Below are 115,343 nucleotides of genomic sequence, written 5' to 3'. Positions count from 1 at the left end.
TCACCGTTCCAAAACCAGGAAAAGCTTTCTCCTGAGCAATTGAATATCCTTCGGGATAAGTACAACTTGAATGATCCACTTCCACAACGCTACGCAGCGTACATGGTTAACTTGTTCCAAGGTGACTTAGGAGTATCATTTAAATATGATAGCCGTCCTGTTACAGATTTAATCATGGAACGGATCGGACCGTCAGCTCAATTAGGAGCACAAGCACTTATACTCGGTGTCTTTGCAGGTCTTTTACTTGGTGTCGTTGCGGCACTACGTCATAACACAGCGATTGATTACGGTGCGATGTTTGCATCAGTACTCGGTATTTCAATACCGTCGTTCGTATTTGCTTCGCTTCTTCAATACTACGTAGGAGTGAAATGGGGCATTTTGCCGGTCGCCTTCTGGGAAAGCCCAGCACATACGATTTTGCCTACAATTTCCTTGTCCTTAGGAGTTACTGCCTCCATCGCTCGTTTTGTTCGAACGGAGATGCTCGAGGTAACAGGACAGGATTATGTCACGCTTGCTAAGGCAAAAGGACTAGATGGACAATCGATCACGTGGAAACACATGGTGCGTAATGCCTTGATTCCAGCAATTACGATTCTTGGACCGATGACTGCTGCCTTAATCACAGGAACACTCGTCATTGAAAGAATCTTTGCTGTACCGGGTCTTGGTGAGTTGTTCGTATCATCAATCACGCTAAATGACTATACAGTCATCATGGGAACAACACTGTTCTTCTCAGCGGTCTTCATCCTTATGATTTTGATCGTCGACTTACTGTACGGTGTCGTTGATCCACGGATTCGTTTGGGGGGTAATGAATAATGGCAGAGCAAAATTCAAATGCAAAAACGGAACAATTCGATTCGTCACTGTTTCAAACGGTTGAGTTCAACGAACAAGCCGGAGAGCGTATCGCCGGAAAAAGTTTAAATTTCTGGCAAGATGCCTGGACGCGTCTTATTCGAAATAAAGCAGCGATTCTTTCGCTCATCATCATTCTTATCATTGCGTTACTTTCAATCTTCGGACCGATGATTTCAGGGCGCGATGCTTACACGCAAACAATCACGCAAGCGAAACTACCACCAAAAGTAACAGGGCTTGAGTGGGCCGGATTTGATGGTATGGCAACATTAGGTGATAAAGAAATTGATTTTTACGAGCAAAAACAAGTAACAGAAAACTACTGGTTCGGAACGGATCATCTCGGACGTGACTCTTGGTCACGTGTCTGGGAAGGTACACGCGTTTCACTCTTTATTGGTGTCATGGCTGCAATCATCGATGTCATCATCGGTGTCACATATGGTGGACTTTCTGCTTACTATGGCGGTCGTGTTGATAACATCATGCAACGTATTACGGAAATCCTGACCGGGATTCCGAACTTAATCTTAATCATTCTGTTCATCTTGATTCTTGAACCGGGGATCACGACGATTATCTTGGCGATGACCATCACCGGATGGATTGGGATGAGTCGACTCGTTCGAGGACAAATCTTGAAACTTAAGAATCAGGAATTTGTACTCGCAGCACGTACGCTTGGGGCTTCTAGCTCACGTTTAATCTTTAAGCATTTGATTCCAAATACTCTTGGAATTATTATCATCTCACTTATGTTCACGATTCCTAGTGCGATTTTCTTCGAAGCGTTCCTTAGCTTCATTGGACTTGGTCTCGCTCCACCGAAACCGTCCCTTGGTACATTGATCAACGAAGGGTACAAAGAATTGAAGACGTTCCCTTACTTGCTTGTCGTGCCATCGACGGTCATCGTACTCCTAATGATCAGCTTTAACATGTTGGCCGATGGATTACGGGATGCGTTTGACCCACGTCTACGCCGCTAACGGAAATTAGAGAGGAGTTCATCCACAATGGAAACTATTTTATCTGTACGCGACCTAACCGTCGCTTTCCATACGTATGCCGGGACGGTACAAGCCGTCCGTGGCGTATCGTTTGATTTAAAAAAAGGTGAAACACTTGCAATCGTTGGTGAATCTGGTTCAGGAAAGTCGGTTACATCAAAAGCAATCATGCGACTGATTCCGAATCCTCCTGGTGAGATCACGAATGGTGAAATTATTTTCGAAGACCGTGACTTAGTCAAGTTGTCGGACAAGGAAATGCAAAAAGTTCGTGGTCGTGACATCGCAATGATCTTCCAGGATCCGATGACATCACTCAACCCGACGATGACAATTTACAAACAGATTGCAGAAGGTTTGAAACGTCACCAAGGCTTGACAGGGGATGCCGCAAAAAAACGGACGCTCGAATTATTGACGCTCGTAGGGATTCCGAATCCGGAAGCACGTTTAAAACAATATCCACACCAATTATCAGGTGGGATGCGTCAACGGATCGTTATCGCGATTGCGTTAGCATGTAACCCGAAAGTTTTGATTGCCGATGAGCCGACGACAGCACTCGACGTTACGATTCAAGCTCAGATTTTAGAGCTCTTAAAAGACATTCAACAAAAAACAGGTACAGCAATCATCTTCATCACGCATGATCTCGGTGTCGTGGCGAACATGGCCGACCGCGTAGCTGTTATGTATGCTGGGAAATTGATTGAAAAAGGTACGGTTGATGAGATTTTCTATGAACCACGCCACCCGTACACATGGGGACTTCTCGGATCGATGCCACGCCCTTCAGATGACCGTTCGCAGGACTTACCGGCGATTCCGGGTACGCCACCGAACTTGCTTCATCCGCCTACAGGTGATGCATTCGCACCACGTAATCAATATGCGATGAAAATTGATTTCGAGAAAGAACCTCCGTTCTTCCGTATCACTGATACACACGAAGCAGCAACGTGGTTGTTACATCCACAAGCTCCTTACGTAGAACCACCAGCAGCCATCCGTGACCTCGCACTGAAATATCGTCCAGATAGTACATTTGCGAAGTCGCTTTTGAAAGGCGGTCTTAAGTAATGGAAAAGCGTAATAAATTACTTGAAGTAAAAAATCTAAAGCAACATTTCAATATTGGACGAGGACGTGTCGTCAAAGCAGTAGACGGACTTTCATTTGATATTTATGAAGGAGAAGTACTTGGTCTTGTTGGAGAGTCAGGTTGCGGCAAATCGACGACGGGTCGTTCGATTATCGGACTTTACGATGCGACAGACGGGGAAGTCTTGTTCAAAGGTGAGAATGTCCATGCGAAGAAATCACGTAAAGAAAAATTGAAGTTCAACCGTGCGATGCAAATGATTTTCCAAGATCCTTACGCATCTCTAAATCCACGGATGACAGTCGGAGATATCATCGCAGAAGGAATTGATATCCACGGACTTGCGAAATCAAAAGAAGAGCGAGATAACCGTGTCTACGACTTGTTAGAAACAGTAGGTTTGACGAAAGAACACGCGAGTCGTTACCCCCACGAATTCTCTGGTGGTCAGCGTCAACGGATTGGGATCGCACGTGCACTAGCAGTAGAACCGGACTTCATCATTGCCGATGAGCCGATCTCGGCACTTGACGTTTCCATCCAAGCACAGGTCGTCAACTTGATGAAACAATTACAACGTGATCGCAGTTTGACGTATTTATTCATCGCCCACGATCTTTCGATGGTTAAATATATTTCGGACCGGATTGGTGTTATGTATCAAGGTCACCTTGTTGAGTTATGTGATGCGGATCGTTTGTACGAGAACCCAGTTCATGCGTATACGAAGTCGCTCTTATCTGCAATCCCGCTACCGGATCCAGAGCACGAACGGACACGTAAACGGATTGTCTATGATCGCCCGACAGGCGGAGCCGTTGGTAAATCGAGTGAAGATTCGAGTATCCCTGCACTTCGTGAAATCGAGCCGGGACATTACGTCTCGATGACGGATGCTGAGCTTGAAGCGTATCAAGCACAACTCGTCTAATAAAAAAAGCATTCCTGAATCGTTCAGGAATGCCTTTTTTTAGTTTTCGGAAGCGATTCGTGGAAGGTTACTAAAGCGATGGACAACTGAATCTAATGCATCAAGACGTTTGACGGCTTCATCAAAGGGGATTTTCTCATAATGATGCAAACCACCCGGTTGCTCTTCTAACGTATCGGCATCGTGGACGAGTTGTTGGAGTGGGGTCCGGTTAATTGTACCTGGTGGGAGATATGAATCCGTGTGTAAGAGGACGGCAAGCGAGATTTCTTTTGCGCGTGCCGGCTCTTCCCCTAAACGAATTAATAACTTATGGGCACGTTCTGCTCCTTTAATCGCATGAATATCATTTTGACGGTAAAGATCATAATTCCATGTTCCATCCGTATACCATTCATAATGGCCGATGTCATGAAGCAGTGCTGCTTTTGTCGCCGAATCAGCATCAAGACCACGCTGTGTCGCAAGCGTCAATGCCCGTTCCGCAACGGAAATCGCATGATTGAGCCCAGAACGCTCTAAATATTTTTGGGCAATCGGGTGTTCGATAATTGTAACTAAAGTAACTGGCATAACTGAAATGCTCCTTTCAACGAGTAAGTATTTCTATATACTCTACGTGAATTTGCAAGTAATTGCAACTCTCTGCTTAAATGAACGCAACAATCTCACACATTTAATTAACCGAAGTAGGAATAGAATTTAGGCAAACGTGGTATACTAATTAATGTAGAAGATGATAATTCAGCTTTCGTTGGTTGCTTGTTCTTTTTTCGGACCGAGTGAGGTGTCGGAGTTATGAAAGAACGTGATAAGAAGAAAAAGTTGAAAAAACGACTTTTGCGGGATATTTTCGAAAAGAAATTAAAAGAAATGAAACTCCCGAAAGCAAAAGAAACGATTTCTCAACCTTTTGATCACACGCCAGCTTGCTGAAGCCATCTCGTGGCTCCAGCGAGTTTTTTTACGAAAAAGTTCTTTCATCTTAAAAAATAGCTAGGTTTTATTTGAAATTCAATGTAAACTGTCAAGTAATAGAATCATCATTAATAATTAGGAAAAGGATACGTTCCTTTTTATAGTTCAGACATGATGTAAATCAGGGGGAGGATGTTTTTCAATGGTAACACTCTATACTTCACCAAGCTGTACTTCTTGTCGTAAAGCGCGCGCGTGGCTTGAAGAACATGAAATCCCATTTGTGGAACGAAATATTTTTTCGGAACCATTGTCGCTTGATGAAATCAAACAAATTCTTCGTATGACGGAAGATGGAACAGATGAGATTATCTCGACACGTTCAAAAGTCTTTTCTAAATTAGACGTTTCAGTCGAGAACTTGTCGCTGCAACATCTTTATGATTTAATTCAAGAATATCCTGGATTGTTACGTCGTCCGATTTTGATTGACGAAAAACGACTCCAAGTTGGATATAATGAGGATGAAATTCGCCGTTTCTTACCACGTAAAGTTCGCACTTTCCAATTGATGGAAGCGCAACGCTTGGTAAACGAATAAATTTTAACCAGCGCGCTGCTTCCGTGAGCAGTGTGCTTTTTGTTACCGTCAAAAAAGGTTAAAATAAAGATAACAAAGGAATATACCCTATATGGTTAAAAAGGGGTTCTTTTTGAATCCATGTTATGTGCTCGTTCGTATACTAGATAAGAGCGAGATGAAAGGAGTGGACATATTGAAAATCGAACGCGTCAATGACAACACGGTCAAGTTCTTCATTACGTATACGGATATCGAACGCCGCGGCTTTGCCCGAGACGAGATTTGGTATAACCGTGAGCGTGGAGAACAGTTATTCTGGCAGATGATGGATGAAGCGAATGAAAAAGAGTCCATCTCCTTCGAAGGTCCACTATGGATACAAGTTCAAGCATTTGAAAAAGGTCTTGAAGTGACGGTTACAATCGCTAAAACAACAGTTGATGGCGAACAAGTGGATGAAGAAGAGTTGGATTCATTACTCCGTTCAGCAATGTCTGAGGCAGAAGATAAAGAAACAGAACTCAGCCAAGACGTATTATTTGAAACGACGGATTTTGAGCATGTTATTGCTCTTAGCCAATATGCAGAAGCACCGGTCTTCAAAGATTTGAAAACAGCGCTCTATCAAAAAGATGGTGCCTACTTGCTCCACGTCCATTTTAAAGACGAAGTGGAAGTGGAAGAACAAGAAAACGTGATGAGTTTGATTGCCGAGTACTTGCAATTTAGCGAACAAACGATTCATCCGGTCGCAGAGTATGGTAAAACCATCATTGCCGACGATGTTTTTGCTGTCGTCCGTAAGCACTTTACGAACTAAATACAAATGTCACGTTAAAAGGACTGCTCCTATACAAAAAGGGAGCAGTCCTTTTTTTGTTAGCATCACGTCAATGTATATCCACCATCGACGATTAATGATTGGCCATTGATATAACTAGCTTTATCCGACAATAAAAAACAAACGACTTCTGCAATTTCAGCCGGCTGTGCTGCGTTCCCGCGAAGGTGATGTTTCATTGCCAAGTCAAACTTGTCTTTCCCACCGTATAAGGAATGGCTTAATGCTGTATCGACGGGGCCGGGGCAGATCGCATTAAAACGATACTTTCCATGAAACCGGGCCGCGTAAGTTTTCGTAAGGGTGATAAGAGCACTTTTTGAAGACGCATAAGGTAAGAGCATCGCCGGGAATTTGACATGTCCGACGATTGCGCTATTGTTAACGATTGAAGCCCCTTTGGAAAATCGTTTGACAGCGAGTTGAATGATTTGTTCAGGTGCATGATAATTGACTTGGAATACTTCTTGTTGGGCATCTGTTACGCGTTCAGGTGCGACAGGTTTTCCAAAAGTTCCGGCATTGTTAAAAATGCCATCGATGGTTGGAAAGTCAGTCGCGGTGTCATCGAAGAACTGCTGAATCTCTGGTGGTTTAGCAAGATCGACCTGGAAGAAATGAATGTTGCCTTGTCCATGTTGTTCGAGTACCGTTCCTTTTTCGGTATTTCTCCCTAAGGCAAGAACGGTATGTCCTTCTTTTGCAAGTTGGAGGGTGGTCGCTTCCCCGATTCCACCAGTCGCGCCCGTTACGATGTAAGTTTTCATTCGAATACTTCCCTTCTGATAATAGAGTCGAAAAACTTGATACATAGTAAAAAGAAAGAGGAGGGGATTTCATGTTACGACGTGTTCAACTGCTGATGACGTTACTGTTGACCTGTAGCTTACTGGCGTTTTTGTCTTACTACTGGAGTGTCTACATGGTCGGTTGGTTATCAATCGTCATCATCTTAATCGTTTTAAGTGTCTTCATCATCATCTTACTTGAAAATCGAAATCCCGAACGGACTTTAGTCTGGGCGCTTGTCATGATGGCGCTGCCCGTCGTAGGCGTGTTCGTCTATTTCACGTTCGGTCAGAACTATCGCCGTAAAAAAATGTTTCGCTTAAAAGCGATGCTTGATGAAGAGTCATACATTAAATATCGTACCCAATTTGATCATGGTATACACAATCGAGTGTTCAAACATGGATATTATGCAAAGGTTGTCAAACTTATCGATTCCATCAGCCGGCTTCCAATATCGTATAATACACATACGAAGATATTGACTAACGGAGAGGAGAAATTTCCACTCTTGCTCGCTGAAATCCGTCAAGCGGAGCACCATATTCATTTAGAGTACTATATTGTCCGCGATGATGCGTTAGCCCTCGAGTTACAAGCCGCTTTGATTGAACGTGCTGAGGCTGGGGTCGAGGTTCGTTTCTTATATGACGCAGTCGGTTGTTTCTCTACTGACAAAAGTTACTTTAAAAAGATGATTCAGGCTGGCATTGAAGTGCATGCCTTTTTCCCTGTCGTCCTTCCCTTCATCTCCAGCAAATCCAATTATCGAAACCACCGTAAAATCGTTGTTATTGATGGAACGGTCGCATTTACAGGCGGAATCAATGTCGGAAATGAATACATCGGGAAAGATAAAGCATTCGGATTTTGGCGAGATACGCATCTTGTCGTTCGTGGAGAGGCTGTGTCAGAGCTCCAATTGATATTTTTACAGGATTGGTACTACATGACAGGAGAGCGTCTGTTCACACCTTTCTACATGGAGCCGCTCGAAGTGGTCACGGATGCAACAGGGGGCGTTCAAATCATCGCCAGTGGACCGGACGAACCGCAAGAGACCATGAAGTCGCTTTACTTCGCATTGATTACGGAAGCACGAAGTTCGGTCTACATTGCTTCACCGTACTTGATTCCGGACGAGGACTTGATGACAGCATTAAAAACAGCAGCGATGTCCGGAATCGATGTTCGAATTCTCTTGCCGAGTTTTCCGGATCATAAAGTTGTTTTTTATGCGAGTCGCTCGTATTTCGACGATTTACTCCAAGCAGGCGTTAAAATCTACGAATACAATAAAGGATTCATGCATTCCAAAGTCATTGTCGTCGATGATGCGATTGCAACCATCGGAACGGCGAATATGGATTTAAGAAGTTTTCATCTAAACTTTGAAGTCAATGCCTTCTTGTATGGTACAAATTCCGTTCACGAACTGACCCGGGATTTTTATGATGATTTTTCGCATTCGACTCAAGTTGATCGCCATTACTTCAGTCAGCGCAGTTTTTCGCAACGCTTGATTGAGTCAGTTTCACGTCTATTCTCACCTTTACTCTAAAGGGGTGCTGTCATGTTTGAAGCCGTTGATGAAACAGGTCGCCGAATCAATATCCATCTCGTACAAGTCGAACAATTAAAGCAAATGACGTTGTATTGTCCTTATTGCCTGAACCGATTACGGGTCAGGCAGGGACGAAAGCGAACGCATTTTGTTCATGTCTCAGCATGTACGGGAGAGTCGAGTGCACATCAAGGTTGGAAAACGACTTTAGCGGAATACTTTCGTAGCTTAGGTTATGACGTCGCTTTAGAACAAGTTCAAGGGCAACGTCGATTTGACTTGTGGATCCCTGCACTCCGGATAGCGGTAGAAATCCAACGATCGAAGATGACCGCGTTGGAGTGGAATCGACGACGAACGATTGATCAACAAAAAGCATATGCTGTGCGCTGGATTGGCTTTCATCCAACAGGCGGATGCATCATTAAGTTAGACGGGTGGATGAAACAAGCATTATTGACGGACGGTTATCTTGATTTAATCGAACAGGGAAAAATTAACCGCTATGGTTTTGCTGTCCCTTTTACGAAACACTTAGTGATTTGTCAACGACTAGAAACTTCTTTCACACAATTTATTAGACCTACACCCCAAGCATTTCCCCGGAAATTTTCTGTGAAAAAATGGAATCAACTCGTGCGGAAATACCGACTACGTCCTTTCTTCTCGACGATGCCAAATCATCTACTCAAAAATCCACTCTATCAAGCAGGTCTGCATGTTTTAGACCTTCCAGCACACTGTTTTTTACCCATCGAAACACTTCTCGCCTTTCCACTTCATCCTTTTGAACTTCAAATAACACTTTATTTATCCTTACAAGGAAACTACTCGAAAATCCGACTTGAACATGCGTTAGTCTCCTGTCTCGACGCATGCCGGGTTTCTCATGAGCCGAATCTGCTTCGACGTGTGGTAGAGGAATGGATGAATTTACTAGCTGTCGCACGCATATGTCAGCAATCTAGTATTGCTACAACTGTAAACCGTTTTAAAGAAGACGCCGTTTTAGCAGGAGCAATTCAGTTGTTTGTCGAAAAAGAAACAGGTATAAATGAAGTAAGGGAGTGATTGAAATGGCAGAACTATTGACACGAAAAGATGTCACGGTAGAAGAAACGTGGAACTTAGAATCAATTTATGAAACGAATGAAGCATGGGAAGAGGAGTTTGAATCTGTCAAAGCGATGTTACCTTTGATGATTGATTACAAAGGGCGACTTGGAAAAGATGATACAACGCTTTTTGAAGGTTTACAGTTACGTGATGAAATTTCACGACGTCTGCATAAGCTTTATACATACGCGCATATGCGTTATGACGAAAATACGGCTGATAGCTTCTATCAAGCGATGAATGACCGTGCGCGGACGCTCGCTTCGCAGATTGGAGCTGCACTAGCTTTCATGACACCAGAACTGTTGACGATTCCAGTTGAAACGATTACGGGATTTTTAGATCGCAATCCGGATCTTGCGATGTATCGTCATGCGTTTGATGAACTTAATCGAGAACGCGACCATGTATTAACTGAAGCTGAAGAAGCAATTCTTGCTAAAGCAGGGGAAGTATTAGGGCAATCTGGAACGACGTTCGGTATGTTGAATAATGCTGACTTAAAATTCCCTAAAATCAAAGGGGAAGACGGGCAAGAGGCGGAATTGACACATGGTCGATTCATTACATTCATGGAGTCGAAAGACCGTTCAGTCCGCGAGGCAGCGTTCAAGGCGATGTACGAAACGTACGGCAACTATACAAACACGCTTGCTTCGACACTTGCAGGATCAGTCAAAAAAGATAATTTTTATGCGGAAGTGCGACAGTTCAAGTCGGCGCGTGAGTCTGCATTACATGGAAATGCCATTCCGGAGCAAGTGTATGATGGATTAGTAGAAGCGGTCCATGAACATCTCCCATTGTTACATCGTTACGTTGAACTTCGTAAACGTGTACTCGGATTAGAAGAGCTTCATATGTATGACATGTATACACCGCTCGTTAGCGAAGTCGAAATGAAAGTCTCTTACGATGAAGCGAAACAATTGATGGTCGATGGATTGGCACCACTTGGAGATGAGTACAAGCATATCTTAGAAGAAGGTTTGACAGATCGATGGGTCGATGTTCGCGAGACACGTGGTAAGCGCAGTGGTGCCTATTCTTCTGGCGCATATGATACACAACCGTTTATCTTGATGAATTGGCAAGATAACGTCAACAACCTCTTTACATTGGCACATGAATTCGGACATTCTGTTCATAGTTACTATACACGTCAATCACAACCATATGCTTATGGTGATTATTCGATTTTTGTAGCGGAAGTAGCTTCGACGACAAATGAGGCTTTGTTAAATGATTTCTTACTGAAACGTGTTACAGACAAAAAAGAGAAACTTTATCTGTTAAACAATCAATTAGAAACATTCCGTGGTACGTTGTTCCGCCAGACGATGTTCGCAGAATTTGAACATGAAATTCACGAGGCGGCTCGACTCGGTCAATCGTTGACACCAGAATTCCTGACGAAAACGTATTATGCGTTGAACCAAAAATATTTTGGCGACGGAATCGTATTGGATGAAGAAATCGGTCTTGAGTGGGCACGGATTCCTCACTTCTACTACAATTATTATGTCTACCAGTATGCGACAGGTATTTCAGCCGCTGCCGCATTGACGACGCAAATTTTAGAAGAAGGACAATCTGCTGTTGATCGTTACATTAATAATTTCCTTAAAGCAGGATCAAGTGATTATCCGATTGAAGTCTTAAAGGCAGCAGGTGTCGATATGACGACAAAAGCACCAGTGGAAGCAGCATTACGTCAATTTGAACGTGTGTTGGATGAATTCGAAGCATTACTCGGAGAGTGACAACTCTGTGAATTTTTGCACAAAGTTATAGAAAAAAATCCGGGGCTCTTATATACTAAGAATGTGAAGAGGGTCACATTCCCCTGATGATTCTCTTTTCCCCCATCCAATGGTCATGTGAATGACAAAAAAGGTGTTTCCGCAATTGCGGAAACACCTTTTTCTTTTAACTTAAGCATGTGCTGAGTCTTTAAGGTGACGCCATACTTTACCGTCACAATAAGAAAGTGAGACACATTTTTGTTGAAGTGCAAGTTTTTTCAACTCATGTTCAATTTGCGCTTCAGATACATCGTAAATAAAAGCGATTTCTGAAGTTGTTGCTGTTTCATACCGTTTCAAGAAATGTTCGAGCGGTGGCTTTGGTTGCTTCTCAACAGGTTGATCCAATAACTCATTTAAAATGGAGACATAAATGAGGTATTCATAAGCACCTTCAGCTTTAATGGCTTCTTCATCTCCAATGAAAGCGAGGGTAGGGAGGACGCGTACGTCCCATTCTGTCACGAGCTGCGTTTCTTTTTCGAGCATGAGCTGAATCGTATTTGATTCAACATCGCGATGAAATTCCTCCAAGTCGAGACCGAATTCAGTTAAGGCTTCGGCTAAGCGGATTAAAGAAGAACGTGTATAGGCACTTTCGCCTTCTACATTATGCAACATCCGGAGACGTCTCATGAAGCGCATTCCGAATGTCTTACCTTGTAGTTCGATTGCTTTTAAAATCAACAATGGCGACATATCACACGCAGAGCGTGATGGAGCACAAGGAATTGTCGCAATCGTTCTGAGTCGGAAGAGATGACCATACTCTAACTCTAATTTCTTGAGAACGGGTATCAACCGTAAACCATCTGTTTGCGTCACATCTAGAAAATGATAAATTTCTAGGGGTTTCGTCGGTTGTTGAATTGATGGTTCGTCCAATGAACAATAAGAACCGTTACATTGATCGTGTTCCATCCGTTCACCCCCTTCTGTTGTTATCGTTACCCTATTTTAGCAACGAAAAAAATGAAAGAGCAAAGGTTTTGCTTGTACATTTGTACACGATTAGCGTGAAACCGCTTTACGCTCCATGAAACGGACAATTTTATTTTTCGTTTCACGACGTGGAATTTGATGTTTCTCGAGCAGTTGCGTGAAAGCAAGTTGACCTTGTTCGAAGGCTTGCACTTCGAATTCTAATTCGTAGTCGGTTACGCCTAAATAGTGACTTTGATCCAGTACGAGCAATCCGTCTTTCAATTTTGTTTCAAAACGAGTTGTTTCTAAACGTCCTAAGTGTTCAAGCGATGCTGTTAAGTTGAAGCGACTCAATTGTTCATTCATCGCATCAGATTGAATCAGACCATATTTGAATAATTCCTCTGCCTCTGCTTCCGATAGAGAAACATGTGTTTCAAGTAAACCATCATCTTTCGGTTCTTTTAAGGTTAATACGAGACCCTCTTTTTTCTGACGGATGCGTAGAGCGGCGCCATGCTGACGCAATTCAAACGTAGGTGTATCAAAATAATCATTTGCTTGCCAAATCGTTTCGTCTTGTTTGCCGTAAACTTGCATCAGTTGCTTGTATTCATCTGCTGTTAACAAGTTTTTAAATTCAATTTCCATTTCTTGTCTCATTCCGGTTCACGCCTTTCTAGTTGAATGCTTGAAAATATGATAACATGAATGAAGTAGTGGAACGAATTGAACCAACAATTTAGATTAAAAGTGGTGACGAAAACGATGACAAAAGAAAATTGGGATTTATTTCTCGCGCCGTATCAAATCGCGGTTGATGAACTGAAGGTAAAGCTAAAGGCCATTCGAAAACAATTTCAACAACGTGGGGAACATTCACCGATTGAATTTGTCACGGGACGGGTAAAACCTGTGAAGAGTATTATCCAAAAAGCGGAGCGGAAATCGATTGCGATCAGTTCGTTAGAACAAGAGATGCAAGACATCGCCGGCTTACGCATTATGTGTCAATTTGTCGACGACATCATCCACGTACTAGAACTGTTACGATCACGTGGAGACTTTAAGGTGGTCGAAGAGCGAAATTATATCACACAAAAAAAAGAGAGCGGATATCGTTCCTATCATATTATTATTGCCTATCCTGTCCAAACGATTGAAGGTGAGATTCCGACGCTCGTTGAGATTCAGATTCGGACACTTGCGATGAACTTTTGGGCGACGATTGAGCACTCACTCAATTATAAATACCAAGGAAACATTCCGGAGGAAACACGCGAACGACTGCGACGTGCCGCGGAAGCCGCCTTTTTATTGGATGCGGAAATGAGTCAACTGAAAGTAGAGATTCAAGACGCACAGCTCGTCCTACATGAACGAGACGGAAAACAAACTAATAATCCAGTAAGCGAGTAGGAGGATGACCATGCGCTTTGCGATTACAGCACGAGATGATGAACGCTCGCGAATGCTACGCGATCAATTGGAACAAGAGTTGATTGCTCGGGGGAGTGTTCTTGATGCAGCGACTCCGGAAATCATCATTTCAATTGGTGGAGATGGAACGATGCTCCAGGCATTTCATTCTTATTTGAGTCAAGTCGAAGACATCACACTCGTTGGGATTCATACGGGACATCTTGGTTTTTATGCAGATTGGCGCCCGGAAGAAATGGACGAGTTGATTCGTCATATCGCAGATGAAAATTTGGCGACGGTCGAATACCCATTGCTTGAGCTGTCGATTGATTATGCGGACGGTTCACATAATAAGTTGTTGGCGCTAAACGAATGTACGATTAAAAGTTTTAATCAGACACTTGTATGTGACTTGTCGATACGTGGAGACTACTTTGAGACGTTTCGTGGTGATGGGTTATGTATCTCGACCCCATCCGGTTCGACAGCCTACAACAAGGCGTTAGGTGGTGCAATTGTCCACCCGGCCCTCGAAGCGATTCAAATTACTGAAATGGCTTCCATCAACAATCGTGTATATCGAACAATCGGTTCCCCGATGTTGTTGCCGAAGCACCATGATGTCGAAATACGACCGGTCAATCCGATTGATTTTCAATTGACTTACGATCATTATGCTTCTATTGTTCATCAAAACGTAACATCGATTCGCTGTCGTGTCTCCGATAAGAAAGTAAAATTTGCCCGTTTTCGTTCCTTCCCGTTTTGGGAGCGGGTCAGAGAATCATTTTTAGCAGAAGAAAGAAGTTAAGTAAAAGAGGTAAGTGATGATGGTATTTGAATTGAAAGAAACAGTGACACATGAACAGGTCGGCTGGAGTGTCGGACATTTTTGTACGACGCGCCTCCGAATTTCCCGAAAAATGCTCGTGTCGATAAAGCATCATGGTGACATTTTGCGAAACGGACAACATGTTAACGTTAACGAGAGTGTCGATCTCGACGACGAAATCCATGTCTCTTTCCCTGAGGAGCACCCAGCAGAAGACATGATTGCGACACAAGGAGAGCTTGATATCTTGTTTGAAGACGAGTGGTTGTTGATTGTCAATAAACCACCGGGGATGGCCTCGATTCCCTCGCGTCTTCACCCGGAACGTTCTTTGGCGAATTTCGTGTTGGGTTACTATAAACAACGACAGATTCCGTATGCGATTCATATCGTCAATCGATTGGACCGGGATACAAGTGGGCTTGTGATTTTTGCCAAACATGCGCTAGCTCATCATCAATTGAGTAAAATGCAACAAAATGGACTGCTCGACCGGCGTTATATTGCATTGATCGAAGGAGAACTCGGTCCACAAACAATCGATTTACCGATTGGTCAGACGGACCATTCGTTCATGGAACGGATGGTCCGTAAAGATGGTCAACGGGCGGTTACCCATATCTTGAAGAGTACGGCAATTGAAGCATTCATGCGAACGATTTCGCAGTTAGAAATTAAACTGGAAACGGGACGGACACATCAAATTCGTGTTCATCTCGCAGCACTCGGTCATCCGTTAGTCGGAGATACGATGTATCGCGGGACGCCATTGATTCCACGCCAAGCGCTTCATAGTGCAAGCGCACGGTTTCCTCACCCGGGGACGGGAGAAATGGTCATGTTCGAAGCACCGTTACCGAGTGATTTGTTCTTAGAACAATAAAAAAGAGTTGATTCCTGCAACAGGGAATCAACTCTTTTTTTAATCTTCATCAAACATCGAGACACGTGATTGGGAAGCGATCGCCATAATAAGGCCAAGACCTACTAAGTTGACGATCATCGTCGAACCTCCATAGCTGATGAAGGGGAGCGGGAGGCCGGTGATCGGTAAAACACCCATCGTCATCCCGATGTTTTGAAAGATTTGGAACGTAAACATTGCGACGTAACCTGTCACGATATAGGTTCCAAACGGATCGGCTGTTTCAAGTGCGATTTGAATCAGGCGGTAGATGAACAAAAACAGGATGACTAAGACGACGGCAGCCCCAATAAATCCGTAATGGGCAGAAATCGCAGTGAAAATGAAATCAGTATGCAATTCCGGGACGGAAACCTGGAGTTTTCCATAGCCGACACCAAACATTTGCCCGGAGCCGATCGCATTAATCGATTGGACCAATTGATAAGATAAATCGTCGGCATACTCAAATGGTTGTAACCACGCCATGATTCGGTTCATCGCGTGTCCTGGGAAGAAGGTCGCAAGTAAATCATTCTGGAAATAAAAGAGATAAAAGAAACCGACGATTGAAATTGTAAATAAAATCACCATGCTCAGGAGCCACTTCCAGTTGAGGCCGGATAAGAGCATCGCACAGGCAAGAATAACACATAAAATTAAGCCGATTCCTAAATCGGGTTGGATGATGATTAAAGCGAGTGGAAGTAATGTTACAACAACCATTTTGAGCAGAAGTAAAAAATCACGTTCATGTTGGACGTATCGTGCATTATGTTCCGAAATGACGGCAGCTAACGTGACAATCAAAAAGAACTTCATGAACTCTGCCGGTTGGACCGTTCCGATGACCGGAAGCTGATACCAGCCATACGCCCCTTTAATGTTCGCGACGAGTGGCGTTCCGCGTAAGACGACGAGACCGATCAAAGAAATAATTCCGGCACCATATAAGTACCAATGGAATCGTTTTAACTGTTCATAATCAATGAAGATGACGACAGATAGTGCGATAAATCCGATGATATACCACTGAATCTGTTTCGCCATGAAATTGATTTCACTAATCGCGCCTTGCAAAAAAGGTTGAGCCGTATAGATTGCGATGATACTGATGATCATCAGGCAACCGAGTAAAAAAAGTAACGTGTTATCATATCGTTGTGTAAATGATTTAAAACGGTTCATTTCATCCCTACTTTCTATCTCTTTCTATATTAACGTAATTTATCAAAATCGCAATATCAAGAGGGATGGTTGACAGAAGCGTTACGTTTTTGTAACCTAGATATAGGTGTTATTACCAGGTACTAATTTTAGGGGGAGTTCAAATGAATATTTATCCTTCACTTGAGGGAAAGACGTATGTCGTAATGGGTGTCATCAATCAACGCTCGATCGCATGGGGAATTGCCCGAGCGCTTGACGCAGCAGGTGCAAGCCTCGCGTTTACGTATGTAGGCGAACGATTTAAAGCACCACTCGAAAAGTTAGGGAAAGAATTATCGCGACCAGCTACTTACTATACATGTGACGTAACGAGTGATAAAGAAATCGAGCAAGTGTTCCAAAGCATCCATGCGGATCACGGACAGATTTCGGGGATTGCCCATTCGATCGCCTTTGCCGATAAAGAAGCATTACGCGGCGAGTTTTCAAGCGTAACGCGTGAACAGTTCGCGCAAGCGCTCGATATTTCTGCATTCAGCTTAACGGCAGTCGTCAAAGCAGCGAAGGACTTTTTCACAGAAGATGCTTCAGTCATCACGTTGACATATCTCGGTGGTGAGAAGATGGTCCCGAACTATAACGTCATGGGTGTCGCGAAAGCTGCGCTCGACGCTAGCGTTCGTTACCTTGCGGCTGAATACGGAAAACAAGGTGTTCGTGTCAATGCAATCTCAGCTGGTCCAGTGCGTACGGTATCAGCAAAAGGTGTCGGCGACTTCAACTCGATTCTCGACAGCATCGAAGAGCGCGCACCACTGCACCGAAACGTTTCGACGGAACAAATCGGTCAAAGTGGCTTGTTCCTGTTGTCACAAATGTCGAGTGGCGTGACAGGTGAAATTCTCCACGTCGACAGTGGTTTCCACATTCTTTAAGTGCTCAACCTATTTGCTGTAGTTCTAAACCGGGGGCAACCCTGGTTTTTTTGTTTTCTAAAAAGCTATTTTGGGAATAAGAAAAGTAGATGAGGAAAATAACGGCTACAGAAATAGGAGGGAAGAGATATGTATCAAATCGATTTTACAGTCGTTCAATACGTCAATCGGCAGGTTCGTGTTGAACCGGAACGAAAAACAGAACCGATTGCCCGAATCAATCCGATTGAGCGGATTCAGTCACATGATTATGAATTAGAAGAACAAGCGAATGCATATGGAGTTTTACCGGAATTAAAACTTCCCGGCCGTAAGTTCGACCGGGAAGTTTAATGTTAGTGTTGTTTGAAGCGGAATGTTTCATAAACGCTCCAGGCACCATTTTCTAATTCATAGAGAAGTGCCATTTTCGTGACGTCTTCTTGAAAGCGAATATCTTCCATCTTTAGTCGTTCTAGAACGTCGAACAGTTCGACATCAGAAAGATCTTGGCCAATCGTAATATGTGGCAAAAAGTCGTACTTGGGTGTATGTTCGAGTCCATTTGAATGTAGAGCACGATGCAACTGCTCCATTTCGTCCGTCGGCATGACTTTTAAGAACAAGACATTGTTTGTCGGGTGGAAAGAGCGTGCCCCTTGAAGATGTAGTGCGAGTGGTTTCGTTTGTTCAGCCACTTTGTTTAATTCAGAAACAATCGATTCTAACTCACTTTCATCAACACTCACGCGTTCACGCATCGTAATATGTGGCGTGATTAAAGCATACTTTGAATCATATCGTTTTCGATACGAATTCGCGAAATCTTGTATGCGCTTCGATGGAAACAGAACTACCCCGATGTTCATCGAAAATCCCCTACTTTCCCCTAAAATGATAACGCTTTACAAAATAATCATGACGGATTATGGGCGCTATGTCAAAGATGTTTGAGAAGAGTCAGGGAATCTGTGTATACTTGTGAAGAACTTTGTCAGAGAGGTGGATTTAGTCATGAAAGAAAAAGCACATTCAAAAGAGGTCAAACAAGCAGCGATTGAAAAGCTTCACGAACGTGGAGTAACGATTCATGCCATTTCTGAAATCGTGTATCAGATGCAGGCACCTTATACGGAGGAGTTGACACTCGAGACATGTCTCAGCTCAGTCGAACGTGTACTCGAAAAACGGGAACTCCAACATGCGATTTTAGTTGGGGCAGAACTTGATATTCTTGCGGAAAAGGGTCTGTTGTCTGAACCATTATTATCCATCATTCGAAGTGATGAAGGATTGTTTGGCGTCGATGAAACGATTGCGATTGGTGCGGTCAATACGTATGGTTCAATCGCGGTCACGACGTTCGGTTACTTAGATAAAGCCAAAATCGGTATTATCAAGGAGCTCGATACGAAAGTCGATGATGGACGTGTCAATACATTCATGGATGACATCGTCGCGGCGATTGCAGCGAACGCATCCGGACGCCTTGCACACCGTTTACGTGATAAAGAAGACTATTCAGCGGAAGAACTTGAACAACGAAAGGGAACGTACTAATGAAAACCAATCATCGGGCGTTAATCGTCTCAGGAATCGTACTCGTATTGTTTTTAACGATTGCGTTATCGATTCGCCTGACGGGTTATTTTTTGTTTGATGCCCAATTATCGAATGAAATGGCAGAACGTGTTCCAGGTAGCTATGTCTCGTGGTTCACGCGGATTGGATCAGGTGTCGGAGCTGTGACGATTACGAGCATTCTTGCAATCGTCAGTTACCTGATTTGGCGTGATAAAGTCGGTAGCATTTGGTATTTCATTGCTTGTCTCTCCGTCGGGGCGTTAAATCAAGTCGTTAAATTGATTTTCGTCAGAGAACGTCCATCATTAAATGACTTGGTAGGGGGCGTAGGATATAGCTTTCCAAGTGGACATTCATCGATGGCATTTGCCGTTTATGGAGGATTCATCGTACTTGCTTGGCGCTTTTTAAGTCGGACGGGGCGGATTGTCGTCAGCACGATTTGTACGTTGATGTTTCTCGCAATGGGATCTTCACGGATTATTTTGAATGTTCATTATTTTTCTGATGTCCTCGGAGGATTTTTATTCGCGGCCTTCGTCCTCAGCTTATCATATGCATTCGTATCACCGAGACGAAAAAAGGAGATTTACAATTAATGTTGTTACTTGATATTGATAATAGCATTTTGTTCGATGAAGCAACGATGCGGACGATGAACAAACCGACATTGCTCGTCGAGCGATTGGATGGAAACAAACAGTTCATGACGATGCGGGCGCATCTGCGCCTGAAGCGTCTAGTTGAAATCAATCAAGTGATTCCAGTGACGAGCCGAACGGTAGATCAGTTTAAACATCTTGAATTATTTCAAATCGACGCAAAACCAAAGTGGGCAATTCTTGAGAGCGGGAAAACCCTGCTAAAAGAAGGGAAATCAGATAAGCGATATGAAAATTGGCTGCGACAACATCAGCAACCTGCCACGATGTCGTCGATTTTAATCTATCTCGAAGAAGTAGAAGTGACGAACTGGCAAGCTTATCCGGCGATGACCTTATCGGAACATCTGACTCGTCCCCATGAAGGAATCTCTTCCGTAGAGGATGAATCAGCGTTATTGGAAGAACTATTTCATCGTTATCAAACATGAATCATTAAAGTAAAAGAAAAAGCATCCGACGTAGTGACGTCGGATGCTTTTTTTTTTACTATTACGGGTATTCAATTTGGTCGAACCAATAGACACCGATAGTAGCGGCACCTGCATGTGACAAAATAGATGGGCCGAATTGAGTGATTTCGATGGAAACGTCAGATAGTTTAGATTGAATCAGGGCACGAAGTTGTTCAGCTTCTTCTAACGCCAATGTATGTCCGACGTAGAGTCTTTGCTGGTGTAGACCAGAAGCCTGGACTTTTGCCACGACCTCCGTAGCCATTTCCTGAAAAGCTTTCTTCAAGGAGCGAACCTTCTTAAAGGGAACGAGTTTCCCAAGTTCATTGAACGTAACAATCGGCTTGATATTCAGCATGTTCGCAAGTAAAAATTGACTACTTGAAACGCGACCCCCACGCCGCATCGTTTCCATATTCCCGATGATCAAATAAAAGTGAGAACCGTGTTTGAACTTTTCGAGAACAATCATCACGTTTTCAGGACGCATTCCAGAAGTTGCGAGCTCGATCGCAATCTTAATCATTTCTTGCTGGTTGGTCGCCCCTGTATAAGAATCAATGGCATACAAGGGGAAGCCAACAGCCTCTGCAGCTGCGACTGAGCTTGCATATGTTCCGCTTAAGCCACTCGTGATATGAATGGCATACCCGTAATCATATCCCTCGCTCTTTAGGCGCTCATACAACTCGACTAACTCTCCAAAGGAAGGCTGAGAAGTCGTAGGGACGGCAGAAGAATGTTGTTTCATTTTTTCATCTAGTTGTTCAATTGAAATGTCGACATACTCACGGTACGATTCACCGTTAATGATGAGTTGGGTCGGCACCACATGGACTCCGATCTGTTCTGCTTCTCCCTCTCGGAAAAAAGCCATACTATCGGTGATCCAAGCAATCTTATCCATTAAAACGACGCCTCCAGTAGAATTCCATTTTTCTCATTATACCACAGGCATGAAAGCGGAATCATCAGCCTGCTCGTTTTTGGCTGATGGAATTATGAGAAACGTGTCCAATCCATGAACTGATGATGAATGTCACGATTGCAGGTAATAACCATGCCATGTTTTGGTCGACTAACGGTAAAGCTTTATACATACTGCTGGCGAATGCAGGTAAAACTTTTAACGACATGAGTGAGCTGAGTAAAGAGAGAAGCGCCGTTACGAACAATGTCGCACCATAGACGATGGCTGGCTTCTTGATAGCTGAACGAATGAACGTCAAGACGATTAAGACGATGACAATCGGATAAAGGAACATCAATACAGGTACAGCAATCGACAGTAGTGTCTGCAATCCGAAAATCGAGATTGCGAACCCTAATACGGCTGTCGTGATACTTGCGACCGGGAAAGACAATCGTTTAAACAATGAAATCAAATATTCTGAAAATGCTGTCACAAGACCGACGGAAGTTGTTAAACAAGCAAGCAAAATCGCTGTTCCTAAAATGACTAAACCAACCGTACCGAACGTACTATCAGCATATTGTTGCAACAAATCAGGACCGCTGACTGAACCGACAGCACCGAAGCTGTTTCGTCCAATGAAACCAAGTCCTGTATAGACGACAGTCAATGAGACTGCGGCAATTAAACCGGCTTTTGTCACGTTTTTTAATTGTGATGTACGATCTTTAATTCCACGTGTGTGAAGCGTGTGTAAGACGATAACCCCGAAGACGAGTGCACCGAGTGCGTCGAGGGTCAAATAGCCTTGAAGAAATCCTTGAACAAACGAGTTCGTAAAACTGTTGTATGCAGGAGCTGGTGCCTCGACGGCAGAAAGTGGATTGACGATACTACTTATACTGAGAATCATAAGTGCCGTCAGTAATAACGGTGTGATGAAGCGACCGATGATATCAAGTAACTTACCCGGTCTTAAAACGAGAAACACGGTTGCCAAGAAAAAGAGTAATGATGAAATGATTAACGTCGTTTGGCTGGGTTCTCCTAAAAAAGGAACGATACCAAGTTCATACGTGACGACGGATGTTCTCGGGATGCCGAAGAATGGACCAATCGCGACGTAAAGTGCGAATGTCAAGAAAGCACCAACAGCTTTCGGCAATGGATTTGCCAGCGTACTAATTCCGCCGCCAACCCAAGCGACTGCGATTAAGCCCGCTAACGGGAGACCGACGCCTGTTACGATGAAGCCTAGCATGGCAGGTAAGAATTGTGTCCCGGCAAGAGCACCGAGTTCGGGTGGGAAAATTAAGTTACCGGCACCAAAAAACAAAGCGAAAATCATAAATCCTAAAGCGAATAAATCTTTACGGTTCAACATATATTATGCCTCCTGATTCCTCATAATCTTACTCACTATACCATTAGAAATTAGCTGTTATAAATAAATTTTAAAACATTCGTTATTCAAGAATCGAGGAGTCGAAGCAAACGCGTTTTAACCTCTACACTTGTAAAAGAAGATCAACCGCAATGTGGAATTAAAAAACCTATCCGTTAGATTGGATAGGCGCCATCTGTTTCACTGGACGCCTCATTCGATCCATCGAAAGGAGGGCCCAAAAACTATTTCATCGTCACATGAAATGTTTTCAGTCCCACGCGTACAGAATAATCAGTCGGTGATTCAAAGTTAAAACTAAAGTGCTCATAATATGGTGCTCCTCTCGTTGAATTTGTCTCAGATTATCACGGGATACATGATTAATCAATATTTTCTGACAATTGTTCCAAAAGAAAAAATATTGAGAACGTTATCATGCATATTATTACTAAAAAAGATGCGAAAAGAACCATATTATAACAAAAAATCCGGTCCTTCATTGAAGAAGTGACCGGATGGTTAATATAGATATAACGAGCGACATAAGTTTAACTAGAAGCCATGAAGCGCCCCTTTTTTTGTCGTCTCATTTTGTGGAGGAGCCAGGCGTGAACGACTTCACAAGATTGACGGGGCAACGTTAGCTCGACGAGCGGTTCCTGTTGCTGCCCTCGGATGGTGAATACTCCAGTCTCTTCATCAATCGGTGAGATTGCCATTGAGCTCGCATCATTCAGTGATAATTTAAGTTCGCCAATTGACGCATCCTTCAGTTTCAGGATATGTCCGTTCGTCGCGAATTTAGCGAATGATCCGATTCCGTTCACTTTTAACTGGTCCATAACTAGTTCCTCCTTTGTTAGCTAACACGAACAATCATCATACGTGTAACGAAAAAAAACAACTGCAACTTCTAACTTATCCAAAAGGTTAATCTCATTATAACGAAGTCTCTAAAAGAAGCTAGCATTATTTTATGTGAAAATTCAATTAATTCAAGAGAGGTATTGTATGATATTAGATTTCTTGAAATAATACATGAAAGTAGAAAAAAATAAGATACAAAAAAAGCATCCTATCATTTGATGATAGAGATGCTGAAGATCATCGTACCTCAAAATCCCAGGCTTTTTTGCGGTGGACGAATTCACCACGTGCGATGATGGACTCTTTTTCAGACTCAAAGTCTTCCTTTAGCACGGCCATGTCTTCGTAACGACCCGCAATATAAAGAGGAATGCTGAGTTGTCTCGTAAAAACAGAGCGTTTTATATTCGCGAAATCAATTAACACACCTTCGCTGAGCAATTGACGAATATGGATCAGGATTTCAGCCGTCAAAGGACGGGGAGATAACCCACGAAGCTCGTGACGAATCTTTCGCTGGATTAAGACTGAGAGAATTTGCTCGATTCGGGACCAATCTTTTAAATATACTGTTGCCTGAAATCCGTCGTGTTCACTGAAATAGGCGAACTCGTTCTCGACCGATGACGCGAACGGGCTCGGCATACCACGCTTCATATGCATGAGGAATAACAGCTCCGCAACTTCAGGATCAGTTAATGTATCTAAGGAATGTGAAGAGCGGATGTCGATCGCGTTCAATGGATGACGAACGACATCATTCGACGCGGAAAATTGCTCGATTTCATGTGCTTCAACGTAATTGAGCGAAGTACGAAACGATTGTTTGACGGCTTTAAAGTCTGCACCTGAGACAAGTAATGGACGTTTTAAATCTAGCGCAATCATGAAATCAGAAAATGTCACACCAGACATCGTTAAACGATGGTTTTCTGCATCTTCATAAAAATAAAGCATTGTACTTGACATAGCCATCTGCTTCCTTTCTTGACTCATCAATACTTACTATTTCAATAGTAGCAAAACTTCAATCGAGCGAAAAGAATAATTCCTTTTGAAAACGGGCATAATAAAGAATAGAAGCATAAAAAGAGGTGATCAAACGATGTGGGGGTTACGAAAACCATTTCCAGAGTTGACGACGGAACGATTTGTTCTAAGGGAACTTGAAAATAAAGACGCACGTGATTTATTTAAGATTCTTTCAGATGAGGACGTCATGTACTATTACGGATCGGATCCGTTAGCGACTGTGTATGAAGCAAAAAACGTCATTAGTTATTTCAAAGAACAGTTTACACAAGGGAAGGCGATTCGGTGGGCAATCGCTGATTTGCAAACGAACCAATTAATCGGGACAATCGGCTTCCATAATTGGTTAGCGCAGTACCACCGTGCTGAAATCGGTTTTGAGGTCAGTCAAGACTACTGGAAGCAAGGTGTCGCTTCTGAGGCGGCGCGTGCTGTTTTAACACATGGATTCGAAGACTTCGCCCTCCATCGCATCAGTGCCCTTGTTGCACCTGAAAATCTTGCTTCGAATGCACTCGTCCAAAAATTAGGTTTTCAATCGGAAGGATTGCTTGAGGATTATGCCTACAGTCATGGACGTTTTATGGATTTGACAATTTACCGGATGCTTGCATCGGAATGGAAGGGATGAGTTAGTCAATGTCGAAACAAACACTCGTATTGCTACACGGATTTGCTGGAGGAACAGATTATTTTAATCGGGTGGAAGCAAAGCTTCGCTTATCGTTTGATGTCTTGCCGCTGCGACTACCCGGTCATGAAGGAGAGGACGTCGGACCCGACACAGTGGAAGGATTTGCAGAGTGGGTCATGAAGGACTTGGAACGCCGGGAAATCGAAAATCCGATTATCATTGGTCACTCTTTCGGGGGATATATTACGGCTGCGATCGTCGAAGCTTATGCAGATAAAATTGCCGGTTTCGGTCTCGTCTATTCAACGGCGAAACCAGACGCTACTGAAGCGAAACAAAAACGGAATCAAAACATTAGTCGTGTCGAGGAAATTGGAGTTCGGGCATTCGTTGACGGCATGATTCCCGGCTTATTTGCTGAAGGGGCAGATCCGATGCTAATTTCTGAAGCAAAAGAGATTGGTTACATGATGACAGTCGAAGGTGCAATACGCGCTCTAAGTGCGATGCGCGACCGGAGAGATGTCACGAGCGCATTGAATCAAACTTCAGTTCCTGGTGTGATTGTTCATGGTGAAAAAGATGCCCTTATCTCTAAAGAGAGTGCATTTAGCCCGAATAACTCACGGATCAGCTTTGAATCGACGGACAGTGGTCACATGGGGATGCTTGAAACACCGGATGCGTTCTGTGAGATTATCGAGCGTGTATTTGCTTAAACAACATCAAAGCTCTACGGTTCGAATCGTAGAGCTTTTGCGTTGCAATTTCTTTAAAGTTTCTGAATGATGGAGGGGGAGGGATCGATATGAAAATTGTAGCAATTGAACCAACACCAAGTCCAAACAACATGAAAGTTATCGTTGATGAAACATTTTCTGAAAAGGGACAGACCTTTGAACATGCTTTTGGTGCGCCGGAGCACGTAACGAAACTTTTAGACATTCCTGGAATTAAATCAGTCTATCAAGTGAGTGACTTTCTTGCCGTCGAACGTTTTCCAAAATACGATTGGCGCACACTCGTCATCGAAATTCGCCGAGCTTTTGGTGAGAATTTAAGTGATGTCGAAAATCATGAAACAGATGCCGCATTCGAACCTGTGCATCTCTTTGTTCAATTCATCCTCGGTGTCCCGATGCAAATCAAAGGCGTCAAAGGATTAGAAGAAAAACGACAAGGGTTACCGGAAAGGTTTCGAGATGCTGCACTATTCGTCCAACCTTTTGTCCAAAATGTCATTAGTAATCGACGCTGGGTTGAACAAGCCCCACGGTATGGGGAACTGGACGATAGTCTAGAGGAAGTGGCGCAAGAGCTCGAAATCGCCTATCCTCAAGAGCGGGTTGAACGATTGAAAGTACTCGCTTCGGGTGAAGACGTTACGTTTGATGGACAAGCCCTTAGCTCGAGCGACTGGAAAGAGCGGTTTGCAGCACTGGATGAATTACCGATTGATTTAAGCTGGGTCTCGGCTTATGCGAAGATGCTTCAGGATGAAAAAATGCAAATCAGACGACAAGCAATCGTCAAGCTCGGCATGTTTGAGGAGAATCGTGAAGAATTGCTCGAATATATCACGAATGCTTTACATGACCCTTCAGGAATCGTTCGTCGGACCGCAGGGGATACAGTATCTGATTGGGCACTTCCGGAAGCGGAGCCGATGATGATTGAAGCGTTGACCGATAAAAACAAACTTGTTCGTTGGCGTGCCGCGCGCTTTCTATTCGATGTTGGAACGGAACGGGCAGTATCTCGCTTAAAAGAAGCAGCGCAAGATAAAGAATATGAAGTCGCACTCCAAGCCGAGCTCGCCTTAGCACGAATCGAGAGTGGGGAAGAAGCACTAGGGACAGTCTGGCAACAAATGAACCGTTTGATTGATGAAAGTTCATAAGAACTTGAAAAAACCATGTTTGGCACAATCATTCGACAAAATCGCGCATGTTTTGTCTAGTCATATTTTACCTATAAGACTTATGTCCTGGTAAAAAAAAGAAGAAAAAACTGTAATGATTTTGAAATGTCTTTGAAATCTGATGATAATCTGCATGTTTCAAAAGAAATGATTTGTTTTTTATATCATCCATTTTATGGGTTAGAAAACTGGCATAAAGTTTTGACATGAATTGTCGAATGACAATTCACCTGCTCTTTTGGACGTTTAGTAAAGTGAAATCAACATAACGGATTCGAGATTAACCGAGTGAGTTGGTTTAACTGAAATCTAACATAACAAAGGAGATGCGGGGACATGATACTTTTTGCAGAAACAGACTTAGCAGTGGGGTATAAAGAACGAACGGCTTCTGGTGTGTACGTTACAATCGAGACAGGTGATAGCCGGACAATCACACTCGTCGCACCGGTCACAGCGACAGATGCGATCTGTGATGAATTATTCGTAACGGGGATGGAACAATTATTCTCAGGTTCAACCGATGTAACAGAAATGCCTGTTGCTTAATCAGCAACTATGAAAGGGAGATGAGGGAAACCTTGTCTCCTTTTTTGTATGATAAAATGGATGGAAAGAGGGAGGAGACGTCATGAAATGGTCTCGAACACGGTTGCTGTTACTTGGATTAGCGCTCATGTTAGTCGGATGTAGTCAAGAAACTAAAAAAGCGGACCTTGCAACAAAAGTGTCGAATCAACCGATTGAAATTGCCGTGTCAGGACAGGCTGTTGGATCGAATACAATAGAGGCAATCGTACGGTTGCACAATCCAAATGACCAAAACGTGAAAATTGCGTATCCTTCATCACAACGTTTTGAATTAATGGTGCGTGATGGACGAAATCACGTGATTTACACGTTTTCGAAAGAACATCTTTTTACACAAGCGATTGAAGAAGAACAGTTTAAACCGTATGAGGAAAAGGAATATGAAGTGACGATTGAATTATCAGATACTAGCGATGCAAAAGAAATCGACGGAATGACTGTTCAACAATTCGAGGGAGCGCGTGACTCGACATCGAAGGTGACATCCGTTATTTCTAAAGAGAAGCTATGATGATAAACTGAAACTATTGAACTACCTCCACCTATGCTTCGCTAAAAGATGGAGGATTCCTGAGTTATTCAATCTAATGCTCGAAACTTTATCAGGCTAACCCCGTCGTCCCGACGGTTGAACGTTAATCTTGCCCGTTTCTTTTGAGCGGATGCCTACTGTGCTTGGTTTTCGCTACTTCGGTCATCCGCAAGGTGGACGTTGAAGATTTTACGTGACAGACGAACTTTCTGTCACAACCCTATATCTTCAGTTTCCAAAGAACGTGACATTTTAATTCTTCCTGATTTTAATTGTCTTCAAACGAAGCGCGTCGGACAATTGACGTGTCGGAAGACACGCCTTGTCCGAAGACGTTTCATCCCCCACTTGGACTAGGGCTTCACCCTGAACGTTTAGAAGGGGGGAGTATTCTCGTCTAAATTTCGTAAAAAATAGAGAATGAGGAGTGTGATGTGACAATGCAACAAGACATCATTCAAGCGACAGGAGTCAAGCCAGTCATCGAGGCCCATGAAGAGGTGGCGAACCGGATTCGTTTCTTAAAAGAATACTTACTTCATACGGGTGCTAAAGGATTTATCCTTGGTATTTCAGGTGGTCAAGACTCGTCTCTTGCCGGACGGCTCTGTCAACTCGCTGTAGAAGAACTGAGAGCAGAAACAGGACGAGATTTTCATTTTTATGCGGTTCGCCTTCCTTATGGACAGCAGCAGGATGAATCGGACGCACAACTTGCCTTATCATTCATTCGACCAGATCACTCGTTACGCGTTGATATCAAGCCGGCAGTAGAAGCGGCAATGGCTTCATTTGAAGTCGCGACAGGAGAAGTCCTATCTGATTTCAGTAAAGGCAATACGAAGGCACGTGAACGGATGAAAGTACAATACGATCTTGGAGCGCACTTTGGTTGTCTCGTCGTCGGAACGGATCATGCAGCTGAATTCGTCACAGGTTTCTATACGAAGCATGGTGACGGGGCTTGTGATTTAACACCGTTGACTGGCTTAAACAAACGACAAGGAAAACAATTGTTACATTATTTAGATGCACCTGTCGGATTGATCGATAAAGTACCGACAGCTGATCTAGAGGATGACCGACCTGGTTTACCTGACGAACTCGCATTAGGGATGACGTATGATGAGATTGACGACTATCTAGAAGGAAAAAGCATATCAACTGCAAGTCAAACGAAACTAGAGACACAGTATAAACGTGTAGGTCATAAACATCATATGCCGGTTTCTCCATTAGATGACTGGTGGAAATGATATGACGACGCTTGCTTTTTGAGGCAAAGTATCTTTCTAAAACGACATCCTTTAGGGGTTTCGTTTCAGACTGTAGACAAAGTGCTATCAAGAGAAAAAGCGTCTTTATTCGTTGCTTTCCTAGGGCGAGGCGCAAGCCGTTGCTCCTTGGTCCTTACGGACAACGAGCAGGGTCTTGTCTGCCTCTGAAAGTGCGTTAAAAACGCACTTTTTCCCGTAGGAGTCAACGAAACATGACGCTTTTTAGCTAATACCGTGACGGAAAGCCGGGCATGGAGACGTTTTAGAGCGCAATCCGTTTCGAATCGCTTTTAAAGCGAAAAGCAATCGGTCGCGACCCTGCAGCTTTGCTGTAGCGGCGTGACCGATTGCCGCTTTGAAGACGAGGCGAGACAGGGAAGCGCGAACGGATTGCATCTCGATACCATATGTTTACGCTTTTTAATAGTTTGTCTACACGCTGAAACGACATCCTTTAGGGGTGTCGTTTTTTTTGTTTGGAATCGGGAAAAGAATCAAGAAAAGGGAATTGATGCTTAAAAGGAGGTGCGTCGAGTGGAAAAGATTGCAGTCGTCGGTGGTGGGTTAGCTGGTTTATCAGTGGCAGCACTTCTCGCGGATCAAGGAAAGGAAATTCATCTGTACGATGCCGGTTTACTGGGGGGGAGGGCAACTTCGCAAGTGCTTAAAGGATTTACGTTCAATTATGGAGCGCATGCTGTTTATGGGCGTGACCAATCAGCACTCCGTTCATTAATTAAACAATTGAAGCTTAATGTGACATGGCTCGATTTTTCTTCTTCTAAGGCGAAATATGAGTTTGCTGGACATTTGACTGCGGCTCCTGCGAATGCACTCGGCCTGTTGAAGACAGAACTAGTGGAAGGAACCGATAAGGTGCGTTTCACATGGGCGGTCGTTAAAACACTATTGTCACTCGAACGTGGAGAGTCGGAAGTTTCAATTGGGGACTGGTTGGTCCAAGAAAAGGTCGAAGACGATGTCTCAAGGTTAATGCTCGATTTAGCTTCGAGTAATTTTTTCACTTCCGAACCCGAAAATATTCCGTCATCTGTCTATTTTGCGTATTACCGGAAACTATTTCGTACGCGCAAACCGGTTTCATATATTGCTGGAGGTTGGCAAACCTTAATTGATGAACTCGAACGCGTTTTGACGGACAACGGGGGAGAAATCCATCGGAAAACCAAGATTACAGCGATTGAACAAAGTGGGGGAGGTTATCGATTACGCGATCGCCAAAAAAATGAATGGTCGGCTAAGCGTGTAATTCTCGCGATACCTCCTCGCGAGATGCGTAAAGTTGCATTACCATTGTCGATCCAGCACTTTATTGAACCATACGCGCAGTTTGAACCAGCCGAAGCCCTAGTCTATGATGTCGGAATCAGTCCTTACATTGATACTCCTTTTTCTTATGTATTCGATCGAGACCATCAAGTCTTTGTCACGGATTTGTCACACTATGATGCAAGCATTTCTCCGAAAGAGGGACAAGTCTTACAAGTCGTCGCATATCTTGATCATAAACAGGCCAGTCAAGCAACATATATTGAAGAAAAAGTACAGCACGCCCATGACTTATTAGATCACCACTATCCAGGGTGGCGAGATCGCCTTGTGACAGAGCGGACGATGAAACGAGCAATCGTTCAAGAAATCAAATGGAAGATGGGACAAAGGCCGTTGCCTTGCTTTTTGGAAGCGGATACGTCGATTGCTTTCGTAGGTGATTGGTGTGAAGGAGAAGGTCAGTTATCGGAATTATCTTTTTCAAGTGCCTACACGGTGTCGAGGGAGTGGCAGTGAAACGGTCAAGCATAGTAACGGCATCGGAATGAAATGAAAAACCCGAGCATTCCTGTTATCGAAATGGAATCGCTCGGGTTTCCTATGCGTTAATTTTTGTAGTGAGTTCTACGTGACGCATTTGTTTGAACAGATATCTGCAACTTATGCACTTTTTTTATTCGGGTAAAAGGCAAGGATCAATAAGAGGGTGAAGGCGATTAAACTCATCATTGGGATTGTCAAAAAACCGAAGTAGTTGACCCATTGAATCAGGCAACCATTCGTACAGAGTGCCTCGCCATCCGGGAGGCGTTCGAGAACAACGTGATAGGCAGCAACTGCCCAACCGATTCCAACATATAGTCGAACGAAAAGAGCATCGACGGGGCGATTCCGAAAGAGTGTAATGATTAAATAAAATGCCGTCGTATACATGAACAAGCGTTGCCACCAACAAAGTGGACAAGGGATGAAACCGCGAACTTCACTGAAGTACAGACTTCCTAAGGTCGCAATCGTTGAGACGATTAACATAAAATGATAGCGTGACATATGTACCTTCCTTCCTAACGTGTTAAACTAATGCCATCTTATATCATGAGGAGTCGAATCTTACATTGCAAGTGTCGGAAATGGAAATGTTGATAACTTTATCGGAAGAGCTGAATATGCGAAGAGCAGCCGAACGTCTTTTCGTCTCGCAGCCGGCACTCAGTCAACGATTGGTTGCGATTGAGCGCAGGTGGGCGACGAAGTTGTTCATTCGTTCTTCCCGTGGATTAAGCATTACGCCCCAAGGAGAAAAAGTCATTGGGCTCGCAAAAGAAATGAATCGAAAAGAATTAGAACTAAAAAGTGAACTGACTGCCGAAGAAGGGGCAGTATACGGGACCCTTCGGATTGCTGTCGCCTCCATCATGGGTCAATATTGGTTGCCACGCGTGTTGAAACGTTTCGTGGAACGTTACCCGCATGTACGCGTCCAACTCGTAACAGGGTGGTCGAGTGAAATGATGCGGCATATGCTCGAAGAACATTTTCATATCGGCATCATTCGAGGTAATCCGGACTGGAAGGGCGTCAAGGAACGGTTGTTCTCAGACCCGCTCTATCTTGTTGATAGTGAGTTGACGACGCTTGAACAGTTGCGTAAGACGGACCGACCATTCATTCAGTTCAAAAGTGATTCGACGTACTATCAAGAAATACTCGAGTGGTGGCAGGATCGTTTTTCAAGTCCGCCTGCGCGGACGCTCGTCGTCGACCAAATCGAAACTTGTAAACAAATGGCGTTACATGGCATTGGATTCGCGATTTTACCAGAGTCAACGATTCAAGAATCGAGCGAAGTGATGCAGATTCCGTTGAAGACGTCTTCGGGTAAAGTACTGAAACGCGATACATGGATTTTATCGACGGAATCCATGCTTGAGTTAAAACAAGTCCAAGCCTTTTGGGACATCGTAAAAGAAGAAGGGGGAAGTCAGTCAGATGGAATACGCGATTGAAATGCGAAGAGAACTTCATAAAATACCTGAATTAGGATTCAAGGAGTTCAAGACGCAAGCCTTTATTTTAAATCAGATTCGCTCTTATCCTGAAGACCGCGTCAGCTACGATACGTTTGAAACAGGTGTTTTCGTTCGTGTTAAAGGGTTGACTGGAAATCGAACAATCGGTTACCGCGCAGATATCGATGGTTTGCCGATTGAAGAAGCGACGGGTCTTCCTTTTGGTTCGGAGCATCCGGGAATGATGCACGCCTGTGGGCATGACGTCCATGCGTCAATTGCGTTAGGTCTGCTTCGTCGTCTTGTCGAGTTACCGATCATGGATGACGTCGTCTTCTTATTCCAACCGGCAGAAGAAGGTCCGGGTGGAGCGGAACCGATGATTAAAAGTCCATTATTCGAAAAATATCGTCCGAGTGAAATGTATGGTCTCCATGTGGCACCTGAATATCCGGTCGGGACAATTGCGAGTCGTCCTGGCGTATTATTTGCCAGTGCGCGGGAAGTTCACATCACGATTTATGGTCAAAGTGGTCATGCTGCATTTCCACACTTGACGGTCGATACGGTCGTTGCTCAGGCTGCACTCATCATGCAGTTGCAAACAATCGTCAGTCGATCAATCAATCCGATGAATTGTAGTGTCATCACGATTGGCAAGGTCGATGCGGGGATTCGTGAAAATGTTATTGCCGGTCGAGCTGTGCTAGATGGAACGATGCGTGCGCTGAACGGTACTGACATGGAAAAATTAGAAGAACGGGTACGTGACATCGTTCGTGGAATTGAAGCATCATTTGGCGTGAAAATTGATTTGCAATTTGGAAACCGCTATTACGAAGTCGTTAATGATCAAAACGTCGTCGATAAATTTTCTTCATTCGTTAAGATGAATGCAAATTATGTTGAATGCGACGCTGCGATGACGGGTGAAGACTTTGGATTCATGTTAAAAGAAGTCCCAGGCATGATGTTTTGGCTTGGAATCGATAATCCAACGTCCGGTTTACATCAGCCGACGTTGAATCCGGATGAAGAGGCGATCCCATTTGTGATTAATTTACTGGATCATTACTTCCGTGAATATGTGTAAACTGAATGAATCGTAAAAAGACTGTAGAAATGCCCTTTACTTCGCCTCAAATCGAAGTAAAGGGTTTTCATTTAGCGAGATCATCTAGTTTTCGAACGTTTTGTGAAGAAAATCACGAATAGATGTGAACAATTTGTTACATCAAACATTTAGAACAGACACAAATGATTATGTTCTCTATGATACGGATATAAACATATATAGAAGTACGTTTAGGAAGAGGGGGCACACACATGTTCAATGATCCAGTTATGCTCAGTCGATTATTGACAGGGCTCACATTAGCATTTCACATCATTTTTGCAACGATTGGTGTAGGAGTTCCGTTGATGGTACTCGCAGCCGAGTACATTGGAATTAAACGAAAAGATCCAGATTATATTCTTTTAGCACGACGTTGGACGCGCGGTTATATCGTAACGGTAGCGGTCGGAGTCGTTACGGGGACGGCAATCGGATTACAATTATCGCTCTTATGGCCTTCATTAATGCAAGTAGCCGGACAGACGATTGCTTTGCCACTCTTCATGGAAACATTCGCCTTCTTCTTTGAAGCGATCTTCCTTGGGATTTACTTGTACACATGGGATCGCTTTAAAAATCCATGGTTACACTGGTTAATCGGGATTCCGGTCGTCATCGGGGCAACGGCGTCAGCCTTCTTCATCACGACAGTTAACTCGTTCATGAATTCTCCGGAAGGTTTTAAAATTGTCAACGGAACGTTAACACAAATCGAACCGTTAAAAGCGATGTTCAATACGGCAACGCCAACAAAAGCGACACACGTCATTGTATCTGCTTACTTGACGGTTGCGTTCATTTTAGCAGCAATTGCTGCGTTCCATCTATTGCGCAAGAAAACACTGTCCGCAGCCGAGACGGCGTATCACAAAAAGGCACTTCGTCTGACAGTCATGGCTGGATTGATTTTCGCCTTCTCGACAGCGCTCGTCGGTGATTTTTCAGGAAAGTATCTTGCGAAATATCAACCTGAAAAATTAGCAGCAGCGGAGTGGCATTTTGAAACGACAAATGAAGCAGAATTGATTTTCGGTGGGATTTTGGATGAACAAGAAGATGGTAGTTATGACATCAAAGGTGCGGTTAAGATTCCATACGCCTTGTCAATTCTTGCAGGTGGAGCACCAGATACAGAAGTCATCGGTCTAAATGAATTTGCGAAAGAAGACCAAGCGCCGTTATTCGTCCACTATTTCTTCGATATCATGGTATCGATCGGGATGTATTTAGCAGCGATTTCTGCCTTGTTCATACTCGCATTCCGACTGAAGAAGTTGAACCCGTATAATAAATGGTTACTGCGCGGTATTTTCATTGGTGGACCACTTGCCATCGTTTCGATTGAAGCAGGTTGGATGTACGCGGAAATCGGACGTCAACCATGGACGCTATATGGTATTATGAGAACGGCTGACGCAGCGACGACATCTACTGCAGTCGGACCGATGCTGATTCTATTCAGCATGTTGTACCTCTTGCTTGGTACGATTTGTACAGTCGTATTGCTCCGTATGTTTAAGAATAATCCTGTCGGTAAAGAACTCGCAGACGATCACCATACTCGCGGTGAAGCGATGTTTGCGGACGATAAAGAATAAGGAGGGAACGAGTTGGACATTCAAACACTAGGAATAACCGTACTTTGGACGTTCCTCTATGGATATCTCATCGTTGCCTCAATTGACTTCGGTGCTGGATTTTACGCATTTTACTCGAAATATACAAAACGAGATCATTTGACGAATCGATTGATTTTACGTTATCTTTCGCCCGTTTGGGAAGTGACGAACGTTTTCTTCGTTTTCTTCTTTGTTGGTCTCGTCGGGTTTTTCCCGGACACAGCTTATTACTATGGAACGGCACTTCTCGTGCCTGCATCAATCGTACTCGTTCTGATTGCGATTCGCGGTAGCTTTTATGCCTTTGCGAACTACGGTTCGAACGATAGTATGTTCTATACGTTTCTCTATGGTGCGACGGGGCTCTTGATTCCGGCTGCGATGTCGACGACGTTGACGATTAGTCAAGGTGGCTTTATTCGTAAAACGAATGAAACGGTTGAGTTTTTAGGGACGAAATTGTTTACGAACTTTTATTCCTGGTCAGTCGTAGCACTTGCGATTGTCTCTGTCCTTTATATTAGTGCGATGTTCCTTTTGTTCTACGCAGATAAGGCGCGAGATGTAGGGGCGAGTGACTTGATTCGGAAATGGGCGCTCTTTTGGAGCATTCCAACGATCATCGTCTGTGGACTTGTTTTCTTTGGTTTAAAGAATCAAGCTGCATGGCATTATGAAAACATTTTGAATGGTAACTGGTGGTGGTTCGCAGCAAGTTTTGTGTTTTTCTGTGTTGCAGTCGCACTCGTCTACCTGAAGCGGAATTATGGAATTGCCTTTATCGCTGTCATGGCTCAATACGGAGTTGCATGGTTCGGATACGGCTATACTCATTTACCGTATATCTTATATCCGTACATCGATATCAATAAAGCGGTCGTTAACGAAACAATGGCGACGTCGCTTGTCGTAGTCTTTATCTTCGGACTATTATTATTGATTCCGGCACTCTATCTGATTTTACGATTGTTCCTGTTTGATAACGATTATGTCAGAGGCGAAAAAGTAAAAAAATAGCGAGATCTTAAACGCCTTCACGCACTGTGAAGGCGTTTATAGTATTTTAAGAAGGAATCGGGTACACTACTACTGACGAAGCGAAATCTGAAGGAGAGTTGAACATGAATGGAGAGTTTGCAGTAATTGGTTTGGGGCGTTTTGGTGGTTCGATCGTCCGTGAATTATCGAAGAATGGCTATGACGTTCTAGCGATTGATTCGGATGAAGAACGTGTCAATGAATACATGGGGATTGCGACACACTCCGTCATCGCGGATACGACGGATGAGAACGTATTGAAAAGTCTTGGAATTCGAAACTTTGATCACGTCATCGTTGCGATTGGGGAAAACATTCAAGCTTCGATTTTGACAACGTTGATTTTAAAGGAACTCGGTGTTAAATCAATCACTGTCAAAGCGACGAACGATTACCATGAAAAAGTATTGCGGAAAATCGGTGCTGACTTCATTGTCCACCCGGAACGTGACATGGGGGTTAGGATTGCGAACGGCCTGATGAGTTCGAATATTTTGGATTATCTTGACCTGTCTCAAGAATTCTCAATCGTTGAAATCAAGGTCAGCGATCGCATGGCAAACAAAACGTTGATTGATCTTGATTTACGAAGTAAGTACGGCGCGAACGTCGTCGCCATCAAACGGGGAGAAAATGTCATGATTTCGTTACAAGCTGATGAAGTCATTGAAAAGGGCGACTACCTTGTCGTCATTGGAGAAAACGAAGACTTGGATCGTCTCGAACGAGCCATCCATAAAGTAAAAAGCTGAGGGATCTCCTCAGCTTTTTTTGTATCCCTTTTAAATTAATTGGAATTTTTTTAAACCGTGCGCGATGCCGTCTTCAAGAATGTGTTTCGTGACGAAGTCGGCGGCGGCTTTTGTTTCGTCTAATCCATTGCCCATCGCGATGCCTGTTCCGACGTAGCGGAGCATCTCGAGATCGTTCAGCGCGTCACCGAAAGCAAACGTATCTTCACGTTTGATATCCGTTAAACGGAGGAATTGTTTAATTCCATCGGCTTTCGACGATCCGGCATTGATGACGTCCATCGCTTGTGGGTGCCAGCGAATGAAATCGAATGCTTGATAGTTTTGCGTATAAATCGATTCTTCTTCTGCCTGACAATAGACGAGGGTTTGGAAGATATCGTGCGTCTCGTAAGCTTCTTCATTATAAGCAGGGAGGGGAATATCGAGCGCGCCGAGTGACGTCGCGACGGTATCGTCTGTTTGACGCGTCGTGAAGCCTTGTTTCTCGCCGAGATAAACAAGTGTGTGCCCATTCTCTTTTGCACGTGATGTTAAATGTTTCAAATCATCGACGGGTTGCGGACGTTTATAGATGACTTTATTTTGATGAACGACGATTTGACCGTTGTAGCCAATGACCGTATCGATGCCGAGTTGCTCACGGACGCCTGACAGCATTGCAGGACCACGCCCGGTCGCGATGGCGACGTAAACGCCGTTTTCCTGTAGTTGTTTGATTGCCTGTTTTGTCGATTCCGGTATGAAATGACCATCGTGAAGCAAGGTTCCATCGATATCGAAAAAGACGACTTTTTGATTTGCCATGGTTTCACCTTCTCTATTTAATTGGCTGAATAGCCGTTTACAAATGAAAGTATAGCATAGCGCCTAGGTTCAAGCAGATATCAGTTGTTGAATAAGGATGAAAAAATGAACCGTTTTCGTGTATACTAATCTAAGGACAAAAAACAATGGACTGATAAGGAGTTGCTAAGTATGATTTTTAAAGTATTTTATCAACCGCTTCGTTCGGAAGCACCAGTAAGAGAACGGACAGAGGTTATGTATGTTGAAGGAGAGAGCATTCGTGACGTGCGAACATCGATTGATCATCTCATCAAAGACATTAATGTTGAATTCATCCGCGAAGTAAGTGGAGAATTCCTAGAGTACGAAAAACAAAGTGTTGACTACAAGGTAGCGACGTTCGCATGAAGTTCGTCAAAAACCACCAAGCAGCCGTATTCGCACTCGGCGGTTTAGGAGAAATCGGGAAGAACACATATGTGGTTCAATTCCAAGATGAAATCATCGTCATTGATGCAGGGGTCATGTTCCCAGAAGATGAATTGCTCGGAATCGATTATGTTATTCCAGATTACACGTATTTAATCAAAAATAAAGATAAAGTCAAAGGTGTGTTCATTACACACGGACACGAAGATCATATCGGCGGACTTCCTTTCTTATTAAAACAAGTGAACTTACCGATTTATGCGGGGAAAATTGCCCTTGGTTTAATCAAGGTCAAATTAGAAGAGCATGGTTTATTACGGACGGCGGAACTTCATGAAATTGATGAGGACTCGATCATCAAGTTCCGGAAGACAAGTATTTCATTCTTCCGGACGACACACTCGATTCCAAATTCGTTCGGTGTCGTCGTAAAAACGCCACAAGGCAATATCGTCCATACGGGGGACTTTAAGTTCGACTTCACACCAGTTGGGGAGCCTGCTGACTTAGCGAAGATGGCAGAACTCGGGAAAGAAGGCGTACTTTGTCTCTTATCTGACTCGACGAATGCTGAAGTTGAAGGATTTACAATGAGTGAACGGGTTGTCGGTGAAACGATTTCGGATGTTTTCCGGAAAGCGGATGGACGAATCATCTTTGCGACGTTCGCCTCGAACATTTATCGTCTCCAACAAGTCGTCAATGCCTCGGTCGAAGCAGGACGGAAAATCGTCGTCTTCGGTCGAAGCATGGACAAGGTCATGATGATTGGACAAGAACTTGATTTCATCAAGGCACCTAAAGGAACAATCATCGAACCGAACGAAATGAAACGGTATAAATCGAATGAAATTACGATTCTTTGTACAGGTTCGCAAGGAGAGCCGATGGCAGCGTTAAGCCGAATCGCCAATGGGACACACCGTCAGATTTCAATCATTCCTGATGATTTGGTCATCTTCTCATCTTCACCGATTCCAGGAAACGTTGTTTCGGTCGGGAAAACGATCAACCAGCTGTATAAAGCAGGAGCAGACGTGATGTATGGTAAGCTCAATGATATCCATACGTCAGGTCACGGTAGTCAGCAAGAGCAACTCTTGATGCTGCGCCTACTCAAGCCGAAGTACTTCATGCCGATTCACGGTGAATACCGTATGTTGAAAAAACACATGTCGCTTGCGATGGATGCGGGTGTTCCGGAAGAGAACTGTTTCGTCATGGATAACGGTGAAGTCTTAGCACTCGATGCCAATGCAGCAGCGATCACTGGTAAAATCCAGGCGAATGCGGTATACGTCGATGGAAAAGGGATTGGAGATATTGGAAACATCGTGTTACGCGATCGTCGTATTCTTTCGGAAGAAGGACTCGTCGTCGTCGTCGTCACACTCGACTCGAAAACAAACCGTCTTGTTTCTGGACCGGACATCATTTCCCGTGGATTCGTCTACATGCGTGAATCAGGCAACTTAATTAAAGATGCCGAGCGCTTGTTGAAACGTTCGTTAGAACAATCATTAACGAACCGAAACACGAAGTGGACAGATATCAAACAAGTCATCAACGATACATTAACACCTTATTTGACTGAAAAAACACAACGTCATCCGATGGTCATGCCGATCATTATGGAAGTTTAACGAAAAAAGCCATTTCCTGAATCAGGAAATGGCTTTTTTGTTTCAAGGCGTGGAAGAGCTCATGTGGCAGGTCCATATTCCTTGAATGGTTCTTTTTTATCGATTCGATCGTAAAACATGATGCCGTCTAAATGGTCATATTCATGCTGGCAAACGATGGCTTTCATACCTTTTAATCTTAATTTTACAGGAATTCCGTTATGATCGATGCCAGTAAGGGTAATACGCATATAGCGTGGCACGTGACCTTCGACTTCACGGTCGACGGATAGGCAGCCTTCACCACCAGTTAAAAACGTCTGTTCGACAGAGTGGCTGATGATTTTCGGATTATAGATTCCGAACTCTAAAAGATCGTCGCCGTCTGGAAGTCGAATCGCGAACATCCGCTTATTGACACCGATTTGAGGAGCAGCAAGACCTATCCCGCTACGCAAATCGTACTTTTCAGCTATTTCATCATCTTGACTGTTAGCAAGAAACTCGCGCATCAAGCGCATCGTTTCTTTATCTTCCTCACTGAGTGGGAAAGTAACTTCCACCGATCGTTCGTGAAGCGTCGGAACTTCTTCGCGTACGATTTCATTCATGGTGATCATGAACAACACCCCTTTCATCTATAAAAATTATAGCACAAGCGAAAGGGGAAATTCATAACTAACACAGTTACAAATAGTTGAATAGTACAGAAGGAGAAACAGAAGGTTTTTGTGAAAGGCGTCACAAATGACGGTCGTAAAAAAAAATAAAACATTTCCTTTGATTTTATAGGCGTTACAGTTTTATACTTGTAACGTAATGAACAAGACATCAAATCGTGTCGAGTCATGTTAATACAGTTTACTCAACTGAATAGGTACACAGATATATGTTCAAGAAAGGTCACACGGGACTTCGATTTTTGAACACTATTGGTATGTGGGCAAATCAGTCAGAGGAATATTTCGCTGAGCACAGTGAAAGGATGAGGTGAAAAGATGAACTTAAACATGTTTAAAAACGTGGAAGAAAACTTTGAAACGTTCCGCATTCTTGACGAGAAAGGTGAAGTCGTCAACAAAGACGCTATGCCGGATCTCTCAGATGAAGAATTAACGGAATTAATGCGTCGTCTCGTATACACACGTATCTGGGACCAACGTGCAATCTCACTCAACCGTCAAGGACGTCTTGGTTTCTATGCTCCAGTAGCAGGACAAGAAGCGTCAATGATCGGAACACAATTCGCACTCGATAAGGATGACTGGATTCTTCCTGGATACCGTGATATTCCACAGATGGTCTTCCATGGCTTCCCACTCTACAAAGCATTCTTGTTCTCACGTGGACACATCACAGGCGGTAAGATTCCTGAAGGTGTGAACGTCTTAATGCCACAAATCATCATCGGCGCACAAATCGTTCAAGCTGCCGGTGTTGCACTCGGTCTTAAGAAAAGTGGTAAAGAGCAAGTAGCAATCACATATACAGGTGATGGCGGTTCTTCACAAGGTGATTTCTACGAAGGAATGAACTTTGCTGGAGCATTCAAAGCCCCTGCAATCTTCGTTGTCCAAAACAACCGTTTCGCAATTTCGACGCCGGTTGAAAAACAATCAATGGCAAAAACAATTGCACAAAAAGCGGTCGCTGCCGGCATCAACGGTATTCAAGTTGACGGTATGGACGTTCTCGCAGTTTACGCTGCAACGAAACAAGCACGTGTCGAAGCACTCAACGGTGTACCGACATTGATCGAAACACTCACGTACCGTTACGGACCACACACACTCGCTGGTGATGATCCGACACGTTACCGTACAAAAGATATGGATGATGAGTATCAAGCTCAAGATCCACTCGTTCGTTTCCGTGCGTTCATGGAAACAAAAGGTCTTTGGAACGAAGACAAAGAAAACGAAGTCATCGAGCAAGCAAAAGCTGATGTGAAAGAAGCACTTGCACAAGCTGACAAAGAACCAAAACAAAAAGTTACTGACTTCATCAACGTGATGGCTGAAAAGTTACCACAAAACCTGCAAGAGCAGCTTGATGAGTATACAGCAAAGGAGTCGAAATAACCCATGGCACAAATGACGATGATCCAAGCGATCACTGACGCAATGCGCGTCGAGATGAAACGCGACGAGCAAGTTCTCTTGTTCGGTGAAGACGTCGGTAAAAACGGTGGGGTATTCCGTGCGACAGAAGGTCTTCAAGATGAATTAGGCGAAGACCGCGTCTTCGATACACCACTCGCCGAGTCAGGTATTGGTGGTCTTGCAGTCGGGTTCAGCTTGACTGGTTTCCGCCCAATCATGGAAATCCAATTCTTCGGTTTCGTTTTCGAAGTGTTCGATTCAGTAGCAGCTCAGCTCGCGCGTCTACGTTACCGTTCAGGTGGTACGTACAGTGCACCAGTTACAATCCGTTCACCATTCGGTGGTGGCGTTAAGACACCAGAACTTCACGCGGATAACTTAGAAGGATTGATGGCTCAGTCACCAGGACTTAAAGTCGTCATCCCGTCAACTCCGTACGATGCAAAAGGTCTTTTGATCGCGTCAATCCGCGATAACGACCCAGTCGTTTTCCTTGAGCACATGAAACTCTACCGTTCATTCCGTGGCGAGGTTCCTGAAGGGGACTACACGGTCGAACTCGGTAAAGCAGACATCAAACGTGAAGGTACAGACGTTACAATCGTCACGTACGGCGCGATGGTCCACGCTTCACTTAAAGCAGCTGAGGAACTTGAAAAAGAAAACATCAGCGTCGAAATCATCGACTTGATGACAATCAGCCCAATCGATATCGATACAATCGTTGCGTCAGTTAAGAAAACGAACCGTGTCGTTGTCGTTCAAGAAGCTCAAAAACAAGCAGGTGTGGCTGCAATGGTCGCAACTGAAATTCAAGAGCGTGCAATTCTTGATCTTGAAGCACCGATTCTTCGTGTAACGGCTCCAGATACAATCTTCCCATTCGCACAAGGTGAAGACGTCTGGATTCCAGACCACAAAGATATCGTTGAAAAAGTAAAAACAGTTTACAATTTCTAAGCGTGATTCGGAAAAAGGAGAGGGGAAATTCTCTCCTTGCTTCCGTTTTAAAGATAACAATTGACTAGAAGAGTGAAATAAAAGGAGGCATATTCAAATGGGTTTATTTGAATTCAAATTGCCGGATATCGGTGAGGGTATTCACGAAGGCGAAATCGTAAAGTGGTTCGTAAAAGCGGGCGACACAGTAAAAGAGGACGACGTTCTTCTTGAAGTTCAAAACGATAAAGCGGTCGTTGAAATCCCGTCACCAGTTGATGGTACAGTCAAAGAAGTAAAAGTAGACGAAGGTGTCGTTGCTGTTGTTGGTGACGTATTAATCTCATTCGACGTCGAAGGTGAAGGTTCAGCTCCTTCTGAAGAAGCAGCTCCTGAACAACCTAAAGCAGAAGAAAACGCAAAAGATGTCCAAGACACGGATCAAAAAGTCGAAGACAAGCCGACTGAAGTACAAATTCACAAATCAGAACGTGTTATCGCGATGCCTTCTGTCCGTAAATATGCACGTGAAAAAGGCGTTGACATCCGTGAAGTTCAAGGTTCTGGAGACAACGGTCGCGTCGTTAAAGAAGACATCGATGCATTTGCAAACGGTGGTCAATCTTCTACTGCACCAGCTTCAGAAGAAAAAGCATCTGCACAAGCATCTGCTCCTAAAGCTGAAGTGAAACCGTATGTTGCTGCTCAACCTGAGCTTGAAACACGCGAAAAAATCAAAGGTATCCGTAAAGCGATTTCGAAAGCAATGGTCAACTCGAAACATACGGCACCACACGTAACACTTATGGACGAAGTCGATGTAACGAACCTCGTGGCACTCCGCAAAAACTTCAAAGAAGTTGCTGCAGCACAAGGTACGAAATTGACTTACCTTCCGTTCGTCGTTAAAGCATTGACTGCGGCTGCTAAAAAGTACCCGACTATCAACGCTTCAATCGATGATGCTAACGAAGAAATCGTCTACAAAAACTACTTCAACATCGGTATCGCAGCGGATACAGATAACGGACTTGTCGTACCTGTCGTCAAAGACGCAGATCGCAAATCAATCTTCTCGCTCGCTGATGATATCAATGATTTAGCTGGTAAAGCACGTGATGGTAAACTTTCTGGTGAAGAGATGAAAGGCGGATCGATCACAATCACAAACATCGGTTCTGCTGGCGGACAATGGTTCACACCTGTCATCAACCACCCGGAAGTTGCAATCCTCGGTATCGGCCGTATTGCTGAAAAAGCAGTCGTTAAAAACGGTGAAATCGTTGCAGCACCAGTACTTGCACTTTCATTCAGCTTTGACCACCGTCTCATTGATGGTGCAACAGCACAAAACGCGCTTAACCTAGTTAAACGCTTGTTGAACGACCCACAACTTCTCATTATGGAGGGATAAGCAATGGTAGTAGGTGAATTCGCACAAGAAACAGATTTACTCGTAATCGGGGCCGGCCCTGGTGGTTATGTCGCTGCAATCCGTGGCGCACAACTCGGACTTAAAGTAACAGTCGTCGAACGTGAAAACGTCGGTGGTGTTTGCTTGAACGTTGGATGTATCCCGTCAAAAGCGTTAATTACAGCTGGACACAACTTCCAACATGCAAAAGGTTCGGACTCAATGGGGATCACGTCTGAGAACGTTGCAGTCGATTTCTCGAAAGTTCAATCTTGGAAACAATCAGTCGTTAACAAATTAACGGGTGGTGTTGGCGGCCTTCTTAAAGGTAACAACATCGAAACAGTCGTAGGGGAAGCATACTTCCAATCTGAAGATACAGTTCGTATCATCAACGAAGATTCTTCAACACCTTACAAATTCAAAAAATGTATCATTGCAACAGGTTCGACTCCAATCGAACTTCCAGCGTTCAAATGGTCTAAACGTGTCCTTTCTTCTACAGGCGCATTGAACCTTCCTGAACTTCCGAAAAAACTCATCGTCATCGGTGGCGGATACATCGGAATGGAGCTTGGTACAGCGTATGCTAACTTCGATACTGAAGTTGTCATCTTAGAAGGAACAAAAGACATCCTTTCTGGTTTTGAGCCGGCAATGACACAAGTCGTCAAGAAAAAGCTCAAACAAAAAGGGAACATCACAATCCACAACGAAGCACTTGCACAAAGTGTGGAAGAGACAGAAGACGGCGTTAAAGTAACGTTCGAAGTGAAAGGTGAAACACAAACAGTTGAAGCGGACTACGTCCTCGTCACTGTCGGTCGTCGCCCGAACACTTCTGATCTCGGTCTTGAGATGGCTGAAGTTAAACTTAGCGAGCGCGGACTTGTCGAAATCGACGATCAGTGCCGTACGTCTAACGAAAACATCTACGCAATCGGGGACATCGTTCCTGGACCACCACTTGCGCACAAAGCATCTTTTGAAGCGAAAATCGCTGCTGAAGCTGCTGCTGGACACCCGGCATACCTCGACTATAGCGCGATTCCTGCGGTTGTCTTCACAGACCCAGAACTCGCAACAGTCGGTTATACAGAAGCACAAGCGAAAGAAGAAGGTCTTGATTACCTCGCTTCTAAATTCCCTTATGCTGCAAACGGTCGTGCCCTTGCACTCAACGAGCCAGACGGCTTCTTGAAAATGATCACACGCAAATCAGACGGTCTCTTGATCGGTGCTCAAATCGCTGGTACAGGCGCATCTGACATGATCGCAGAGATGGGACTCGCAATCGAGTCTGGAATGACTGCTGAAGATATCGCACTCACAATCCACGCACACCCTTCACTTGGTGAAATCGCGATGGAAACTGCTGAAGTTGCAATCGGTAGCCCAATCCACATCATGAAATAAGCTTTAAGCCCTTAAGCGGGGAGCCGACCGCTTAAGGGCTTTTTTTCATTATCATATGCAAGAGGCTAAGGTGTGGTCTTGGTAAAATAAAAAGTACGGGCGGAGGATTTGATATCCTGCGCCCGTACTTTTTTGAGAAGCTGTAACGTCTGCTTTCGTTTGAATCATCGAATGGCATTCGATTGTTGAATGACTTTAATTGTTTCGAGTGAATGATCCTCAAGCCCTTGGACAGGAAGACCCGCTTCGATGTTTTCTTTAATATATGCTAAGTTATCCGTCGTAATCATCTCACCAGGAATGAAAATCGGGATGCCCGGGGGATAGACCATCATGAATTCCGCAGAAATCCGTCCTACGGCTTGCGCGAGCGGAATCGTTTCCGTTTCTTCGTAGAAGGCATCACGTGGACTTAATGCGAGTGCAGGTATGTCAGGCAACATGATAGAATGTGAAGTCGTTTTCGCACCTGTATCACGGTACCGCTCAACGAGCTCAGTCATTCCAGTCAGTAAGGCGTCAATCGTTTCCTCAGAATCACCTGATGTGATGATTAAGAGGATGTTATTCAAATCTGATAGTTCGACTTCAATCCGGTGCTCTTCGCGTAAGAACTCTTCGACGAGGTGACCCGAAATACCGAGTCCTTTGACCGAAATCAATACCTTAGTCGGGTCGAACGCGAATGTCGCACTCGAATGTAAGTCCGATTCACCGAAGACGGCGAGGTAAGGCAACTTAGCGAGACCCATCCGCATCCGTGCCGATAGTTCAAGTGCGCGTCGGTTCATTGCCTCACCATTGATCGCGAGATGGCGCCGTGCACAATCGAGTGAAGCGAGTAACAGATACGATGTTGAAGTCGTCGTCAACATCGAGAGGACAGTCTGGACTTTATCGGGCGAGACCAGACCTCGGCGGACGTTCAAGACAGAACTTCCTGTGAGTGATCCACCCAGTTTGTGCACACTCGTAGCGGCTAAGTCAGCCCCTGCTTGCATTGCTGATAGCGGCATATCATCGTGGAAGCCGATATGGACGCCGTGTGCTTCGTCGACGAGGACAGGGATCCCTTTCCCATGAGCAAGCTTGACGATGCTCTCAAGGTCGCCTGCAACACCGAAGTACGTCGGGTTAATGACAAGTATCGCCTTCGTATCAGGATGAAGACTGAGGGCACGTTCGACGGCACTTGGTGTGATACCGTGAGCAATTCCAAACATTTCATCAAATTCAGGGTGAATGAAAATCGGGTGCGCTCCAGAAAGAACGATAGCCGACATGATCGATTTATGGACATTTCGCGGAACGAGGATTTTATCGTCCGGACCGACGACGCTCATGATCATTGCCATGATTGCCGTTGACGTTCCTTGGACAGAGAAAAACGTTTCATCTGCATGGAATGCTTGTGCCGCCAATTGATGGGCATCTTTGATAATCGTTTTCGGATGATGTAAATCATCGAGTGGAGCGATGTTGATTAAATCGATATCGAGTGCATTTTGACCGATGAACGATCGAAATGCAGGATCCATTCCTTGCCCATTTTTATGACCAGGAATATGAAATTGAATTGGTTGACGTTTCGCATGCGCGAGTAGCGCATCGAATAAAGGTGTATCGAGCTGTGTTAAGCTTTTTGTTTGCACCAGATTTCCCCCCTTAAAACCGAATAAAAAAACAATCAAACAAGCTAACTATAACAAGTTTTCATAACGTTGCAACTGTTTTATCTTCGATTTCATTGTAAAATAAGAATCGTGAAGAAAGGATGTGTCAGGATGGCTCTTAATTATCCCATCAACCCAGACTGGTCGACGAAGGAAATCGTCACCGTCATTGATTTTTTTAACATCGTTGAAGAAGCTTACGAAAAAGGTGTGTCACGTGAAGAATTTATGCGGACATATAAAGCCTTCAAGAAAATCGTGAATGCGAAGTCGGAAGAAAAACAACTCGATCAATTCTATTTCGAAGAAACAGGTTGCTCCAGTTACCGTGCGGTCCAACAAGCAATCAAACAAGACGAACCGATTTTACGAATGAAAAAATGAAGAATGATTAAGAGAGAAAGGCGAGGATTCCATTCGGAATTCCTTGTCTTTTTTTAGTGTGCATCCTACATATATCCTGAAAGGGAAACCGATTAGTTGTTTAGAATAAAGAAAAATGGGTTATATATTACATACAAGACGATATCGTTAAACTGTAATTTTTAAAAATAGATGCTTTACATCTAAGTTGAATCGTACTATTATAGATTCAATCCACTAATTAGTCGCAATTGTCTGATAATTAAAACGTTCATTTATCTCGCGAAGGAGTGTGGTTACTGTGAAACAAGTAATAGAAGCATACAAGAGAAAAGATGCAGAAAAACGCATTCCGGTATTGCGTCTCGAAATTGATTATGAGCTCGCAACATTGCACGATGCAATCGTAGAAAGTGATGCAGAAGCGGTTGGTGCCAGTAAAGAGCGTCTCGAAAAATACCGCCAAGAAATGGTGTTATTAGAGGCATGATTCAGTAAACGATAAACTAAAAATCAAATAAATTAAATCAATCAACCAGCGAAAATTTTCGCTGGTTTTCTTTTTTTGTTACTATGGAAAAGACAGGAATCATATAAAAGGAGTGAGGCGCATGCAAGGCATAGAGTTACATGCTATCGATTTAATGAAACGAGCGGGTAAATATATCCGTCAGATGATAGACCATGCGTATCATATCGAAGAAAAAACGAATAAAAGTGACTTAGTGACGGAGATTGACAAAAATGTCGAAGATTTATTAATTGAAGGTATCCTGAATCAGTATCCAGATCATCATATATATGGAGAAGAAGGGCGTGCGGCGCGACCTGAAACATTGGGTGGCACGATTTGGTTCGTCGATCCGATTGACGGCACGATGAATTTCATTCGCCAAAAACGCTTATTTGCGATTTCGATTGCCATCATGGTAGAGGGCGAACTTCAGTATGGATTTGTGTATGACGTCATGGCGGATGAGATGTTTCATTGCATTAAAGGACAGGGCGCATTCGAAAATGGAATTCGATTAGCGCCAATTGAAGAGAAGCCGGTTAATGATGCGATCATCTGTATGAATGCGACGTGGGTGACTGCCAATCGAAGAATTGATGCAGCATTGCTAGCGCCACTCGTAAAAGACGCTGTTGGGGTTCGGGCAGTCGGTGCCGCCTCGCTTGAACTCGCTTGGGTCGCCGCGGGGCGTGTTGACGGCTACATTACGATGCGAAACATGCCATGGGATTACGCAGCTGGACAACTGTTGATTGAGGAGCTTGGAGGGCGCGTCGGGACAATTGAAGGCGACGCGATGACTTTCCAAGAACAAACGAGTGTTCTTGCAGGGAGTCGGACATTTGTCGCAGACGTATTGACGTATGTAAACAAATAAAACGCCCTTGAACTACCTCCACCTACGCTTCGCTTAGAGGTGGAGGATTCCTGAGTGATCCGACCTGACGGTCGAAACCTGATCAGGCTAACCCCGTCGTCCCGACGGTTGAAGAAGCTAAGAGGCGTTCAGCTTCTTGTTTGAGGTTCAGTCCTGCGTTCACATCACGGTCGTGGTGGATGCCGCAACTCGGGCATGTCCATTCACGCAAGCCAAGATGTTTCACGTCTTTGTGTTGATGTCCGCAACTGGAACACAGTTGACTAGAGGCGAAGGTCTTGCCGACTTTCACGACGGTCTTTCCGTACCATGCCGCCTTGTATCCGAGCATGCGGAAGAACTCCGACCAACTGACCTCAGAGATGGACTTGCTCAACTTGCGATTCTTCTGCATGTTCTTCACTTGCAAGGTCTCGATGCCGATGACGTCGTGGTTTTTGACGATCTCGGTCGACACCTTGTGCAGGAAATCGGTTCGCTTGTTGGCGATCTTCTCGTGGATGCGGGCGACCTTTCGCTTCTGCTTCTGGTAGTTCTTCGCCTCGGAAAGTGTTACTTTCTTGTCCAAGGCCAACCGTTGACGACGAGAAAGCTTGCGTTGCTCGCGCGCCAGCTTTTGCTCAAGCGAACGGAAGTAACGGTCGTTCTTGTATACCTTGTATACCGTGCCGTCCGACAGGACGGCGAAGTGCTTCAATCCGACATCGACGCCGACGGATGAGCCCGTCTTCGGCATTTCGTTGCTCTCCTGCTCGACGAGCAGGGAGACGAAGTATTTTCCTGAAGCGTTACGCCGGATGGTCGCGTTCAAGATGCGTCCGACGACCTGCCTCGAGTTAGCGAAACGCACCCATTTCAACTTCGGGAGTTTTAACTTGTTGCCGACGATCGAGACATCAGGAAGTTGAGACTTACCTTGAATGTTCGTCTTGTACGATTGAACGGGATTGCTCTTCGACTTGAAGCGAGGCCATTCGTTCTGTTTCTTGAAGAAGCGGTCAAAGGCATCAGCAAGATGTTTGACGCTCGTCTGCATAGACGTGCTATCGACTTCCTTCAGCCAGTCGAACGCCTGCTTCAACGACGGGAGTTCTTTCGAACAAGACCCGAAGGACAGTCCTTTCCCTGTCGCTTTATACGTCTCATCCCACTTCGCTAAGAAGTGGTTGAAGACGAAGCGCGAACAACCGATCGTCTTCGCGATCAGGATTTCCTACTCTTTTGTCGGATAGATTCTGAATTTGTAGGCCTTGTGAGTCAACATGATGTTCACCTCCTTACAACGGATATACCTGAAAGAGAGGGTGGCGATTCATCTCCCACTTTCACTAGGGCTTCACCCTGATCGTTTAGAAGTGGGCATATTCTCGCCTGATTTTGATAAAGGACGTTTTAGACTGTAGACAAAGTGCTATCGGGAGATACAGCGTCTTTTTTCGTTGCTTTCCTCGGGCGAGGCGCAAGCCGTTACTCCTTGATCTTCACGGACTACGAACAGGGTCTTGCCTGCCTCTGAAAGTGCGTTAAACACGAACTTTTTCCCGTATGAGTCACCAAACGCGACGCTTTTTTAGGTAATGCCGTGAAGGAAATCCAGACCTGCAGACGGTTTAGAGCGCAATCCGTCTTGAATCGCTTTTAAAGCGAAAAGCAATCGGTCGTGACCCTGCAGCTTTGCTGTAGCGGCGCGGAAGATTGCCGCTTTGAAGACGAGACGAGACAGGGAAGCGCGAACGGATTGCTTCTCGATATCGCATGCTCATGCTTCATAAGTTTGTCTACACGCTGAAACGCCCATAAAGGACGTTTAAGACTGTCTCCGAAGGCGGGCTTTCAAAACAAAACCGACGCCCATCGAAACAAATACTAGAAGTAGCGAGATGAAGACCATCAGCATGTTTTGTTCAGCGATGAAAATCCCGATCGCTGCCATCGAACCTACTGCTAATACTGCCAACAATAAAAAGACGAACCGCATATCATTTCCCCCTCGTTTTACGTGAGTACGTATTTAGTTTAGCGTGAAACGGGGTCAATGAAAAGGCTTTCGCTATAAGCTTGAATCATAGTCATTGCCAACTGCCACTCAACCTGTGCTATACTCTTAAAGTTGACCGAAAGTAATGTTGGATTATTTAAATGAATAGAAAGAGGTACACACTTATGACAACTTTAGTAAGAACTGATTTACGCAACGTCGCGATCATCGCCCACGTTGACCATGGTAAAACGACACTCGTCGATGAGCTTTTAAAACAATCTGGGACATTCCGTGCGAATGAACTAGTTGAAGAACGCGCAATGGACTCAAATGATATCGAGCGTGAACGCGGAATCACAATCCTCGCGAAAAACACAGCAATCGATTATAAAAATACCCGCATCAACATCGTTGATACACCAGGTCACGCCGATTTCGGTGGAGAAGTTGAACGTATCATGCGTATGGTAGATGGCGTTATCCTCGTCGTCGATGCACGTGAAGGCTGTATGCCACAAACACGTTTCGTATTGAAAAAAGCACTCGAGCAAGGATTACAACCAATCGTCGTCGTCAACAAAATCGATAAGCCGATGGTTCGTCCACTCGAAGTCGTCGATGAAGTCGTCGATCTTTTAATCGATCTTGGCGCAGACGAAGATCAACTCGAATTCCCAGTCGTTTATGCATCGGCAGTCAACGGCTCAAGTTCATTTGAACCTGAACTTGATAAACAAGAAGATACAATTACGAACGTTCTTGATTTGATTCTTGAGCACACACCAGCACCTGTCGATAACAGCATGGATCCACTTCAGTTCCAAGTTACGATGCTTGATTATGACAACTACCTTGGTCGTATCGGAGTTGGTCGTGTTTTCCGTGGAGAAATCAAAGTCGGCGATAGCGTTTCGCTTTCTAAACTTGATGGATCAATCAAAAACTTCCGTGTAACGAAATTATTCGGATACTTCGGCCTTAAACGCGTTGAGATCGAAGCGGCGAAAGCTGGAGACTTGATCGCAATCGCAGGTATGGAAGATATCAACGTCGGTGAAACAGTGTGTCCAACGTCACACGTCGATCCACTTCCATTGCTTCGGATTGATGAGCCAACACTTCAAATGACGTTCATCGTCAACAACTCGCCATTCGCTGGTCGTGAAGGGGATCTCGTTACTTCACGTAAAATCGAAGAGCGTCTTGAAAAAGAACTTGAAACAGATGTTTCGCTTCGTATCGAAAACACAGATTCTCCTGACCGCTGGATTGTTTCAGGTCGTGGTGAGCTTCACCTTGGTATCTTGATCGAAAACATGCGTCGTGAAGGTTACGAAATTCAAGTTTCGAAACCACAGGTAATCATCAAAGTTGAAGATGGCGTTAAAGTCGAGCCTTTTGAGCGCGTCGTCATCGATACTCCTGAAGAGTATACTGGTGGAGTCATGGAATCGATCGGTCTCCGTAAAGGTGAATTGACGAACATGCAAACAATGGATAACGGTCAAACGAAAATGGAATTCATCGTTCCTTCACGCGGTTTGATTGGTTACCGTAACGAATTCTTATCTGCAACACGCGGATACGGCATCATGAACCACACATTCGAAGAGTACCGTCCGTTCATCAACGCAGACATCGGTGGTCGTCGTAGTGGTGTTATGGTTTCGATTGAAACAGGAAAAGCGACTGCTTACGCAATCTCTGCTCTTGAAGACCGTGGAACGATCTTCATCGAGCCAGGCCTTGAAGTATATGAAGGAATGATTATCGGGGAATGTAACCGTGACGTCGATCTCGCTGTTAACGTTGTTAAAGCGAAACAATTGACGAACATGCGTGCATCTGCGAAAGATACGACAAACGTTCTTAAACGTCCACGTGTCTTCTCACTTGAAGAATCATTAACATTCTTGAATGAAGATGAGTACTGTGAAATTACACCGGAATCAGTTCGTCTTCGTAAACAAGTGTTGAACAAGAACGAACGTGAAAAACAAGACAAACGTCGTCGTCTTGGAAAAGACTGAGTTCTTAACAATGTAAGGGGGACTGGCAATGTCTGCACAACCTGCCGTTGCTTCTGATTTCTCGAAATTCGATATTCCTGCCGTCGCCAGGTTTCTTGGCGTCGGGAGTGATCCGAATAACTTAAGTGCGGGTTTCAATGCATTGATGATTACGGTCGTCATTTTGACGCTCGTCGTGTTTAAGCTAGGTTTTGCAAAGGAATTAGCTTGGTGGAAATCGCTGATCGTCTATCTTTTATTAGCTGTCTTTTCAGCGGCTTTAACACTCGTCTTTTGGACGTGGCCGATTCCTGAAGTATTGCTTGCGATGGTCGCCATCCTCGGGATTTATCGTTTCCGGATGTGGCGTGTCAAACGCGATCGAGAACAGACTGCATCTTAAATTCATTTGATTCGTTTAAAAGTCCGTCTTCCTTGTGAAGGCGGACTTTTTGTTTTATCGTTCAATCGGTAAATAAAGGAATAGAAACGAGAAAGTCAGGGGAAAAACCTTTAAGGAGTGATGAAAATGAATAAATGGAGCTGGCTCGCCCCGCTGAGTCTTACGATGTTATTAGTCGGTTGCGCGACTGATTCAAAGACGGAGGAGTCGAGTCAAACAGATGCTAAACAAGAGACTGAAGAGGGAGCCGACATCATTTTCGAGTCCCTGCAGGCACCTTGGAATGTCGAGATGTCAGGGGATACATTTTATATTACAGAACGAGATGGAAAAATCGTCGAAGGAACGCAAGGGGATTATTCGCGAACAGCCCCACGTCTGACGGAAGAAGTCGTGGCGGAAGGGGAAGGTGGACTACTTGGAATGGCCCTTGATCCCGACTTTGAAGAGAATCAGCTCGCTTATGTATACCATACGTATGAACAAGCAGGTGAGCTACGGAATCGTGTCATTTCAATCGAACGGAAGGATGGGGACTGGACGGAGAAAAGCATTTTACTGGATGGCATTCCTGGGTCCTCGATTCATAATGGCGGTCGAATCGAGATTGGGCCGGATGGTTACCTGTACGTCACAGCAGGAGATGCTGCAGTTCCCGAGAATGCACAGAAGCTATCCTCTTTGGCCGGAAAAATTTTACGGATGGACTTAACGGGAGAGCCGGTTGAAGGGAATCTGGAGGGTTACGTCTATAGTTATGGTCATCGTAATCCACAAGGTCTTGTTTTTGTCGGAAATCAGCTTTTTGCGACCGAACATGGTCAAAGCGGACATGATGAAATCAATAAAATTGAACAGAAAAATTATGGATGGCCGTTGATTGAAGGGATGGAAAAACAACAAGGATTAGTCACACCGTGGTATGAAGTAGGAAATCGCTCCGTTGCACCAAGCGGGGTGACGGAACTTGATGGGAAGTTGTATTTCGGTACGTTGGTCGGGCAGAGCCTTCGCTCGATTGAAGAGAGCACGAAGCAAGTCGAACAAGTCGTAACGGATCGTGGACGCATTCGTGACGTCATGACAGATGGAACTGCACTATATTTCCTTACGAACAATACGGACGGCCGTGGAAATCCTGAGAAGAATGATGATGTTTTTGTCCGCTTCGACCCGTAAAGATATGAAAAGCTCCTTCGACATCATCCGGATGTCACAGGAGCTCAAAGTTACTTCAGCATAGAAAGTAAGCCGTCACCATCTTTTTTTAGTAGACGCCCACGTCGGATATAAGTTAAAGTTCCCAGTTGCTTCGCGCGCAATCGTCCGTTGCTCGATACGCTCATTGCATTCATCGCACAAATAGATGCGAACCGGTTTGTTACGTAAGCGTTTTGCTGCGAAGGACCAGTCGTCGATCGTTTCGCGTTTATCGCAGATAGTACATTTTACACGCATTTCGAGGTCCTCCTCTTTTTTTACTAGTATACCATATTAAAAGATTATTCAGATGTAAAAAAGGGAATTGAATGACATGACTCGAAACTAAGTCAGTAAGATAAATAGGGGGGTGACACCATGGCAAATAAAATGGAACATCGTCTGAATCTAAAGCAACTCGAAGCGTTATCCGATTTACCACTCGTTTTTTTAATCACGCACGATCAATCGAAAAGTTGGCCCATCACCCATGCAATCAGTTGGGTTTATGCAAAAGATGAACAAACGGTCCGATTTGCGATTGAAGCCGATTCGCATATCGTCAAGACGTTGGCAGAGCATCCTGTTTTCACATTGATTTTCTTTGCCGATCAATCTGCCTATAGCTTGACGTGTACGGAGGTGAAGCGCTGGGATCCGGCAGCCGAAGTGCCATTAAAGCTTGCATTTTACGAAGGAATGGTAGAAGAAGTACGCGATATTTTATTTTACGGAGCCGCTGTATCCAATCGTCCTCGTATCGAGAAAACGTATGACGAAACGGCAGCGTTACGTCTAGATCAACAAATGCATGCGATTCTAAAAGCGTAACATTCATCAAAACTCGACTCTAAAGGGGCGAACGATGGAATGAAAAAAATATACGTGCTCGATACTAATGTCATGCTCCACGATCCATTATCTTTATTTCAATTCCAAGAACATGATGTCGTCATACCGGCAATCGTCTTAGAAGAGCTGGACGGAAAAAAACGAAACATGGATGAAGTCGGGCGAAATGCTCGAGAGACCGCGCGGATTTTGGATCAATTAAGGGAAGCGGGTCATCTTCATGCAGGAGTACCGCTCGGAAATGGCGGCATCCTCCGTGTCGACATCGGTGACACGATCAGTGACGTCTCACCGTTCACACATGAATCGAATGACAATAAGATTCTCGAGTTGGCGTGGTCGATTCATCGGGAACAGCAGGAACTACAGAGTGGACGTGACGTCATTCTCGTCTCAAAAGATATTCTCGTTCGTGTAAAGGCAGATGCGTACGGACTTGTCGCAGAAGATTACTTGACGGATCATATTGCGGATTTGACAGGGTTATATACGGGTTTCATTGAAGCAGTCGTCGACCAGGAATACATCGATGCCTTTTACGAAGACAAACGACTCTCAGTGGATATCTTGAATGAAAAAGTTTATCCGAATCAATTCGTCATTTTAAAAAGCAATGTATCGAAAGCTTCAGCTTTCGCTGTCGTCGATCAGGAATTGCCTATCATCCGGGCACTTTCGCTTGATATCAATCAAGTATGGGGTGTCGTCCCCCGTAACGTTCAACAGCGCATGGCGTTCGAATTGTTACTTCGGGATGATGTTCCGCTCGTTACACTCGTCGGCAAGGCAGGAACGGGGAAAACATTGCTCGCACTTGCGGCCGGGTTGTTGCAAGTCGAAGATGAACATCGTTATAAAAAACTAGTCGTCGCGCGTCCTGTCGTTCCGATGGGAAATGACATCGGCTATTTACCGGGTGAGATGGAAGAGAAGCTTCGACCATGGATGCAACCGATTTATGATAATTTGGAGCATTTGTTCAATACGGGTTCGGGTGATGAACTTGGAAATATCCTAGCGGGCATGAAATCGATTCAGCTTGAGGCATTAACTTATATCCGCGGGCGGAGTATGCCGGGACAGTTCATCATCATCGATGAAGCACAAAACTTAACGAAACATGAAGTGAAAACGATTTTGACTCGTGTCGGGGAAAACTCGAAAATTGTTCTCGTCGGGGATCCGCAACAAATTGACCATCCGTATCTCGATGAATATTCAAATGGTCTATCCTATGCAGTTGAACGGTTAAAAGGTGAACAAATGACAGGGCACGTCAAACTCGTCAAAGGGGAACGGTCGAACCTCGCGCGTCTTGCGGCCGACTTGCTTTAAAAAATAAAACTGCCCTCTTTTCCTTCAGTCGTTAACGTTAGAAGGAAAAGAGGGCAGTTTGCTATTAGATGACAGTGATCCGATTGACCGAACGGACGACTTGATCTTGATAAAGTAAATGAACGGGACCATCGGTTAAGACTTTCCCGTCTTTTGAAAATTGTAAGTAGAGTTGAGGCAGTACCTCGAGTGGGAGTTCGACGGTATCGATTCCTTCAAAACGTAATTGTGAGGCATCGTTTAGTACTTCGGCATTTGTGATGAATGGAAGGAGTGGCATCGCGAACGTCCCGCGGAGTGCGTCATCTTTTTCTTCGCGCGTCATCGGTTTATTGTGATCGGTCCGACTCCCTTCCGTAATCCCCTTGTCCCAAGCAGCCCCCATTTTCGCATAGTATGCTTCAGCGGCATTATGCTCTGTCTCTTGTCCGATTTGTTCGACCGCAATCTTACGATCGTCAAAGATCCAGACGGTTGGATCAATCGTTAATGTGTACCGTACCTTACCTGTGATTGGAAAAATCATCTCTATTCCCCCTAAATGTGTGAATGCTACAAATCCATTATACCGAAACGTTGAATTGTTAGCGAAAGTAAGGTAAAGTTTATCTATAACAGGAACGCGTCATTTGATGAGGAGGGATTGGATTGTCAACTGAAATCGGGACAGTTCATCGCCAGCGCGCTCTTGAGCTACTAGAAGCGGATGCCCATAAAATCCGCCGGTTGATCGAGGTCCAGCTTGCGAATTTAACGATGCCACAATGTCCTCTTTATGAGGAAGTATTGGATACACAAATGTTCGGATTGTCACGCCAAATTGATTTTGCCGTTCGTCTTGAACTGATTGATGCGAGTGAAGGGAAACAATTACTCGAATCACTTGAACAGCAACTATCTGACTTACATGATGCGGAGACGTGCTGATTTTCTACTCAAACGTGAAATGCGGCGTTTGGGTATTTTTTTTTAGAACTAGAAAAGGGACGTGTACATATGCAATCGAAGTTTAAAGAAAGACGAGCATTTTTTGACTTTCGCTTGTTCTTTACGATGTTGATTCTGATGGCAATCAGTACGGTGATGGTTTATAGCGCTAGTGTTTGGAACGGTGGTGATTATGCGAACACTTCGTTTTTCGAGAAACAACTGATGTTTGACGGCTTGGCAATCGTGGCATTTTTATTTGTTGCGCATCTCAATCATGAAGTGCTTCGAGGTCCGATTTTTCGTTTAGTCTTGTATCTCATCACATGGGTGATGTTGATGGCGACGTTGTTTTCTGAACCGTTGAACGGGGCACGAGCGTGGTTGAACTTTGGTGTTTTTTTGATTCAACCGATCGAGCTCTGTAAATTCGTCTTAGTCGTCGGGTTAGCGAATTACTTTGATCAAAAACAAAAAGGGACGTTGAATGGCGTAATCGGAATCGTTCATCACTTCATCCACCGTCAAATCTCTCCCTCTTCCGCGGGCAAGCGGATGTTACTTAGTTTGTCTGATTGGATTTTAATTCCGATGCTCGTCTTGCTGGCACCTTATGCAATCATCATCCGGATGCAACCCGATGATGGGGGATTGTTCATCTTGTTGTTGATTACGGCAATGATTTGGTTTGCTGTCGGATTACCGAGTGGTTACATCACATTAGGGTTCATCGCAGTACCGTTAGTTGGTTTCTATGCGTATAATAATTTTTCAGAGAATCAGCTGAAACGAATTCATGTCATCTTTAACCCGTTCCTCGATGCGGAGGGAAAAGGCTATCAATTGATCAATTCGGTCATTTCAATTGCCCATGGAGGCGTGTTCGGCGTCGGGTTAGGGAACAGTTTTCAGAAATATGGGTATCTACCTGAACCAGAGACCGATTACATCATGTCAATCATTTCGGAAGAACTTGGATTTGTCGGCGTACTTGTCGTCCTTGGATTACTGTTTTTCTTAATGTTTCAAGGTGCGAGAATCGCCCAAAAATGTGTTTCGCTGTATTCAAGCATGATGGCGATTGGTATTTCTTCCATCATATTCATCCAGACAACGATCAATATCGGTGCCATGTCAGGCTTGTTCCCGGGAACCGGGGTCACGTTACCATTCATCAGTTACGGGGGGTCTTCGTTACTCGTCATGAGTACGATGCTCGGTGTGCTGGCGAATATTTCCATGCAAAATAAACATCGAATAGCGTATCATAAAGAAGTGCAAGATGCACGGACGATGAGCGCAACGAGTTCATTAACAAAAGGGGGAGCATCAGTTGACAAAAATTAAAAAGATTCTTGTAGCAAACCGTGGTGAAATCGCAATCCGAGTATTTCGGGCAGCAACCGAATTAGGCATTCGGACAGTTGCGATTTATTCGAGAGAAGACATGGGATCGCTTCACCGTTATAAAGCAGACGAAGCATATCGGATTGGTGAGGGGAAGAAACCAATCGAAGCGTACCTAGACATTGAAGGTATCATCGCAACTGCTAAAAAAGCAGAGTGTGACGCGATTCACCCAGGGTATGGTTTTCTGTCTGAAAACATTGAACTCGCAAAACGTTGCCGTGAAGAAGGCATCATCTTCATCGGTCCACAAGAAGAACATCTTTATAAATTCGGTGACAAGGTACGAGCGCGTACGACAGCAATCGAAGCCGGCTTACCAGTCATTCCGGGAACGGACGGTCCGATTTCAACGATGGAAGAAGCCTATGCTTTTGCTGAAAAAACAGGTTATCCATTGATGGTTAAAGCTTCTCTTGGTGGAGGGGGACGCGGTATGCGCGTTGTCCGGACAGAGGAAGAGCTGCCGGAAATGATTGAGCGTGCGAAATCAGAAGCATTAAAGGCTTTCGGATCAGACGAAATATACATTGAGAAATTAATTGAACGACCGAAACATATCGAAGTCCAAATCATTGGCGATGCCCATGGTAATATCATTCACTTGTTCGAACGTGATTGCTCTGTTCAGCGTCGACATCAAAAGGTTGTCGAAGTGGCACCATGTGTCACGCTTTCCGATGCAGGACGGAAGAAAATTTGTGACGCGGCAGTAACGCTAATGAAACACGTCGGGTACGAGAATGCAGGAACAGTCGAGTTCCTAGTGACGCAAGATGAATCGTTCTACTTTATCGAAGTTAACCCGCGTGTCCAGGTCGAGCACACAATCACGGAGATGATTACAGGCGTCGACATCGTACAAACGCAAATCCGGGTGGCAGAAGGTGAGTCGCTTCATAGTGAGCTCGTTGGAATTCCGGTGCAAGAAGAGATTCAGATGCTTGGTTTCGCGATTCAAAGCCGGATTACATCGGAAGATCCAGAAAACGGCTTTTTACCCGATACGGGAAAAATTAAAGCTTACCGCTCACCCGGCGGTTTCGGAGTCCGTCTTGACGGAGGGAATGCTTACGTCGGTGCAGAAATCTCACCATACTATGATTCACTGCTCGTTAAAATCTCAACGCACGGCCTGACGTACGATCAAGCTGTCGCGAAGATGAGCCGAAACTTAAGTGAGTTCCGGATCCGTGGAATCAAAACAAACATTCCGTTCCTAAGCAACGTCTTGAAACACCATGCATTCATCAGTGGTGACTACAACACGTCCTTCATCGATGATACGCAAGAATTATTCATCTTCCCGAAACGGCAAGACCGTGGAACAAAGTTATTAACGTATATCGGCGAAGTTTCTGTCAATGGATTCCCTGGTATCGGAAAAATCGACAAACCGTTAGCACGTGACGTTCGGATTCCGAAAGATTTACCAACGACGTATCAAGCGGGCACGAAAGCGTTACTTGATGCAGAAGGGCCGGTTGGTGTTGCGAATTGGTTGAAAGCACAAGAACAGGTCTTGTTGACAGACACGACGTTCCGGGATGCACACCAGTCGTTACTTGCGACGCGGATGCGGACGAAAGATTTAGTAGCGATTGCAGAAGCAGAAGCAAAACTCTTGCCGGAATTGTTCTCGGTCGAGGCGTGGGGTGGCGCGACGTTCGATGTAGCATATCGTTTCTTGTCAGAAGATCCTTGGACTCGTTTAATGAAATTACGTGAACAAATGCCAAACGTCTTGATTCAAATGCTATTACGTGGTGCGAATGCAGTCGGTTATAAAAACTATCCGGACAACGTCATTCATGCTTTCGTCAAGGAAGCGGCCCAAGCAGGCGTTGATGTCTTCCGAATCTTTGATAGCTTGAACAATCCGGAATCAATCCAATTAGCAATTGACGCGGTCTTACCGACAGGGAAGATTGCAGAAGCAGCCGTCTGTTATACAGGCGATCTGTTCGATGCGAATCGTCCGAAGTATCACTTACCGTATTACGTCAAGTTAGCGAAACAATTGGAAGCAAGTGGCGCGCACATCATCGCAATCAAAGATATGGCGGGTCTGTTAAAGCCGGAAGCAGCGTATGCGTTAGTCTCTGCTTTAAAAGATGCAGTCGATTTACCGATCCACCTCCATACACATGATGCGAGTGGGAACGGAATCTACACGTATGCCCGTGCAGTCGATGCCGGTGTTGACGTCGTCGATGTCGCTGCTTCGAGTATGGCCGGCTTAACGAGTCAACCAGCAGGAGGAAGTTTAATCCATGCGCTGAGTGGACACCCGCGTCAGCCACTTGTTTCAGCACAGAAATTCGAACAAATTTCAGATTATTGGCAAGATGTTCGTCACTTGTATAAAGCGTTCGAACTCGATATGTTAGCACCGAATCCAACCGTTTACGACCATGAAATGCCGGGCGGTCAATATTCGAATCTTCAACAACAGGCAAAAGCAGTAGGACTCGGAGATCGTTGGTCGGAAGTCAAGAGTATGTACGCCCGCGTCAACATGTTGTTTGGTGACATCGTCAAAGTAACACCGTCGTCTAAAGTAGTAGGAGATATGGCCTTGTTCATGGTCCAACATCACTTGACAGAAGAAGACGTCTTACATCGTGCGAGTGGGCTCGATTTCCCGGATTCAGTCGTCGAACTGATGAAAGGTGAGCTTGGCACACCTCCGGATGGGTTCCCGAAACAAGTGCAAGATGCGATCCTCAAAGGTGTCGCACCATTAACAGAACGTCCAGGGAAAATGATGGAGCCGCTTAACTTTGATGCCATCAAACACGAATTGTTTGAAAAGCTCGAACGACCGATTACTGAATTTGATGCGCTTGCGTACGCGCTTTATCCGAAAGTATTCATGGATTATAGTTCATATGTCGCACGTTATGGAGACGTCTCGGTCCTTGATACGAGTACATTCTTCCACGGCATGCGACTCGGTGAAACGATCGAAGTCGAAATCGAACGTGGTAAAACGTTGTACCTCAAGTTGATTCAAGTCGGACAGCCGAATGATCACGGTGTGCGAATCGTTTACTACGAAATGAATGGTGTTCCGCGTGAAGTTGAAGTCAAGGACATTAGCGTCAAGGAAAGTTCGTCCAGTCGTCCGAAGGCGGACCGGTCGAACCCGAAACAGATTGGTGCATCGATGCCGGGAAGTGTCCTGAAAGTTCTTGTCGAACCAGGAGCACGTGTCCGTAAAGGGGAGCAATTGCTCGTCACGGAGGCGATGAAAATGGAAACGACGATTCAAGCACCGGAAGACGGAGAAATTAAAGCCGTCCATGTCAACGAAGGCGAAGCAATCGCAAGCCAAGATTTATTAATTGAATTCATCTGATTCGTAGCGTGGTGATTCGATAACTTTAAAATAGAATCGATGAAAAACAGGCAGACGCATGGCGGCTAGCCTGTTTTTCTTTTTAAGCAGTATTATCGGAGGAGGAGCTAGGAATGAATATCATCTGTTGGATTAGAAGTGACTTTCGACTTCAGGATAATCAAATGTTGGCGAAAGCGGTAGAATACCTCGAGCAGGACGATCAAGCGACCGTGGAATTTGTTTTTTGGCTTAACCCGGACTATATCGGTTCTTACGAAGCGAGACAACAGTATTTCTTTCAAGCGCTGGAGCACTTTTCGGATAACTGTAAAACAAAGGGCTTGCCGATTCGTTTTATTGAAGGGGACGAAGCGAAGTTCTTAGAGGAAACAGCTATGGCAGACCATTTAATTTTTAACGCCGAATACGTCGAACCGTTTAAAACGCGCGATGATGCGATTATTAAAAAACGTCAGCGTCAACAGACGGATCGTGTACTTGATCGTCATTTGTTGCATCCGCATGCAGTCAAGAAAAATGATGGTGGCTATTATAAAGTGTTCACACCATATAAAAATGCGTTCTTAAAAAAAGATCTTCCAGAACCAGTCCAAGTGAATCTCGATCGTCTGCAAGCCCAGTATAAAAAACACCAAAATGACAACTCGTTCATTGAGGAGTACTTTAAACAGGCTCAATCCGAGGTTGATTTTCAGGTGGGTGAAGAAAATGCGCAGGACCGTTTACATCAGTTCATCTCGAGCGGACTCGAACAGTACGAAGAAAATCGGGATATCCCGTCAATCGACGGAACGAGTCGGATGTCACGTTACCTGCGGACGGGAGAAATCAGCATTCGGACCATTTATACGCAGGTTGAGCAAGCAGCTGCTTCAAAAGGAAAACAAACCTATTTGACGGAATTAATTTGGCGTGAATTTTACTATACAATTTTGATGCACCATCCAGAGTCAAAACGTCTACCGGTAAACGAGCAGTATAATGACATTCAATGGGAAGACGACGAGACGGGGTTTGACGCGTGGAAAAAAGGTGAGACAGGTTATCCCATCGTTGATGCGGCGATGCGTCAGCTGAACACAACGGGCTGGATGCATAACCGGCTCCGGATGATTGTAGCCTCCTTTTTAACAAAAGATTTGTTAGTCGATTGGCAAAAGGGTGAACAATATTTTCAGAAGAAGTTAGTCGACTATGAAGCGGCTTCAAACATCGGGGGATGGCAGTGGGCAGCATCTGTCGGAACGGACGCCGTACCATACTTCCGTGTCTTCAATCCGACGACCCAATCGAAAAAATTTGATGCGTCTGGTGACTTCATTCGTCGATATGTACCAGAGATTAAGGACTTGCCGAATAAATTCATTCATGAACCAACAGACCAGCAACGTGAAGACTATGATTACCCAAAACCAATCGTTGAGCATGATATGGCACGTAAACGGGCGATTGCTCGCTTTAAAAAGTAATAAACTACGAACGCGGTACCGACATAAAAAAGATGGAGCATCACAGTGAAATGATGCTCCATCTTTTTTTGACTTGTCTAATATGCTTAACGATCTTGCCTTGTCCGGAACGCGTGATACGTCATGTAAGACAGTACACCAAAGTAACATGTAATCAAGAACGCGTGTAAAAGTGGAACGTAAGTCGCATGTCCGCCTAAAACGATCCAGGCACCTGTCGCAACTTGGCAACTGATGAAGAACGTAGCAAACGCCATCCCTTTTTGTGTCGTCCGATGCTTTAAGCGAATCGCGACGAAGTGCACATATAACGTATAGAAGAATAATAAGCCAGCCATAATGCGATGAATCATCTGGACCCATGACTCGTATGTCATCGTTGGTTGCGAACAGACGGGCCAACCGACACAGGCATACGTTGCGCCGACGTGACGGACATATGCGCCCGTATAGACGACGATCAGCGTGTAAATCAGCAGGCCGTACAGGAGTTTACGTAAGAATGCTGGGACCGTTTCCCTGAATTCTCGTCCTGGACGTTCCATGATTAATAGCGTCAAAATGAGCAAAGAAGCGAAGGAGATAAGCGAAATCCCGAAATGGAGCGCCATGACGAGGTCAGACTGTTGCCAAACAACAGCGCCTGCTCCAACGATGGATTGAATCAACATGAAGATAAAAGCAAGAAAGGCAAAAATCTTCGTATCGAGACGCTCTTTGAAAGCGACGAGTGTCCATAAACATAATGCGATGATTAATAGTCCGACGACACCGGTTACGGCGCGGTGGCTGTATTCAATCATCGTTTCTACACTAGGGTTAGTCGGAATGAGCTCTCCGTGACAGAGTGGCCAGTCTGTTCCACAGCCGTTCCCTGAATCAGTCTTTGTGACTGTGCCCCCCATCAACAATACGATCATCATCGTGAATGTGACGAATGCCGAAAAAATCGAAAGCTTTCGATTCAAGACACGGACACCACCTTTCTAAAATATACAATATACAGTCATGCGCATAGCAATAGTATCGCATAAAAAATATCGAAACGCTTGCAATCTTTTAGAAGAACGCTATTCTAATATTAGGTAAATATGGTGAACTGTGAGGTTAATCACATAGATTTCACATTTTGTTCATTATGTCGAAAGTATTTTCATGCGTCACGACCCTGAATATGTGGTATCTTTTATAGAGAAAAGGACGTTTCGTGGCGTGTCTGTGTTATTTCTGTGAAGAAAATACGTGTCTCATGCGTGCAGAGAGGATACAGGCGGTTAGAAGGAGGAAACAACATGGCGAAAGTAAATGGGGAGACGCTTGACATCATGATCGAGCAAACGGATCAACCGACGTTCAAGGACTATGTCACCCTAGCAAAGATGGGAATCGTTCGCGCGAATCTCATCACCGTCTTCGCAGGATATGTCGTGGCAGCATCGTATTTAACCGATGATGTCTTGTTATACCTGTGGCAGACGAAGTTGACATTATTGTGGACACTTCTTGGAAGTGGCCTGGTCATTGCCGGAAGTTGTTACCTCAACAACTACATTGACCGAGACATCGATTACAAGATGGAACGGACGATGGGGAGACCGAGTGTGACCGGCAAGATGGATGGACAGCGCATATTGGCATTAGGACTTGGAATACTTGCGACGGGAACGGTGCTTCTCTTGATCGTTAACCATGTCGCGGCAGTGTTCGGATTGATTGGATCATTCGTCTACGTCGTCATCTATACGATGTGGCTCAAACGAACGCATACGATCAATACGGTCGTAGGAGGTATTTCAGGAGCAGTGCCACCGATCATTGGATTTGCGGCAGTCACTCCAGCACTTCATATCGATGCCTGGATTTTATTCCTCATCATGTTCGTCTGGCAGCCGCCTCACTTCCTTGCACTCGCAATGAGACGGACAGAAGAATACCGTGCTGCAGGTATTCCAATGTTACCGGTCGTTAATGGTTTTGCCATCACGAAACGACAAATTGTGTGGTGGATTGCAGTCTTAGTCCCATCATCACTACTCTTGGCACACTATGGTATCGTCTACACGATTGTCATGGCGGCGTTAAGTGGTTACTGGCTTTACATGGGACTGAAAGGTCTCAAAATCAAAGAAAAACAAGCTGAAATTAAATGGGCATCGAAAATGTTCTTCTTCTCGCTCTTTTACTTCACAGCTTGGATCGTGACGGTCGTACTCGTTTCTCTCTAAAACGATTTGACATATTCACGTACACCATTACAAGAAAAAAATTGGGGAAAAGAAAGTGGGGATGGTTGTGAAAAAATCAGGAAAAATGCTCTTCCGGCTTCTTCCGATCGGTTTGATGGCATTATTGTTATCAGGTTGTGGAATTCCGGAATTGTCCGCGCTTCAGCCTCGCGGGGAAGGCGCAGAAATGCAACTTGAGATCATCAAGCTCAGCTTATGGGTGATGTTGTTCGTCCTTGCGATTGTAGCGGTCATCTATGTTTACGTACTTATGAAATTCCGTCGTAAATCGGGAGATAACACAGTTCCGAAACAAGTCGAAGGAAATCATACGCTTGAAATCATTTGGACAGTTATTCCAATCCTTCTCTTGGTTGTTCTCGCTGTACCGACAATCAAAACGACGGTTGAATTAGCCGATGCAAAAGAAGCGAAGAAAAACGAACAAATCAACGTTACGGCAAACTTGTACTGGTGGGAGTTCGAATATCCAGACAAAGGTGTTTCGACAGGACAAGAACTTGTCATCCCGGTCGGAAAACGTGTTGCTGTCAACTTGACTTCTAAAGACGTCATTCACTCATTCTGGGTGCCGGCACTTTCTGGTAAAACAGATACAAACCCAGGGCTCGATAACGAGATGTGGTTACAAGCACAAGAAGCGGGCACATACTACGGTAAGTGTGCGGAGCTTTGCGGACCTTCTCACGCATTGATGGACTTTAAAGTCATCGCACTCGAGCAAGATGATTATGATGCATGGTTAAAAGACATGAAAACTGCAAAAGAAGCAGAAACAAAACAACTCGATGCTAAAAATGAAAAAAATTGGACGACGGGCGAACAAGTTTACGCTCAAAACTGCCTCAGCTGTCACGGTGGCGGGAAAGTCGCGCCAAGCTTAACGAACTTTGGTGACCGTCAACGTATCGCAGGATACCTCGATCACGACAAAGAAAACCTCGAGAACTGGATTCGCGATCCGCAAAAAGAAAAACAAGGGACAAAAATGCCTGGTTTCTCTGAAGATCAGATTAGCGATGAAGAATTGAGTGAACTTGCAGACTACCTATTGGACAAAAAGCTCCAATAAAATTAAGGGGGAATCATAGTGGGGACACATACTATGGGTATGCCGAAGAAAAAAAGCGGCATCATGGACTGGCTAACGACAGTCGACCATAAAAAAATTGGGATTCTCTACATCATGTCCGGATTGTTCTTCCTTCTGGTCGGTGGCGTAGAAGCCTTAATGATTCGTTTTCAATTGATTAAACCGATGAACGATTTCGTCAGCGGTGAGTTATTTAACCAGTTGATCACGATGCACGGTACGACGATGATCTTCCTGGCAGCGATGCCGATGTTGATCGGTTATATGAACGCTGCTGTGCCGCTTCAAATCGGAGCACGTGACGTTGCGTTCCCGTTTTTGAACGCACTTGGTTTTTGGTTGTTCTTCTTCGGTGGCGTGCTCTTGAACTTATCATGGTTCTTCGGCGCAGCACCGAACGCAGGATGGACAGCTTACGCACCACTATCGACAGTCCCGGAATCACTTGGTGTTGATTTTTATGCACTCGGGTTACAGATTTCTGGTTTCGGTACACTTATGGGGGGGATTAACTTCCTCGTTACGATCTTGAACATGCGCGCACCAGGTATGAAACTGATGCGGATGCCTTTGTTCACATGGACGGCGTTCGTTGCATCAGCTTTGATCGTCTTCGCATTCCCTCCGCTCACGGTCGGTTTGTTCCTCTTGACGTTTGAACGTCTTTTCGGAGCTCACTTCTTCGACCCGGCAGCCGGTGGTAACATCGTCATTTGGGAACACCTCTTCTGGATCTTCGGGCACCCGGAAGTATATATCTTGATTTTACCGGCATTTGGTATTTTCTCTGAAATCATTCCTACATTCGCACGTAAACGTCTCTTCGGTTACACGACGATGGTCTTTGCGACAATGTTGATCGGTTTCCTCGGATTCATGGTTTGGGTTCACCACATGTTTACAGTGGGTCTCGGACCAGTCGCAAACGCAATCTTCGCTGTTGCGACGATGGCGATCGCTGTACCGACCGGTGTGAAGATCTTCAACTGGCTGTTCACACTTTGGGGCGGTAAATTGACGTTCCCGGTTGCGATGCTTTATTCGGTCGCATTCATCCCATCATTCCTTGTGGGTGGTATGACAGGGGTCATGCTTTCAGTTGCTCCTGCCGATTATCAGTATCACGACAGCTACTTCGTTGTTGCCCACTTCCACTACGTTATCGTTGGTGGGGTCGTCTTCGGTCTCTTTGCGGGTCTTTACTATTGGTTCCCATTGATGTTCGGAAAACAGCTCAACGAATTCTGGGGCAAGATTCAATTCTGGTTGTTCTTCATCGGCTTCCACTTGACGTTTTTCCCGCAACACATCCTTGGTCTTACAGGTATGCCACGTCGTGTCTTCACGTACTTACCAAACCAAGGCTGGGAAACAATGAACTTACTATCATCGATTGGTGCAGGCTTCATGGGTGTATCAACAATCGTTCTTGTTGTTTCAATTGCAGCGGCATTGATGTCGAAAGAATATGTGAAACGCGATGTTTGGGGTGACGGTCGTACCCTTGAGTGGACGCTTCCTGTTCCGACTCCAGAGTACAACTTTGCACAAACACCACTCGTCAAAGGACTCGACACGTACTGGCTCGAAAAAATGGCTGGAAATAAAACAGTTTCCGTATCGGAAGAAGTCGGCGATATCCACATGCCGAATAACACGATTTTGCCATTCGTCATGTCAGTCGGCTTGTTCCTTGCAGGTCTTGGATTCATTCTTCGTCTTGACTACGGAACTGTCGGTCTTGTCATCGCCTTGATTGGTCTTGCAACGACACTCTTCGCGATGTTCCTACGTTCTTGGATTGACGATGAAGGATACTACATCCCGAAATCGGTCATCGAAGAAGATCTACGCCTTGAAGCTGAAAAGGAGGCGAAGTAAGATGGGTCATCATTCAGTACCAAATAACCCAGTGACTGGTATTCCAGATCATGTTGAAAAAGCAACACTTGAGGGTAAGAATAAATATGTAGCTTTCTGGTTCTTCCTTGGAGGAGAGACGACATTGTTCGCCTCTCTCTTCGGAACATACATCGGATTGCACAACTCAGGCGCAAAAGAAGGATTACGGAGTTACGACATCTTTGAGATGGAACTCGTCTTCATCATGACGATGCTTCTTCTGACGAGTTCATTGACAAGTGTTCTTGGGATGATGGCGATGAAACGGAATGACGTTGCGAAAATGAAGATGTGGCTCATTATTACGCTCGCTCTCGGTCTAGCATTCCTCGCTGGTGAGATTTATGAGTTTAATCACTATTACCACATCGGTCATACGTTTACGTCAAGCGCATTCGGTTCGGCGTTCTACACACTCGTCGGGTTCCATGGAGCGCACGTCTTGTTCGGTCTTCTCTGGATTTCGACATTGCTCATCCGTAACTGGAAACGCGGCATCACAGTCGTCAATGCACCGAAGTACTATGTTTCAAGTCTTTACTGGCACTTCATTGATGTCGTCTGGGTCTTTATCTTCTCAGTCGTCTACCTCATGGGGATGGTGAAATAAGATGGAAAAACACGAACCACAAGTTACACGTAACCAGTTAGAATTAGAAATGAAAGCTGATCGTAGCCGCGAAATGCAGCTACAATTGATCAGTTTTGGACTGATGATTTTCTTGACGTTGATCGCTTTCGGCGCAGTGATGGCAGAGCTTATGCCACACTGGGCTGCAGGTGGATTCCTCGTCATCATGGCAATCGTCCAAGTCTACCTTCAGTTATATATGTTCATGCATATGAATAACAAAGGGAACACATGGATTAAAGTCATGATGGGACTCGGTATCTTCGTTGCCTTAACAATCGTCGCGACACTTCGCCTTTTAATCTGGTAAAAAATTGTGACCATTCTGCTAACGTTTAGCAGGATGGTCTTTTATTTTGGAATCGTTTTATGAGAAACCTTTACAATGAAATAGGGGAACGGTAATCTTAGTTTGTAGGAAACAGGAACGGGGTGAGAAATATGTTAGGCAATTTAAGGGGTGCTTTATCGCAATTCGATTGGACTGTCTTGTGGAGCCCGTATTACGCGTTACTCTTGATCGGTCTTTACGTATTGTATGCATTCATTACTGAAAAAATCAGACGACCAGACGAGGCAGAAACGACGTTAGCTCAAAAGTTCATGATGCTAGCGGCTTTATTCGTCTACTATATTGGCTTTGGTAGTCCGCTTGATGTGTTAGCGCATATTACGTTCTCTGCGCACATGCTCCAGATGGTTTTCGTCTATATGGTGGCGCCGCCACTGTTGATGCTAGCAATTCCGGGTTGGGCATTTAAACGATTGTTCGGCGTCCCGTATTTAGGGAAGGCATTACGCTTCTTCACATTGCCATTGATTGCGCTCGTCGTGTTCAATTCCTTGTTTACGTTTTACCATATGCCGTTCATCTTTGATTACGTCTTGACGAACTATACGGTCCACCGTTTGTTCCACGGGACATTAATCTTCCTCAGCATGACGATGTGGTATCCAATCATCGCACCTGTCAATGAGGAGGATAGTCTATCCGATTTGAAAAAGATGGTCTATATCGTTGCGAACGGCGTGCTGTTGACACCAGCTTGTGCGTTCATGATCTTCAGTCAGAGCTTCCAATACGATGCGTATCAAGACCCAGCGACATTCGCGAAAGTCTTGGCTTACTGTCTGCCGAATAATGATGTGAGCGGCTTGAACATGGAACGCCTATTTGGGACAACAAAAGATTTACTCGAAGATCAACGGTTCGGAGGCGTCTTGATGAAACTTGGACAAGAACTCGTCTACGGGATCTTCTTCGGTTTGACCTTCTTCACGTGGGTGAGACGATCAAAAAGTACTGCTGTCGATGAAGGCATGTCCTTCACGCCAAAAGCGGATTAAGTAAATGGAGGAAGTCTGAAAATGAGTTATTTGCCGTTGATTTGTGTTTCTTTGATTGTTCTCAGTGCAATATTTGTAGCAATCGGTTGGTTTTTGATCGCGCAGACACGCCGGAATATGGGGGCGCATAAAGTCGTGATGAACATTGCGGCAGCGCTCGCGTTACTGTTCTTCATCATGTACGCGCTTCGGACGATCTTACTCGGGAATACTGCTTTCGGGGGACCGGATACGGTTAAACCGTACTACACAGGATTTTTAATCTTTCATATTTTACTCGCCACATCGGGTGGTATCTTAGGCTTAATCGCTTTGTTCTACGCCTATAAACAAAACTTTGCCCGTCACCGTAAAATTGGTCCAAAAGCATCGGTCATTTGGTTTTTGACGGCAATCACGGGAGTCCTTGTCTATTGCCTGTTATACGTTGTGTATGAGCCGGGCGAAACAACAAATGTATTTCGTGCGATTTGGAATCATTAAGGGGGGGTTCGCTTTGAAAAAAAATAGTTATTTGACGGTAGCCGCCGTCGTTTTGATTTTAGTCGCCGCTGCAGGGGGGTATTATTATTTCTTTATGAAAGAAAAGCTACCTGTGATTGCTGAACCGACACCATTTGAATTAACGAATGCCGTCAACGGGAAAACATTTGATTCAGAAGATGGTAAAGTAAAAGTATTGACGTTTTTCTACTCGAATTGTCCAGACATTTGTCCTTTAACGTTAAATGACTACCGGAAACTCGAGAAAAAATTACGGGCGGAAAATCTATATGGATCCGATGTCGAACTTGTCGCCGTGACGGTCGACCCTAAAGTTGATACGCCGAAGGTCTTGAAGAAGTATGCGTCTAATTTCGAGGCGAATCCTGAAGGCTGGAAGGTTTTAACGGGGGATGAGGTCGTCATTGATCGTCTGACACGCCAGTTGAACTTCTATTATTCAAAAGCAGAAAGTGGTCTTGTCACACACGGGACACAAATGTTCATTCTCGATCGCGACAATAAGGTGCGTGCGATATCTTCAATGGCGAAGACACCTGACGAGCCGGTCGATCTCGAGGAAGTCATGACATCCGTCAAACAACTTGCGAAGGAGTGATCATTTTGGTTGAAGAATATCAGAATAAAGGTGAAGTGACGGTATCAGTACAAGCAATTGAAGAGTTATTGTTGTGTGCCGTCATCGAATTTGGTGTCGTTTGTACACGGATTAAACGTTTGCCGACGGAAGGGATTTCGTTTAGCTTGAAGGTTACCGCAACGGTGCAACAGTTACCTGCCCTCTATATGGGTTTGCGAGAACAAGTCCGCTTACAACTCGGAGACGGGGTAGTCGACTACCTCCAACTGGTCACAAAATGAGACATATAAAGGCCCCTTCCACGTCTGGCGGAAGGGGCCTTTACTTTTAGGCCTGGACAAGGAGTAGGGGGACCAGCACACAACACACGATTTTTTTGGTAACAGACTTTTTAGCGACTGTTCCGTGAAGAATGCCTTGAAGTCTCTCGTGACACGTCGACTTGAAAAAGCAATCAGACACAGACTCGGCAGCGCAAAGAATCGCCTGAAGAAAATTTTTAGATGAAAAAAACCGCTCCTTTTAACAGGAACGGTCGGATAGAACTTATTTTTCGAGTGTTTCGAGTAACCCTGTCAAGCGACGCTCACAATCTTTAACGATTTCAGGTGGGAACTCTTCATCATACTCAACACCATGTGGATAGTAGTGTTTTCCGAGAAGTGGTGTCATCATGCGAACGATCGCGTGGCGATCTTCAATTTCACCTTGAATTGCATAAACTGGAATCCGGAGATAGAAGACCTCTCCTGTTGATTGTTTTTCGTACTTCATGTCATACATCGCACGTTCGTAATCCCATTGTCCTTCACGGACGAAACGGTGGTGGTCCATGATTGTCTCAAGTAAACCAAACTTAATTTCTTTGCCTTCGATGCCGTATTTCTCAAACTTCATGTTTGAATCCCCCTATACCCCAGTTTGCTAGTAGATACTAGTCTTTCCAAACTATCATACCATAATGAATGATTCGATAAAGTAAAAGTTGTGAAGTCAATTTGAAGAATTCATGAATTCTTATATTTTCGTTCGACATATTCTAAAATCGTATCCGGTGCATGAATTCCTAGATGGTTCAGGCCTTCTCCACCAAAGAAGACGTTGAACTCGAGTATATAAATTTTTCCGTCGCGGAAAATCAAATCAAAACCGGCATGATCGATATCGAGTCGTTTCGCGAGTGCGAGAACAAAATCGAGTGCTTCTTGTGGGATGTTCTCGAAATCAAGGACCCCACCCTGGGCGACATTGTTTAAAAATTGCGCACCGCCGACACGCCAGTAGGCAGCGAGAACTTGATCACCGATGACGACGACACGAAGGTCTTTTTCGTTCGGGATATATTCTTGGACGTAAAACGTCTCATGGTGATCGGTATACTTCTTCCAGTCGATTTCATCCTTAATCAGGTGAACCCCTTGGCCCATCGAACTGCGGACAGTCTTCGCGACGAATGGGAACGAAAATTCATCTAAAACACGCTTCACGGTGAATTCATTTTTTCCGTAAATACCGGTCCGAGGAATATTGTCCGGAATCACGGTTTTAAAAATACGCGTCATCTCGATTTTATCGTGCCCGAGATGGAATGTCGCGGCGGACGGGAAAATCGGTTTTTTCATTCCGTAGATGATGGAGTGGATCTGCCAATATTCGGGGAACAAGACGACGTCCGCTTTGGCGATTTTATCGAGCGAATCAAAATGGTAGTCTGACTTCGCGTGATCGGTTTTAATCCCGATCGTCCGAAACATATTAAATGATAAAAATTGCATACAATTCATTCCTTCCTTCTGAACAAAGTATACACAATTCAGCGTGCTAGGAGCGAGATAAATGTTATGATATGATGGTGAAGTCAAGGAGGAGATTCGTTGTGATTTATTCTGATAAAACGATAGACCTCATCAACGCTGCGGAAGAACTGACATCCGCTCTTTTGCATAGCGAAACAGGTCAAGCATATATAAGTGCCAAACAAGCACGCTCAAATTCAGCACAAGCACAAGACGTCATTCGGGATTTTAATCGAATCAAGGAAGAATACGAGCTTGTTCAACGTTTTGGTCGATATCATCCAGATTACCAAACGATCACGAAAAAAGTACATGAAGTAAAGCGGGCGCTCGATCTGCAAGAAGAGGTCGCGACGTTTAAAAAAGCAGAAAAACAATTAGAGACGTTACTCGGACAAATTAGTCTGAAACTTGCCGGGGAAGTGTCACCTCAAATTAAGGTTCCGACGGGTAATCCATTCTTCGATCAAGGATGTGCAGGTGGATGTTCGACCGGAGGTAGTTGTAGCTGTAGCGGCTAATGCCGAACAAGGGAGGAACGGTGTTGTGATTAAGGATCGAATTGGACTGATCGTCTATGTCAACGCGATGAAAGCATCGCGTCAATTGCGCCGATTTGGAAACGTCTATTTTACATCGAAGCGAGAAAAATATGTTTTTTTATATGTTGATTTGGAACAGTATGAACGTTCGGTCGAAACGATTGCTGCATTGCCTTTCGTCGATTCCGTTCTTCGTTCGGAGCGACCATTCATTACCGAAACATACGCAAATAAAAAAGGTAAACTGCAAGAAGAAGTATAAACGTTGGAGCGATGAGGACATCCTCGTCGCTCTTTTTTGAAGGGAAGGAAAAGTCATGCGAGTCATTTCTGGAGAACGAAAAGGTACTAAAATTAAAGCGGTACCGGGGGATAATACACGACCGACGACCGATAAGGTCAAAGAATCATTATTTAATGTCATCGGACCTTATTTTAACGGGGGACGTGCACTTGATCTCTTCGCGGGGAGCGGTGGCCTTGGAATCGAGGCATTGTCACGTGGATGTGAAGAAGCGGTATTCGTCGATCAGCACTTTAAAGCGGTTCAGACAATTAAAGAAAACTTGATGACGACTCGATTGGCTGAGAGAAGTCGTGTCCTAAAAAAAGATGTCTCCGTTGCTTTGACGGAACTCGCATCAGAAACGCCATTTAAACTAATCTTTCTCGATCCACCCTATGCCAAGGAACGACTCGTCGAACACGTCACGTACATAGAGCAACACGACATGTTGACGGACAATGGCGTCATCGTCTGTGAGCATGGGTCAGAGATTGAATTACCTGATCGGATTGGTCGCCTTGAAGTTGTGAAAAGGATGCGGTACTCAACGGTCATCTCAATCACATTATATGAAATTATCGAACTGGAGGAAGAAGTATGAAACGTATCGCCATCTGTCCGGGGAGCTTTGACCCGATCACGAACGGTCATCTTGATATTATCGAGCGTGCTGCACCCATCTTCGACGAAATCATCGTCGCGGTATTAAATAACTCGTCGAAGCAACCTTTATTTTCGGTTAAAGAACGTATGGAATTGATTTCTGAGGTGACGGAGCACTTACCGCATATCAAAGTGGATTCTTTTAACGGTCTGCTTGTCGACTATGCAGCAGAAGTAGGGGCGACGGCAATCGTACGCGGGCTACGTGCTGTATCCGACTTTGAATATGAGATGCAGGTGGCCTCAATCAATAAGAAGATGAATGACCAGATTGAAACCTTGTTCATGATGACGAGTAACCAATATTCGTTCCTCAGTTCCTCAATCGTCAAAGAAGCTGCAAAGTATGGTGCTTCCGTTGCCGGGCTTGTACCACCGCCCGTCGAAGAAGCGTTACGTCAAAAGTATGCGAAAGGAGAATTGAAATGAAAGCATGGAAACCTGCGCTCGCTGCCATCGTCGCGGCGATGATCGTCTTCTTTGTTCCATTGCCCTATTTCATCTCGTATCCTGGAGACGCAACATCGACAGAACAAATCATTGACGTATCGGGTGCGGAAAAAGAACCGGGCGATCTAATGATGTTGACCGTTGCGCAACGGCGGGCGACACCGTATTTTCTAGTCGAGAGTTTATTTTTACCTTTTTCTGAAACATCGGATGTAAGTGACTATTTATATGACGGTGAATCTGACGCACAATACGAGAACAGACAACAACTTTACATGGAAGAAGCGCAACATAATGCAATGATTGAAGGATATGAACTGGCTGATAAAGAAGTCGAGGTCGACTTTGAAGGCGTTTATGTCTCTGGCATTATTTCTGGCGGTCCTGCTGACGGGAAGTTACGTGCCGGGGACCAGATTGTTGCCGTTGATGGAGCACCGTTAAAATCAATGAGCAGCTTTATGCAGACAATTAGTTCGAAAAAAGCAGGGACAGATGTGAAAGTGACATTCGAACGGGACAAAAAAACGAAAACAACGACGATCAAGGTCGGGAAACTAGCGAAGAACTCAGAGCAGGTCGGGCTCGGTATCTATGAACCGCTTCCGATGTCAGACGTGCAGACGGATCCGAAAGTCGAGTTTAACTTAGAAAATGTTGGTGGACCATCGGCCGGGATGATGTTCACGCTTGAGATTTATGATCAATTGACAGATGGTGATTTAGCGAAGGGACATACGATTGCTGGTACTGGAACAATTGAAGAGGGTGGGAAAGTAGGACCAATTGGTGGAGCTTGGCAAAAAGTCGTCGCAGCAGACGAAGCGGAAGCGGAAATCATGTTCGTCCCAGCCGGTTCGAATTATGAAGAAGCAAAACCATCCATCAAAAAACTCGGGACGAAAATGAAACTCGTCCCGATCAAAACAGTTGAGGATGCACTCGATTATTTAGAAGAGTTACCAGAAAAATGAGCAAACCGACGATGTTCCTCTAGTTGGTCATACCGAGCCAAGGGAACGGCATACGCTGCCGTAACTTGGCTCTCTTTTATGAGCCAAGGGTGCGCCTCGAATGTGCTGATGACTCGAATGTGTTGCTTGATTTGCCGAAGTGCTTGTCGTCCTTTGTCATTAAAGGCAAGTGGTCGCACGTAATCGATTTGGTCAAATGCAACCGAATCGATTTCCTCCGTCATCGTCGAGGTCAGTAAATAAATGAGTGTGCGCTGTAAACTTGTCCGCGTATAGCGGCGTGTTTTGACGAAAGTCATGAAGTCGTCGAAAGTAGAGCTGTAGCGGGCGCCTTCGACGAGACGAGGTGCCAGTGACGTATCAATGCCGTTAAATTGCATGAGAACGCCTAGAGGCGTCGATAGAAGCCGGTTCCGGATAAAGGGATAGTAGAGATCAAACGAAGCAAAAGTCGCCCCTTGGAGTACGCTAGCGCTTTCTTTTGGAAGTCCTGTCAATTGGTGCGTTTCATCGTAGTGGGCACGGATTGCTGTCGCGCTCATGATATCGCCGACTGACAGGTCGTGGTAGCCACTTCCGATACGCTTTGTCGTATGTAAGGAGATGTTTGATGCAGCACGGGCATAATAATAACCGAGTGTGTTATTCGGCGTCGTCAAGTCGAGCGTCGTCGTCAATGCGCGGAATGCCTGGCTCGCTGCCATCGCGGAAGATAATCCGTTTGATAAGCCTTCTTTGACGAGTCGCTGGTACGCAGGAGTCTCTTCATTTTTTTCAGATGCTGCTAAAAGGAAAGGGGTGATGTCTCCACATTCACTCCCGAATGACAAAGACGTAGCGCCGATCATTTCGGCGATCGTGACGCCTCCTTGCGCAAAACGGTCGGCGCGTTGGACGGAAAAATAAAACGGAAGTTCTAAGACAAGGTCGATTTCGCCGCTTGCGACGGCCGCTCGTGCACGTGTCCACTTGTCACTAAAAGCAGGTTCCCCGCGCTGCATGAACGTTCCGCTCATGATGGCGACGATCAAATCGGCATCGGTTTCCTCGCGTGCGATTTTGGCTTGATAGAGGTGTCCGTTATGAAACGGATTGTACTCTGAAATAATTGCTGTCATCTTCATGAAACTTTCTCCTTTGCAAACGGAATTAAGTGCGGTAATATGGATGAAGACGTCCGAAAGTGTTCGTTCTCTAGCGATTTCAGTGTAAAGAAAAAACATTGACAAAACAAGATGTCCTCTCTATAATTCATATTGTTGCAATTGAGGTGATTCGGATGAAATGGTCCCTGATGCAATTGAATAAATTGCGCAATCTGGGTCAACTTCAGGTTAACGAGACGATCGAGCTTCCTGAGCTCATCGCCCTCCATCCGGATATCCGGGCGGTGCAACCTGTGCACATTCGTGCAAATGCATCGTTTACATCGAATCAATTAATATTCAATCTCCGGATTACTGGCGAAATGACGCTTCCGGATGCCCGGACGCTAAATGACGTCGCGTACCCGTTCGAGATTGAATCCATCGAGTCGTTCCTGCTCGAAGTTGATGCTGCTCCGGTTGATTCGGACGATATCAATTTACCGAACGGGAATACGGTCGATCTTCGACCACTCGTGCAAGAATTGATTTTACTTCATGTGCCAGTGCAAGTGCATGGGGATGATGAAGAAAATCAGTTGGTTCAAGGGGAAGGTTGGACGGTTCTTTCAGAAGAATCTCCAGAAGAAGCTGAACCAAAAATTGATCCGCGACTTGCGGGTCTCGCTCAGTTCTTTAAAAAAGATCAGGATTCCTAATTTTTTGATAAAGACGAGTGTATTTTTTCAAGGAGGTGGACAACGATGGCAGTACCATTCCGCAGAACGTCGAAAACACGCAAACGTCTTCGCCGTACTCATTTCAAACTCCGTGTACCAGGTATGGTCGAGTGCCCAAACTGTGGTGAAATGAAACTTTCACACCGTGTTTGTAAAGCATGTGGCTCGTACAAAGGTAAAGAAATCGTCAGCAAGTAAGCTGAATGATCGGTATAAAGACGACCTGTAAAATCGAGAAAATCGGTTTTACAGGTCGTTTTTTTTGATATATAAAGGAGTGATTCGACGATGAGCAGAATAGGAATCATCGGAGCCGGTGCTGTTGGGTTATTACTTGCTTCCTACTTAGCAGAGCACCATCAAATTACGTTATATACGAGACAGTTAGATGACGGGACAAAGCGAATCCTACGAGACAATCAATGGAGTCCGACCGTAAAGGTTCGACCGATTGCGCATTTCGAGTCACAAGACTTGGTGTTCGTTACGACAAAGTCGTATGATATAAAAAGTGTGATTCCTTATCTAGAACACGAGAAAAATCCAGTCGTTTTTTTACAAAATGGAATGGGACATCTTGATGCAGCACGTGCTCTGCCGCAAGCAATTTTCGGGGTCGTTGAGCATGGCGCGATGAAGACGGGTCCTTACGAAATCCGTCATACGGGAAAAGGGCGCATTCGATATGGGAATCATGTCCTGTCGATGCTGAAGCGAGATGCGTTGCAGTTTGAGCACGTAACGAATATTGAAGCAGTCATGGTGACGAAATTATTCATGAATGCTGTCATCAATCCATTGACAGCTTATTATGGGGTTGAAAATGGGCGATTACTCGATGAACCGTATGCATCGAAAGCACGTGCCGTCTTTGCCGAAGTGCGTAGTGTCTTCCCGAACCACCCGATTACGTATGATGAAATCGAACAGATTTTAAAGCGTACGCGTCTCAATCGCTCGTCGATGTTACGGGATGTGGAGCAAGGACGAATGACGGAAATCGATCCAATCGTTGGGTATGTGCTAAAGCAGGCGACGCAACCGACACCGTTGTTAGCTTATTACTTTCAGGAAATTAAGCATCGAGAACAAGAGGGGGATTCGTTGTGACGGTTTTTATCATCTTTCCACTGTTCAGTTTAATTGTCCTTTACTTATTATTCCTGTTGTTGTTTCGGACGCATGCCAAGGCCGTCCGGGTCGCGCTTGATCTCGGGACGTTCATCGTATTGTATGCGATTCATGTTTCGTTAATCGCATTGACGGGGCATAACTACGTGGGTTGGTTGTTGATTGCGGTATTGTCAGTGTTTGCATTAAATGCGTTATGGCAACGGATTCGACAAGTCGACATCGATTATGTCCAAATGATTCGACATAGTTGGCGAATCATCGTCTTGATTGCCCTTCCTGTACATCTCATACTGTTTGGAATTGGAATTCGTCAACTAATGATTGGTTGATCAAGTTAGAAAGAAGGGATTTTGTTTGAAGGTACAATCATTTCACGCCTTATATGAAGACAACTCGTTGATGCATAGAGCGACGGGTGAAGACTTTTCTAAATATGTAGACCACATCGGAGAAGAAGGGATGCAAGCGCGGAGCCAACGTCTTCGAGAACGTCAGTATCCTCATCTCAGCCCACTCGTCGATGAGTTGATTCGTCAAAATCCGCAGATGACTGGAACGATTCGACAGCGTCTCGAACGTTTACGGACGGGTGAGGCACAAGTCGTCATTACTGGGCAGCAAACCGGTATCTTCGGGGGGCCTTTATATGCAATTTACAAACTGTTAACCTGTCTAAAGGTCGCGAAGCAAGCGGAAAATCAATTGGGGTTACCGGTTGTTCCGATTTTTTGGCTCGCGACCGAAGATCATGATTTTGATGAAATCAATCATATCTATGCACCGACGGCAGAATATCAACCGCGAAAATTGACGGTTTCACCGCAAGATACGATTCAGCGTTCCGTTAGTCGGATGACGCTCGATCAAAAAGCGGTCAAACAAGTCTTACGCCAAGCCTTGAGCGTCGACCAAGAAACACAAAATACAAAGGAACTTGTTTTGCTGGTGGAGCGGTTGATTGATCAAGAAACGACATATGGCGGTTTTTTCTCAGCGCTACTCGGAGAATTAGTGAAGCATGATGTCATCTTTTTTGATGCCGATGCAAAAGCAGTACGCGAACTCGAAATTCCATTCTTTGAGCAGTTGATTCAAGACAACAAAGAAATTCGTCAAGCGTTGTCGATCGGGATTCAGCAAACGACGGACTTACCGGATACCTTCTTGAATGAAGAAGCAGCGCATCTGTTCGTCGAGGACATCGGACGGGATTTATTGTACCCGGGAGAAGACTTTGTAACGAAGCAGGGGAAGACTTACACGGAACTTGAGTTACTGGCGTTGCTGTATGCAAGTCCTGAGCGTTTTTCGAATAGTGTCGTCACACGACCGTTGATGCAGGATTATCTGTTCCCGACCCTCGCCTATATCGGAGGACCTGGTGAGATTGCCTACTGGACACGTCTTCGGCCATTGTTCCATCACTTTGATTGGACGATGCCGCTGCTCATTCCACGAATGGGCGCCGTCATGTTACGGGCGCGGGACGAAAAGCTGCTTCGCCGGTATGACTTGTCGCTAGAACAAGTATTATCGCATGGTGTAGCGATTGAACCGTTCGATGCGACGAAGATAAATAGTCAGCTGCATTCGTCGCATATTTTAGGTACTGCACTCATTCAAGAAATTGAACAGGTCGAGCGGGCAACTTCTAAAAATTTATCAGCGACGAAAAAGCTGAATAAACAAATTCAACTCGCAATCGATACGCTCGTTACGCAAGAGCGGCGGAATTACGATCGCCTCATGCGAACAAAACGCTCACTCCAGTATCAACTTCTTCCGAATGGAGCGCCTCAAGAGCGCATGCACTCCATCTTGCCATGGCTCAATCGCTACGGTTTAGATTTAATTCAAAACCTGCGTGTACAATATGAGCAGACAGATGCTGAACAATTGGAAATTTTGCTTTAAACCTGCTGAAATGAGCAGGTTTTTTTGTTTTTTTAGCGAAAGATACCTAAAAGTGAAATAAATCAAGAAAACTGTCTCATTTTCGTAACGTTTTAAATAAGGAATGTGATACATTGAAAAAGAGTAACGTCCATCTTGGACACTGAAAGGTGAGGCAGGGCATGTTTGAACATGAAACGGTATTAAAATGGGAGTCCATTAAAGGGCTAGATATTAAACCTGATGGAGTATATGTAGATTGTACATTAGGTGGAGCAGGACACAGTGAAGAAATCGTGAAGCAATTGACGACAGGTCATCTCTATGCATTTGATCAAGATGACGTCGCGCTTGCCCATGCGGAAGAACGTCTCGCAGCGTATGCCGGTCGCTTTACGCTGATTAAGAGTAACTTCGTTCACTTGCAAGAAAAGCTAAATGAGTTAGGTGTAACTAAAGTAGATGGTATTTTGTTTGATCTCGGTGTATCCTCCCCCCAGCTGGATGAAGGGGAACGTGGTTTTAGTTATAACTTTGATGCGCGTCTCGATATGCGAATGGATCAAACGTCATCGTTATCGGCATATGAAGTCGTCAACGACTGGCCATATAATGATCTCGTTCGGATTTTCTTTACATACGGAGAAGAAAAATTTTCGAAGCAGATTGCACGGAAAATTGAAAAGGCACGTGAAGAAGGTCCAATCACGACGACGTTCGAACTGGTCGAACTCATCAAGGACGCGATTCCAGCGCCTGCCCGTCGAAAGGGTGGGCATCCGGCAAAGCGGACGTTCCAAGCGATTCGGATTGCTGTCAATGATGAATTGAATGTCTTCGATCGAGCGGTGTATCAGGCGATTGATTTGCTGGCTGTTGGTGGTCGTCTTTGTGTCATCACGTTCCATTCACTTGAAGACCGCATGTGTAAACTAGCATTTAAAGAAAAATCATCGTTACCTGAGCTTCCACAAGGATTGCCGATGATTCCAAAAGAGTTTGAACCAGAACTTCGCCTCGTCACACGTAAGCCGATTACAGCAGGAAATGATGAGCTTGATGATAACCGTCGTTCACGTTCTGCTAAGTTACGGATTGTTGAAAAAATGAAGGAAAGTTGAGAGGAGCATTCAGATGGCAGAACCACTTCGTAAACCAGTCCAATCGCTAGAACCTGTTCGTCAGCGCCCAGTTCAAGAACCGACGAAAACGGAAGACATTAATCGTCGCGTCGCCGTCCGTCCGAAGTATCGCCTGTATCCCTTTGAAAAATTCTTATACAGTGCAATGATTGGTGGTCTCGTCTTATTCGGTAGCGCGACGATTGGGGCACACAATGATGCTTATAACGTCAGTCGAGATCTTGCGAAGGAAAATCAAGTGACGCAAGAGATGAAGAAGGAAAATGAACGTCTTCAACTTGAAGTTACGAATTTAAGCTCTCCAGAACGGATCTACAAGATTGCGAAAGAACAAGGTCTTGATATGCGAAAAGGGAACATCAAGGTGATTCCTAAATGAATCCACTTAAAAAGTCCCGTGTGAGAGTAGCCATCATCATGATGATATTTGCTGCTCTCTTTTTTGTGTTTATTGGCCGGTTTCTTTATTTGTCGACAACTAAAAAGTTTCACGGAGAAGATATGATTGCCTACGCGGAAAAGAAACGCTGGGAAGCCGAGTCGACGCTCTCGGCAGAGCGAGGGGAAATTTTTGACCGTCTTGGTTCACCGATTGCGATCAATGTACCCTCTTACCACCTTGTCGCAGTCTACCGGTTAGGCGGCGTTCAAGATCCGGATGCGACAGTCGTTGACTATAAGAAGACGGCGACAGGGCTCGCGCCGATTCTTGGTATGACGGTCAAAGAGCTTGAGACGTATTTGATTGAAAATAAAGACCGCTCGCAAATCGAGTTCGGAAAAAAAGGGAGTGATTTGACGCTTGATCAAAAAGAAAAAATTGATAAGCTCGACCTTCCCGGAATCCGACTGATTGAAGAACCAAAACGATATTATCCAAACGGTGTTTTTCTATCCGATACGCTCGGATTCGTTCAAAAGATGACGGAGGATAACGGACGCGTCGTCTTAAAAGGACAGATGGGGATCGAAAAACAATATGATGATGCGTTACGGGAGTCAATTGGGTCCCGTGTCTTTGAAAAAGATCGAAGTGGCGGTGAATTGATTCAAGGTGGATCGCGTATTTCAAATGAGCCGAAAGATGGCTCGAACTTATACTTGACGATTGATCACCGGATTCAACAAGCGCTCGAAAAACAAATGCAGAAAATGTATGACGAATACAAACCTAAAAATGCGACAGGTGTCGTCATGGATGCAAAAACGGGTGAAATACTCGCGATGACGGATCGACCATCATTCAATCCGAACTTGCGGGATATGACAGATTTCACGAACTTTGCCGTTTCCTCCCGGTTCGAACCGGGTTCGACGATGAAGATCTTTACGCTGGCGGCTGCGATTGATGCCGGTGTCTTTCGGCCGAATGAACCGTATAAGTCAGGTAACTACAACTATAAAGGCACAGTCATCAAGGATTACAATGATGTTGGTTGGGGGACGATTCCAATGATTGAAGGAGTCTATCACTCGTCGAATGTCATGTTCTCGATTTTGACAGCTGAAAAGCTAGGCATCGAGCGGTATAAAGAATACTTTAAGAAGTTTCATTTTGATCAAAAGACGGGTATAGACATCTCGGGAGAAGTAAACAGTCAGTCCGATTTATCAAAACCGTTAAATACGGTCATCACGTCGTGGGGACAATCGACCGCCGTGACTCCGATGCAATTGTTGCAGGGAGCGACGGCAATCGCTGGAAATGGTGAAATGGTCAAACCACACATCATCCAAAAGGCAGATCACGTCGATCAGGCTCCTTACAAAGCAAAAACGGAAGTGGTCGGCAAACCGATTTCGGCTGAAGCGGCGAAGGCGACGCGGGAAGCACTCGATGGCGTCGTCAACAGTAAGCTTGGAACGGGACAAATGTATAAGTTGGATGATTACCGCGTCATCGGTAAAACAGGGACAGCGCAAATTTCAGAGAACGGGAAGTATATCCAAGGAAAGTTCATCCATTCCTTCATCGGAATGGCCCCGAAGGATGATCCTGAACTCATCATGTACATTGCAGTCGATCGTCCATCGAAAAATGAATCATCGGTCTCGGGTCCAAGTATCATGAGTCCAGTTTTCAAAAGCGTCATGAATACAGCACTCCAGTATCGGAGCATCCAGCCCGAAACACAAAAAGAGTCAGTCGATGTCAAAGCAAAAATAACACCGAGCTATATTACAAAAACCGCTGCCGAAGCGAAGGCTTTAGCGAAGGAACAAGGTGCCGTTCCGATTATTTTAGGTGACGGGGCACAAGTCGTCTCGCAAATCCCGTCGCGTGGTCAGGAATTCGTCAGTGGTGAACGTGTCCTTCTTAAAACGGATGATACGTTCAAGATGCCTGATTTGACTGGCTGGTCGCAACGAGATGTCAAAAAGCTCGTCAGTTTGTATGATTTGAAGTTAGATGTGATTGGTAAAGGTTTTGTAACCAAACAATCAGCCCGAACTGGTACACTAGTGAAAGAAAATGGAAAGTTGACGGTTGAACTCGCTGAACCAAACGATTAAGGTAAAAGCGGTCCCTAATTTTCTGCAGGAGAACGAGGACGAACAGGAGTCATTCGTTGACTTTTGAATTCGTCCTCTTTTTCTGTAAATGAGTGGAGGAAATGAAATGGTGACGATAACAGAAATCGCAAGTTGGCTCGGATTAGATGTGACAGACAAAAGATCGCTTCGCCACTTTGCGACGGATTCGAGAAGTGAACTGACAGAAGGATTGTACGTTCCGATACAAGGCGCGCGCGTCGACGGACATTCGTTCATCGATGGAGCAATCGACCAAGGAGCCATCGCGACGTTATGGAAAAAAGGAATCCCGCTTCCGGACGCAGACATCGTCGTACTCGAAGTCGAAGACCCGTTAGCCGCGTTGCAACATATTGCAACACGTTACTTGAAACTCGTCTCACCAAAGGTAGTGGCGATTACGGGGTCCAATGGTAAGACATCGACAAAAGATATGGTCGAAAGTGTATTGAAAACGACGTATCGGACGCATAAGACATCAGGTAATTTTAATTCAGACATCGGCATGCCGTTGACGATTTTGATGATGCCTCGTGACACGGAGGTAGCGGTGCTCGAGATGGGAATGAGCGGCTTCGGTGACATCGAGTTCTTATCACAATTAGCAGAACCGGATATCGCACTTGTAACGAATATCGGTGAGTCTCATGCGGAACATGTCGGGGGGCGTGCAGGAATTGCAAAAGCCAAATTAGAAATCACAGCAGGTCTAAAGCCGGATGGTCATCTATTCCTTGACGGAGACGAAGCGTTACTTGCTGGTGTTACAGGTGAGCGGATTGGTTACCACCACGCAAACACATTTGTCATCGAGCAAGCAGAGGCGACCTTCCTCGGAACGACGTTTCAATTTGCCGGAGCAACATTCCGTATTCCGGTTCTTGGAAAACATCAAGTGCGCAACGCGGCTTATGCGATTGCGACAGCACGTGCACTCGGGGTTGCGGACGAGGTGATTCAGGCAGGGCTGGATGAAGTGAAATTGACACCGATGCGGATGGAACGTCTTGTCTATCACAAGACAGCCATTATCAATGATGCTTATAATGCAAGCCCGACATCGATGAATGCGGCAATCGAGACGGTTGCAGAGCTTGACGGTTATCCGACCCGCGTTGTTGTCTTAGGAGACATGTACGAGCTTGGGGACCAAGAGCGTGAATTGCACGCATCGGTCGGTAAGCGGATTACACTTCCAGTCTCACATGCTATTCTTGTAGGAGAGAAGGGACGGTATATCGCGGAAGGCATTACTGATCCGTCGGTAGTGGTCGAATTCGCAGAGACGGTCGATCAGGCGGCTACGTTGCTTCGTCCGTTGTTGGGTGAACAAACGATTGTGTTGCTTAAAGCTTCTCGTGGAGTAGCGCTTGAGCAGATTTTAACGGATTTAAACAAAATTTAATTCTTAAAAGTAGGTGTTTGCAATGATTACATTATTCATCAGTTTAATTGTCGCTTTACTCGTGGTTCTTCTTGTCATGCCAAGAGCGATTCCTTTTTTACACCAGTTGAAATTTGGACAAGAAATTCGAGAAGAAGGACCGCAGTGGCACCAGGTCAAGTCCGGAACGCCAACGATGGGTGGAATCGTCATTTTACTCGCAATGATTGGAAGTTTGATTGCGGCGATGATTACGGGAGACTTAGAAGCGAATCACTTGTCACTCTTGTTCTTGACGCTTGCTTATGGTGCGATCGGATTCATCGATGATTACATCAAAGTCGTCAAAAAACGTAACCTTGGATTGAACTCGAAACAAAAATTAATTGGACAAATCGTTGTTGGATTATTATTTGTATGGTTGAGTGGTGGGTTTACGAGCGAAGCGACTTACTTAGCGATCCCGTTTACGTCAATGACGTTTGATTTCGGCTTGCTTTATCCACTTGTCGCGTTGTTCTGGTTAGTCGGATTCTCGAATGCCGTCAATTTGACGGACGGATTAGATGGTCTCGTATCCTTTACAGCAATCCCGACATTCCTGTTCTTTAGTTTGTATGCGTGGTTCGTTGCAGATGAAGTAGGGGTCGCGTTATTCGCGATGTCAGCAGTCGGTGCATTGATTGGATTCTTATTGTTCAATGCCCACCCTGCGAAAATCTTCATGGGGGATACAGGTTCGCTCGCACTCGGAGCAGCACTCGCCGGGTTATCCATCCTCTTAAAACTTGAATTGCTACTTGTCTTAATTGGAATCGTGTTCGTTGTTGAGACATTATCTGTGATTTTACAGGTGATTTCATTTAAAACGACGGGAAAACGTATCTTTAAGATGAGCCCAATTCATCATCATTTCGAGATGGTCGGTTGGAGTGAATGGCGGATTGTCGGTACGTTTGCTTCGATTAGTTGTATCGTAGCGTTCATTGCCTACTTGCTTGTTTAATTGAAATTTCCGGATGAAGAAAGTGAGCGATTTTAAGATGAAGAAGTCTGATTGGGTCAACAAAAAGGTCTTAGTGCTCGGAACGGCTAAAAGTGGTATCGCAGCGGCTAAGTATTTGGTCGAAGCAGGGGCAGATGTGACGGTGAACGACGGTGGGACACCCTCGGGAACAGATCAAGATACTTTGCTGAAACTCGGTGTCAAAACGACTTTCGGCGAGCATCCGCTCACGTTACTTGAAGGAGTAGAGCTCATCGTCAAAAATCCAGGGATTCCGTATCAGATTCCGCTCTTGCAAGAAGCACTGGTGCGACAGATTCCAATCTGGACGGAAGTCGAGCTCGGCTATCATGCGACGAATGCGCAATGGGTAGCGATTACAGGGTCAAACGGGAAGACGACGACGACGACGCTTGTCCACGAATTATTGAAACAGCAGACGCGTCCGGTACACTTGGCGGGAAACATCGGCTTCCCGGCGATTGAGATTGCGAAAGAAGCGGAAGATGATGCAATCATCGTGATTGAACTTTCGAGTTTCCAACTGATGGGAATGCACGCCTTTAAACCAATGAGTGCGGCTTTCTTAAACTTATCAGCGGCTCATCTTGACTATCATGGTGATCTTGAATCCTACGCGGAAGCGAAAGCACGAATTTTCCGTAACATGGATGCGAATGACCGCCTTGTCGTCAATGCAGACGATGATGTCGTCATGCGCTTAAGTGATCAGGCAAAAGCAGAGCGGTTGCGTTTTTCACGTAAGAGTCCAGCTTATGCTCGTGTCGAGCAGGACATGATTATGGTTGGTGAAACGCCGATCTTACCGGCCGCTGAACTGGCTTTAGGTGGGGGACACAATCTAGAGAACGTCTTAGTAGCATTGACGTTAGTAGAACCATTCAATATTCCGTTACAAGCGGTGCAGGACGTCTTACGGACATTCGGTGGCGTCGCGCATCGTACAGAGTACATTGGCGAATTCAAGGGACGTAAAGTCTACAATGATTCGAAAGCGACGAACAACGTAGCGACGGAAGCAGCACTATCCGGTTTTAAAGCTCCAATCATTTGGTTATGTGGCGGACTAGAACGCGGTGCTGATTTAACACCACTCGTAGAGTCGATGACACAAGTCAAGCATGTCGTCGGTTTGGGCGAGACGGGACCACGTTTTGCGGAACTGGCACGTCAAGAAAAGATTGATGCAACGGTCGTCAGCGATATGGCGCAAGCAGTACAGGCAGCATTTGATGTCTCACAAGCCGGGGATATCATCTTATTATCGCCTGCGTCAGCGAGCTGGGATCAATATAAGACGTATGAAGAACGTGGCGAACATTTTGTTCGCGCCGTCGAATCGATTGGAGGAGATGCTAAATGAGAATCGTCGTATCAGGTGGTGGAACCGGAGGGCATATTTATCCGGCGCTCGCGATGATCCGCGAAATCGAGCGACGGATGCCGTGTGAAGTGCTATACATCGGAACGGAAAATGGGCTAGAAGCAGATATCGTCCGACGCGCAGGAATTCCCTTTGAATCGATTGAGATTTCAGGTATTCGCCGTTCATTATCATTTGAAAACGTTAAGACGGGAATCCGTTTCTTAAAGAGCGTGACCCGTGTCCGGAAAATGTTGCGAAAGTTCAACCCCGACATCGTGGTCGGGACAGGTGGTTTCGTTTGTGGACCGGTCCTTTATACAGCAGCGAAGATGGGGTATAAAACACTCGTCCATGAGCAAAACAGTTTACCTGGTATTACGAATAAGTTCCTTGCTCGGTACGTCGATCGTGTCGCGTTATCGTTTAAAGGATCAGGTCACCATTTCGGTAAAAACGAAGCGAAAACCGTTTTAATCGGTAATCCCCGGGCTTCCGAAGTAGCTGATTTGCAAGTCGACCCGGTCATTGAACGGCAACGTTATGGTTTTGAAGAAGGGCGCCCGTTAGTCGTCGTTTACGGTGGAAGTCGTGGAGCGCCAGCAATCAACCAAGCAATCATCGAGATGATGCCGAAGTTCATTCAGATGGATTGGTCGATGTTGTTCGTGACAGGTCAAGTTCATTTTGAAGAGATTACTCGCCAAATCGGAACGGTCCCGGAGCGTATTCAGTTACGTCCGTTTGTCTATGATTTACCGAATATCTTAAAGGCGAGTCAACTCGTCATTTCACGTTCGGGTGCGAGCACGTTAGCGGAATTGACGACGCTCGGATTACCGAGCATTCTCATTCCGAGTCCATACGTCACAGAAAACCATCAAGAAGTAAATGCCTCGTCCCTCGTCGAAACAGGAGCAAGCTTGCTCGTCCGAGAAGCTGAACTGACAGGAGAAACGTTATTCGATGCTTGTAAAACGGCGATTGCGAATCAAGAAGCGATGTCGCAGGCCGCATTCGCTTTAGGGATGCCGAATGCATCGAGTGATTTAGTGGACGAGTTGAATCGCTTGATTCAACAAAAAAACTAAACAGTTGCAGGAATAGACCGATAAGGAACTGAAATTAATCAAGTAGAGGAGGAATGAACGTGAAGGAGCGACAACCGGTAAAAGATACGGATGCCACTGTCAGTAGTCTAGAAGATAAGATTCCTTATATCCGTGAACAACGCCGGAAGAAAGCAAACCGACGTTTAATCTATGTCCTCATCCTGATCGGTCTATTGATTGCTGTCGTATTTTATCTTCAGTCCAGTTATTCGCGGGTAGCGACACTTGAGATTGACGGTGTCGTCAATGTCAAAGAAGAAGACATCATTCAGGCGTCACGGATGAAGGTGAAGGAGACACATGCTTTCAATGTGTCAGAAGAAGCTGTGCTAGAGCGAATCGAAGATGTACCAGGTATACGGGAAGCAACTATGACACAGAGTTTTCTCCATAACTATCAAGTTAATGTCGTGGAGGAAAAAGAAATTGCTTACGCGAAAGATCAACCCGGAGACCGAATCGTCTTAGCAGATGGAACAATCATCCCTGGAAAGTCGAAGGAAGAATTGTTCGATGCACCGATTTTAACAGGCTTTACAGATCAGTCCCTTGAACGGTTGACGAAGGAACTCGTCAAAATCGAACCAAAAGTTCGGAGTCGGATTTCGGAAATCGTTGCAAACGATAAAACCGATAAAGGGGGATTGAAGTTATTCATGACGGATGGCAATACCGTCTTATTGAGTACTTCAGCTTTTTCTAACTCGTTGAATGAATATGTCAAAGTGATTTCAGCCTTACCAAAAGGAAAAACAGGGACGATCACGATTGACGGGGGAATCTATTTCAAACCATATAAAGTAAAAAAATAGAAAATTCCTAGTCATGAGTCAGCAGATTGACAAACGTTTGTTTTCATTAGTAAATAAGTAGGCGTATCGTCATCAAATCGTAATCTATTAGATGGGTAAGTTAGACAATAACTTCTTTTCGTAGGGTTTTATATAGTGTAGACTTAAACGAGAAGAAGTTTATCTTGTTTCCTGAATATATATAGGGACAATCAGTATGAGTATTATGAAAGTGGAGGTGTCACTCCCATGGAAACGAAAGGTACGATTGCCGCACTAGACATTGGAACATCGGAAGTGAAACTCATCGTCGGTGAACTACTCGGTGGGACACTGAACGTGTTAGCGGAGGGTTCTGCACCATCTGCCGGTGTCAAACGTGGCGTCATCGTCGATATCGACCAAACAGTCAATGCCATTAAACAAGCGGTCGCTGAAGTGGAACGGACACTCGGTGAACCGATTGGTGAAGTATATGTAGCAATTTCTGGAGAACACATTCAAGTCAAGGATTGTCAAGGGATGACTTCAATTAAAGGCGAAGACAATGAAATTACGGATGACGACGTCAAAGACGTCTTACACTCCGCAATGGTCATGCGCATTCCGAACGAATTAAGTGTTGTCGATGTACTACCGAAAACGTTTACGGTCGACCAACAAACAGAAATCACGGATCCACGTGGTATGATCGGTTATCGTCTAGAAGTGACAGGGAAGTTGATCATTGGAGCGAAGACGATCCTACATAGCATTAAACGTTCAATCGAACGGGCTGGTCTAGAGCTTGCAGGATACGTACTTGAAAGCTTAGCTGTTTCAAGAATCGCGGCATCAATCGATGAACTGGAGCTTGGCGTCGGCATCATCGATATTGGACATGAGACGACAACATTGTCGATTTATGAAAAAAACGATCTCGTTTACTCGACGACGTTACCTTATGGTGGCGATCATCTGACACGTGACTTAACGTATAAGATGAATTGTAAGTACCAAGATGCAAAACTTGCGAAGGAAGAATACGGAGTGGCGCTTGAATCGTTAGGGGATCCTGAAGAAAAGGTATCCTACGTAACGATTAATGGGGAGCATCGTTTTGAGCCGCAACCTGAGATCGGTTTCGTTTTAGAGGCACGCCTCGAAGAAATCTTCGAGATGATTCAAAAACGGATGACGCAGGCTGGCCATCCACAAATGAATAGTGGCATCATTCTCTGCGGTGGAAGTTCTTCGCTTCCTGGAATCGATCAGCTAGGGAAACGGATTTTCAACCAGAACGTCAACGTCTACCAACCGGCCAGCTTAGGCATTCGTAATCCGAAGTACGCTGTGGCAGCCGGCATGTTACGCTATGTACTCTCAAGAAGTACGGTTTCGAAATCAGGATTTGATCGTGCGGACGAGAAGGAAGTCGTGGCGCAAAATCGTGAACAAGAACAATTGCTTACGAACCCGACACCGTCTCCAGTACGCGAAGAACGAACGCAACAGGAACAACCTCCAAAAGAGCGTAAATCATTCAGTAGTTTCTTTGAAAAGTTTTTTGGTTAATGACTAAAATACAATGAGTATAAAAAATTAGGGGGCCCCTTTTATGTTGCATTTTGATGAAATGATGGACCAAGTAGCTAAAATTAAGGTCATCGGCGTAGGTGGCGGTGGTTCAAACGCCGTCAACCGAATGATTGAACATGGTGTACAAGGCGTAGAATTCATCGCCGTCAATACAGATGCACAAGCACTCAACATGTCGCAGGCAGATGTGAAGCTCCAACTCGGTGCAAAGCTGACACGCGGTTTAGGTGCAGGTGCGAATCCAGAAATCGGTAAGAAAGCGGCAGAAGAAAGCCGTGAACAGTTGACAGAGATTTTGTCAGGTGCTGATATGGTCTTCGTTACTGCAGGTATGGGTGGCGGGACAGGAACTGGTGCTGCGCCAGTCATCGCTGAAATTTCAAAAGAAATCGGCGCATTGACTGTCGGTGTCGTAACGAAACCGTTCATGTTTGAAGGACGCAAACGGATGCAACACGCTGTATCGGGTGTGCAAAACTTTAAAGAAAAAGTCGATACGTTAATCGTCATTCCGAATGATAAATTACTTGAAATCGTTGATCGTAACACGCCGATGCTCGAAGCATTCAAAGAAGCGGATAATGTGCTTCGTCAAGGGGTTCAAGGGATCACAGACTTAATCGCTGTCCCTGGTTTAATCAACTTAGACTTTGCAGACGTTAAGACAATCATGACTGAAAAAGGATCTGCCTTGATGGGCGTTGGTGTTGCGACAGGCGAACACCGTGCAACGGAAGCTGCGAAGAAAGCCATTTCAAGTCCATTGCTTGAAACATCGATTGAAGGTGCAAAAGGTGTCTTAATGAACATCACAGGTAGTGCGAACCTCAGTCTATATGAAGTAACGGAAGCTGCTCAAATCGTTCAAAGTGCAGCAGATGAAGAAGTAAACTTGATTTTCGGTTCTGTTATCAACGATAACTTAGAAGATGAAATCATCGTTACCGTCATCGCAACAGAATTCGAAAACGAGCCACTCGATTTCGAGATTCCATCTGCTCAAGAAATGATGAAAAACTTACTCAAGAAAAAGCAGGCGACTCCAACTCCTGCTGCGACTGAGGAGCCGAAACCACAAGTCGAAGAGACACCTGTCAGCTCGAATCCAGAACCAGCAAAAGGGTCAGATGTTGAAGAAACGATGGACATTCCATCATTCCTTCGTCGGAACAATCGTTAATCGATTTTTTCCAAGACACGACTGCTAGACAAAGAGGTGTCGCGTAAGCGGCACCTCTTTTTTGAAAGGGATGTGAAATGATGTTTGGTCAATGGATAAAGTGGGATACACCGACCGGTACAGTGCGTGCGGCATTCACTACAAAATTTTCAGCGCCGCATGGTATTGGCAATCTTGGATTGCATGTCAATGACGATCGCGATGGTGTCATTCAAAACCGGCAAGTCATCGCCCGTCAACTTGATTTATCGCTCGAAAATTCAGTTTGGGCAGAACAGGTTCACGGGAACCATGTCGAACAAGTGACGACGCTAGATTCTGGACGAGGCGCACTGGATTATGGAACAACGATCGAGGGTACAGATGGATTGGTGACGACGGATGCAAATGTATTACTCGCCATGTTATTCGCGGATTGTGTACCGCTCGTGTTTTGTGATCCGACGACAGGAATTATTGCGAATACGCATGCCGGATGGCGTGGAACAGTCGCGAATATCGTTGAAGCGACTGTCGCCCGAATGGAAGCGGCGGGGGCAGACCGTTCCTCGATTCAAATGGTCATCGGACCCTCGATTCGTGAATGTTGTTATGAGGTCGACCAACCCGTCCTTGAAGCGATTGACGGGCTTGGTCTTGAAGATACGCCCTACACAATAAAAGAAAACGGAAAAGCGATGCTTTCGCTTCAGCAGACGAATGCTGCATTAGCAGAGCGAAGTGGATTAGGTGACATCATTGATGCAGGAATTTGTACGCACTGCCAAGCAGATGACTATTTCTCTTACCGTCATGGGGACCACCAAGGTCGTTTCGCGAGCTTGATCGTAAAGGAGTCATTACATGTCGATTAATGAAAATGTTCAACTTGTCCAACAAAAGATGCAACAAGCGAGTGAAAAGAGTTTTCAAAAAAAGCAGGTACAACTGATTGGCGTGACGAAATCAGTTTCAAGTCAAGTTGCCTCTGAGCTGTTAGAAGCAGGTATAACGGCGCTAGGTGAAAATCGTCCGGAGGGTTTGTCAGAAAAACAAGCAGCACTTGGGCGTGAAGCCTGTGAGTGGCACTTCATCGGGACACTGCAGTCGCGAAAAGTACGTCAAATCATCGATCAAATCGATGTGCTTCACTCACTCGATCGTTTGCATTTAGCGGAAGAAATCAATAAACGTGCAAAACGTCCTATCGATTGTTTTGTTCAAGTCAATGTCTCGGGTGAAGCTTCGAAACAAGGTATTTCCGCAGAAGACATCCATTCCTTTCTACATGAAATCGGTCAATATCCAAAAGTTCGTGTGATTGGACTCATGACGATGGCACCATTGACAGAAAATCAAGAGGAAGTGCGGTCCGTTTTCCGCGCTTTACGCGTCTTACGAGACGAAGTAGCAGCACGAAACCTGTCTTACGCTCCCTGTACGGAATTATCGATGGGGATGTCGTCTGATTATGAAATTGCGATTGAAGAAGGGGCGACACACGTCAGAATCGGAACGGTCCTCGTCCAATCATAAAACGTAGAAGAAGTTGAAAGGAGAATCGAAATGGGATTCAAATCGAAAATGCAACATCTGTTTCTTGGGAACACAGACGATTTAGACGAACTTGAATATGAAAATGATGCTACAATAAATAAAGGTAGAGGTACTGCAGAGCAAGAGTATGAAGAGTACTACGAGGAATCTACCCCGAGTGTTACTCAAAAGGAGGACCCTGTGCGTCAATCGAATATCGTTCCGATTCATACGAAAAAAGCAAAATCACAAGTCATTTTAAGTGAGCCGCGTGTCTTCAATGAAGCACAAGAAATTGGGGAGCATCTCCGTCAAAATCGTGCGGTCATCGTTAATATGCAACGCATGTCAAAAGATCAATCACGGCAAATGATTAATTTTCTTTCAGGCGTCGTCTTTGCACTCGATGGTACGATTACGACAATCAGTCAAAACACGCTCCTCTGTGTGCCGAACAACGTCGAGCTCGCGGGTAGTATTTCAAATCTACTTGGAGAAGATGATATCAATCATAAGGGGTGGTAAACATGGATTCACAAGTTATGTACGCGATTGGGCGTACATTGAGCACGTTACTTCAATATTATAGCTATGTCATGATTGCTTATATTTTACTTTCATGGTTCCCGAACGCACGAGAGTCAAGATTCGGACAAGTATTAGCGATGTTAGTCGAACCGTTCCTCGCGCCTTTCCGACGGATCATCCCGCCCATCGGAGGTATGCTTGACATCTCACCAATCGTTGCCTTTTTAGTGTTGAACTTAGCACAGTCAGGCATTCGAGCAATCTTCTTCTAATGAGCGTCTATGATCACTATCGCGGACATGAGCGGGAGTTCGTCGATCTTGTCTTAAACTGGATCGATCATGTCGAAGCGACCTATACGTTTAAACTGACAGATTTTCTTGACCCACGCGAACAGCAAATCACACGCGAACTCGTCGGAACGAAATATGCCCTCTTTTTTGAGGGCGGTTTCGAAGGGGCAGAGCGACAGCGGGCACTAATTGCGCCTGATTACTACGAACTTGATGCGAGCGACTTTGATATTGCCATCTATCGTATTCATTATCCTACAAAATTCGTTGAACTATCGCATCGACAAGTAACAGGTACGCTCTTAAACGTCGGTCTGAAACGCGGCAAGTTCGGTGACGTCGTCATTCAAGATCAAGTCGTTCAGTTCGCAGTCGCAGAAGACGTTGCTTCTTATATCGAAGTCAACGTCGAGCGGGCAGGGAAAACGAAAATTCGTTTATCTCGCGTCGAACTAGAAGACCAATTGAAGATCAAAGAACAGGAATGGCAAGAAGAACTTGGATTCGTCAGTTCGCTCCGCTTTGATACTGTCGTCAGCGAAGTGCTTGGTTTTTCGAGACAAAAAGCACAGAGTTTGATTAAACAAGGGGAAAGTAAAGTGAATTATAAAATCGTCGAAGATCCAAGCTTCATGCTTGAAGAAGGCGATTTGCTTTCGCTCCGTGGAACAGGCCGCGTCAAATTGACGGCTATTTTAGGGTCGACGAAACGCGACCGGATTAAATTACAGTACGGATTATTAAAAGGTTAAAAAATGCTGAGGAGGATTTCATCATGCCATTGACGCCACTTGATATTCATAATAAGGAATTTACACGTAAGTTTCGCGGCTATGACGAGGATGAGGTCAACGAATTTCTTGATCAAGTCATCAAGGATTTTGAAATGTTGTTGCGGGAAAACCGTCAACAGCAAGAAGTGATTCAAAACATGCAATCGCGTGTCGATTACTTCAGTTCGATGGAAGAGACGTTAAACAAGTCAATCATCGTTGCCCAAGAAGCAGGAGAAGAAGTCAAGGCCAATGCGACGAAAGAAGCAAGCTTGATTTTAAAACAAGCCGAGCGTGAAGCGGAACAACTGCAAGATTCCGCACAGCGTCGAGCGCAACGGACAGACTTTGAAGTCGAACAGATGCGTAAGAAAATCGAATTGTACCGTAATCGTTTTAAAGTCTTGATCGATGCGCAGATGGAGTTATTGGCAAGCCATGATTGGGACGCGTTTGATAGTTCGACCCGTGGTGCGCTTGACGAGATTCCGGCAGTTGCGTATAATGACGACGATGTCATATAACTTAAATCAATGACAAGGACACGTCTTAATCAGACTGCTGCAAGCGAATCGGGGACTGGTGTGAGCCCGAACAGTAAGTGAGAATGGATATCCCCTTCGAGTGTGAGACTGAACCATTAAGTAAGTCGCACCGATTCGCCCCCGTTATCGGGCTCTTAAGTGGTAGTTCGTACGGTTGAACTACTAGTAGGGTGGTACCGCGAGTTCAAGCCAAGCTCGTCCCTATACCAGGGATGTGTTTGGCTTTTTTTGTATGTTAAATTAAAAGAAGTGAGGGAATGCCAGATGGAGTACAAAGATACATTACTGATGATGAAAACTGAATTTCTAATGCGAGGTAACTTGCCGAAACGTGAGCCGGACATGCAGGCACGTTGGAACGAGATGAACTTATATCAAGCAGTTCAAGAAAAAAATGCTGGGAAACCAACCTTCATCCTTCATGATGGACCACCATACGCAAACGGTGATATCCACATGGGGCACGGATTAAACAAAGTCTTAAAAGATATCGTCGTCCGTTACAAATCGATGAATGGTTTCCGTTCACCGTACGTACCGGGTTGGGATACACACGGTTTACCGATTGAAACAGCGCTCCAAAAATCAGGTGTCGATCGGAAGACGATGTCGGTCGCTGAGTTCCGTGAGTTGTGTGCGAAATATGCGCTCGAACAAGTCGATCATCAGCGTGAACAGTTTAAGCGTTTAGGTGTTCTCGGTGATTATGATAATCCATACATCACGCTCCAACCGGAATTTGAAGCGGCGCAAATTCGCCTCTTCGGTGACATGGCGAACAAAGGCTATATCTATAAAGGAAAAAAACCAGTCTACTGGTCACCTTCTTCTGAGTCGGCACTGGCAGAAGCCGAAATCGAATACCATGATAAACGTTCTGCTGCCATCTATGTTGCGTTCCCTGTCTTAGAAGGAAATAACATCTTAGAGCCAACCGATCACTTCGTCATCTGGACGACGACGCCGTGGACGATTCCTGCAAACCTCGGAATCTCTGTCAGTGCGGAACTCACGTATGCCCGGATCGAGTACGAAGGAAAAGGTTATATCGTCGCAGAGGCGCTTGTTCCTGAAGTCATCGAGGCACTCGGATGGGAAGACGCGACAGTCGGTCGTGTCTTCAATGGAGCAGATTTCGAATACATGAAAGCCAAACACCCGCTCTATGACCGTGAATCACTCGTCATGCTCGGTGATCATGTTACGGCGGAAGCGACCGGCGTCGTGCATACGGCACCTGGACACGGGGAAGATGACTATCGCATCGGACAAGCATACGGACTCGATGTCCTCTGCCCGGTCGATGATAAAGGGGTCATGACGGCGGAAGCACCAGGATTCGAAGGCATGTTCTATGAAGATGCGAATAAAGAAGTCGGTCTTGCGTTAGAAAAAGCGGGCGCATTGTTGAAACTATCGTTCATCAAACACTCGTATCCGCACGACTGGCGGACGAAAAAACCGGTCATCTTCCGGGCAACACCACAATGGTTCGCGTCGATTAAAGACTTCCGTGCGGAAATCCTTGACGAAATCAAAGATGTGCAGTGGGTACCGGCATGGGGAGAAACACGTCTTCACAACATGTTTAAAGATCGTGGCGACTGGGTCATCTCGCGTCAACGTGCATGGGGCGTGCCCCTTCCAATCTTCTATGCAGAAGACGGAACAGAAATTGTTACACCGGAAACAATCGACCATATCGCGAACTTGTTCGCAGAGCACGGTTCGAACGTCTGGTATGAACGCGAAGCAATCGACTTATTGCCGGAAGGCTTTACGCACCCGGCAAGTCCGAATGGTCAGTTCAAAAAAGAAACAGACATCATGGATGTCTGGTTCGATTCCGGCTCGTCACATGCCGGTGTGCTGGCGACGCGTCCAGAACTAGAGCGTCCGGCTGATCTTTACCTCGAAGGTTCAGACCAATACCGTGGCTGGTTCAACTCGTCGCTTTCGACAGCTGTTGCGACAACGGGAAAAGCACCGTATAAAGCAGTCGTCAGTCATGGTTTCGTATTAGACGGTCAAGGACGGAAGATGTCGAAGTCAATCGGGAATACGATTGCCCCAATCCAAATCATGCAACAATTCGGTGCTGAGATTCTTCGTCTGTGGGTTGCGTCAGTCGATTATCAGTCAGATGTCCGGGCATCGATGGACAACTTTAAACAAGTTTCAGAATCATACCGTAAAATCCGGAACACGGTCCGTTTCCTGCTCGGGAACTTGGATCAATTCGATCACACGGCACATCGTGTTGCGTTTGAAGATTTACCGGAAGCAGACCGTTTCATGCGGACGAAGCTCGATCAATTAGTCGGTAAAGTCAAAAAAGCCTATGATGCGTATGATTTCATGGCAGTTTACCAACTGTTGCATAACTTCTGTGTCCTTGACCTGTCTTCGTTCTACCTCGACTACACGAAAGACATCTTGTATATCGAACAAGCAGATGCACCGGCGCGTCGTGCCGTTCAAACGGTCATGTATGATACCGTCGTGACATTGTTACAATTGATGGCACCTGTCTTACCGCATACGGCAGACGAAGCATGGGAATTCGTTCCTGGTGTCGAGACGGCAAGTATCTTCTTGACGGATTTACCGGAAGCAGTCGACGTATCGGAAGAAGGACTTGCACTGATCGCGAAATGGAACGCGTTCCTCGTCTTCCGCGATGATGTCTTGAAGGCGCTTGAAGAAGCACGGGCAGAGAAGCTCGTCGGGAAAACGCTCGAAGCCAAACTCGAGCTCGCACCGAACGAAGCGACGAAGAACTTGCTTGCGACAATCGACCATCTTGAACAACTGCTTCAAGTCTCACACATCGATTTTGTCGACTCGGCAGAACGTAACTATGAGACGACAGCAATCACTGTTTTGAAAGCGGACGGCGAGAAATGTGAACGTTGCTGGACATATTCGACTGAACTTGGTCAAGATCCGGCTCATCCGACACTTTGTCCTCGTTGTACTGCGGTCGTCAATTCTTTATAATGAATAAGGGGAGGGGCGGCTACTGCGACTTCGTAGCTACCCCTCATTATTTTTGATGTGGGGGAAAACAGGATGTGGCTTTACTTAGTGATTGCTGCTTTACTCGTAGGAGTGGATCAATTGACGAAATGGATCGTCGTTCAGCAGATGACGATTGGTCAAGCGATTGAAGTCATTCCAAATTTCTTTTATCTCAATTCATACCGCAACCGTGGAGCGGCATGGGGAATGCTTGAAGGAAAATTCGGCTTCTTCTTCATCGTGACGGTTCTCGTCGTTGTTGGTCTGATTTATTTTCTGTACAAAGAAGGAACAAAAAACAAAGTATTTGCTTGGAGTGTCGCTTTACTACTGAGTGGAGCGATCGGAAATTTTATTGACCGGATGGCGCGTGGGGAAGTCGTTGATTTCTTACACTTTTATCCGTTCGGCTATAATTTTCCGATCTTTAATGTCGCAGACGTCTGCTTGACATTTGGAGTGATTTTGATGCTGATTAGCGTCATGTTCGAAGAGCGTTTGACGAAGAAGGGAACGATTGATTAATGAATGAACAACAAGTATGGACGGTCGAAGCAAAAGGCGCGACAGGGCGAATCGATAAATGGTTGGCTGAACAACAAGAGTGGTCGCGTTCGCAAGTGCAAGACTGGTTAAAGGCGGGGCACGTCGAAGTAGACGGACGCATCGTGAAACCGAACTATAAGATGACGGGAACGGAAAGCATCACCGTGCATATCCCGGAAGCCGTCGAACTCGAAATCTTACCGGAAGACATTCCGCTAGATGTCGTTTACGAAGACAGCGATGTCATCGTCATCAATAAACCAAAAGGCATGGTCGTCCACCCGGCAGCAGGACATGTGTCAGGAACACTCGTTAATGCGTTGCTTCATCACTGCCAAGACCTCTCAGGCATCAATGGGGTCAAACGACCAGGGATCGTTCACCGGATCGATAAAGATACATCAGGTCTCTTGATGGTCGCTAAAAATGATTTAGCCCATGAATCGCTTGCGCAACAATTAAAAGATAAGACGACGGAACGTCTTTATATCGCGCTTGTCCATGGCGAGATTCCCCATGAACTCGGAACGATTGAAGCACCGGTCGGCCGTGATAAAAATGACCGTCAACGGATGACGGTCACGGACAAAAACTCAAAAGCAGCGGTCACGCATTTCCGTGTCCTCGATCGGTATGAAGGCTTTACGGTCGTTGAGTGTAAACTCGAAACAGGACGGACTCACCAAATTCGTGTCCACATGCGCTATATCGGATTCCCGCTCGCAGGTGACCCGAAATATGGACCGCGGAAGACGATGAAGATGAATGGTCAAGCACTCCACGCAGCGGTTCTCGGATTTGAACATCCACGGACCGGCGAATGGTTGACGTTCGAAGCACCACTCCCGGAAGAGATGACGTTTGAGATCAGTCAGTTGAAAAAACTTGAATTAGAGTCTTGACGTTTTTCTAATAAAACGGTAGAGTAACACCTAGAGAGCGATGCGAGACATCAGCCTCACCAAATCGGTCGTCCGCGTGACGATCCTACAAAATTAGAACACCTTTAATCGAGTCCGGAGAGGCTACGAAAGGGAGACACCGTAACGCGTGTAAACACATGGCTTTGCTATGTACACATCTGTCTTCAACAACCTCCTGCCGATTAAGCAGGAGGTTTTTTTATGAAAGGAGAAGCCATGAAACCAGCCATCATTTTAGATGAAGCGGCAATCAGTCGTGCCTTAACACGAATCGCCCATGAAATCATCGAGCGCAACAAAGGGATTGAAGAATTGATGATCGTCGGTATCAAGACGCGGGGCGAAACACTTGCGAGACGCCTTGCCCGGCGGATTGAAGAGATTGAAGGAAAAGCCGTGTTACTCGGTGTCGTCGACATCTCGATGTACCGCGATGATCTCTCGAAGAAAAGCCTCGAGCCGGAAATCAAAGGGTCCGAGATGCCGGAAGACGTCACAGGAAAAATCGTTGTGCTCGTCGATGATGTCCTGTACACGGGACGGACGGTCCGCGCGGCAATGGACGCACTCGTCGATCATGGTCGACCAAGCATGATTCAGTTAGCTGTCCTTGTTGACCGAGGTCACCGGGAACTCCCGATTCGACCAGATTTCATCGGCAAGAACGTTCCGACGTCACGCGAAGAACAAGTCGTCGTCGCCTTATCAGAAGTCGACGATGCTGATCAAGTATTCATTAAACGTTAAATCAAAAATACCTTTAACGTGGTCCAGAGAGACCAGAAAGGGAGATGCTCTCATGTCAAAACATAAAGCAATTCTTGAAGTCCGTGAATTACCGAAACATCCTCTTCAATGGCTGATGCTCAGCCTCCAACATGTCTTCGCGATGTTTGGTGCGACCGTGCTCGTTCCGTTACTTACGGGATTAAACACATCTGTCGCACTCGTCGCGAGCGGAGTCGGCACGTTGATTTTCCTCGCCGTCACCCGTTTCAAAGTCCCCACATACCTTGGTTCTAGTTTTGCCTACATCGTCCCAATCATCGCCGTCAGCGAACGCTGGGGTGTCGAAGATGCACTTGTCGGCGGGATGGTCGCTGGACTTGTCTACGGACTCGTCTCCTTGATCATCACGTACACAGGTGTCTCCTGGTTGATGAAACTGCTTCCGCCGGTCGTCATCGGTCCAGTCATCATGGTCATCGGTCTATCGCTTGCCCCAACGGCTGTCAGCATGGCAATGAACGGAGCGGATGGCACATATAACGGCTTGTTCTTCTTCGTCGCCTTGACGACGCTCGCTGTTACGCTCCTCGCGATGACGTACTTTAAAGGCATGTGGAGTACGGTGCCGATTTTGTTCGGTATTCTCGCCGGATACCTCGTCGCAGCAATTAGCGGGATCGTTGATTTCGCACCACTGCGCGAAGCAACATTCTTCCATCTACCTGACTTTACGATTCCGTTCCTCGACTATTCACCGACCTTGAACTGGGCAGCACTCGCCTTGATCGTCCCGGTCACACTCGTCACGCTGACGGAACATATCGGTGAACAAAAGGTCACTTCCCGCATCATTGGGCGCGAGACGCTCCTTGATCCGGGAATGCACCGGACAGTGCTTGGAGACGGGATTGCCAAAACAGTCGCTTCGATGCTCGGTGGACCACCTGTCACGACATACGGCGAAAACAACGGTGTCATGGCGATTACGCGTGTCTACAGCGTGTTTGTCCTCGGTGGCGCAGCATTACTTGCAATCAGCTTCGGATTCCTTGGATACGTCGAAGGCTTCATTAAAACGATTCCGACACCCGTCATGGGCGGCATCAGCATCCTCTTGTTCGGGGTCATCGCCTCGAACGGTCTCCGGACGATCGTCGAAAGTAAGGTCGATTTAGCAGATAAACGAAACTTGACGATCACGGCCGTCATCTTGGTCATCGGCATCGGCGGTGCAGCTTTGAAAGTGGGGAACTTCTCGTTAGAAGGAATGGCGCTCGCCACCATCCTCGGAGTTGTCTTGAACTTGATTTTACCGAAGGCGGCACAGGAAGAAGTCGACATCGAAGAAACACCTTTACAACCGAAACGAGCAGCTAACGACTTTTAAGACGTTCCCGAGAGGACGATAAAGTGGAGGCCCTTGTAGATCGCAGATGTTCATCTGCTTTCTTCAGCGCACCTTCACATCAGAAGGTGCGCTTTTTTGCGGCCGAAAAAGGAGTGAACGAGATGAAAACCCAACCAGTGAGTCCCGATTTCGTCAGTCTCGACCAGCTCTCGGTTCTAGAAATCGAGCAGTTGATTGAGCGGGCGCTTGAATTGAAACATGGACAACCGTCAAATACCTTTGCGAATAAAACGATCGCCAACCTGTTCTTTGAAAATTCGACACGGACACGTTGTTCATTCGAGATGGCGGAACATCGCTTAGGAATGCATGTCCTGCCGTTTGAGACGACGACATCGTCCGTCCAAAAAGGGGAAACGTTACTCGATACATGTAAAACACTCGAGGCACTCGGGGTCGAAGCACTTGTCATCCGCCATCACGAGACAGGTTATTACCACGCGCTGATTGAGCAGTTGACGATTCCGGTCATCAATGCGGGCGATGGGAGTGGTCAACATCCATCCCAGTCTTTACTCGATTTAATGACGATGTTCGCTGAATTCGGTCATATTCACGGCAAAACGGTTGTCATCTGTGGTGACCTGCGACACAGCCGGGTCGCCCGGTCGAACGCGGACGTGTTGCAACGGCTCGGGGCGACCGTCATCGGTTCCGGTCCATCGGAATGGTTTGACGAGACGATGGGGATTGCCTATGTCCCGATTGACGAGGCAATCGAGCAAAGTGACATCATCATGTTACTCCGGGTTCAGCAGGAACGGCACAGTCAGGCGATGGAGCTCGAAGAAACGTATCACGAACAATATGGTTTGACACTCGACCGGATGCGGCGGGTCCGACCGGAAGCAATCATCTTACACCCGGCACCCGTCAATCGCGGAATCGAGATTGCGGACGAACTGGTCGAACATACCCAGTCACGAATCTTCGAGCAGATGAAAAATGGTGTGTTCGCCCGAATGGCGATTTTAGAACGTGCGTTTCATCCTAACTCAACTGAAGGAGAGATTTAATATGACACTACGTATCGATCACGCAACATGGTATCAAAACGGACAATTGCAACAATCAAGCATTCGCATCGAGGATGGCTTGATTACGGATCTCGATGCTGCGCCGCGGGCGGACGAGCAAGTCATCGATGCAAGTAACCGCTTGTTAGCACCAGGCTTCGTCGATATTCATGTCCATCTCCGCGAACCGGGTGGCGAACATAAAGAAACGATTGCAACAGGTACGGCCGCAGCCGCAGCCGGCGGATTCACGACAATCTGTCCGATGCCGAATACGCGTCCTGTTCCGGATGACCGCGAGACGTTAGAAGCCTTGTTCAAGAAAATCGAAGAAACGGCGTCTGTCCGGGTTTTGCCTTATGCGGCGATTTCAAAAAATCAGCTAGGACAGGAACTCGTCGCGTTTGAAGAATTAACGGATGCCTTTGCGTTTACAGATGACGGCGTCGGCGTTCAAAGTGCCGCCGTCATGCGGGAAGCGATGCGACGCGCCGCGAAACTCGGGAAGGCGGTCGTCGCCCATTGTGAGGACGATACGTTGAAAGCCGGCTGTGTCCATGAAGGTGCGTATAGTGAACGGGAAGGACTGCAGGGGATTCCGTCACTAGCGGAAAGTATCCACATCGCGCGCGACGTCTTAATCGCAGAAGCGACCGGCTGCCATTATCATGTCTGTCATGTCTCGACAAAAGAATCAGTCCGGGTCATTCGTGACGCCAAACGGGCAGGAATCCGTGTCACGGCAGAAGTGACACCGCACCATCTCGTCCTGACGGAAGATGACATCGAGGGGCAGGATCCGAACTTTAAAATGAATCCGCCCCTTCGGAGTAAGGCAGACCGGGCGGCACTGCTCGAAGGGTTACGCGATGGCACGATTGATTGTATCGCAACGGATCATGCGCCGCACGCAGCCGATGAAAAAGCGCTCGGCATCGAGCGGGCACCATTTGGAATTACGGGCTTCGAGACAGCCTTTCCACTACTTTATACGAAACTTGTTCAAACGAACCAGATGACGCTAAGCGACTTAGTCGATGCCTTGGCACGCAAGCCGGCCGCCTTGTTCGACTTACCGTATGGTCGCTTGGAAGTCGGGGCACCGGCAGATCTCGTGTTGCTTGATTTAGAGACCGTCCGACCGGTTGAACCAGAACGCTTTTATTCAAAAGGAAAAAATACACCGTTCGCGGGGCAGTTACTGACAGGATACCCGGTCATGACACTCGTCGGTGGAAAAATCGTATTCAAGGGGGAAACGGCACATGTCTAAACGGACACTCATTTTAGAAGATGGTATGACGTTCGAAGGGACAGCATTTGGCGCAACACGCGTCACGATGGGGGAGGTCGTCTTCCAGACAGGAATGACGGGATACCAGGAAATGTTATCTGATCCATCCTATTGTGACCAGATGATCGTCTTGACGAATCCCTTGATCGGGAACTATGGCATCAACCGGGAAGATTACGAAACGACGCGACCACTTGCGAAAGCACTCATCGTCCGTGAAGTCTGCCATACTCCGTCGAACTTCCGCTCCCAATCGTCGTTAGCAGAGGCCTTAGAAGAATTCGATATTCCGGGCTTAACCGGCGTCGATACACGTCAACTGACGCGCCACTTACGATCAAAAGGCGTCATGCGGGGATTGCTCGTCGATGGTGAATTTAATCTCGCCGACCAATTAGACCGTTTGCACAACATGCCACTCGCAACGGATCAGGTGCAACGTGCTTCGACGGAACGGGCGTACATCATCCCGGGTGCCGGTCCGCGGATTGTCCTCGTCGACTTTGGTGCAAAGCTCGGCATCGTCCGTGAACTCGTCCGCCGCGGTTGCGAAGTTGTCGTCGTACCGTACAATGTTACGGCGAAGGAAGTCTTACGTTATAAACCGGACGGCATGATGTTATCGAACGGTCCCGGGAATCCGAAAGACGTTCCAACAGCGATTCCATTGATTCAAGAGCTGACAGGGAAAATCGTCATCTTCGGCATTTGTCTCGGTCATCAATTGATTGCGCTTGCGCACGGCGCCGATACGTTCAAGTTACCGTTCGGTCATCGCGGTGCCAATCACCCGGTTCAAGATCTTCAAACCGGTCACGTCAGCATCACCTCACAAAATCATGGCTACGCCGTCGACGAACAGTCACTGAAGGGATTCGAGTTAATCGTCACACACGTCGCGATCAATGATGGGACGGTCGAAGGTGTCAGACACCGGACGGAACCTGTCTTCTCTGTTCAATATCATCCGGAAGCATCACCCGGTCCAATGGATGCCAATGATTTATTCGATCAGTTTTTAACAGAAATCACGAACCAACAGGAGGTCACTCATGCCTAAACGTCAAGATATCCAGAAGATTCTCGTTATCGGATCAGGTCCAATCGTCATCGGACAAGCAGCAGAGTTTGATTATGCCGGAACCCAAGCGTGCCAAGCACTCAAGGAAGAAGGTTACGAAGTCATCCTCGTGAACTCGAACCCCGCAACGATCATGACAGACCCGACTGTCGCGGACCGGGTTTACATCGAACCGCTCCAAGCGGAGTTCGTGTCCCGGATCATCCGCAAGGAACGTCCGGATGCCTTGCTTGCGACACTCGGTGGGCAGACTGGATTGAATCTAGCGGTCGAACTCGACCGACTCGGCGTTTTGGCTGAATATGGTGTCGAACTGCTCGGAACGAAACTGTCCGCGATTGAAGAGGCAGAAGATCGTGATTTGTTCAGAAAATTGATGTTCAGACTGGGACACGGTGTCCCGGAGAGTGAAATCGTTCATACAGTAGAAGAAGCGGAACAATTTTGCGCGAAAATCGGTCTGCCGATCATCATTCGACCGGCTTACACACTCGGTGGTACAGGCGGCGGGATTGCTGAGACGATGGACGAGTTCGTCCGAATCGTCGAGGGCGGTATCAAAGCGAGTCCGGCGAACCAAGTATTGCTCGAGAAATCAATTGCCGGGATGAAAGAAGTTGAGTTCGAAGTCATGCGTGACGCGACGAACCAAGCGATCATCGTCTGTGCGATGGAAAACTTTGACCCGGTCGGCGTCCATACGGGCGACTCGATTGTCTTTGCACCAACCCAGACACTGTCCGACCGCGATTATCAAATGATGCGAAATGTTTCACTCGACATCATCCGTGCCCTTGGCATCGAAGGCGGATGTAACATCCAGTTTGCACTTGATCCGCATAGTTTCGACTACTATGTCATCGAAGTGAACCCGCGCGTTTCACGCTCGTCGGCCTTGGCGTCGAAGGCGACAGGCTACCCGATTGCAAAACTTGCGGCAAAAATTGCTGTCGGTTATGCCTTATCGGAACTGAAGAACCCGATCACGGAAACGAGTTTTGCCTCGTTTGAACCGGCACTCGACTATGTCGTCGCGAAGATTCCGCGCTGGCCGTTTGATAAGTTCGAATCGGCAGACCGGACGCTCGGGACGCAAATGAAGGCGACAGGTGAAGTCATGGCGATGGGACGGACGATGGAAGAAGCCTTGCTGAAGGCAGTCCGCTCGCTCGAAATCGGGATGTCGGATCTCCGGATGGACCGTTTTCTCGACATGGATGAAGTGACACTCAACCAGTACATCGTCAAAGCAACGGATGAACGGCTATTCGCCCTTTACGCGGGAATCGAGCGGGGTTATTCGGTCGAACAAATTCACGAATGGACCAGCATCGACCGGCTGTTTTTAGAGAAGTTACACCATATCTTCCGGATTGAACAGGAGTTGGCACGCGAAGAGCTGACACGCGAGCGTTTATTACACGCAAAACGTTACGGCTTCAGCGATGCGATGATTGGCCGGATCACGAAGAAAAGTGAGACCGTGATTCGTCATACGCGAAATCAAGAACAGATTCATCCCGTCTACAAGATGGTCGATACGTGTGCAGCAGAGTTCGCTTCCGATACACCGTATTACTACGGAACGTATGAAGTCGAAAATGAAGCGGCACCGACGACACGCCCGTCGATTCTCGTACTGGGTTCCGGGCCGATCCGAATTGGACAAGGTGTCGAATTCGACTATGCGACGGTCCACTCGATTCAAGCGATTCGCGAAGCGGGTTATGAAGCGATCATCGTCAACAACAACCCGGAAACGGTCTCGACGGACTTCTCGATTTCGGACCGGCTCTACTTTGAACCACTGACGACGGAAGATGTTCTCGAAGTCATCCGAAATGAACAACCGATCGGCGTCATCGTCCAGTTCGGCGGGCAAACTGCCATCAACTTAGCTGAGTCGCTCGCTGACGAAGGGGTCAAGATTCTCGGAACGGCGTTAGAAGATCTTGATATGGCAGAAGACCGGAAACAATTCGAAGCCGCTTTGACAAAACTTGAGATTCCACAACCGCCCGGAAAAACAGCGGTCACGGTCGAAGAAGCGACGGCAGCGGCAGCGGGTCTCGGCTATCCTGTCCTCGTCCGTCCGTCTTATGTCCTCGGTGGACGTGCAATGGAAATCGTCTACGGGCAACAAGAGCTCGAACATTATATGAAACATGCCGTCATCGCCTCGCCGGAACGACCGGTCCTCGTCGACCGTTACTTGACGGGAATGGAGCTTGAAGTGGATGCGATTTGCGACGGTGAAGATGTCATCATCCCGGGTATCATGGAGCACATCGAACGTGCGGGAGTACATTCCGGGGACTCGATCGGGGTGTATCCCCCGCAACGTGTCGCGCAAGCAATCAAAGATCAAATCGTTGATTACACGACGCGTATCGCAAAAGCATTCCGCATCAAAGGATTGCTCAACATCCAGTTCGTCTTCGCTGACGGGGAACTCTATGTGCTTGAAGTCAACCCGCGGGCGAGTCGGACTGTACCGTTCATCTCAAAAGTAACGGGATTACCGGTCGCACGTCTCGCGACGAACGTCATCTTAGGTGAGACACTCGCGTCTTACGGACTGACAAGCGGTCTCCTGCCGGAAGAGAAGCTCGTGTCCGTCAAAGTACCGGTCTTCTCATTCGCGAAACTGAAGGAAGTGGATCCGTCACTCGGACCGGAAATGAAGTCGACCGGTGAAGTCATCGGAACGGACCGGACGCTCGAGAAAGCACTGTATAAAGGATTGCTTGCTTCCGGAATGGCGATTCCTGAACATGGTCGTATCTTGATGACGGTCGCTGATCAAGATAAACAAGAAATGCTGGGTCTCGCCAAGCGGTTTGCAACACTCGGATTCACATTGCTCGCAACAGCCGGAACAGCAAGCTTCTTGACAGGACATGAGTTAGCCGTCCAGGTTGTCGGAAAAATTGGTTCCGATCAAGGGTCAATGCTCGATTTAATCGAAAAAGCAGAAGTCGAGTATGTCATCAACACGATGAGTCGCGACTCCCAAGTGACGAAAGATGGTTTCATCATTCGCCGGGCAGCCGCAGAAAACAATGTCGTCTGTCTGACATCTCTCGATACGGCAGAAGCGTTACTCCGAGTCATTGAGAGTCTCTCATTCGAAGCGAGTTCGATTCAAGCATTCACGCACATGAAAAAGGCGGTGACGCGATGATTGAACTACTAACGGTCGTCTCAACGAAGAAGGTCGCAGTTAATGCGACAGAGTTGATTTGTCGGATGCCGGAGGTAAAAAAGATTGAACCGGGTCGATTCATGCACCTGCGCGTCGGCCCGTTATTACGGCGTCCGATTTCAATCGCGAATGTCGAGGGCGATCTAATCACTTTTTTATTCAAAGAGATTGGTCAAGGAACAAAAGAACTCGCTTCCTTACGGCCTGGAGATCTCGTCGATGCCCTCGGACCACTCGGGAACGGTTTTCCGGTGAACTTGATTGAGCGAACGAGTCGCGTTGTCCTCGTTGGTGGGGGAATCGGTGTTCCGCCGCTGTATTATACGATGCGTAAACTCGTCGAACGTGGGGTGGCGTGTGAAGCGATTCTAGGGTTTGATACGGCAGACAGTGTGTTTTACGAAGAGGCGTTTAAAAAGCTCGGGCCGACGACGATTACGACGGTCGACGGGACGGCGGGTGTTCAAGGATTTGTGACGGCGGCACTGACACCAGAGCGGTTCGATACGTTACTCGCGTGTGGGCCGGAACCGATGTTACGCTCCTTGCAGACGGTCCCGATTCAAGATCGTTTCCTGTCGATTGAAAACCGGATGGGTTGCGGGATTGGTGCTTGTTTCGCCTGTGTCTGTAAGACACCGGACGGAAACTACGTGAAGACATGTTCCGATGGTCCTGTCTTTCGGGCGGAAGCGGTGATTTTATGAATCGATTAGCGGTCACGTTACCGGGATTGAATTTGAAGAATCCAATTATGCCAGCATCCGGGTGCTTCGGCTTCGGGGAAGAGTTTGCCAAGTTCTACGATTTATCTGTTCTTGGTGGAATCATGATTAAGGCGGCGACAGGCGAGGAGCGGTACGGAAACCCAACCCCGCGCGTCGCGGAGAGCGGAATGGGAATGCTGAACGCAATCGGATTGCAAAACCCGGGCGTCGAAGGCATCATCGAAACGAAGTTACCGTTCTTAAGCCAGTTCGACACGGAAATCATTGCAAATGTCGCCGGATCAACACCGGAAGAATACGAAACGGTCACCCGGTTAATCAGTCAAAATCCGGTCGTCAAAGCAATCGAGCTAAATATTTCTTGTCCGAACGTCAAATCCGGCGGACTGCAGTTCGGAACGGACCCACGGATGGCAGCGGAATTGACGCGACGCGTCAAAGCAGTGTCGGATAAACCCGTCTACGTCAAACTGTCACCGAACGTTACGTCAATCGTCGAGATGGCACAGGCCGTCGAACAGGCAGGAGCGGACGGGTTGACGATGATCAACACGCTAGTCGGGATGCGAATTGATGTCCGGACCGGTCAACCGATTCTTGCAAATCGGATTGGCGGTCTATCTGGCCCCGCCATCAAACCCGTTGCAATCCGGATGATTCATGATGTCGCACAAGTCGTCGAGATTCCGATCATCGGGATGGGCGGCGTCATGGAGGTCGATGATGTGCTGGAAATGATTTATGCCGGTGCATCGGCTGTAGCGGTCGGGACGGCGAACTTCGTCAATCCGTTCATTTGCCAAGAGTTGATTGCGGCACTCCCGAAACGGATGGACGAACTCGGGATCGAACATATTTTAGACATTAGGGGGAACGCTTATGGATCAGCTTTACATCGCGCTTGATTTTCCGTCAGGATTACACGTCACTCGATTTTTAGAAAAATTCGGTCCAGTCCGACCTGCCGTCAAAGTCGGCATGGAGCTCTATTACGCCGAAGGGCCGGCGTTCGTCCGACAATTGGTCGAACGGGGGCATGCCGTCTTTTTAGACTTGAAGGTCCATGATATCCCGGAAACGGCGCGACGAACCCTTCGCGTCATCGGTCAGCTCGGCGTTGAGTTGACGAACGTTCATGCTGCGGGAGGACTCGAAATGATGCGTGCGGCACGGGAAGGGTTAGACGAAACAGCTGCGGGCACCCGGTTGATTGCCGTGACACAATTGACGTCGACGGATCAGGCGATGGTCGAACAATTACTGATTCATGAGGAATTGGATACCGTCGTCGTCGCGTATGCACAACTAGCCGAACAAGCTGGTTTAGACGGAGTTGTCTGTTCAGCACTCGATGTTGAAAAAATCAAGCCGGGTTGCCGCGATGGATTTCAACTCGTCACACCGGGGATTCGACCGGCAGGGACAGCGGCGCATGATCAAAAACGAATCGCAACGGTTGAATTTGCCCGCGATGCGGGAGCGACGGATCTTGTAATCGGACGCGCCATCACGCAGGCGGATGACCCGGCAGCGATGTACGAAGACTTACTGGCACAATGGAAGGGGATCCGACAATGAATCAATTAGCGACTGCATTACTCGAAATCGAAGCCGTCACACTTTCACCGAGTCAACCGTACACATGGGCGAGCGGACTCCGTTCACCGATCTACTGTGATAATCGTCTGACATTGTCGAGTCCGGATGTCCGTTCGATGATTGCCGATTTATTGGCGCAGCAAGTCAAATCGTTACAAGTCGACGTCATCGCAGGGACGGCGACAGCGGGTATTCCACACGCCGCGCTCGTCGCGGACCGACTCAACTTACCGATGGTCTATGTCCGCGGTAGTGCCAAACAACATGGAAAAGGGAATCAAATCGAAGGGCGCATTAAACCGGGCCAACGCGTCGTTGTCATCGAAGATTTGTTATCGACAGGTAAATCATCGATTGAAGCGGCTGAAGCTTTGCAACAGGCAGGGGCGGAAGTCGTGCAGATTCAAGCCATCTTCTCCTATGGCATGAGTCGTTTGCAAGCTAATTTAACGGCAGCGAATCTGAAGGCGACATCGCTACTGAATTTTTCGGAGTTACTCGAAACGGCAGTTGCGACAAGTGCGATCTCGAGAGACGAACAGACACAACTGCTCGCGTGGTCAATTGATCCAGTTGCTTGGAGTGACCGTTTCACAGCGACGATTTGATTGAGTGAATCAAATACCAGAGTGTAAATAGAGGCTCCTTATCCGGACGGGTAAGGAGCCTTGACGATTTTAGATGAATGTTTTTTGACTTGTCGTATGGGGTGGAAACTTTTTTTGTTACACTAGTTGTAGAACAAAGGAGGTCGCTTCAGATGGTAACGCATTATCGGGATTATGAGAGTTTTAAACGCGTGGCTGTTCCTTTCCTTGAACAGCGCAGTGAGGTCCACCAATTGCCGCTCGGTATCTTGGCACGGGGGGATACGCCACTTTTGATGGCGATCGCTGAAGAAGACGACCGAAAAATCATCATCCTACAAACGATTGAAGAACAGGCGATTTTGGCAGGTGAAGCATTTTCGGATCCAAGCATGCGAAAACTTGCCCGGATTTTTGACTGTAAGGGATATGTCGGAGAACATGCGCTCGTCAAGCCGCTTCTTGCTCCGCATACGAAATACCGTGTGAAGATGGATCAAGGAATGTATGCCTTACATCACGTGACGGGACCACCGCAACTTGAATACGCTTTTCGTATCGTTGACGAACAGGCTGTCGACCAAGCCGTCTCGTTCGGATGGGACTTCATTTGCGAGACCGGTGCATTAGCCGTGACGGAGCGGAATCGTCTTCAAAATGAACAGACGATTCGTCGTCATAGTTCAAAGCAGACGTTATTTGGTCTGTTCGACGGGGACCGTCTCATATCCATGACGTCAGCTAGTCGACCGACGACGTCAGGCGTGACCGTCTCTTACGTCTATACGCCGCCGGAACTTAGAGGGCGAGGTCTTGCTTCTGATCTCGTGGCCCGTGTCTGTACCTATTTGCTGGAGCAAGCGTACCCGATGATCACACTCTATACGGACTGGTCGAACCCGACGTCCAATAAAATCTATCAAGCAATCGGCTTTCAACTCGTCGGTCGCTCGTTACAAATCACAAAAACCGATAAATACCGGTAGTCAAGAGTCGGTCTGTTTGTCTTTGACAACGGAACATAAGCTTTTTTCCTGTTTGGTGCGGGCGAAGCGAATGATTTTTTCAACACGGGATGAAAACTGTTGTTGCGGTGTGACAGCTATGC

Annotated in this window: 120 protein-coding genes, 1 pseudogene and 1 other annotated feature (1 of these 122 only partly in view); of the genes and pseudogenes, 97 read left to right on the top strand and 24 right to left on the bottom strand. The window is 45.8% G+C overall.

What is annotated here, in order from left to right; genetic code table 11:
- The 4 genes in view from opp3b to KNP96_RS01745 are tightly spaced (at most 27 nt apart) and all read left to right on the top strand, a layout consistent with a single transcriptional unit that may run on beyond the window.
- Positions 1-831: the 3' portion of an oligopeptide ABC transporter permease gene (opp3b, locus tag KNP96_RS01760; RefSeq protein WP_088837497.1), read on the top strand. It extends 96 nt beyond the left edge of the window; the window shows 831 of its 927 coding nt (coding positions 97-927); the start codon falls outside the window, past its left edge; the stop codon is at positions 829-831.
- On the top strand, positions 831-1,862 hold the full coding sequence (opp3C, locus tag KNP96_RS01755; protein WP_088837496.1) for an oligopeptide ABC transporter permease: 1,032 nt from the start codon (positions 831-833) through the stop codon (positions 1,860-1,862). The genes opp3b and opp3C overlap by 1 nt, the downstream gene beginning before the upstream one ends.
- A gap of 27 nt (positions 1,863-1,889) precedes the next feature.
- The gene (locus KNP96_RS01750) at positions 1,890-2,963 is read left to right on the top strand and encodes an ABC transporter ATP-binding protein (RefSeq protein WP_159173523.1); all 1,074 of its coding nucleotides are present in this window, start codon (positions 1,890-1,892) and stop codon (positions 2,961-2,963) included.
- On the top strand, positions 2,963-3,916 hold the full coding sequence (locus KNP96_RS01745; protein ID WP_214768665.1) for an ABC transporter ATP-binding protein: 954 nt from the start codon (positions 2,963-2,965) through the stop codon (positions 3,914-3,916). Before KNP96_RS01750 ends, KNP96_RS01745 begins: the two co-directional genes overlap by 1 nt.
- Before the next feature lie 39 nt (positions 3,917-3,955).
- Here KNP96_RS01745 and KNP96_RS01740 read toward each other — a convergent pair whose 3' ends face one another.
- Positions 3,956-4,489 carry an HD domain-containing protein gene (locus KNP96_RS01740; protein WP_029330997.1) on the bottom strand — a complete coding sequence of 178 codons (534 nt, stop codon included), beginning with the start codon at positions 4,487-4,489 and terminating at the stop codon, positions 3,956-3,958.
- A gap of 225 nt (positions 4,490-4,714) precedes the next feature.
- Between KNP96_RS01740 and KNP96_RS01735 the strand changes: the two genes are divergently transcribed.
- The 3 genes from KNP96_RS01735 to mecA all read left to right on the top strand — a co-directional run bounded on the left by KNP96_RS01735 (position 4,715) and on the right by mecA (position 6,237).
- Positions 4,715-4,852: a hypothetical protein gene (locus tag KNP96_RS01735; RefSeq protein WP_167331086.1), complete on the top strand. Its 138-nt coding sequence runs from the start codon at positions 4,715-4,717 to the stop codon at positions 4,850-4,852.
- 184 nt (positions 4,853-5,036) lie between these two features.
- Positions 5,037-5,435: a transcriptional regulator SpxA gene (spxA, locus tag KNP96_RS01730; RefSeq protein WP_029330996.1), complete on the top strand. Its 399-nt coding sequence runs from the start codon at positions 5,037-5,039 to the stop codon at positions 5,433-5,435.
- Positions 5,436-5,610: 175 nt separating this feature from the next.
- Positions 5,611-6,237: an adaptor protein MecA gene (gene mecA, locus KNP96_RS01725; protein ID WP_088837494.1), complete on the top strand. Its 627-nt coding sequence runs from the start codon at positions 5,611-5,613 to the stop codon at positions 6,235-6,237.
- Positions 6,238-6,302: 65 nt separating this feature from the next.
- On the opposite strand, the gene KNP96_RS01720 is transcribed toward mecA, so the two are convergent.
- Positions 6,303-7,025: an SDR family NAD(P)-dependent oxidoreductase gene (locus KNP96_RS01720; protein WP_214766456.1), complete on the bottom strand. Its 723-nt coding sequence runs from the start codon at positions 7,023-7,025 to the stop codon at positions 6,303-6,305.
- A 71-nt stretch (positions 7,026-7,096) separates the two neighbouring features.
- Between KNP96_RS01720 and cls the strand changes: the two genes are divergently transcribed.
- Genes cls through pepF form a run of 3 tightly spaced genes read left to right on the top strand, consistent with a single transcriptional unit; the run spans position 7,097 to position 11,490 of the window.
- Positions 7,097-8,608, top strand: a complete 1,512-nt coding sequence (cls, locus tag KNP96_RS01715) for a cardiolipin synthase (RefSeq protein ID WP_088837492.1) — start codon at positions 7,097-7,099, stop codon at positions 8,606-8,608.
- Between the two features lie 12 nt (positions 8,609-8,620).
- A complete protein-coding gene (locus KNP96_RS01710; protein WP_214768663.1) occupies positions 8,621-9,682 on the top strand; it encodes a competence protein CoiA family protein in 1,062 nt (353 codons plus the stop codon).
- Positions 9,683-9,687: 5 nt separating this feature from the next.
- Positions 9,688-11,490 (top strand): oligoendopeptidase F, encoded by a 1,803-nt coding sequence (gene pepF / locus KNP96_RS01705; protein ID WP_214768661.1) that lies wholly within the window; start codon positions 9,688-9,690, stop codon positions 11,488-11,490.
- 171 nt (positions 11,491-11,661) lie between these two features.
- Here the strand turns inward: pepF and KNP96_RS01700 are convergent, their stop codons facing one another.
- Positions 11,662-12,453 (bottom strand): DsbA family protein, encoded by a 792-nt coding sequence (locus KNP96_RS01700; RefSeq protein ID WP_088837489.1) that lies wholly within the window; start codon positions 12,451-12,453, stop codon positions 11,662-11,664.
- Positions 12,454-12,543: 90 nt separating this feature from the next.
- A complete protein-coding gene (locus tag KNP96_RS01695; protein ID WP_029330989.1) occupies positions 12,544-13,119 on the bottom strand; it encodes a CYTH domain-containing protein in 576 nt (191 codons plus the stop codon).
- A 105-nt stretch (positions 13,120-13,224) separates the two neighbouring features.
- Here KNP96_RS01695 and yjbM point away from each other — a divergent pair, with 105 nt between their 5' ends.
- The 3 genes from yjbM to KNP96_RS01680 are packed head-to-tail and all read left to right on the top strand — an operon-like array spanning position 13,225 to position 15,593.
- Positions 13,225-13,875: a GTP diphosphokinase gene (yjbM, locus tag KNP96_RS01690; RefSeq protein WP_029330988.1), complete on the top strand. Its 651-nt coding sequence runs from the start codon at positions 13,225-13,227 to the stop codon at positions 13,873-13,875.
- A 10-nt stretch (positions 13,876-13,885) separates the two neighbouring features.
- Positions 13,886-14,689, top strand: a complete 804-nt coding sequence (locus tag KNP96_RS01685; RefSeq protein WP_214768660.1) for an NAD kinase — start codon at positions 13,886-13,888, stop codon at positions 14,687-14,689.
- Between the two features lie 16 nt (positions 14,690-14,705).
- Positions 14,706-15,593 carry an RluA family pseudouridine synthase gene (locus KNP96_RS01680; RefSeq protein ID WP_251135701.1) on the top strand — a complete coding sequence of 296 codons (888 nt, stop codon included), beginning with the start codon at positions 14,706-14,708 and terminating at the stop codon, positions 15,591-15,593.
- 39 nt (positions 15,594-15,632) lie between these two features.
- Here the strand turns inward: KNP96_RS01680 and KNP96_RS01675 are convergent, their stop codons facing one another.
- Positions 15,633-16,802 carry an FtsW/RodA/SpoVE family cell cycle protein gene (locus KNP96_RS01675; RefSeq protein ID WP_214768659.1) on the bottom strand — a complete coding sequence of 390 codons (1,170 nt, stop codon included), beginning with the start codon at positions 16,800-16,802 and terminating at the stop codon, positions 15,633-15,635.
- Between the two features lie 143 nt (positions 16,803-16,945).
- Here KNP96_RS01675 and fabI point away from each other — a divergent pair, with 143 nt between their 5' ends.
- Both fabI and KNP96_RS01665 read left to right on the top strand, forming a co-directional pair.
- Positions 16,946-17,719, top strand: a complete 774-nt coding sequence (fabI, locus tag KNP96_RS01670) for an enoyl-ACP reductase FabI (protein WP_214768658.1) — start codon at positions 16,946-16,948, stop codon at positions 17,717-17,719.
- Between the two features lie 129 nt (positions 17,720-17,848).
- Positions 17,849-18,052, top strand: a complete 204-nt coding sequence (locus tag KNP96_RS01665; protein WP_029330983.1) for a hypothetical protein — start codon at positions 17,849-17,851, stop codon at positions 18,050-18,052.
- A 2-nt stretch (positions 18,053-18,054) separates the two neighbouring features.
- Here KNP96_RS01665 and KNP96_RS01660 read toward each other — a convergent pair whose 3' ends face one another.
- The gene (locus KNP96_RS01660) at positions 18,055-18,567 is read right to left on the bottom strand and encodes a YjcG family protein (RefSeq protein WP_029330982.1); all 513 of its coding nucleotides are present in this window, start codon (positions 18,565-18,567) and stop codon (positions 18,055-18,057) included.
- Between the two features lie 145 nt (positions 18,568-18,712).
- Between KNP96_RS01660 and KNP96_RS01655 the strand changes: the two genes are divergently transcribed.
- From KNP96_RS01655 to KNP96_RS01645, 3 genes are read left to right on the top strand one after another with little or no spacing between them, the layout of a single operon-like run.
- A complete protein-coding gene (locus KNP96_RS01655; RefSeq protein WP_088837484.1) occupies positions 18,713-19,258 on the top strand; it encodes a phosphatidylglycerophosphatase A family protein in 546 nt (181 codons plus the stop codon).
- On the top strand, positions 19,258-19,881 hold the full coding sequence (locus KNP96_RS01650; protein WP_088837483.1) for a phosphatase PAP2 family protein: 624 nt from the start codon (positions 19,258-19,260) through the stop codon (positions 19,879-19,881). Before KNP96_RS01655 ends, KNP96_RS01650 begins: the two co-directional genes overlap by 1 nt.
- Positions 19,881-20,375, top strand: a complete 495-nt coding sequence (locus KNP96_RS01645; RefSeq protein WP_214768657.1) for a hypothetical protein — start codon at positions 19,881-19,883, stop codon at positions 20,373-20,375. Before KNP96_RS01650 ends, KNP96_RS01645 begins: the two co-directional genes overlap by 1 nt.
- A 61-nt stretch (positions 20,376-20,436) precedes the next feature.
- On the opposite strand, the gene KNP96_RS01640 is transcribed toward KNP96_RS01645, so the two are convergent.
- From KNP96_RS01640 to KNP96_RS01625, 4 genes are all read right to left on the bottom strand, one after another.
- Positions 20,437-21,306: a DegV family protein gene (locus KNP96_RS01640; RefSeq protein ID WP_214768655.1), complete on the bottom strand. Its 870-nt coding sequence runs from the start codon at positions 21,304-21,306 to the stop codon at positions 20,437-20,439.
- Positions 21,307-21,370: 64 nt separating this feature from the next.
- Positions 21,371-22,696 (bottom strand): branched-chain amino acid transport system II carrier protein, encoded by a 1,326-nt coding sequence (brnQ, locus tag KNP96_RS01635; protein WP_214768653.1) that lies wholly within the window; start codon positions 22,694-22,696, stop codon positions 21,371-21,373.
- Positions 22,697-23,247: 551 nt separating this feature from the next.
- Positions 23,248-23,541, bottom strand: a complete 294-nt coding sequence (locus tag KNP96_RS01630) for a hypothetical protein (RefSeq protein WP_029330976.1) — start codon at positions 23,539-23,541, stop codon at positions 23,248-23,250.
- A gap of 262 nt (positions 23,542-23,803) precedes the next feature.
- Positions 23,804-24,535 carry a hypothetical protein gene (locus tag KNP96_RS01625; protein WP_088837479.1) on the bottom strand — a complete coding sequence of 244 codons (732 nt, stop codon included), beginning with the start codon at positions 24,533-24,535 and terminating at the stop codon, positions 23,804-23,806.
- 136 nt (positions 24,536-24,671) lie between these two features.
- Between KNP96_RS01625 and KNP96_RS01620 the strand changes: the two genes are divergently transcribed.
- The 6 genes from KNP96_RS01620 to nadE all read left to right on the top strand — a co-directional run bounded on the left by KNP96_RS01620 (position 24,672) and on the right by nadE (position 29,532).
- Positions 24,672-25,229 (top strand): GNAT family N-acetyltransferase, encoded by a 558-nt coding sequence (locus KNP96_RS01620; RefSeq protein ID WP_029330974.1) that lies wholly within the window; start codon positions 24,672-24,674, stop codon positions 25,227-25,229.
- An 8-nt stretch (positions 25,230-25,237) separates the two neighbouring features.
- Positions 25,238-25,951 carry an alpha/beta fold hydrolase gene (locus KNP96_RS01615; RefSeq protein WP_088837478.1) on the top strand — a complete coding sequence of 238 codons (714 nt, stop codon included), beginning with the start codon at positions 25,238-25,240 and terminating at the stop codon, positions 25,949-25,951.
- An 89-nt stretch (positions 25,952-26,040) separates the two neighbouring features.
- Positions 26,041-27,132, top strand: coding sequence for a virulence factor (locus tag KNP96_RS01610; protein WP_214768651.1), 1,092 nt, complete (start codon positions 26,041-26,043; stop codon positions 27,130-27,132).
- Between the two features lie 357 nt (positions 27,133-27,489).
- Positions 27,490-27,702 (top strand): hypothetical protein, encoded by a 213-nt coding sequence (locus tag KNP96_RS01605; RefSeq protein WP_029330971.1) that lies wholly within the window; start codon positions 27,490-27,492, stop codon positions 27,700-27,702.
- Positions 27,703-27,784: 82 nt separating this feature from the next.
- Positions 27,785-28,255 carry a BsuPI-related putative proteinase inhibitor gene (locus KNP96_RS01600; RefSeq protein ID WP_214768649.1) on the top strand — a complete coding sequence of 157 codons (471 nt, stop codon included), beginning with the start codon at positions 27,785-27,787 and terminating at the stop codon, positions 28,253-28,255.
- A gap of 461 nt (positions 28,256-28,716) precedes the next feature.
- On the top strand, positions 28,717-29,532 hold the full coding sequence (gene nadE / locus KNP96_RS01595) for an ammonia-dependent NAD(+) synthetase (protein ID WP_214768740.1): 816 nt from the start codon (positions 28,717-28,719) through the stop codon (positions 29,530-29,532).
- 243 nt (positions 29,533-29,775) lie between these two features.
- Here the strand turns inward: nadE and KNP96_RS01590 are convergent, their stop codons facing one another.
- Positions 29,776-29,949, bottom strand: a complete 174-nt coding sequence (locus KNP96_RS01590; RefSeq protein ID WP_214768648.1) for a hypothetical protein — start codon at positions 29,947-29,949, stop codon at positions 29,776-29,778.
- Positions 29,950-30,087: 138 nt separating this feature from the next.
- On the opposite strand from KNP96_RS01590, the gene KNP96_RS01585 reads away from it, so the two are divergent.
- On the top strand, positions 30,088-31,362 hold the full coding sequence (locus KNP96_RS01585) for a phytoene desaturase family protein (protein ID WP_214768645.1): 1,275 nt from the start codon (positions 30,088-30,090) through the stop codon (positions 31,360-31,362).
- 144 nt (positions 31,363-31,506) lie between these two features.
- On the opposite strand, the gene KNP96_RS01580 is transcribed toward KNP96_RS01585, so the two are convergent.
- Positions 31,507-31,896, bottom strand: a complete 390-nt coding sequence (locus tag KNP96_RS01580; RefSeq protein WP_214768644.1) for a disulfide bond formation protein B — start codon at positions 31,894-31,896, stop codon at positions 31,507-31,509.
- Between the two features lie 65 nt (positions 31,897-31,961).
- Between KNP96_RS01580 and KNP96_RS01575 the strand changes: the two genes are divergently transcribed.
- The 5 genes from KNP96_RS01575 (at position 31,962) to KNP96_RS01555 (ending at position 37,381) form a co-directional block, all read left to right on the top strand.
- Positions 31,962-32,852: a transcriptional regulator CcpC gene (locus tag KNP96_RS01575; protein ID WP_029330966.1), complete on the top strand. Its 891-nt coding sequence runs from the start codon at positions 31,962-31,964 to the stop codon at positions 32,850-32,852.
- Complete coding sequence (locus tag KNP96_RS01570) at positions 32,836-33,948, top strand: N-acetyldiaminopimelate deacetylase (RefSeq protein WP_088837472.1); 1,113 nt, start codon at positions 32,836-32,838, stop codon at positions 33,946-33,948. The genes KNP96_RS01575 and KNP96_RS01570 overlap by 17 nt, the downstream gene beginning before the upstream one ends.
- Positions 33,949-34,181: 233 nt before the next feature.
- Positions 34,182-35,570: a cytochrome ubiquinol oxidase subunit I gene (locus KNP96_RS01565; RefSeq protein WP_029330964.1), complete on the top strand. Its 1,389-nt coding sequence runs from the start codon at positions 34,182-34,184 to the stop codon at positions 35,568-35,570.
- Between the two features lie 12 nt (positions 35,571-35,582).
- Positions 35,583-36,608, top strand: a complete 1,026-nt coding sequence (locus KNP96_RS01560) for a cytochrome d ubiquinol oxidase subunit II (protein WP_088837471.1) — start codon at positions 35,583-35,585, stop codon at positions 36,606-36,608.
- A gap of 104 nt (positions 36,609-36,712) precedes the next feature.
- Positions 36,713-37,381, top strand: a complete 669-nt coding sequence (locus tag KNP96_RS01555; RefSeq protein ID WP_029330962.1) for a potassium channel family protein — start codon at positions 36,713-36,715, stop codon at positions 37,379-37,381.
- Positions 37,382-37,411: 30 nt separating this feature from the next.
- Here KNP96_RS01555 and KNP96_RS01550 read toward each other — a convergent pair whose 3' ends face one another.
- Positions 37,412-38,188: a Cof-type HAD-IIB family hydrolase gene (locus tag KNP96_RS01550; RefSeq protein WP_088837470.1), complete on the bottom strand. Its 777-nt coding sequence runs from the start codon at positions 38,186-38,188 to the stop codon at positions 37,412-37,414.
- Positions 38,189-38,359: 171 nt separating this feature from the next.
- Between KNP96_RS01550 and KNP96_RS01545 the strand changes: the two genes are divergently transcribed.
- Complete coding sequence (locus tag KNP96_RS01545; RefSeq protein ID WP_088837469.1) at positions 38,360-38,578, top strand: DNA-dependent RNA polymerase subunit epsilon; 219 nt, start codon at positions 38,360-38,362, stop codon at positions 38,576-38,578.
- On the top strand, positions 38,575-40,242 hold the full coding sequence (gene rnjA / locus KNP96_RS01540; protein WP_088837468.1) for a ribonuclease J1: 1,668 nt from the start codon (positions 38,575-38,577) through the stop codon (positions 40,240-40,242). The genes KNP96_RS01545 and rnjA overlap by 4 nt, the downstream gene beginning before the upstream one ends.
- A 59-nt stretch (positions 40,243-40,301) precedes the next feature.
- Here rnjA and def read toward each other — a convergent pair whose 3' ends face one another.
- Positions 40,302-40,841 carry a peptide deformylase gene (def, locus tag KNP96_RS01535; RefSeq protein WP_029330958.1) on the bottom strand — a complete coding sequence of 180 codons (540 nt, stop codon included), beginning with the start codon at positions 40,839-40,841 and terminating at the stop codon, positions 40,302-40,304.
- Positions 40,842-41,219: 378 nt separating this feature from the next.
- Between def and pdhA the strand changes: the two genes are divergently transcribed.
- From pdhA to lpdA, 4 genes are all read left to right on the top strand, one after another.
- Entirely contained in the window at positions 41,220-42,302 is a 1,083-nt protein-coding gene (pdhA, locus tag KNP96_RS01530; RefSeq protein WP_026827895.1) for a pyruvate dehydrogenase (acetyl-transferring) E1 component subunit alpha, read from the top strand.
- Between the two features lie 3 nt (positions 42,303-42,305).
- Positions 42,306-43,283 (top strand): alpha-ketoacid dehydrogenase subunit beta, encoded by a 978-nt coding sequence (locus tag KNP96_RS01525; RefSeq protein ID WP_088837467.1) that lies wholly within the window; start codon positions 42,306-42,308, stop codon positions 43,281-43,283.
- Positions 43,284-43,380: 97 nt separating this feature from the next.
- A complete protein-coding gene (locus KNP96_RS01520) occupies positions 43,381-44,676 on the top strand; it encodes a dihydrolipoamide acetyltransferase family protein (protein ID WP_029330956.1) in 1,296 nt (431 codons plus the stop codon).
- 3 nt (positions 44,677-44,679) lie between these two features.
- Positions 44,680-46,092, top strand: a complete 1,413-nt coding sequence (gene lpdA, locus KNP96_RS01515) for a dihydrolipoyl dehydrogenase (protein ID WP_088837466.1) — start codon at positions 44,680-44,682, stop codon at positions 46,090-46,092.
- Positions 46,093-46,256: 164 nt separating this feature from the next.
- Here lpdA and KNP96_RS01510 read toward each other — a convergent pair whose 3' ends face one another.
- The gene (locus KNP96_RS01510; protein ID WP_214765257.1) at positions 46,257-47,744 is read right to left on the bottom strand and encodes an aminotransferase class I/II-fold pyridoxal phosphate-dependent enzyme; all 1,488 of its coding nucleotides are present in this window, start codon (positions 47,742-47,744) and stop codon (positions 46,257-46,259) included.
- A 132-nt stretch (positions 47,745-47,876) separates the two neighbouring features.
- Between KNP96_RS01510 and KNP96_RS01505 the strand changes: the two genes are divergently transcribed.
- The 3 genes from KNP96_RS01505 to KNP96_RS01495 all read left to right on the top strand — a co-directional run bounded on the left by KNP96_RS01505 (position 47,877) and on the right by KNP96_RS01495 (position 49,519).
- Entirely contained in the window at positions 47,877-48,149 is a 273-nt protein-coding gene (locus tag KNP96_RS01505) for a UPF0223 family protein (RefSeq protein ID WP_029330953.1), read from the top strand.
- A gap of 280 nt (positions 48,150-48,429) precedes the next feature.
- Complete coding sequence (locus KNP96_RS01500; RefSeq protein ID WP_029330952.1) at positions 48,430-48,618, top strand: hypothetical protein; 189 nt, start codon at positions 48,430-48,432, stop codon at positions 48,616-48,618.
- 121 nt (positions 48,619-48,739) lie between these two features.
- The gene (locus KNP96_RS01495; protein ID WP_214765255.1) at positions 48,740-49,519 is read left to right on the top strand and encodes an inositol monophosphatase family protein; all 780 of its coding nucleotides are present in this window, start codon (positions 48,740-48,742) and stop codon (positions 49,517-49,519) included.
- Positions 49,520-49,601: 82 nt separating this feature from the next.
- On the opposite strand, the pseudogene tnpB reads toward KNP96_RS01495, so the two are convergent.
- The 3 genes and pseudogenes from tnpB to KNP96_RS01480 all read right to left on the bottom strand — a co-directional run bounded on the left by tnpB (position 49,602) and on the right by KNP96_RS01480 (position 51,497).
- Positions 49,602-50,783: pseudogene (gene tnpB / locus KNP96_RS01490) on the bottom strand (IS200/IS605 family element RNA-guided endonuclease TnpB).
- A gap of 346 nt (positions 50,784-51,129) precedes the next feature.
- Positions 51,130-51,276 carry a hypothetical protein gene (locus KNP96_RS01485; protein ID WP_214765251.1) on the bottom strand — a complete coding sequence of 49 codons (147 nt, stop codon included), beginning with the start codon at positions 51,274-51,276 and terminating at the stop codon, positions 51,130-51,132.
- Positions 51,277-51,326: 50 nt separating this feature from the next.
- Positions 51,327-51,497 (bottom strand): DUF5325 family protein, encoded by a 171-nt coding sequence (locus tag KNP96_RS01480; RefSeq protein WP_157898488.1) that lies wholly within the window; start codon positions 51,495-51,497, stop codon positions 51,327-51,329.
- A 185-nt stretch (positions 51,498-51,682) separates the two neighbouring features.
- On the opposite strand from KNP96_RS01480, the gene typA reads away from it, so the two are divergent.
- The 3 genes from typA to KNP96_RS01465 all read left to right on the top strand — a co-directional run bounded on the left by typA (position 51,683) and on the right by KNP96_RS01465 (position 55,091).
- A complete protein-coding gene (gene typA / locus KNP96_RS01475) occupies positions 51,683-53,530 on the top strand; it encodes a translational GTPase TypA (RefSeq protein WP_029330949.1) in 1,848 nt (615 codons plus the stop codon).
- Between the two features lie 28 nt (positions 53,531-53,558).
- The gene (locus KNP96_RS01470; RefSeq protein WP_088837463.1) at positions 53,559-53,912 is read left to right on the top strand and encodes a YlaH-like family protein; all 354 of its coding nucleotides are present in this window, start codon (positions 53,559-53,561) and stop codon (positions 53,910-53,912) included.
- 126 nt (positions 53,913-54,038) lie between these two features.
- Positions 54,039-55,091 (top strand): PQQ-dependent sugar dehydrogenase, encoded by a 1,053-nt coding sequence (locus KNP96_RS01465; RefSeq protein ID WP_214768643.1) that lies wholly within the window; start codon positions 54,039-54,041, stop codon positions 55,089-55,091.
- Positions 55,092-55,166: 75 nt separating this feature from the next.
- Here KNP96_RS01465 and KNP96_RS01460 read toward each other — a convergent pair whose 3' ends face one another.
- Entirely contained in the window at positions 55,167-55,370 is a 204-nt protein-coding gene (locus tag KNP96_RS01460; RefSeq protein ID WP_214765247.1) for a YlaI family protein, read from the bottom strand.
- 120 nt (positions 55,371-55,490) lie between these two features.
- Here KNP96_RS01460 and KNP96_RS01455 point away from each other — a divergent pair, with 120 nt between their 5' ends.
- Complete coding sequence (locus tag KNP96_RS01455; protein WP_088837460.1) at positions 55,491-55,943, top strand: PNPOx family protein; 453 nt, start codon at positions 55,491-55,493, stop codon at positions 55,941-55,943.
- Between the two features lie 39 nt (positions 55,944-55,982).
- The gene (locus KNP96_RS01450) at positions 55,983-57,299 is read left to right on the top strand and encodes a PhoH family protein (protein ID WP_088837459.1); all 1,317 of its coding nucleotides are present in this window, start codon (positions 55,983-55,985) and stop codon (positions 57,297-57,299) included.
- Positions 57,300-57,363: 64 nt separating this feature from the next.
- On the opposite strand, the gene KNP96_RS01445 is transcribed toward KNP96_RS01450, so the two are convergent.
- On the bottom strand, positions 57,364-57,825 hold the full coding sequence (locus KNP96_RS01445; protein ID WP_214765245.1) for a hypothetical protein: 462 nt from the start codon (positions 57,823-57,825) through the stop codon (positions 57,364-57,366).
- Positions 57,826-57,947: 122 nt separating this feature from the next.
- Here KNP96_RS01445 and KNP96_RS01440 point away from each other — a divergent pair, with 122 nt between their 5' ends.
- The 4 genes from KNP96_RS01440 to KNP96_RS01425 all read left to right on the top strand — a co-directional run bounded on the left by KNP96_RS01440 (position 57,948) and on the right by KNP96_RS01425 (position 64,466).
- A complete protein-coding gene (locus KNP96_RS01440) occupies positions 57,948-58,226 on the top strand; it encodes an Fpa/YlaN family protein (protein ID WP_029330942.1) in 279 nt (92 codons plus the stop codon).
- 69 nt (positions 58,227-58,295) lie between these two features.
- A complete protein-coding gene (locus tag KNP96_RS01435) occupies positions 58,296-59,573 on the top strand; it encodes an FtsW/RodA/SpoVE family cell cycle protein (protein WP_214768642.1) in 1,278 nt (425 codons plus the stop codon).
- Positions 59,560-62,994 (top strand): pyruvate carboxylase, encoded by a 3,435-nt coding sequence (locus KNP96_RS01430; RefSeq protein ID WP_214765242.1) that lies wholly within the window; start codon positions 59,560-59,562, stop codon positions 62,992-62,994. Before KNP96_RS01435 ends, KNP96_RS01430 begins: the two co-directional genes overlap by 14 nt.
- 113 nt (positions 62,995-63,107) lie before the next feature.
- Positions 63,108-64,466, top strand: coding sequence for a cryptochrome/photolyase family protein (locus KNP96_RS01425; protein WP_088837455.1), 1,359 nt, complete (start codon positions 63,108-63,110; stop codon positions 64,464-64,466).
- Between the two features lie 86 nt (positions 64,467-64,552).
- Here the strand turns inward: KNP96_RS01425 and KNP96_RS01420 are convergent, their stop codons facing one another.
- Entirely contained in the window at positions 64,553-65,434 is an 882-nt protein-coding gene (locus tag KNP96_RS01420; RefSeq protein ID WP_029330938.1) for a COX15/CtaA family protein, read from the bottom strand.
- 324 nt (positions 65,435-65,758) lie between these two features.
- On the opposite strand from KNP96_RS01420, the gene cyoE reads away from it, so the two are divergent.
- The 9 genes from cyoE (at position 65,759) to KNP96_RS01375 (ending at position 73,050) form a co-directional block, all read left to right on the top strand.
- Complete coding sequence (gene cyoE, locus KNP96_RS01415) at positions 65,759-66,691, top strand: heme o synthase (RefSeq protein ID WP_088837454.1); 933 nt, start codon at positions 65,759-65,761, stop codon at positions 66,689-66,691.
- Positions 66,692-66,752: 61 nt separating this feature from the next.
- On the top strand, positions 66,753-67,784 hold the full coding sequence (gene coxB / locus KNP96_RS01410; RefSeq protein ID WP_088837453.1) for a cytochrome c oxidase subunit II: 1,032 nt from the start codon (positions 66,753-66,755) through the stop codon (positions 67,782-67,784).
- 33 nt (positions 67,785-67,817) lie between these two features.
- The gene (ctaD, locus tag KNP96_RS01405) at positions 67,818-69,686 is read left to right on the top strand and encodes a cytochrome c oxidase subunit I (protein WP_201302332.1); all 1,869 of its coding nucleotides are present in this window, start codon (positions 67,818-67,820) and stop codon (positions 69,684-69,686) included.
- Between the two features lies 1 nt (position 69,687).
- Positions 69,688-70,317: a cytochrome (ubi)quinol oxidase subunit III gene (locus KNP96_RS01400; RefSeq protein ID WP_088837451.1), complete on the top strand. Its 630-nt coding sequence runs from the start codon at positions 69,688-69,690 to the stop codon at positions 70,315-70,317.
- Position 70,318: 1 nt separating this feature from the next.
- Positions 70,319-70,648 carry a cytochrome C oxidase subunit IV family protein gene (locus KNP96_RS01395; RefSeq protein WP_088837450.1) on the top strand — a complete coding sequence of 110 codons (330 nt, stop codon included), beginning with the start codon at positions 70,319-70,321 and terminating at the stop codon, positions 70,646-70,648.
- Positions 70,649-70,779: 131 nt separating this feature from the next.
- Positions 70,780-71,685, top strand: a complete 906-nt coding sequence (ctaG, locus tag KNP96_RS01390; protein ID WP_088837449.1) for a cytochrome c oxidase assembly factor CtaG — start codon at positions 70,780-70,782, stop codon at positions 71,683-71,685.
- Between the two features lie 21 nt (positions 71,686-71,706).
- A complete protein-coding gene (locus KNP96_RS01385; RefSeq protein ID WP_029330931.1) occupies positions 71,707-72,168 on the top strand; it encodes a DUF420 domain-containing protein in 462 nt (153 codons plus the stop codon).
- Positions 72,169-72,181: 13 nt separating this feature from the next.
- Positions 72,182-72,787: an SCO family protein gene (locus KNP96_RS01380; RefSeq protein ID WP_088837448.1), complete on the top strand. Its 606-nt coding sequence runs from the start codon at positions 72,182-72,184 to the stop codon at positions 72,785-72,787.
- 5 nt (positions 72,788-72,792) lie between these two features.
- On the top strand, positions 72,793-73,050 hold the full coding sequence (locus tag KNP96_RS01375) for a hypothetical protein (RefSeq protein WP_088837447.1): 258 nt from the start codon (positions 72,793-72,795) through the stop codon (positions 73,048-73,050).
- A gap of 265 nt (positions 73,051-73,315) precedes the next feature.
- Here KNP96_RS01375 and KNP96_RS01370 read toward each other — a convergent pair whose 3' ends face one another.
- Entirely contained in the window at positions 73,316-73,666 is a 351-nt protein-coding gene (locus tag KNP96_RS01370; RefSeq protein ID WP_029330928.1) for a YugN family protein, read from the bottom strand.
- A 110-nt stretch (positions 73,667-73,776) separates the two neighbouring features.
- Complete coding sequence (locus KNP96_RS01365; RefSeq protein WP_239456734.1) at positions 73,777-74,544, bottom strand: ATP-grasp domain-containing protein; 768 nt, start codon at positions 74,542-74,544, stop codon at positions 73,777-73,779.
- A 101-nt stretch (positions 74,545-74,645) separates the two neighbouring features.
- Between KNP96_RS01365 and KNP96_RS01360 the strand changes: the two genes are divergently transcribed.
- Genes KNP96_RS01360 through KNP96_RS01340 form a run of 5 tightly spaced genes read left to right on the top strand, consistent with a single transcriptional unit; the run spans position 74,646 to position 77,480 of the window.
- Positions 74,646-75,086, top strand: a complete 441-nt coding sequence (locus KNP96_RS01360) for a YlbF/YmcA family competence regulator (RefSeq protein WP_214768641.1) — start codon at positions 74,646-74,648, stop codon at positions 75,084-75,086.
- Positions 75,087-75,111: 25 nt separating this feature from the next.
- Positions 75,112-75,369 (top strand): YlbG family protein, encoded by a 258-nt coding sequence (locus KNP96_RS01355; protein WP_088837445.1) that lies wholly within the window; start codon positions 75,112-75,114, stop codon positions 75,367-75,369.
- A gap of 55 nt (positions 75,370-75,424) precedes the next feature.
- Entirely contained in the window at positions 75,425-75,994 is a 570-nt protein-coding gene (gene rsmD, locus KNP96_RS01350; RefSeq protein WP_088837444.1) for a 16S rRNA (guanine(966)-N(2))-methyltransferase RsmD, read from the top strand.
- The gene (gene coaD / locus KNP96_RS01345; protein WP_088837443.1) at positions 75,991-76,485 is read left to right on the top strand and encodes a pantetheine-phosphate adenylyltransferase; all 495 of its coding nucleotides are present in this window, start codon (positions 75,991-75,993) and stop codon (positions 76,483-76,485) included. Before rsmD ends, coaD begins: the two co-directional genes overlap by 4 nt.
- Positions 76,482-77,480 (top strand): SepM family pheromone-processing serine protease, encoded by a 999-nt coding sequence (locus tag KNP96_RS01340; RefSeq protein WP_214765236.1) that lies wholly within the window; start codon positions 76,482-76,484, stop codon positions 77,478-77,480. Before coaD ends, KNP96_RS01340 begins: the two co-directional genes overlap by 4 nt.
- Here the strand turns inward: KNP96_RS01340 and KNP96_RS01335 are convergent.
- Positions 77,453-78,604 (bottom strand): tRNA(Met) cytidine acetate ligase, encoded by a 1,152-nt coding sequence (locus KNP96_RS01335; RefSeq protein WP_214765234.1) that lies wholly within the window; start codon positions 78,602-78,604, stop codon positions 77,453-77,455. The two genes, KNP96_RS01340 and KNP96_RS01335, sit on opposite strands and share 28 nt — an antisense overlap.
- 155 nt (positions 78,605-78,759) lie before the next feature.
- On the opposite strand from KNP96_RS01335, the gene KNP96_RS01330 reads away from it, so the two are divergent.
- The 35 genes from KNP96_RS01330 (at position 78,760) to KNP96_RS01160 (ending at position 115,221) form a co-directional block, all read left to right on the top strand.
- Entirely contained in the window at positions 78,760-79,284 is a 525-nt protein-coding gene (locus tag KNP96_RS01330; RefSeq protein WP_088837440.1) for a YceD family protein, read from the top strand.
- A 45-nt stretch (positions 79,285-79,329) separates the two neighbouring features.
- Positions 79,330-79,503, top strand: coding sequence for a 50S ribosomal protein L32 (gene rpmF, locus KNP96_RS01325; protein WP_012370841.1), 174 nt, complete (start codon positions 79,330-79,332; stop codon positions 79,501-79,503).
- 90 nt (positions 79,504-79,593) lie between these two features.
- Positions 79,594-80,415, top strand: a complete 822-nt coding sequence (locus tag KNP96_RS01320; RefSeq protein ID WP_088837439.1) for a ketopantoate reductase family protein — start codon at positions 79,594-79,596, stop codon at positions 80,413-80,415.
- A complete protein-coding gene (locus KNP96_RS01315; RefSeq protein WP_088837438.1) occupies positions 80,412-80,768 on the top strand; it encodes a DUF3397 family protein in 357 nt (118 codons plus the stop codon). The genes KNP96_RS01320 and KNP96_RS01315 overlap by 4 nt, the downstream gene beginning before the upstream one ends.
- A gap of 25 nt (positions 80,769-80,793) precedes the next feature.
- Positions 80,794-82,353, top strand: a complete 1,560-nt coding sequence (gene bshC / locus KNP96_RS01310; protein WP_214768640.1) for a bacillithiol biosynthesis cysteine-adding enzyme BshC — start codon at positions 80,794-80,796, stop codon at positions 82,351-82,353.
- A 161-nt stretch (positions 82,354-82,514) separates the two neighbouring features.
- Entirely contained in the window at positions 82,515-83,453 is a 939-nt protein-coding gene (gene rsmH / locus KNP96_RS01305; RefSeq protein WP_029330916.1) for a 16S rRNA (cytosine(1402)-N(4))-methyltransferase RsmH, read from the top strand.
- A 13-nt stretch (positions 83,454-83,466) separates the two neighbouring features.
- Positions 83,467-83,853, top strand: a complete 387-nt coding sequence (gene ftsL / locus KNP96_RS01300) for a cell division protein FtsL (protein ID WP_088837436.1) — start codon at positions 83,467-83,469, stop codon at positions 83,851-83,853.
- Positions 83,850-85,988 (top strand): penicillin-binding transpeptidase domain-containing protein, encoded by a 2,139-nt coding sequence (locus KNP96_RS01295; protein WP_088837435.1) that lies wholly within the window; start codon positions 83,850-83,852, stop codon positions 85,986-85,988. The genes ftsL and KNP96_RS01295 overlap by 4 nt, the downstream gene beginning before the upstream one ends.
- A gap of 106 nt (positions 85,989-86,094) precedes the next feature.
- A complete protein-coding gene (locus KNP96_RS01290; protein ID WP_088837434.1) occupies positions 86,095-87,414 on the top strand; it encodes a UDP-N-acetylmuramoyl-tripeptide--D-alanyl-D-alanine ligase in 1,320 nt (439 codons plus the stop codon).
- A 22-nt stretch (positions 87,415-87,436) separates the two neighbouring features.
- Positions 87,437-88,399 (top strand): phospho-N-acetylmuramoyl-pentapeptide-transferase, encoded by a 963-nt coding sequence (gene mraY, locus KNP96_RS01285; protein WP_088837433.1) that lies wholly within the window; start codon positions 87,437-87,439, stop codon positions 88,397-88,399.
- Positions 88,400-88,436: 37 nt separating this feature from the next.
- Positions 88,437-89,783: a UDP-N-acetylmuramoyl-L-alanine--D-glutamate ligase gene (murD, locus tag KNP96_RS01280; protein WP_214768639.1), complete on the top strand. Its 1,347-nt coding sequence runs from the start codon at positions 88,437-88,439 to the stop codon at positions 89,781-89,783.
- Positions 89,780-90,874, top strand: coding sequence for an undecaprenyldiphospho-muramoylpentapeptide beta-N-acetylglucosaminyltransferase (gene murG, locus KNP96_RS01275; RefSeq protein WP_088837431.1), 1,095 nt, complete (start codon positions 89,780-89,782; stop codon positions 90,872-90,874). The genes murD and murG overlap by 4 nt, the downstream gene beginning before the upstream one ends.
- 59 nt (positions 90,875-90,933) lie before the next feature.
- The gene (locus KNP96_RS01270; RefSeq protein WP_088837430.1) at positions 90,934-91,707 is read left to right on the top strand and encodes a cell division protein FtsQ/DivIB; all 774 of its coding nucleotides are present in this window, start codon (positions 90,934-90,936) and stop codon (positions 91,705-91,707) included.
- A gap of 228 nt (positions 91,708-91,935) precedes the next feature.
- Entirely contained in the window at positions 91,936-93,240 is a 1,305-nt protein-coding gene (gene ftsA, locus KNP96_RS01265) for a cell division protein FtsA (RefSeq protein WP_214765220.1), read from the top strand.
- Positions 93,241-93,283: 43 nt separating this feature from the next.
- The gene (ftsZ, locus tag KNP96_RS01260; protein WP_029330907.1) at positions 93,284-94,444 is read left to right on the top strand and encodes a cell division protein FtsZ; all 1,161 of its coding nucleotides are present in this window, start codon (positions 93,284-93,286) and stop codon (positions 94,442-94,444) included.
- Between the two features lie 80 nt (positions 94,445-94,524).
- Positions 94,525-95,298 carry a peptidoglycan editing factor PgeF gene (pgeF, locus tag KNP96_RS01255; protein ID WP_088837428.1) on the top strand — a complete coding sequence of 258 codons (774 nt, stop codon included), beginning with the start codon at positions 94,525-94,527 and terminating at the stop codon, positions 95,296-95,298.
- A complete protein-coding gene (locus KNP96_RS01250) occupies positions 95,288-95,959 on the top strand; it encodes a YggS family pyridoxal phosphate-dependent enzyme (RefSeq protein WP_088837427.1) in 672 nt (223 codons plus the stop codon). Before pgeF ends, KNP96_RS01250 begins: the two co-directional genes overlap by 11 nt.
- A 30-nt stretch (positions 95,960-95,989) precedes the next feature.
- A complete protein-coding gene (locus KNP96_RS01245) occupies positions 95,990-96,484 on the top strand; it encodes a cell division protein SepF (RefSeq protein ID WP_029330904.1) in 495 nt (164 codons plus the stop codon).
- A gap of 2 nt (positions 96,485-96,486) precedes the next feature.
- On the top strand, positions 96,487-96,759 hold the full coding sequence (locus KNP96_RS01240) for a YggT family protein (protein ID WP_088837426.1): 273 nt from the start codon (positions 96,487-96,489) through the stop codon (positions 96,757-96,759).
- Positions 96,759-97,532 carry a YlmH family RNA-binding protein gene (locus KNP96_RS01235; protein ID WP_214768637.1) on the top strand — a complete coding sequence of 258 codons (774 nt, stop codon included), beginning with the start codon at positions 96,759-96,761 and terminating at the stop codon, positions 97,530-97,532. The genes KNP96_RS01240 and KNP96_RS01235 overlap by 1 nt, the downstream gene beginning before the upstream one ends.
- A 23-nt stretch (positions 97,533-97,555) precedes the next feature.
- On the top strand, positions 97,556-98,077 hold the full coding sequence (locus tag KNP96_RS01230; RefSeq protein WP_088837425.1) for a DivIVA domain-containing protein: 522 nt from the start codon (positions 97,556-97,558) through the stop codon (positions 98,075-98,077).
- Positions 98,078-98,304 (top strand) — a binding site (T-box leader).
- A gap of 58 nt (positions 98,305-98,362) precedes the next feature.
- Positions 98,363-101,098, top strand: a complete 2,736-nt coding sequence (gene ileS, locus KNP96_RS01225; RefSeq protein WP_088837424.1) for an isoleucine--tRNA ligase — start codon at positions 98,363-98,365, stop codon at positions 101,096-101,098.
- A gap of 72 nt (positions 101,099-101,170) precedes the next feature.
- Positions 101,171-101,644, top strand: coding sequence for a signal peptidase II (lspA, locus tag KNP96_RS01220; RefSeq protein ID WP_088837423.1), 474 nt, complete (start codon positions 101,171-101,173; stop codon positions 101,642-101,644).
- On the top strand, positions 101,644-102,567 hold the full coding sequence (locus tag KNP96_RS01215) for an RluA family pseudouridine synthase (RefSeq protein WP_088837422.1): 924 nt from the start codon (positions 101,644-101,646) through the stop codon (positions 102,565-102,567). The genes lspA and KNP96_RS01215 overlap by 1 nt, the downstream gene beginning before the upstream one ends.
- 237 nt (positions 102,568-102,804) lie before the next feature.
- Positions 102,805-103,335 carry a bifunctional pyr operon transcriptional regulator/uracil phosphoribosyltransferase PyrR gene (pyrR, locus tag KNP96_RS01210; protein ID WP_029330897.1) on the top strand — a complete coding sequence of 177 codons (531 nt, stop codon included), beginning with the start codon at positions 102,805-102,807 and terminating at the stop codon, positions 103,333-103,335.
- Positions 103,336-103,387: 52 nt separating this feature from the next.
- Positions 103,388-104,704, top strand: coding sequence for a uracil-xanthine permease family protein (locus tag KNP96_RS01205; RefSeq protein WP_214768636.1), 1,317 nt, complete (start codon positions 103,388-103,390; stop codon positions 104,702-104,704).
- 122 nt (positions 104,705-104,826) lie between these two features.
- Positions 104,827-105,741 (top strand): aspartate carbamoyltransferase catalytic subunit, encoded by a 915-nt coding sequence (locus KNP96_RS01200; RefSeq protein ID WP_214768635.1) that lies wholly within the window; start codon positions 104,827-104,829, stop codon positions 105,739-105,741.
- Between the two features lies 1 nt (position 105,742).
- On the top strand, positions 105,743-107,014 hold the full coding sequence (locus KNP96_RS01195; RefSeq protein WP_214768634.1) for a dihydroorotase: 1,272 nt from the start codon (positions 105,743-105,745) through the stop codon (positions 107,012-107,014).
- Positions 107,007-108,095 (top strand): carbamoyl phosphate synthase small subunit, encoded by a 1,089-nt coding sequence (locus tag KNP96_RS01190; RefSeq protein WP_214768633.1) that lies wholly within the window; start codon positions 107,007-107,009, stop codon positions 108,093-108,095. The genes KNP96_RS01195 and KNP96_RS01190 overlap by 8 nt, the downstream gene beginning before the upstream one ends.
- A complete protein-coding gene (gene carB, locus KNP96_RS01185; protein WP_214768631.1) occupies positions 108,088-111,300 on the top strand; it encodes a carbamoyl-phosphate synthase large subunit in 3,213 nt (1,070 codons plus the stop codon). Before KNP96_RS01190 ends, carB begins: the two co-directional genes overlap by 8 nt.
- Complete coding sequence (locus tag KNP96_RS01180; protein WP_214768629.1) at positions 111,297-112,028, top strand: dihydroorotate dehydrogenase electron transfer subunit; 732 nt, start codon at positions 111,297-111,299, stop codon at positions 112,026-112,028. Before carB ends, KNP96_RS01180 begins: the two co-directional genes overlap by 4 nt.
- Positions 112,025-112,954 (top strand): dihydroorotate dehydrogenase, encoded by a 930-nt coding sequence (locus KNP96_RS01175; RefSeq protein ID WP_088837415.1) that lies wholly within the window; start codon positions 112,025-112,027, stop codon positions 112,952-112,954. Before KNP96_RS01180 ends, KNP96_RS01175 begins: the two co-directional genes overlap by 4 nt.
- Complete coding sequence (gene pyrF / locus KNP96_RS01170; protein WP_214768627.1) at positions 112,929-113,627, top strand: orotidine-5'-phosphate decarboxylase; 699 nt, start codon at positions 112,929-112,931, stop codon at positions 113,625-113,627. The genes KNP96_RS01175 and pyrF overlap by 26 nt, the downstream gene beginning before the upstream one ends.
- Positions 113,624-114,256 (top strand): orotate phosphoribosyltransferase, encoded by a 633-nt coding sequence (gene pyrE / locus KNP96_RS01165; protein ID WP_088837413.1) that lies wholly within the window; start codon positions 113,624-113,626, stop codon positions 114,254-114,256. The genes pyrF and pyrE overlap by 4 nt, the downstream gene beginning before the upstream one ends.
- Positions 114,257-114,408: 152 nt before the next feature.
- Positions 114,409-115,221, top strand: a complete 813-nt coding sequence (locus KNP96_RS01160) for a GNAT family N-acetyltransferase (protein ID WP_088837412.1) — start codon at positions 114,409-114,411, stop codon at positions 115,219-115,221.
- Positions 115,222-115,343: the final 122 nt, after the last annotated feature.

Origin of the sequence: Exiguobacterium sp. s133, assembly GCF_018618595.1 — a bacterium.
GTDB classification, from domain to species: Bacteria; Bacillota; Bacilli; order Exiguobacteriales; family Exiguobacteriaceae; genus Exiguobacterium_A; species Exiguobacterium_A oxidotolerans.
Note: the sequence above shows the minus strand (reverse complement) of the source record. Positions and strands in the feature narration are given on the sequence as shown.

Excerpts from the sequence above, each read along its gene's own strand:
- KNP96_RS01370 (WP_029330928.1), bottom strand. The coding sequence starts at position 73,666 with ATGAAGTTTGAGAAATACGGCATCGAAGGCAAAGAAATTAAGTTTGGT.
- KNP96_RS01250 (WP_088837427.1), top strand. The coding sequence starts at position 95,288 with ATGTCGATTAATGAAAATGTTCAACTTGTCCAACAAAAGATGCAACAA.
- ftsL (WP_088837436.1), top strand. The coding sequence starts at position 83,467 with ATGGCAGAACCACTTCGTAAACCAGTCCAATCGCTAGAACCTGTTCGT.
- lspA (WP_088837423.1), top strand. The coding sequence starts at position 101,171 with ATGTGGCTTTACTTAGTGATTGCTGCTTTACTCGTAGGAGTGGATCAA.
- KNP96_RS01160 (WP_088837412.1), top strand. The coding sequence starts at position 114,409 with ATGGTAACGCATTATCGGGATTATGAGAGTTTTAAACGCGTGGCTGTT.
- KNP96_RS01340 (WP_214765236.1), top strand. The coding sequence starts at position 76,482 with ATGAAAGCATGGAAACCTGCGCTCGCTGCCATCGTCGCGGCGATGATC.
- ileS (WP_088837424.1), top strand. The coding sequence starts at position 98,363 with ATGGAGTACAAAGATACATTACTGATGATGAAAACTGAATTTCTAATG.
- KNP96_RS01395 (WP_088837450.1), top strand. The coding sequence starts at position 70,319 with ATGGAAAAACACGAACCACAAGTTACACGTAACCAGTTAGAATTAGAA.
- KNP96_RS01215 (WP_088837422.1), top strand. The coding sequence starts at position 101,644 with ATGAATGAACAACAAGTATGGACGGTCGAAGCAAAAGGCGCGACAGGG.
- lpdA (WP_088837466.1), top strand. The coding sequence starts at position 44,680 with ATGGTAGTAGGTGAATTCGCACAAGAAACAGATTTACTCGTAATCGGG.
- KNP96_RS01645 (WP_214768657.1), top strand. The coding sequence starts at position 19,881 with ATGTTGTTACTTGATATTGATAATAGCATTTTGTTCGATGAAGCAACG.
- KNP96_RS01700 (WP_088837489.1), bottom strand. The coding sequence starts at position 12,453 with ATGGAACACGATCAATGTAACGGTTCTTATTGTTCATTGGACGAACCA.
- KNP96_RS01520 (WP_029330956.1), top strand. The coding sequence starts at position 43,381 with ATGGGTTTATTTGAATTCAAATTGCCGGATATCGGTGAGGGTATTCAC.
- KNP96_RS01175 (WP_088837415.1), top strand. The coding sequence starts at position 112,025 with ATGAATCGATTAGCGGTCACGTTACCGGGATTGAATTTGAAGAATCCA.
- KNP96_RS01505 (WP_029330953.1), top strand. The coding sequence starts at position 47,877 with ATGGCTCTTAATTATCCCATCAACCCAGACTGGTCGACGAAGGAAATC.
- KNP96_RS01615 (WP_088837478.1), top strand. The coding sequence starts at position 25,238 with ATGTCGAAACAAACACTCGTATTGCTACACGGATTTGCTGGAGGAACA.
- KNP96_RS01385 (WP_029330931.1), top strand. The coding sequence starts at position 71,707 with ATGAGTTATTTGCCGTTGATTTGTGTTTCTTTGATTGTTCTCAGTGCA.
- spxA (WP_029330996.1), top strand. The coding sequence starts at position 5,037 with ATGGTAACACTCTATACTTCACCAAGCTGTACTTCTTGTCGTAAAGCG.
- pyrE (WP_088837413.1), top strand. The coding sequence starts at position 113,624 with ATGAATCAATTAGCGACTGCATTACTCGAAATCGAAGCCGTCACACTT.
- KNP96_RS01630 (WP_029330976.1), bottom strand. The coding sequence starts at position 23,541 with ATGGACCAGTTAAAAGTGAACGGAATCGGATCATTCGCTAAATTCGCG.
- KNP96_RS01240 (WP_088837426.1), top strand. The coding sequence starts at position 96,487 with ATGGATTCACAAGTTATGTACGCGATTGGGCGTACATTGAGCACGTTA.
- KNP96_RS01525 (WP_088837467.1), top strand. The coding sequence starts at position 42,306 with ATGGCACAAATGACGATGATCCAAGCGATCACTGACGCAATGCGCGTC.
- coxB (WP_088837453.1), top strand. The coding sequence starts at position 66,753 with ATGGTTGTGAAAAAATCAGGAAAAATGCTCTTCCGGCTTCTTCCGATC.
- murD (WP_214768639.1), top strand. The coding sequence starts at position 88,437 with ATGAAGAAGTCTGATTGGGTCAACAAAAAGGTCTTAGTGCTCGGAACG.
- pdhA (WP_026827895.1), top strand. The coding sequence starts at position 41,220 with ATGAACTTAAACATGTTTAAAAACGTGGAAGAAAACTTTGAAACGTTC.
- ftsZ (WP_029330907.1), top strand. The coding sequence starts at position 93,284 with ATGTTGCATTTTGATGAAATGATGGACCAAGTAGCTAAAATTAAGGTC.
- KNP96_RS01680 (WP_251135701.1), top strand. The coding sequence starts at position 14,706 with ATGATGGTATTTGAATTGAAAGAAACAGTGACACATGAACAGGTCGGC.
- KNP96_RS01565 (WP_029330964.1), top strand. The coding sequence starts at position 34,182 with ATGTTCAATGATCCAGTTATGCTCAGTCGATTATTGACAGGGCTCACA.
- rsmH (WP_029330916.1), top strand. The coding sequence starts at position 82,515 with ATGTTTGAACATGAAACGGTATTAAAATGGGAGTCCATTAAAGGGCTA.
- KNP96_RS01235 (WP_214768637.1), top strand. The coding sequence starts at position 96,759 with ATGAGCGTCTATGATCACTATCGCGGACATGAGCGGGAGTTCGTCGAT.
- KNP96_RS01435 (WP_214768642.1), top strand. The coding sequence starts at position 58,296 with ATGCAATCGAAGTTTAAAGAAAGACGAGCATTTTTTGACTTTCGCTTG.
- KNP96_RS01720 (WP_214766456.1), bottom strand. The coding sequence starts at position 7,025 with ATGAAAACTTACATCGTAACGGGCGCGACTGGTGGAATCGGGGAAGCG.
- KNP96_RS01620 (WP_029330974.1), top strand. The coding sequence starts at position 24,672 with ATGTGGGGGTTACGAAAACCATTTCCAGAGTTGACGACGGAACGATTT.
- rsmD (WP_088837444.1), top strand. The coding sequence starts at position 75,425 with ATGCGAGTCATTTCTGGAGAACGAAAAGGTACTAAAATTAAAGCGGTA.
- opp3C (WP_088837496.1), top strand. The coding sequence starts at position 831 with ATGGCAGAGCAAAATTCAAATGCAAAAACGGAACAATTCGATTCGTCA.
- yjbM (WP_029330988.1), top strand. The coding sequence starts at position 13,225 with ATGACAAAAGAAAATTGGGATTTATTTCTCGCGCCGTATCAAATCGCG.
- KNP96_RS01495 (WP_214765255.1), top strand. The coding sequence starts at position 48,740 with ATGCAAGGCATAGAGTTACATGCTATCGATTTAATGAAACGAGCGGGT.
- carB (WP_214768631.1), top strand. The coding sequence starts at position 108,088 with ATGCCTAAACGTCAAGATATCCAGAAGATTCTCGTTATCGGATCAGGT.
- KNP96_RS01465 (WP_214768643.1), top strand. The coding sequence starts at position 54,039 with ATGAATAAATGGAGCTGGCTCGCCCCGCTGAGTCTTACGATGTTATTA.
- rnjA (WP_088837468.1), top strand. The coding sequence starts at position 38,575 with ATGAAGTTCGTCAAAAACCACCAAGCAGCCGTATTCGCACTCGGCGGT.
- pyrF (WP_214768627.1), top strand. The coding sequence starts at position 112,929 with ATGGATCAGCTTTACATCGCGCTTGATTTTCCGTCAGGATTACACGTC.
- KNP96_RS01290 (WP_088837434.1), top strand. The coding sequence starts at position 86,095 with ATGGTGACGATAACAGAAATCGCAAGTTGGCTCGGATTAGATGTGACA.
- KNP96_RS01655 (WP_088837484.1), top strand. The coding sequence starts at position 18,713 with ATGAAAGAAAAAGCACATTCAAAAGAGGTCAAACAAGCAGCGATTGAA.
- KNP96_RS01735 (WP_167331086.1), top strand. The coding sequence starts at position 4,715 with ATGAAAGAACGTGATAAGAAGAAAAAGTTGAAAAAACGACTTTTGCGG.
- KNP96_RS01710 (WP_214768663.1), top strand. The coding sequence starts at position 8,621 with ATGTTTGAAGCCGTTGATGAAACAGGTCGCCGAATCAATATCCATCTC.
- pgeF (WP_088837428.1), top strand. The coding sequence starts at position 94,525 with ATGTTTGGTCAATGGATAAAGTGGGATACACCGACCGGTACAGTGCGT.
- KNP96_RS01640 (WP_214768655.1), bottom strand. The coding sequence starts at position 21,306 with ATGGATAAGATTGCTTGGATCACCGATAGTATGGCTTTTTTCCGAGAG.
- KNP96_RS01400 (WP_088837451.1), top strand. The coding sequence starts at position 69,688 with ATGGGTCATCATTCAGTACCAAATAACCCAGTGACTGGTATTCCAGAT.
- mraY (WP_088837433.1), top strand. The coding sequence starts at position 87,437 with ATGATTACATTATTCATCAGTTTAATTGTCGCTTTACTCGTGGTTCTT.
- KNP96_RS01335 (WP_214765234.1), bottom strand. The coding sequence starts at position 78,604 with ATGAAGATGACAGCAATTATTTCAGAGTACAATCCGTTTCATAACGGA.
- KNP96_RS01245 (WP_029330904.1), top strand. The coding sequence starts at position 95,990 with ATGGGATTCAAATCGAAAATGCAACATCTGTTTCTTGGGAACACAGAC.
- KNP96_RS01745 (WP_214768665.1), top strand. The coding sequence starts at position 2,963 with ATGGAAAAGCGTAATAAATTACTTGAAGTAAAAAATCTAAAGCAACAT.
- KNP96_RS01180 (WP_214768629.1), top strand. The coding sequence starts at position 111,297 with ATGATTGAACTACTAACGGTCGTCTCAACGAAGAAGGTCGCAGTTAAT.
- pyrR (WP_029330897.1), top strand. The coding sequence starts at position 102,805 with ATGAAACCAGCCATCATTTTAGATGAAGCGGCAATCAGTCGTGCCTTA.
- KNP96_RS01545 (WP_088837469.1), top strand. The coding sequence starts at position 38,360 with ATGATTTTTAAAGTATTTTATCAACCGCTTCGTTCGGAAGCACCAGTA.
- brnQ (WP_214768653.1), bottom strand. The coding sequence starts at position 22,696 with ATGTTGAACCGTAAAGATTTATTCGCTTTAGGATTTATGATTTTCGCT.
- KNP96_RS01455 (WP_088837460.1), top strand. The coding sequence starts at position 55,491 with ATGGCAAATAAAATGGAACATCGTCTGAATCTAAAGCAACTCGAAGCG.
- ctaD (WP_201302332.1), top strand. The coding sequence starts at position 67,818 with ATGGGTATGCCGAAGAAAAAAAGCGGCATCATGGACTGGCTAACGACA.
- KNP96_RS01695 (WP_029330989.1), bottom strand. The coding sequence starts at position 13,119 with ATGAGACAAGAAATGGAAATTGAATTTAAAAACTTGTTAACAGCAGAT.
- KNP96_RS01205 (WP_214768636.1), top strand. The coding sequence starts at position 103,388 with ATGTCAAAACATAAAGCAATTCTTGAAGTCCGTGAATTACCGAAACAT.
- KNP96_RS01650 (WP_088837483.1), top strand. The coding sequence starts at position 19,258 with ATGAAAACCAATCATCGGGCGTTAATCGTCTCAGGAATCGTACTCGTA.
- coaD (WP_088837443.1), top strand. The coding sequence starts at position 75,991 with ATGAAACGTATCGCCATCTGTCCGGGGAGCTTTGACCCGATCACGAAC.
- KNP96_RS01470 (WP_088837463.1), top strand. The coding sequence starts at position 53,559 with ATGTCTGCACAACCTGCCGTTGCTTCTGATTTCTCGAAATTCGATATT.
- pepF (WP_214768661.1), top strand. The coding sequence starts at position 9,688 with ATGGCAGAACTATTGACACGAAAAGATGTCACGGTAGAAGAAACGTGG.
- cyoE (WP_088837454.1), top strand. The coding sequence starts at position 65,759 with ATGGCGAAAGTAAATGGGGAGACGCTTGACATCATGATCGAGCAAACG.
- KNP96_RS01660 (WP_029330982.1), bottom strand. The coding sequence starts at position 18,567 with ATGAACATCGGGGTAGTTCTGTTTCCATCGAAGCGCATACAAGATTTC.
- KNP96_RS01685 (WP_214768660.1), top strand. The coding sequence starts at position 13,886 with ATGCGCTTTGCGATTACAGCACGAGATGATGAACGCTCGCGAATGCTA.
- KNP96_RS01460 (WP_214765247.1), bottom strand. The coding sequence starts at position 55,370 with ATGCGTGTAAAATGTACTATCTGCGATAAACGCGAAACGATCGACGAC.
- KNP96_RS01555 (WP_029330962.1), top strand. The coding sequence starts at position 36,713 with ATGAATGGAGAGTTTGCAGTAATTGGTTTGGGGCGTTTTGGTGGTTCG.
- KNP96_RS01580 (WP_214768644.1), bottom strand. The coding sequence starts at position 31,896 with ATGTCACGCTATCATTTTATGTTAATCGTCTCAACGATTGCGACCTTA.
- KNP96_RS01665 (WP_029330983.1), top strand. The coding sequence starts at position 17,849 with ATGTATCAAATCGATTTTACAGTCGTTCAATACGTCAATCGGCAGGTT.
- KNP96_RS01450 (WP_088837459.1), top strand. The coding sequence starts at position 55,983 with ATGAAAAAAATATACGTGCTCGATACTAATGTCATGCTCCACGATCCA.
- KNP96_RS01740 (WP_029330997.1), bottom strand. The coding sequence starts at position 4,489 with ATGCCAGTTACTTTAGTTACAATTATCGAACACCCGATTGCCCAAAAA.
- KNP96_RS01590 (WP_214768648.1), bottom strand. The coding sequence starts at position 29,949 with ATGCAATCCGTTCGCGCTTCCCTGTCTCGCCTCGTCTTCAAAGCGGCA.
- KNP96_RS01600 (WP_214768649.1), top strand. The coding sequence starts at position 27,785 with ATGAAATGGTCTCGAACACGGTTGCTGTTACTTGGATTAGCGCTCATG.
- KNP96_RS01230 (WP_088837425.1), top strand. The coding sequence starts at position 97,556 with ATGCCATTGACGCCACTTGATATTCATAATAAGGAATTTACACGTAAG.
- KNP96_RS01675 (WP_214768659.1), bottom strand. The coding sequence starts at position 16,802 with ATGAACCGTTTTAAATCATTTACACAACGATATGATAACACGTTACTT.
- KNP96_RS01485 (WP_214765251.1), bottom strand. The coding sequence starts at position 51,276 with ATGCGATATCGAGAAGCAATCCGTTCGCGCTTCCCTGTCTCGTCTCGT.
- nadE (WP_214768740.1), top strand. The coding sequence starts at position 28,717 with ATGCAACAAGACATCATTCAAGCGACAGGAGTCAAGCCAGTCATCGAG.
- KNP96_RS01445 (WP_214765245.1), bottom strand. The coding sequence starts at position 57,825 with ATGATTTTTCCAATCACAGGTAAGGTACGGTACACATTAACGATTGAT.
- KNP96_RS01570 (WP_088837472.1), top strand. The coding sequence starts at position 32,836 with ATGGAATACGCGATTGAAATGCGAAGAGAACTTCATAAAATACCTGAA.
- KNP96_RS01295 (WP_088837435.1), top strand. The coding sequence starts at position 83,850 with ATGAATCCACTTAAAAAGTCCCGTGTGAGAGTAGCCATCATCATGATG.
- KNP96_RS01320 (WP_088837439.1), top strand. The coding sequence starts at position 79,594 with ATGAGCAGAATAGGAATCATCGGAGCCGGTGCTGTTGGGTTATTACTT.
- def (WP_029330958.1), bottom strand. The coding sequence starts at position 40,841 with ATGATCACCATGAATGAAATCGTACGCGAAGAAGTTCCGACGCTTCAC.
- KNP96_RS01550 (WP_088837470.1), bottom strand. The coding sequence starts at position 38,188 with ATGGCAAATCAAAAAGTCGTCTTTTTCGATATCGATGGAACCTTGCTT.
- ctaG (WP_088837449.1), top strand. The coding sequence starts at position 70,780 with ATGTTAGGCAATTTAAGGGGTGCTTTATCGCAATTCGATTGGACTGTC.
- KNP96_RS01365 (WP_239456734.1), bottom strand. The coding sequence starts at position 74,544 with ATGCAATTTTTATCATTTAATATGTTTCGGACGATCGGGATTAAAACC.
- KNP96_RS01750 (WP_159173523.1), top strand. The coding sequence starts at position 1,890 with ATGGAAACTATTTTATCTGTACGCGACCTAACCGTCGCTTTCCATACG.
- murG (WP_088837431.1), top strand. The coding sequence starts at position 89,780 with ATGAGAATCGTCGTATCAGGTGGTGGAACCGGAGGGCATATTTATCCG.
- KNP96_RS01605 (WP_029330971.1), top strand. The coding sequence starts at position 27,490 with ATGATACTTTTTGCAGAAACAGACTTAGCAGTGGGGTATAAAGAACGA.
- KNP96_RS01330 (WP_088837440.1), top strand. The coding sequence starts at position 78,760 with ATGAAATGGTCCCTGATGCAATTGAATAAATTGCGCAATCTGGGTCAA.
- KNP96_RS01200 (WP_214768635.1), top strand. The coding sequence starts at position 104,827 with ATGAAAACCCAACCAGTGAGTCCCGATTTCGTCAGTCTCGACCAGCTC.
- ftsA (WP_214765220.1), top strand. The coding sequence starts at position 91,936 with ATGGAAACGAAAGGTACGATTGCCGCACTAGACATTGGAACATCGGAA.
- KNP96_RS01195 (WP_214768634.1), top strand. The coding sequence starts at position 105,743 with ATGACACTACGTATCGATCACGCAACATGGTATCAAAACGGACAATTG.
- fabI (WP_214768658.1), top strand. The coding sequence starts at position 16,946 with ATGAATATTTATCCTTCACTTGAGGGAAAGACGTATGTCGTAATGGGT.
- KNP96_RS01190 (WP_214768633.1), top strand. The coding sequence starts at position 107,007 with ATGTCTAAACGGACACTCATTTTAGAAGATGGTATGACGTTCGAAGGG.
- KNP96_RS01425 (WP_088837455.1), top strand. The coding sequence starts at position 63,108 with ATGAATATCATCTGTTGGATTAGAAGTGACTTTCGACTTCAGGATAAT.
- KNP96_RS01610 (WP_214768651.1), top strand. The coding sequence starts at position 26,041 with ATGAAAATTGTAGCAATTGAACCAACACCAAGTCCAAACAACATGAAA.
- cls (WP_088837492.1), top strand. The coding sequence starts at position 7,097 with ATGTTACGACGTGTTCAACTGCTGATGACGTTACTGTTGACCTGTAGC.
- rpmF (WP_012370841.1), top strand. The coding sequence starts at position 79,330 with ATGGCAGTACCATTCCGCAGAACGTCGAAAACACGCAAACGTCTTCGC.
- typA (WP_029330949.1), top strand. The coding sequence starts at position 51,683 with ATGACAACTTTAGTAAGAACTGATTTACGCAACGTCGCGATCATCGCC.
- KNP96_RS01625 (WP_088837479.1), bottom strand. The coding sequence starts at position 24,535 with ATGTCAAGTACAATGCTTTATTTTTATGAAGATGCAGAAAACCATCGT.
- KNP96_RS01480 (WP_157898488.1), bottom strand. The coding sequence starts at position 51,497 with ATGCGGTTCGTCTTTTTATTGTTGGCAGTATTAGCAGTAGGTTCGATG.